Origin of the sequence: Terribacillus sp. JSM ZJ617 (assembly GCF_044383785.1) — a bacterium.
Lineage (GTDB): Bacteria > Bacillota > Bacilli > Bacillales > Amphibacillaceae > Terribacillus.
Genome location: NZ_JBISEQ010000002.1, coordinates 57,172 through 172,514, shown reverse-complemented (window position 1 = coordinate 172,514; position 115,343 = coordinate 57,172). Strand labels below are relative to the sequence as shown.

The window sequence follows — 115,343 nt, the reverse complement described above, 5'->3', positions numbered from 1 at the left end:
GATGACGATTTTTTTCGTTGTAAGCTCGTCCCACTTCATGCCTACTTCAACTTCAACAAGAGCTTCAACCTCTTGGATCATGATCTCACTGCCAATGGGCAGCACGTCCAGCTGTGTAAGCTGGAATGCGATCGTAGCCGCTTTTTCCTCTCGCTTCCGGATTTCTGCCTGGAAACGCTTGTGCACATCCTGTTTGGACACACCTTGTTTCTTTTCGAGTTTCCGTTTCTCGAACAACAGCTGTTGACACTCTTGGTCAAGTTGACGCGCTGTCTTTTGAAGACGTTCTCTGATGGCTGCTTTGCTGGATTCAGTGATTACTTCATCGACGCGCAAGCTTCGGATAATCTTCATCGGACACCTGGCTTTCTGCTGGAAAAGCATTTTTTTACATTGTAAAAAAGGGAAAGGTTTCCCTCTCCCTTTTACATTATGTCCAGATAAATGCGTTTTTCATAATCAGCGGATGCAGCCCGCAGCACTGTGCGAAAGGCACGAGCATTGCGGCCGTCCTTGCCGATCACTTTGCCAATATCAGATTCATGCACCTGAAGCTGATAGATGACCTTATGCTGTTCTTCCCTTTGATGCACGACGATCTGCTCAGGAAAATCAACAAGCGGAGCAACCATCGCTTCAATGAGTGCTTTCAGAATCGATCAGCCCTTTACTTCTGGTTTTTTGAGTCGTGGAACTTTTTCAAGATTCCTTCGTTAGAGAAAAGGTTACGAACTGTGTCGCTTGGCTTAGCGCCTTTAGCCATCCAGTCCATAGCTTTCACTTCATCCAATTTAACCTCAGCTGGGTTAACTGTTGGGTTATATGTTCCGATTTGCTCGATAATACGTCCGTCACGAGGAGAACGAGAATCAGCAACTACGACACGATAGAAAGGGTTTCTTTTAGAACCCATACGTTTTAGACGAATTTTAACTGCCATGTTGTTGCACCTCCAAAATAATGTTTCTCACAAGATATGATTGTATCAGATTAAATAATCACTGTAAAGGGTTTTTACATTACATAAAAGGAAATTTCATTCCGCGCCCTTTTTTACCCTTTTGCATGTTCGTCATTTGCTTCATCATCTTCTTCATATCTTCGAATTGTTTCAGCAGACGATTGACTTCGGAAACACTGCGACCAGAGCCTTTTGCAATCCGTTTCTTGCGGCTGGCATTGATTAAAGACGGCTCCTGCCGTTCCTTGCGTGTCATCGATTGGATGATCGCTTCGACATACACAAGCTGCTTTTCATCAAGCTGGACGTTCTTCATGCCTTTCATTTTGCCTGCGCCAGGAAGCATATCGAGAAGATCACCGAGCGGCCCCATTTTCTTCACCTGGCTCATCTGCTCCAGGAAATCGTCGAAGGTGAAGCTCATGCTGCGCATTTTCTCTTCCAAGTCCCGCGCTTGCTTCTCATCGACATTTTCCTGTGCTTTCTCGATCAGGGAAAGCACGTCACCCATACCGAGGATACGGGATGCCATACGTTCGGGATGGAAGGCTTCCAGCTGGTCCGTACGCTCTCCCATACCGACGAATTTAATCGGCTTGCCGGTAACAGCGCGGATGGACAATGCGGCACCGCCTCGCGTATCACCATCAAGCTTCGTTAAGACTACGCCGGAGATATCGAGCTGGCTATCAAAACTTTCCGCAACGTTTACGGCATCTTGACCTGTCATCGCATCGACAACAAGGAAGATTTCCGCAGGTTTTACATCTGCTTTGATCTGTGTAAGCTCATCCATCAGCTTTTCATCCACATGCAGACGCCCCGCGGTATCGATGATGACATAATCATGATGCTCTTCTTTCGCTTTCTTGATTGCTTCATTCGCAATATCCACAGGGTTTGCTTCTGTCCCCATTGAGAATACAGGCAGGCTAAGCTGCTTGCCAAGTGTCTCCAGCTGGTCGATGGCAGCCGGACGATATACGTCAGCTGCAACAAGCAATGGATTACGGTTATGCTTCTTGCGCAGAAGGTTGGCAAGCTTGCCGGTTGTTGTCGTCTTACCGGCACCTTGCAAACCAACCATCATAATGACAGTCGGCGGTCTGTCTGCGACAGCGATCTTGCTCTGCTCGCCGCCCATTAGCTGTGTCAGTTCTTCCTGAACAACCTTGATAACCTGCTGACCAGGTGTAAGGCTCTCCATCACTTCCTGGCCGATGGCCCGCTCTTTAATTTTGTTGATCAGTTGTTTAACAACTTTGAAGTTAACGTCTGCTTCTAAAAGAGCAAGTCGTACTTCCCTTGTCATTTCTTTTACGTCTTGTTCTGTAACTTTACCGCGCCCGCGTATTTTCTGTATCGTACTCTGCAGTCGGTCGGCTAATCCTTCAAATGCCATGGAATCGACCTCCTAATCTAATTCTTTTATCTTTTGGATCAGATCTTTTGCATCGGGCTGGCTGCCGGAGTCCATCAATTCTTCCAGCTCATCCAGCAGCGCACTCCTCTCCTTGAAGCGATCGTATAGATGAAGCTTTTTCTCATAGCTTTCAATCATCGCTTCGGTACGCCGGATATTATCATAGACTGCCTGACGGGAAACTTCAAATGTTTCCGCAATTTCCCCGAGCGACAGATCTTCCAGATAATACATTTCCATATAACTGCGCTGCTTCGGAGTAAGCAGTGCCTGATAAAAATCAAATAGATAGTTCATTCGAGTTGTTTTCTCTAACATGCGCCGCACCCCTTGTTAAGTGAAATGCCTTTACAAAATTGTAGCCAACCTAGTGCGCAGCTGTCAAGAAACTGCTATTGTGCTTCTTCCTCATCCTGCATCAAATCAGCGAATAAGCCATATACAAAGGCATTCGGATCGAATTCCTGTAAATCCTCCATCTGTTCGCCAAGACCGACGAACTTGACCGGGATGTTCATTTCATTCCGGATTGCCAAGACAATACCACCTTTAGCTGTTCCATCCAGCTTGGATAAAACAATACCAGACACATTGGCTGTCTCTTGGAATGTTTTCGCCTGTGCAAGAGCATTCTGACCAGTAGTTGCATCCAACACGAGCAGCACTTCATGGGGTGCTCCTGGGACCTCACGCTCGATGACACGATGTACTTTGTTTAGTTCATTCATCAGATTCACTTTATTCTGAAGACGACCGGCAGTATCACATAGAAGAACATCTGCCCCTCGTGCCTGCGCCGCTTTAATACCATCATAGATGACAGCCGCAGGATCACTTCCAGCATTATGGCGGATTACTTCAACACCAGTACGCTCTCCCCATACTTGCAGCTGTTCGATCGCTCCGGCCCGGAAAGTATCCCCGGCAGCCATGACGACTTTCTTGCCTTCCTGCTTCAGCTTATACGCCAGTTTACCGATACTAGTCGTCTTACCGACTCCGTTGACGCCGACGAACAAGTATATGGTAAGGCCATCTTCATTGATTTTCAGCTTCTGCGGCTGTTCCTCTTCATCACCTTGGTAAATTTCAACCAGTTTCTCTGAGATGACATCTTTCAGCTGGATAGTATCTTTGATATTCTGACGTTTTGCTTCCATGCGGAGCTCATCCACCAGATCCATCACTGTGTTCACACCTACATCGGAAGCAATCAGTACTTCTTCCAATTCCTCAAAAAAGTCCTCATCCACTTTTCGATAACGCGCCATCAAATTATTCATTCGATCAGAGAAGGAAGTACGCGTCTTTTTCAGACCTTCTTTGTACTTTTCAGGTGTTTTCTGCTCAGCTTCATTGTTTGTATTAGAGAATTTATTTTTCAGTTTCTGAAAAAAGCTCATTTTGTTCTTCCTTTCTTATACCTTCACTAGTTCAGGCGCATCCTCCAGCCGGACGGACACCAATCTGGAAACGCCCGATTCCTGCATCGTCACACCATAAAGGACGTCCGCTTCCTCCATTGTACCCTTTCTGTGGGTTATGGCAATGAACTGGGTCTTTTCGCTGAATTGCTTCATGTACTGAGCGAAACGGCTGACGTTTGCATCATCCAGAGCTGCTTCCACCTCATCCAGAATACAGAATGGCACAGGCCTTACCCGCAAAATAGCAAACAGCAAGGCAATTGCTGTCAGGGCACGTTCTCCGCCAGAAAGCAAACCTAAATTTTGCAGTTTCTTACCTGGCGGCTGTGCGATGATATCGACACCTGTTTCCAGCAGATTATCAGAATCAGTCAGTTTCAGCTCCGCGTGTCCTCCGCCAAAGAGCGAACGGAACACTTCCGTGAATTCTGCCTTGATTTTATTGAACACATCTTCGAACAGACGCTTCATTTCTTCATCCATTTCATCAATTACGGCAAGCAATGTCGCTTTCGCCTGATAAAGGTCGTCCTTTTGTTCAGTAAGGAAGCTGTATCTTTCATTAATCCGGTCAAATTCCTCAATCGCGCCAACGTTGACGCTGCCGAGTTCTGAGATAGCACGTTTGATCAGCTTCACTTCGGTGCGGGCAGTTTCGATATCTTCTGCTCTTCCAAACGTCGCCAATGCTTTTTCGAATGTCAGGGAGTAGCTTTGCTGCAAGTTCATCAGACGGTTTTCCAGCTCTACATCCAAACGGTTCGAGCGGACTTCCTGATCTTGCACCTGCTGCACCAGATTTTGGTGGAGACGATTTGCTTCTTTGACAGAAAGCTCCTCTTGCTGCACCCAGTCATAGCGCTCCTGCCGTTCTGCCTTACGCTCTTCGATCAAGGTTGTTGTCTGCTGCTTATGCTGGTGCTTCACTCTAATCAGTTCCGTGATCTCTTCCTCTGTCTGGCCTTTTTCGCCAACTTCGGCCATTTGCTGCAGCACCCGCTGCTGATCTTCATATTTCTGCTTCGTAAGATCCAGCTGCTGCGTAAACTCACTGAGCCGCTGTCGCTGATTTTCAAGCTTAGCAAGGCTTTCAGCAGAACGTATTTGCAGGGCCTGCTGTTCGTCCCGTTTAATTTCCTTTGTCTGCTGCCAAGCCTGGTGAGCTTCCGTCAGCTCACTGATTTCCCGCTGTATATCCTGAAGCTTGATATCCAAATCGACAAGTTCAGTCTGCAGGTGCTCGATACGCTTCTCCACTTCTTCCCGTTCAGCGTCATACTGCGCATTATCCTGGTCATACATGGTGAGGTTATCATTGGCATGCATAAAGCGTATGCTCGTTTCGGTAAATGCTGCCTGGATTTCCTGTTCCGATTCCTGCAGCTGCTTCAAGCTTTGTCTGGTTTCCTCTGCTGAAGTCTCCAACTGCTGAAGTTCTTCTTTCAGCTGTGCGACTTTACGTTCGAACACTTCTGTCCGGGCTTGGAAATCAGACAATTTTCCCGTCACTTCCTGCATTTCCTTTTCTCTTGTAAACAGAGATTGACTATTGCGTTTTTGCGCTCCTCCAGTCATGGATCCCCCTGGGTTTACTACATCACCCGTAAGTGTAACAACGCGATACCGTCTGCCAAGTGCAGCAGCAATCGTATTGGCATGCTGCAAGTCTTCTGCGATGACCACATTTCCTAACAGAAAATCGACTGCACGCTTGTACTGGGGATCGACCTTAATGAGATTTGCGGCAATACCGATGAATCCTTCCCGATTGGAAGCATTCCCCAACACATTGGCCGGTATCTGTTTCGGCTGGATTGATGATAGCGGCAAAAATGTAGCACGGCCATTATGCGTCTGTTTCAGCCAATTGATTGCCTGACGGGCACTTGCCTCCGTATCGACCACGATATGCTGAGCTTGACCTCCAAGAGCGGTTTCCATCGCTGTGACATACGCAGATGGTACATCGATCAACTCGATGACAGCCCCCTCGATTCCTTCGAGCTTTTGATCCTGACGCGCTTTGAGGATCGCTTTTACCCCTTGGAAAAATCCTTGGAACTCCTCTTTCATCTCCTGCAGCATCTCCTGCTTGGAACGAAGCTTCTCGATATGCTGATAGCCGGTGTACAGTTTGCTCTGTGCTTCCTGGTACTGCTCCCGTTTTTTCGCTGCTTCCATCCGAAGTGAATCTGCTTTTTCCTCAGCCTGTTCGCGGCTTACGGTGGCATCTTTCAATCTTGCAGCCAATTGCTCTCGTTTTTCACTGATTTCATCGCGATTCAAAACGATATCTTTATATTTTGTCCGCTGACGTTCTTTTTTCGCATCGATCCCAGTAAGCTGCTGTTTGAGTGAGTTCGTCTCATTCCGCTTTGCTGCTTGTTCATTCAGCAAATCGATATAATCACTCTTCTTTTCTTCTATTTGTTCACTCAAATCTTCCTGTGTGCGGGATAGCTGTTTGTCCAATGCGCGTAAATCTGCTTTGATTGCTTTGTTCTCCAAATCCAACGCATCCAGGGCTGCTTGTTCCTGCTCCAGTTGTTTCAGCTGCTGCTCCAGTGTGACTCCCAGCTGTTCTGTATCTTTTTCCAGCTTTTCTTTGTTTTCTGCCAGATGCTTGGAGCGTTCATTCAACAGCTGTTTCTTGCCTTCCAGATTTTCAAGCTCTTGCGTCACAATTAGCAAGGAGGCTTGCAGTTCGTCGAGAGATGCATCCAGCGCGTGCAATTCTGTCTTCTCAGATTCCAGCAGCTGTTCTTTTTCGCCTATTGCCTGCTTCTGGACTTCAAGCTCTTGCTTGTTCCCTTCAAGCTCTTGGAGAACCGCTTGCCACTCTTTATGTAATTGCTCGATCTCCGCAACTAGCAATCCGATTTCGACATCTTTCAGCTGTGCTTTTTTCTCAAGGAAATCTTTTGCGATTGCAGCTTGCTCACGCAATGGTTCAAGCTGTCCTTCTATTTCATACGTAATATCTTCAACTCGATTTAAATTTTCCTGTGTTTCTGCCAGCTTATATTCTGCCTTCTTCTTTCGCTGCTTGTATTTCAGTACACCGGCAGCTTCTTCGAAGATAGACCGTCTTTCTTCCGGTTTGGAGCTTAGGATCTCCTCTACCTTTCCTTGACTGATAATAGAGAAGGCTTCCCTTCCCAATCCGGAATCCATGAACAAGTCAATGATATCCTTCAGACGGCAGCTTTGGTTATTGATCAAAAATTGGCTCTCTCCAGAACGGAATACCCGCCTGGTCACACTCACTTCCTGATACTCCAGCGGTAACGTCTGATCGGCATTGTCCAATACAAGTGTCACTTCTGCTACATTAAGCGCTTTTCTCGTATCGCTGCCCTGGAAGATGATATCTTCCATCTTGGATCCACGCAGACTTTTTGCCGACTGCTCGCCTAATACCCAGCGGATGGCATCGGTTATATTACTTTTCCCGCTTCCATTCGGACCTACCACTGCCGTAACACCTGGTACAAAGTCAAGTGTCACTTTTTCGGCAAATGATTTGAATCCGACGGTTTCTAATCGTTTCAGGAACATACTCATTCTCCTATATTGAAAGCTTATCGCTTATTTCTGCATAGTTATTGGTTTCTCTTTTGTTTTTAACTTATTTATTTTATCATAAACTTAGGGTACATAATAGGTATCAATTACGTCAAAGGAGGCTCGCCCATGAAGCTCGAACAGGCATCAGAGGAGAACCTGTCCATCCTCATCAACGGCATAGCCGACCGGCTTGTTGTCGTCAACCGTTCCATCATGAAGCCAGAGGACTACAAGCTGGAGAAATATCATGATATTAAGTTCTTATATGATCATATCGAATCTAAAGGACAGCTCAGTGTATCAGAGACAGAAGCATTCATCCAAGAGCTGGCGAACTACCGAAAATAAAAAAACGGCGGAGACAACTTTACTCTCCGCCGTTTTTCTATTCTGTTAAAGCTTCCAACGCAATACGGGCTGCCTGCTGCTCCGCTTCCTTTTTTGTCCGGCCGGTTCCAGTACCGACAAGTTCTCCCTGAACCTTCAGCTCGGCAACGAATTCACGGCTGTGGGCTGGACCTCTTTCATCAACGATTGTATACGTGATTACTTTATCTTTGTCCTGCTGGATAACTTCCTGCAGCCTGCTCTTGTAATCCATCGCATGTGAAAAAGCACCTTGGCTGATTTTAGGAAAGACGATTTTTTCGAAAAACCCGAGTACCACATCGAAATCCTGATCAAGATACAAAGCACCGACAAATGCCTCGAACACATCAGCCAGTAATGCTGGACGTGTTCTGCCTCCCGTGCGCTCTTCCCCTTTTCCGAGCAGCACGTATGTACCAAGATCCATTTCTTTGGCGAACAATACGAGGGATTCCTCTCTGACTATAGCAGCTCGGAGTTTCGTCATATTCCCTTCCGGCATATCAGGGTAATGCTTGTACAGAAATTGGGATACACCAAGCTCCAATACAGCGTCGCCAAGGAATTCCAATCGTTCGTTATCCGTCTTCTTCAGGTGACGATGTTCATTCACATAAGATGAATGGGTCAAGGCATTCTGCAATAAAGCTTCATCGTGGAAATGAATCCCAAGCTTCTCCTGCAGTTTATCTAAGCTCATTCTGCTGTCCCCACTTTCCAGTTGTTGTGATGATGCGGAGAAAGTCCCGCCTACAAAGTGACGGGACTTTCTCCTATGCATCTTATTTAAATCTTACTGTTTGCTGTTTATGTAGTTTACAGCGTCGCCAACAGTAGCGATTTTTTCCGCATCTTCATCAGAAATTTCCATGTCGAATTGATCTTCCAATTCCATAACCAATTCCACAACATCAAGGGAATCTGCTTCTAGATCTTCTTTGAAAGAAGCCTCTAGTGTTACTTTGGATTCGTCTACATCAAGACGATCAATAACGATTTGTTTTACTTGCTCGAATACATCTGCCATAGGAAATTCACCTCCCTTCAGTATTATAGGACATTTCGTCCCGGAAAACTACAATTATTTCATTGTATTACATCACCATGCCGCCATCGATGTGCAGCGTTTGTCCAGTCATGTAATTGCTGTCCTCGGATGCAAGGAAACGAACGACACGGGCAACGTCTTCCGGCTTGCCTGGTTTACCAAGCGGAATCATGCTTTGCATTGCCTGCTTCTGTTCATCTGTCATTTCATCCGTCATATCAGTCGTGATGAATCCTGGAGCAACGGCATTCACTAAAACGTTTCGCGCAGCAAGCTCCTTGGCTGCAGTTTTCGTTAAACCGATGACTCCTGCTTTTGCAGCTACATAGTTAGCCTGCCCAGGATTACCGCTGACACCAACAATGCTCGCTACATTGATGATGCGGCCAGCTTTTTGTTTCATCATTTGACGTGTTACAGCTTTCGTGCAAAGGAATACGCCTTTCAAATTCGTCTGGATGACTGCATCGAAATCCTCTTCCTTCATGCGCATAAGCAGGTTATCACGTGTGATACCAGCATTATTCACCAGTATATCCAAGCTGCCGAATGCTTCAATAGTTTGCTTGACCATATCTTTTACGCTTGCTTCTTCTGCTACATTCGCTTGGATCACGATTGATTCCTGCCCGAGAGCACGGATTTCCTCTGCAACTGCCTCTGCCTTTTCTTTGCTTCCGGAGTAGTTTACCGCTACATTCACGCCATTACGCGCAAGTTCCAAAGCGATTTCTCGGCCAATCCCGCGGGATGCACCAGTAACGAGGGCTGCTTTACCTGATAGCATTTATTCTTCCTCCTTGTACCACGTCAAAAATGCTTGCAATGTTTCGGGATCTTGTACATTGAAAGTTGTCGTGCGGCGGTTAATTTTCTTTACTAATCCGCTTAGTACTTTTCCGTTTCCTACTTCTACAATCGCATCCAGTTCGTCATTTTGCAGCATGTTGACAATAGTTTCTTCAAAACGGACTGGTGAGTAAAGCTGTTGAACGAGCAGCTGTTCAATTTCTTTGTGATCAAGAACTTTCTCAGCTGTTACGTTTGCATAAACAGGAATCGATGCATCGGCTTTCTCCACGTCTGCAAGTACAGTTGCAAATTCTTCCGCAGCTTGTTTCATCAATCTGGAATGGAATGGACCGCTGACGTTCAGCGGAAGCACGCGTTTAGCTCCAGCTTCTTTCAAAAGCGGCTCTGCAAGTTCAATTCCTTTTTTCGTACCGGAAATGACGATCTGACCAGGGCAGTTGATATTCGCAGCATCGACAATTTCACCATGCTCCTTATCAACTGTTTGGAGAGCTATCTTGATGTCTTCCAGACTTAGCCCTAATACCGCAGCCATAGAACCTTGCCCTGCCGGATAGGCTTTTTCCATCAGCTGACCACGCTTGTTAACGAGCACAGCTGCTTCTTCCGCACGGAAAACGCCAGCAGCAACAAGTGCACTGTATTCTCCCAAGCTGTGACCGGCCGTAACGACTGGTCTAACGCCCTCATTCTGTAAAACCTGATAGATGGCAGCACTTGTAAGAAGCAATGCCGGCTGTGCATTCTCTGTTTTAGTAAGCTCTTCTGCCGGTCCTTCAAACATCAAAGGTGTTATTGGCTGCGGCAATAATTCATCTGCCGCTTGGAAAAGACTTTTCACTTCATCATATGCGTTGTACATTTCCTGAGCCATGCCCACTGCTTGTGAGCCTTGTCCAGGAAATACAAAAGCTACTCGTTTCACTTAACGTCCTCCTCGTCTTTCTTGATGCTCTGGATTGTATCTTTGATAATTCCTGTTACATTATTTTCTGCCATTTGCTTTGTTTGCAGGATAGCAACTTGGATAGCACGCGCATTGGAGGAACCGTGCGCCTTCACAAAAGGTGCAGCAAGTCCAAACAAAGCGGCACCGCCATATTCTGCATATTCTGTGCTTGCTTTAATTTCCTTCAGCTGTGGTTTCATCATGGCAGCTGCAAGCTTGGTCTTTGTATTTTTTAAGAAGGCCTTCTTGATCGTCGTGAAGAACATCGACGCTGCTCCCTCTATTGTTTTCAGGGCGATATTGCCGCTGAAGCCGTCCGTCACAACAACATCAAAATCTCCGGAAAGGAAATCCCGGCCTTCTACATTACCGATAAAGTTTATCGGGGCACTGCTGAGAAGCTCGAATGCTTTCTTAGTCAGGTCGTTACCCTTGCCTTCTTCCGTGCCTACATTTAGCAATCCTACACGAGGATTTTCTATCCCGCGAACTTTCTCCGCATAGATGGAGCCCATTACGCCGTATTGTAATAGATGGTTCGCTTTAGCGTCAATGTTCGCACCAACATCAAGCAGGACGAACCCCTTACCATCCACCGTCGGAAGAGTCGGGGACAGCGCCGGACGCTCGATGCCTTTAATGCGGCCGACTATCATCAGACCTGCTGTCATGATGGCACCTGTATTTCCTGCTGAAACACAGGCATCAGCACGACCTTCTTTTACTTCCTGAGCAGTCAGTACAAGTGACGACTGCTTCTTGCGCCGGATAGCCCGGACAGGTTCGTCGTCTGCTGTAATGTACTCCTCTGTATGTATAATCCGAATGTTAGCCGGACGGATCTCACCTAGAAGCGGTTCGATCTTGCTTTGATCCCCAACCAGTGTCAGCTCCAAGGATGCATCCTCTGTCGCTGCAAGAACGGCACCTTTGACTATCTCTTCCGGTGCGTTGTCGCCACCCATTGCGTCGATTGCTATTCGCATAACTTATTTCCCTTCTTTCACGCTCGAGCGGAACATCTCGAACGTACCTTTAAATACTTCTTCTTGATCAACAGCACTATCCACTTGGATGACCGTCCGCTTCCTGTCCTGCCGGATGACCTTCGCTTTGGCTACTACTCTTTCATGGAGTTTCACTTGTCTCGTGAAGGTGATCTCTGAGTGGAAGGTTAGTGCGAACGGATCATCGATCAACGCAACCGCTAAGGAATTGGCTTGCGCAAACAGATGATGCCCTCTGGCAATCTGGTTCCGTGTGAAAACATGCTCTGGTTTAATATCCAATATACTGATCGCCCGTTCATCCAGCTCCAAATCGATGATTTCCCCGATTACCTCATCAATATTGATGGATTTCACGGTTTCATCCCACTGGGAATTAGCGACGTGCTTAATCCGTTCCCGCAGCTCAGGAATTGTCAGCTCCATACGATCCAAACGGATAGTCTGTATACTGACAGCGAATTTCTTCGCCAATTCCTCGTCTGTAATGAACGGTGTTTTTTCAATCGTTTCCCGCAGTAAGTCCTGTCTGTCTTTTTTGCTTCTTCTCATTTCTCCACCGCCAAAATTAAGACTAGGTACTAAAAGTAATATATAATAGCAGGCCAGAATTTGCAACAGCCGTTTTTAGTCGAGAACGTTCCCATTCAGCGCAAACTCTGTGTCCAGCGCTTGCAATAAATTACGATAAGCAGGGTCATTTTCCAATCTTTCTTCTGCAATGATTTGCTCTGCATCCTTACGTGCTGTTTCAAGTGCCCGGTAGTCGTGCACCATGTCGCCAACCTTGAATTCCGGTATACCGCTTTGCTTTTTACCAAAGAAATCACCAGGACCCCTGAGCTGCAAATCCTGCTCGGACAGCTCGAATCCATTCGTCGTTTCTGTCATGATGCGCATGCGTTCTTTTCCGATTTCCCCTTTTGGTTCAGCAATCAAAATACAATAACTTTGTGCATCCCCACGACCTACACGTCCCCGGAGCTGATGCAGCTGGGATAGTCCGAAGCGCTCTGCATCATAGATGATCATCAGCGTAGCATTTGGAACGTTCACCCCGACTTCCACTACTGTGGTAGATACAAGGACTTGGGTTTCATTTTCGGCGAATTCCTTCATAACAGCGTCTTTTTCATCAGCAGGCAAACGTCCATGCATGAGCCCGACTCGAATATCCGGCTCAAAAACAGCAGCCAGCATCTGATGCAGATCGACTGCATTCTGGATATCCAGCTTGTCCGATTCCTCAATCAGCGGGCTTATGACATATGCCTGATGACCGGCTGCAACTTCCTTCCGGATGAAATCCAGCACCCGATCTATGGTATTTTCCTTAACCCAATATGTCTCTATTTCTTTACGCCCAGCTGGCATCTCATCAATAGCTGATACATCCATATCACCGAATGCAGTGATTGCCAGTGTCCGCGGAATCGGTGTAGCTGTCATGAACAGAACGTCAGGGTGAAGACCTTTATCTCGCAGCGTCCGTCGCTGCGCAACGCCAAATCGATGCTGTTCATCGACTATAGCAAGCGCAAGGTTTTTATAATGCACTTCATCTTGAATCAATGCATGTGTTCCAACAACAATATCTACTTCTCCATTGACAATTTGTTCGAGAACGGCTTTCCGGCGCTTGCCTTTCACACTTCCTGTGAGCAATGCTACGGTAGCAAAACCATCCAGCATACTAGATAAGGACTGGGCGTGCTGCTCTGCTAGAATCTCTGTCGGGACCATAATCGCGCCCTGTTTACCTGCTGTAACGGCTGCATAGAGCGCAACAGCTGCAACAGCCGTTTTACCGGAGCCAACATCCCCTTGTAAAAGGCGGTTCATCCGGTAAGGAGAATGCAGATCCCGCATAATATCCTTGAGCACTCTCTGCTGGGCGTTCGTCAACGTAAAAGGAAGCGTAGCTACAAAAGCTTGAACCTTCTCTTTATCATAAGCTAAGCTGCCTCCAGCCGATGCTTCCCGTTTTTGTTTACGGATAAACTGCATTTTCAGCTGGAACAATAGAAATTCCTCATAAGTGAATCGTCTCCGAGCATGTGCCAGCGCCTGTCTGTCAGGTGGAAAGTGCATATAATGTAATGCTGTTTTCCTATCTGGCATTTTATAGGATGCTAAAAATGATGCTGGCAGGATTTCCTTGATGTCTTCATCATACTGTTCCAGCGCCTGTTTCACACTTTTTTGCAGCTGACGTACTGTCACTGTACCTTTCACACCATAAACGGGCTGAACCGGAGTCAGCTCATCCGCTCCGCCAACCTTGAAGTTACTGACAGTAAGCTGCAGACGATGCTGATCCCATTTTCCTGTCATCGTCACTTTCTTGCCCGGCATCAGCTGTTTCTGGGCAAATGCACGATTGAACATGATCGCCTTTACTGCAACATTCTCAACGAGGAGCGTTACAGTTAGTTTGTTCTTTTTCCGTCCGTAATATTGCACTTGAGCAGGAGAGGCGATTTCACCTTCAATCGTCACTTTATCATCATGAATCAGTTCAGCTAACGGCTGGACATCGAAGACATCATACCGATACGGCAGATGAAAAAGGAGATCTTCGACTGTGAAGATCCCCATATTCGCCAATCCTTCCGCGAGCTTTGCACCGATTCCTTTTACTTGATCAACCGGTTGCTTCAGCAAATTTCTCACTCTTTCCCTTTGTTTATCCCATAAATCATATCTGCCAGTCTGCGTCCAGTTGGTGTGGCAGCCAAACCGCCTTCCGCTGTTTCGCGAAGTGCTGACGGCATACTCTTACCGATCCGGTACATAGCCCCAATCACTTCATCACATGGTATCCTGCTTGTGACACCCGCAAGCGCCATATCAGCAGATACGATGGCATTAGAAGCTCCGGCGGCGTTTCTCTTAATACACGGCACTTCTACCAGTCCAGCGACTGGATCACATACAAGTCCGAGCATGTTTTTTAACGTTATTGCAAAAGCTTCGGCACTTTGTTCTGGTGTACCGCCAGCCATTTCAACCACAGCTGCACTGGCCATTGCAGCAGCAGAGCCTACTTCAGCCTGGCATCCACCTTCTGCACCGCTGATGGAGGCATTGTTGGCTACAACGAATCCAAAAGCTCCTGCTGTGAACAAGAAACGGATCATTTGCTCACGAGTCGGATTCAGCCTTTCTTTAACAGCAAATAACGCCCCCGGCACACATCCCGCACTTCCTGCGGTTGGCGTGGCGCAAATCATTCCCATCGCTGCATTTACTTCGTTGGTGGCAACAGCTTTACTTACAGCATCTAAAAGCAGATGTCCAGAAAGCGTGTTGCCTTTCGCCATATATTGCTGAAGCAAAACAGCATCGTTTCCTGTCAAACCAGAGTGAGATGTCACACCTTGCAACCCTCGTTCCACTGCTTCCTCCATGATTACTAGATTTCTCTCCATCTGTCCCATTACTTCCTCACGGGAACGCTGATGGACATCCATCTCCTGGCGAATCATCACTTCTGATATGGAAATGCTGTCCGCATTTGCTTGTTCAAGCAATTCCGCTACATTGCGAAACATATTCATTCCTCCTGTTTAATTGATCAAGCGGGATACACGGTTGATGTGCGAAGCTTTTTCCAATATATGCATCACATCATCCTCCACGTTTTGATCCGTCTCGATCACCATAAGCGCATCCTTTCCAACATCCTTCCTGGAAACCTCCATATGCGCTATATTAATCTCGTGCTGAGCCAAAATTTGAGTCACGGAAGCTATCGCACCAAAACGATCATTATGCATAATCAAAATAGCCGGCTTATTACCTGACATTCGCAGTTCAAAGCCGTTTAGCTCAGTGATTTCGACTTTTCCGCCGCCGATAGAGATACCGACCAGCTCCATGCTGCTCTCTTCTGTTCCCAGCTTTATTCTTGCTGTATTTGGATGTTCCGTAGCAGCTGTATCTTCAATGAATTCGATTTTCATATTTTGTTTTTTGGCTGTTTCCAATGCGAACCTGATTCGATCATCATCTGTATCATAGCCAAGCAGACCGCCGGCAATTGCCAAGTCTGTACCATGACCGCGATATGTTTTAGCAAACGACCCATATAGATGGACCGTCGCCCAAGTCGGTTCTATTCCAAAGATCAGTCTTGCAGCACGTCCGATTCGGGCTGCTCCGGCAGTATGCGAACTGGATGGACCGACCATGACCGGTCCGATAATATCAAATACGGATTGATATTTCATAGGCTCACTCCTTCTTCTTCTATTTTAGCATGCATCACACATATGTTCCTACTGTAACCAATGAAAAAAGCTCCCGTTAAGGAGCTTTCCCCGTAATTATTCTACTGCGACCAAGTACGTATAAACAGGCTGATTACCTTCATGGATCTCCAGTTCCGCTTCAGGGAATTTTCCTTCCACAAAATCCTCCAAGCGATCATCAGCATCGACCGCGTCTTCACCGCGAATCACTGTGATCAATTCATCTTCTTCACTGACCATTTGCTCAAGCAGGAGCTCAAGCGCCTGTTCTGCGTCAGAAGCAGCTGAGATGATCTTGCTTTCTAGTATAGCGATGAACTGCCCTTCTTTTATCGATACGCCCTCGATTGTCGTATCACGAACAGCATGCGTCACTTGTCCGGATTTCACCTGCGAAATTGCCTCTGTCATAGCTTCAGCATTGCTGTCTGCTGCCTGCGTCACATCAAAAGCAAGCAAAGAACGCATCCCCTGCGGTATTGTTTTTGTTGGAACGACAAACGCCTGCACCTCTGCCATTTTTGCCGCCTGCTCTGCAGCCATGATGATATTCTTGTTATTAGGCAAAATATAAACAGATTCTGCATTAGCTGCTTTAATGGCGTCCGCAATGTCCTGTGTACTTGGATTCATAGTCTGTCCGCCTGAAATGACGACATTTGCTCCAAGGTTCTCAAACAATGCTTTTACACCATCTCCCATTGCAACCGTCACAATGGCGTGCTGATTACGTTCTTTCTTTTCTTTATTACCGACAATCGCCGCATGCTGTTCCCGCATATTTTCGATTTTCATATTGATCAGACTGCCATATTGTTGACTATATGTCATTACTTCACCAGGATACTCGGTGTGAATATGGACCTTTACGACATCTTCGTCGGCTACAACAAGCAATGAATCTCCTCGACCGTTCAATTCCTCACGATAAGCCTGTTCATCAAAGGGTTGCTCGCGAAGCTTGTCTTCTTCGAATTTGACCATAAACTCCGTGCAATAGCCATACGTAATATCAGCTGTATCCAAGAAATCCTGCGCTTGCTTATGATGCTCCGCACTGACGAGATTCTCCATCTTGCCATGCTGTACCTCCGCAGGCAGTTCTTCTCCTGTCAGAGCTGCAAGGAATCCTTCATACACAGTAACCAATCCTTGGCCTCCGCTGTCCACAACGCCGACTTCCTTTAATACAGGGAGCAATTCCGGCGTACGGCTCAGACTTATCTTCGCAGATTCAACCACATACCTGAAAAGCTCTATCGGATCTGCTTCGGTCTTGGATTTTTCGACTGCAGCTGCTGCAGCGTCCTTTGCTACTGTAAGTATCGTTCCTTCTACAGGCTTCATGACCGCCTTATAAGCCGTTTTGACACCTGCATCCAGCGCATTGGCCAATTGTCCAGCTGTCAAATCCTTCTGTCCTTCCAATGCTTTGGCAAAGCCACGGAAAAGCTGAGAGAGAATGACACCAGAGTTGCCCCTTGCTCCCATCAGCAGACCTTTGGCAAAAGCTGCAGCAAGCACACCGACTTCTTCACTGTCGGCCTCTTGTACAGCCTTTGCCCCAGACGTTATCGTCAAATTCATGTTTGTACCTGTATCGCCATCCGGCACGGGAAATACATTCAGCGCATCAATCGTCTTAGCGTTATTCGCCAGATGATGTGCACCAGTCAGCAGCATCCCCGCAAATGTCTTTCCATCCACATTTCCAACACTCAAACCGTTTCCTCCTTAAATCTGCCGGCTATCCTAGTCTGCAGAAACACTGACGCCTTGTATATAAATGTTCACAGAGCTCGTCAGTACGCCCAATGCCCGATCCAATGTATATTTCACTTGGGATTGCACATTATGTGCAACCTCGGATATCTTCGTTCCATAACTTACAATAATATGTAAGTCGATCTGGACTTTGTTGTCCGCCTGGGTCACAACTATCCCTTTTGAATAGTTCTCCCTGCGGAGAATTTCTGCTATGCCGTCACGTAATTGATGTCTGGAAGCCATACCAACGATGCCATAGCATTTTACCGCGGCACTTCCAGCCAATGTTGCGATCACATCCGTGGCGATCGTAATACTTCCATCTTCTGTAGTCAGATGAAGGGTCATACGGCTCCTCCTAACACTTCTCAAATCTATCCCTACTATACTATATGGAAGCTCCATTTGAAAGCGGATTAAAAATAGCCCTTTTTACAATGCCAGCTAAACAGTTTACTGTCAAGTAGTTTTTCTTGATATATTTTTGTTAGATTATTGCATTACGTGCCGAGTTGTGATAAATTTGTTTAGTGTTAAAAATTAACTCGTAATATTAGGAGGGATAACATGGGACGCAAATGTGTAATCACAGGACGTACTACTCGTTCTGGTAATGCTCGTTCTCATGCCATGAACGCTAATAAACGTACTTGGAAAGCAAACGTTCAAAAAGTTCGCATTCTTGTTGATGGTAAACCTAAAAAAGTTTACGTTTCAGCTCGTGCACTTAAAAAAGGTAACATCGAACGCGTATAAATAGCATTTCTAAAATACTTTTATGGTAGCATTCGCATGCGACAAAAAAAGCACCCTTTCTCGAAAGGAGTGCTTTTTTTGTGCTAATCTTTTTTAAACGTTCCGATAATGACGCGGACGAAGCCACCGATGAACCTCGGGAGTTTAAAGGTATAAAATTTCATAAGATCCCCTTCCTCCTTTTTCCTGAGCAGCCTAAACGCTGTAGCTTTTAAACATCCTTGCTCTTTATCATTATTACTATGCCTGAAGCAAATGAATAAGTACCAGATTGTGCAACAAGCTCATTGGAGATGGACAATGTTTCTCCCCAATGGATTGAAGCATCTGTTAAAGGATATTTAAAGCCAGTCAATGTTAGACCAGTAACTTGCTCAGAGAAGGAAAGAAATGATATATAACGATATGCATCATCTTGTTCTGTCCGGTATGTACCCGGTCGATGCATCCGGATATTGTTTTGCTGGTCGATGATGACAGCTTGCTCGAAGCTGTCCAGCAGCCGGTAAAGCATCTGGATGTTGATCAGTTCATGATCCAGCCTTCCGCCGGTCACCCCATACACCGCCACGCTTTCAGCGCCCAACTCTTCGGCTTGACGAATGGCGAGTTCAAAATCCGTTTCATCTTTTTCAGGCGGATACACCAGCACCTGATCTGCGAAACGACGGATCATAATCAATTCTTCTTCCGACACAGAATCAAAATCACCAACAGCCACTTTCATCCGGATACCCGCAGATGCGAGCGCTAGTGCACCTGCATCTGCTCCGATCCATATGTGATGATGTTCAGAATGTAAGTCCGGCAGTCTTCCTGCACCGCCGACAAGACCAACACTAAGCTTGGTACCCATGTGTCATTCAGCTGCTTCCCGGATTGCAGCGATTGCCGCCGTCCGGTCTTCCTGATTATAGACAGCACTTCCGGCAACTAGCACATCCGCACCCGCATCCGTACATAGTCCTGCTGTTTCGATATTCACACCGCCATCAATCTCGATTTCGAAGTCGAGTTCGAGTGCCTCCCGTAGTTTGGACAGCTCTTCTACTTTCTTCAGCACGGAAGGAATGAATCGCTGGCCGCCAAAGCCTGGGTTCACCGTCATCAACAACACCATATCCAGCTCAGGCAGCATCTCTTCAATCAAGCTGACCGGAGTGGAAGGATTCAATACAACACCAGCTCTAATCCCTTGTTCCTTGATCATCATGATTGTGCGGTGCAAATGTATGCAAGCCTCTTGGTGGACTGTAATGATATCGGCTCCAGCCTTGACGAACTCTCCAATGTATCGATCAGGGTTTTCGATCATCAAATGCACATCAAGCGGCAGCTTCGTCACAGGACGAATCGCCTCTACGATAAGGGGGCCGATCGTTATATTCGGGACAAAATGACCGTCCATGACATCGACATGGATGTAGTCGGCTCCGCCTTTTTCTACGTCGCGAATTTCATTCGCCAAATTGGCGAAGTCAGCTGAAAGAATAGATGGTGCGATTTTCGTCATCATTAATACCTCGGCTTTCTCGATTTGATTTCCTCTAGAAACTGCAGGTAATGTGTGTAACGGTATTCAGGAATCTCCCCAGATTCGACCGCTGTCTTTACCGCACATTTCGGTTCCTTGTGATGCATACAGCCTCTGAATTTACAGTCGTCTTCCCTCTCCCTGAATTCAGGGAAACAGGATGGCAGCACCTCGGCTTCCAATTCGGTAAACTCCAATGAGCTGAATCCAGGTGTGTCTGCAACAAGGCCGCCGCCGATTGGTATAAGCTCCACATGTCTTGTCGTATGGCGTCCGCGTCCCAGACTTTCGGATATCTCATTTGTTTCAAGGTCCAGGCGCGGGTCGATAGCATTCAGCATCGACGACTTGCCGACACCTGACTGACCCGCTATTACTGAAATCTTATCTTTCATATGCAGCTGTACTTGCTCTAGATTCGTTTCCTCTTTAGAGGACAGCATCTCTACCGAATAACCGATTTTTCGATAATCCTCTTTAAATGCTTCGATTATGTCCAATTTATCCGCAGACAGCATGTCCATCTTCGTAATGAAAATAACTGGCTGAATACCTTTTGACTCTACCAATACAAGGAAGCGGTCGAGCAATGCTGTGCTGAAATCAGGCTGTGCAGCTGATGTTACGATAATTGCCTGATCGATATTGGCGATCGGGGGTCTGACTAGCTCATTTTTCCGCGGACGCACATCAAGCACATAACCCTCTTGCTTCGTCTCTGCTTCGAATTCCACTTGGTCACCGACCAAAGGCGTTATTTTCTGTTTGCGGAATACACCTCTGCCACGGCATTGGTAGGTCTCTCCGTCTTCTGTAAGCACATAATAAAACCCACTCAGTGCTTTCATGATCTTACCTGATGGCATTTATTCACCTTCCCTGTCTTCATACGGAACAGTTTTTTCCAAAATCACTTCGTCATCACGCAATATACGATATTCTGCTTCTCCGCCAGCCGGTATGCTGAGCGTGAGCGTAATTTCCTCATCCTCTGTGATAGTACGTTCATCATAGAGCTCGGTCACATCATGGTCTGCGTCACCTACATAGATCTGAACTATCTGAGGGACAGGATCATTTTGTGTCCCTCCGTTCTGTTCATCTTCCCCCGCTTGAGCATCATCTGTCTCGTAAGGAACAGTGAATGTTACCGTATGCGTCGCAGGCGGCAGGTTTTCCGGGCCAGTTGATACATACAAATCGACACTGCCATTTTCTTCAATGGATTGCCCTGATCCTGGATCATGCCGGATTACGACACCTTCATCGACTTCATCTGAAGGCTGTTCAATAAAATTCCCATCCAAATCATTTTTATCTAGATAAGATTGAGCTTCCGCTTCTGTCATACCAGTCAAATCTGTCAGTGTCACCGCTTCCGGTCCTTTGCTCACTTCAAAGATGACCGTGGTATCTTCTGGAACCACCTGTGATCCCGCTTGAGGCTGAATTTGGGAAATGATTGTACCAACTGGTTCATCCGAGAACTCCTCGTAAGAGCGGACATTTTTATACCCCTTGTCATCCAAAAGTTTTTCAACTTGGGAGAATGACTTGCCCTCATAATCATCAAATTCTTCTTTTTCCTTGCCGATACTTGTATAAACCGTAACACTGGAGCCTTCCTTGATTTTACTGCCTGCGGAAGGATCAGTCTTGACGACACTTCCTTCTTCTATCGTATCAGAGGCGGTTGCTTCCCTCTTCACGTGCAGATCAAGGTCGGATAGCTTATCGACAGCATCTGCATAGGAATCACCTCTTACGTCGATCATCGTAACTTCTTTTGGAGCTGTAGCAAGTACGATACCCACTCCTGCGCCAGCGAGCAATAAGAGAATGACAGTAATCCATATAAGCACTTTCCATCTTTTTTTCTTCTTTTTCGGCTTTTTCTGATCTTCTTGTTTCGGTGGATTCGTATGACCGTTATGTACGATCGTATCAGCTAACGAAGCTTTGTTCAGATCTTTCTCCGAAATGATCGGGATGGCTTTCGTAGTTTCACCATCATCCTTGGGAGGAGCATAACGCGGTTCGTCCGCCCTTGAAGGATCCAGACATGTTTCCAAATCCGTCTCCATATCATATGTGCTCATATAACGGTAGAAAGGATCCTTCGTCGTGCTTTTCAAAACGATATTCTCGACACTTTGCGGAATATCTCCTGCCCACCGTCTGACAGATGGTGTGTCAGTCTGTAAATGCTTCAAAGCAATGCTGACAGCTGATTCACCGGAGAACGGCAGACGACCGGTAAGCAATTCAAACATGACAATACCGAGGGAATAGACATCGGACTTCTTGGTAGCAATGCCTCCCCTTGCTTGTTCGGGTGATAAATAGTGTACCGAGCCCAGCATGGCATTGGTCTGTGTCAAGGATGTTGCGCTCAGTGCTGTAGCTATCCCAAAGTCCGTTACCTTCACTTTTCCATAATCATCAATCAGGATATTCTGCGGTTTGATGTCACGATGGACGATTCCGTTAGCGTGAGCGTGTGAAATCGCGGAAGTGACTTGCTTCATGATATCGACTGTATCAGGCACCACGATGGAACCATGAGTCTGTATGTATTGCTTTAATGTCATGCCGCTCACATATTCCATGATCATGTAGTAAATGCCATCCTCATCCCCAACATCATAAATCGTGACGATGTTTGGATGTGAAAGACTGGTTGCCGCGTGGGCTTCCCGATGAAATCTTGCAATGAATTCATCATCATTTGCATATTCCAGCTTTAGGACTTTGATGGCAACTTCGCGATCAAGGATGATATCCTGGCCAAGATAGACATTCGCCATACCGCCTCCGCCGATCAGACGGTGAACTTCATACCGTTCATTCAGCGTACGTCCTTCGAGCATGCTATGCACCCTCCCGGACAGGTGTATCAGCCAAATCGGCAATGATCAGGGAGATATTATCTTCCCCGCCTCGCTCATTGGCAACCGTCACGAGCTGCGAAGCGATATGTTCAATCTCTTCTCCGGATGTGAGGTATTGTAAAAGCTCCTGCTTGTCGAATTTGTTTGATAATCCATCCGAGCACAATAGAAGACGATCTCCGGCTTCCCAAGTGATGGAAACTAAGTCCATCTCCACATCCTGGTCCGTTCCAAGAGCGCGCAGCAAGACATTCTTCCGAGGATGATGCTCGGCATCCTGTTCTGTTATTTCACCAGATCGAACCAGTTCATTTACAAGGGAATGGTCCTCCGTCACTTGCTTGAAACCTTCTTCATTCAGCAAATAGCATCGGCTATCCCCAATATGGGCAATAGTGACAAAATCATCTGTGCACACTGCTGCGACAACCGTTGTACCCATACCTGTCAATTCCTCGCTTTGTCGCGATTCCTCATACACACGCAGATTGACGGCTTTGATCGCTTGCTTGATTGCCTCCTCTGTCTTTTGCGGAGAATCAAAGGCAGCAGCAGACTCCCACCAGCTGCGTAAATGGGAAATAGCTAGCTGACTGGCGACATCACCTGCTTTATGTCCGCCCATACCATCGGCAATGACAGCAAGATATTGTTCTTTGGAATTGGAAAATACCCCGCCTGCATCTTCGTTATGACTTCTGATCTGACCACGATCGGTAATGAAAAAACCTCTCACGCTTCTCACCTCATCTATATGCAGTCTGTTCGCTGCTCCAAATTAATCCTACCACATTTTTTACCCTTTTCTAACAAGTCGGACAAGGAAAAAGCCATCGGTATTAAAATCCTGCGGGAATACTTGCAAACCTGCATCAGTTAGACCTGGGGCTTTCTGAACAGCTTGCGGCAAATCAGTTTGGAATTCCGGATCGACTTCAAAATTTGGATGTTGCTTGAGAAAAGCTCGGACAACCTGCTCGTTTTCTGCTTGATCCACTGTACAAGTACTGTAAACCAGTTTTCCGTCTTTTTTCAAAAGCGGTGCTACCTGTTCCAGCAATTCGGCCTGAATAGAGGCAAGTGACAAGACATCTTGTTCTGATTTATGGTACTTGATATCCGGTTTTCCTCTCAGTACGCCCAATCCAGAGCAAGGTGCGTCAAGTAAGATACGATCAAAACTCTCTGGTTCGTGCCGCTCCTGCAAGTTCCGTGCATCTGCCTGATCGGCTTCAATGATCGTCAATTTCAGCTTCTCCGCTTTTTGCTGAACCTGCTTCGCTTTCTTGGCATGCAGATCGTATGCATAAAGCTTGCCTTCGTTTTCCATCGTTTCTGCAATATGTGTTGTTTTTCCACCTGGTGCACTGCATGCATCCAAAACAGTCATACCAGCCGCTGCATCAACCATCTGTCCAGCCAGCATACTCGTCTGATCTTGGACAGTTACTTGATTGGAGAGGAACAAATCACTTTTCAGGATGTTCCCTTCTTCCACGATGATCCCTTGCGGATTGATACTGGAAGGGCGGACTGTAAATCCTTGGGACTCCAGTTCTTCCATCGCTTCATCACGTGTCATCAGCATGGGCTGGACGCGCACACTTATCGGTTTCTCTACTTGGTTAACGGCACACATTTCACGTGCTGTCTTTTCTCCGTATTGCGAGATCCAGCGCTCGACAAGCCACCTTGGGTGACTCGTTTCCAGGGAAATACGCTCGGCTGGGTCTTGGATATCATCCAATTTAGGGAAGCCTTTACGCTGTGCATTACGAAGAACAGCGTTCACAAGTGATGCGATACCTTTATGGCCTCGCTGCTTGGCAATTTCAACAGATTCATGGATGACAGCATGGTCAGGCACCCGGTCCAATGCGTACATTTGATAAAAAGCCGACAGTAAAAGCCATTTTGCCCATGATTCCAATTTCTTTGATACAAATTTACTGAGAAAATACTCCAATGTCAGCTTATAAGATAATGTTCCATATACGATTTCGGTTAGCAATCCAGTATCCCTGCTGTCAAAACCTTTATTGCGGATTGTCTGATCCAGCAGCAAATGACTGTAGCCGCCCTGATCCCCGATACGACTTAGCAATGTGACTGCTGTGTCACGGAGTTCATACTTCTTCATTCTTGCCCAACCTTTCTCCAGCTTGCATATCTTTGCCGACTCCGCGCAGATAATCTGCTGCAGTCATCTGTTTCTTGCCTGCTGGCTGTACCTTCGTCAGTTTAACTGCTGTATTCTCTCCGCAAACTACGATTATGCCATCGGCTTCAATAGCAGCAATCTCTCCTGGCGCTCCTTCATATTCACGATCCAGAAGCTCACTCCACCAAATCTTGAAAGGTTTTTCCTTGTACGTAGTGAATGCTACAGGCCATGGATGCATGCCTCTGATATGATTGAAAACCTCCCAGTTTGAACGGCTCCAATCTATCACTTCTTGCTCGCGTTTTATCGTTGGAGCAAATGTCACTTTCTCTTCATCCTGTTTGATTGGATTCACGGACCGAGCAAAAATATCAGGAAGGATATCGTGAACCATTTCCGCGCCAAGCGTAGCTAATTTATCATGCATCGTGCCTACATGGTCCTGCATTGTAATTGGCACCGAACGCTGCAGCAGCATATCACCTGCATCCAGTTTCTCAACCATATACATGATCGTAACGCCCGTCTCGGCTTTCCCTTGCTGAATGGCATAATGGATCGGAGCACCGCCACGAAGCTCAGGCAGCAAACTGGCATGCACATTGATACAGCCATATTGCGGATAATCGAGCAGTTCTTTCGGCAATATCTGTCCAAACGCAGCCGTTACGATCAAATCAGGTTCATAAGAAAAAATTTCTTCATAGCTTTGCTTGATTTTTTCCGGCTGATAAACCGGGATTCCATGCTTCAACGCTTCCTCTTTTACAGGTGAGCTGGTAAGGATACGTTTGCGTCCTTTCGGGCGATCAGGCTGGGTGACAACGAGCACCACCTCGCAATCTTCCTCTGTCAGCTGTTTAAGTACGGGCACCGCAAAATCCGGTGTTCCCATGAATACGATACGTTTCATTCTAATAAGCTCCCTTCTTACATGAGCGAATACGGCTGTAAATCAACATGTATTTGCAAATCTTCTTTTTTTCGCGCATCTTCGTAGTGATGGAGGATTCTCCTGATCACATCACGGAGATTCGGTTCGTTTTTGTATTTTACCATGCACTGGAAGCGATATCTATCTTTGATCCGTGCTAATGGTGATGGGGTGGGTCCAAGTATCCGTACCTGATCGGACAGGTGCTTCTGGAGCAGCTGTACAATCGTCTGTGTTGTCTGCATTGCCTTCACCTGGTTTTGATGACTGATCGTCAACAGCGCCAAATAATAATACGGCGGATATTGAAAGGCTCTGCGCGTTTGCATTTCCGTCTGGAAAAATGGCCGATAATCCCCTGCCGCTGCAAGTTCAACACTGTAATGCTCTGGTGAATATGTCTGAATGATGACCTCCCCGGGCAAACTGTGCCGCCCAGCTCGTCCGCTTACCTGCGTCAGCAGCTGGAATGTCTTTTCTGCAGCACGGAAATCCGGCAAATGCAGCATAGAATCTGCAGCCAGGACACCGACAAGCGTCACTCTTTCAAAGTCCAGACCTTTGGCAATCATCTGGGTACCAAGCAGAATGTCCGCTTCGCCTCTGCCAAATGCGCCAAGCAGTTTTTCATGCGCACCTTTCCGTCTCGTTGTGTCGACATCCATCCGAATGACACGAGCTTCCGGCAGCAGCTGTGTGAGCGCTTCTTCCACTTTTTGTGTACCTGTACCAAAGTAGCGTATCGTATCACTTTCACATGCCGGGCAAATGGAAGGCATCTGCTCTTCATAGCCGCAATAATGGCATTTTAGCTGTTCACTGCTTCTATGGTACGTGAGTGTAATATCGCAATGCGGGCATTCCACTGTATGACCGCAGTCGCGACACATAACAAATGTGCTGTAGCCGCGACGATTAAGGAAGAGGACTATCTGTTCCTTCCTGCGGATACGTTCTTTCATCTGTTCCAGCAATTCGCGGGCAAAGATCGACCGGTTGCCCGCATGCAGCTCATCCCGCATATCAATGATCTGATAATCCGGCATGGATGCCTGATTCACACGCTCCGGCAGCTCCAGCATCTGGTAGACGCCTTTTTCCGCTCTCGCATATGATTCAAGCGAGGGTGTCGCACTGCCGAGTACAACCGGGGCACGGTGATATTTCCCGCGGAAAACAGCAATATCCCGAGCATGATATTTCGGATGATCTTCCTGCTTATAACTTGTCTCATGTTCTTCATCGATAATGATGATTCCTAAATTCTCGAAGGGAGCAAATATCGCAGATCTGGCGCCGACAGCTACCTTGACTTGCTTGCGCTGAATCTTTCGCCATTCATCGTACTTCTCGCCGGCCGATAAAGCACTATGCAATACGGCAACATCAGACCCGAATCTCCCTTTGAATCGGTTGACAGTCTGAGGAGTAAGCGCAATTTCAGGTACAAGGACAATCGCTTCCTGCCCTTTTTCCAGCACCTGCTGGATTGCCTGCAAATACACTTCCGTCTTTCCACTTCCTGTGACCCCATGAAGAAGGAATACTTCATGTGTTTCCGAATGGATGCTCTCCAATACCGGTTCAAGTGCATTCGCCTGTGAATCAGATAGCTGCAGTGGTTGTGTACGCTCAATTCGTTTATTTTCATAAGGATCCCGCAGTACTTCTTTGTCATAGGAATGCAGCAAGCCTGCATCCAACAGGGGCTTAAGAGTAGAAGCAGTTGTCTGATACATTTCCAGCAATTGTTTCTGAGCAATCTGACCCGGCTCTTCAATGAAATGCTCAAGCAGTGCTTTTTGTTTCATAGCACGGGCGTTGACATTAGCTAACGCCTCTTGAAGTTCTTCAACAGGCTTGTCTGCATCTATCATACGAATTGTTTTCTTCGTTTCCTTTGAGTTTACTTGGTAGCGCAGTTCGACTTGACCTGCTTTGATCGCCTGCTGGAGAACCGCTAAAGGAACACCGCTGTGCTCGAATTGTTCGTACATGCTGGTATCCTCTTCTTGAAATAACGGCCGCAATACTTCTGGAATAGTTCCCGTTCGGACAAGCACTTTTTGATATGTCGCCTTCATCGCTTGCGGCAGCATCGCCTGGAGGGCGGTAATATGGAAGCTTAATGTTTGCTCTCCCATCCATACTCCTAAATCAAGCAGTTCAGGAGTCAACGCCGGAAGCAAGTCCATTGTTTCCTGGATTTCCTTCAGCTTGTCCACTTCAGCAGAACTGCTTATCTCCAGGACGAAGCCCATGATGCGGCGATTTCCGAATGGCACCACCACACGCATCCCCGGCTGGAGGACGTCAATCAGCTTCTCAGGAATCAAATAATCATACACGCGGTCGGTCTGACTGGCCGGGACGTCAACAACAACCTTCGCGATGTTCATTTTCTCTCAGCTCCTATATCCTCTACGATCTCATCCAGAATCCGGTGGGCAATCTGCTTCTTCGTATCAGAAGGAAGATGCTGTTCCTTGCCTTCCCTATTTAAGTAAATTACTTCATTCGTGTCAGATTGAAAGCCTGCGCCTGTCTTACCGACTGTATTCACACAAATGGCATCTAAGTGCTTACGCTCTAGCTTTCCTCTGCCATATGCTACAGCATCATTTGTCTCCGCAGCAAAACCGACAAGGAACTGATGCTGCTTCCGCTGCCCAAGTGTCAGGAGTATATCGGTAGTCCGTTCCATTTCAATCGACATGTTCCCGTCCTGTTTTTTCACCTTGGAATCAAATGTCTGTACCGGACGGTAATCAGCTACAGCTGCAGCTTTAATAACGATATCCTGCTCTTCGTATACAGCAAGTACTTGTTCGAGCATCTCCTGGGCAGTCGTTACATCCATTCGTTTTACTCCAAGAGGCGCAGATAATTGAGTTGGTCCGCTTACAAGCGTAACATCAGCCCCGCGTTCAGCAGCAGCTTCTGCCACGGCGTAGCCCATCTTACCTGAGGAATGATTCGTAAAGAATCGAACAGGATCAATCGTCTCTTGAGTCGGTCCAGCCGTTACTAACACTCGTTTACCTTCCAGATCACGCTTGGGTTCTGTTCTTTCTTCCAGGATCCGGATAATGGATTCCGGTTCCTCCAGTCTGCCCTTTCCAACATATCCACAAGCAAGATAGCCTGCTTCTGGTTCGATAAAGTGGTAACCCCAGTCATCGAGCTGCTGCATGTTTCGAATCACTGCAGGATGTGCGTACATATGAACGTTCATAGCAGGCGCAATGTAAACTGGCGCCTCCGTTGCAAGCAATGTCGTCGTCAGCATATCGTCTGCCATACCAGCTGCAAGTTTACCTATCAGGTTAGCTGTTGCTGGTGCAAGCAGGAATAGATCTGCTTTATCTGCTAAATCTATATGCGCGATTTTCTCCGGGTGTTTTTCGTCAAAGGTATCGGTATATACCGGATTGCGGGATAAAGCCTGGAACGTGAGCGGTGTCACGAATTCTGCGGCATGCTTTGTCATGATCACATGGACATCTGCACCCTTTTGTGTCAGTTTGCTTGTCAACGCGCAAGCCTTATAGGCAGCGATGCCTCCGGAAACTCCCAGACAAATCGTCTTTCCAGCTAAATTCATTTCACTTCCCCCTCCTGATGCACAATAAGAAAGAAACCCCCGCTTGGTGTTCACCATCGCGAGGGCATCTCCAGCGGATGCACCTGGCATCCTCACCGTTTATTCTTCTGTATATTCCAATTGGTCAGCTTGAATTTCTTCCAGCGCGATACCAACATATTTATAGGATTTCGGGTTTGCAATCTTCGTTGTCTTTGTCTCCTGCAGCTGACGTGCACGCTGTGATGACAAAGTAACCAAAGTGTATTTCGAATTGATTTTTTCCTGTAGTTTATCAATAGACGGTTCTAGCATCATATCAATTAACCTCCAATGCTTTCTTGTATTCTTTTGCGACGCGTTCGCGTTTGCAATGCTCACTTTGTACAATGGATTGAATCTTCGACACGGCGTGATCCAATTGATCATTGACAACCACGTAGTCATAAGCATCCATCATTTCGATTTCGTCCCGGGCAGCATTCAGTCGGTTCTTCACAAGATCCGGCGTTTCGGTACCGCGTCCGACGATACGATTCTTCAATTCCTCCAGACTTGGCGGAATGAGGAAGATGAAAACACCTTGCGGGAAGTTCTCTTTTACCTGAAGTGCTCCTTGTACCTCGATTTCAAGAAAGACATCATGACCTGCTTCCAGCGTCTCTTCTACGTAATCACGAGGAGTGCCATAATAATTGTCCACATAGCTCGCATATTCAAGGAGCTTATTCTGACCAATCAAACGCTCGAAATCTTCCTTCGATTTATAGAAATAGTCCACGCCATCCTGTTCTCCCGGCCGCATGTTTCTCGTTGTCATGCTGATTGAGTAACGCAAATGTGTGTCCTGTTCGAATAATGCCTTCCTAACCGTCCCTTTTCCAACACCCGAAGGTCCGGACAGGATGAAAAGGATCCCTTTCTGTTCAATCATGTGCTTCCTCCTAGCTATTCCTCAGATAGTTCATCGTCACGCAGGACACGCTGTCCCACCGTCTCGGGCTGTACAGCCGAAAGGATGACGTGATCACTATCTGTGATGATGACAGCTCTTGTTCGCCGACCATATGTAGCATCCACAAGCTTATTCGCATCGCGGGCAACCGTGATGATTCGCTTGATGGGAGCCGATTCAGGAGAAACTATCGAGATAATCCTGGTTGCGGAAACAACATTCCCGAACCCGATATTAATCAATCTTAAACTCATCTTGCTTCTCCCTTCTTGCTGTACTGCTCTTTTGACTGGCGTTCCAAACTTCTTATAATGTCATGGAATTCCCTCTACAGATCTACTAAATAGAAGGATCATCTTATCATTATACCTATATCATCAAATAAACCATATCTTATTCATTATAATTATATCTTAAACCAAACTCAACACTATTCTATATTTTGCACTTGCTCTTTTATTTTCTCCAGCTCCGATTTCATATTGACTACGATTATACTGATAGAGGAAGCTGTTGATTTGGATCCGATCGTATTTACTTCCCGCTGCATCTCCTGCAGGATAAAATCACACGTCCTGCCGACAGGGCCTTCTTTCTCCAGATTCATAGCTAGCTGATCCAAATGACTCTCCATTCGGATGAGTTCTTCCGTTATATCACCTTTTTCAGCCAGCAGCGCTATTTCCTGGAAAAGACGGCTGTTTTCCGGCAATACACCATCAACATAGCTTGTAATCCTATCTTCGATACGGCGCTTGTATGCTTCCATCACCTGCGGCCGCAGCTCTGCCAGCTGCTTCAGCATCGTTTGGATATCAGTCATCCTATTTTGAATATCCTTTGCTAAAGCACTACCTTCCACTGTACGCATTTGGATAAAGGCTGCCAATGCGTCTTGCACGGCTTTTCCCACCAAGTCCGGCAGTTCTGTCAGCTCTGGCTGTGCTTCTTCTATAAGGATGTCAGCAGATTGGGACAGCAGTGTATCAATCGTAATTTCTCCACGAAGATCAAAAGCGGTTCGTATAGCTCTCAGCTTAACCATATATTCCTCTGCTAATTCCCAATCAATGGATAATTCGCGTTTTCGTAAACCGCCGCCATCGATATCAACTGTCAGTTCCAGCTTACCCCTGCTGACGGCCTGCTGCAGCTGATCCTTCAAAGTGGATTCAAGAAAAGCAGCAGCTTTTGACAGCTTGCATTTAATATCCAAGTACCTGGAGTTCACACCTTTTAATTCCGCTGTGACCGTGAGGCTGTTTCCGGATGCCACACTTCTGCCGTACCCTGTCATGCTTTTCGTCAAGCTAATCCCTCCGGCTTTTTAGTAGTCACAGTGTATCAAAATCAAGACTGTTTGTCCTGTATCAGGAACCCTGGGAAAAGAAAAGCATGCTGCCCGACGTTACTGGGAGCATGCTTTTCACCTATTTTCTTATAAAACCGAATAGCACAGTAGGAACAGCACTTAGTGCCAAAATCAACAACCAGTCCCGCATAACCAAGTCCGTCGTGTGGAAGATCGGCTGCAGTGGACTGACATAGATGACAGCAAGCAAAAGAACGACAGAGGAGACGACAGCTCCGATCAGCCAGCCATTCCCGAAAGGATTGCGGGCAAATACCGACTTTTCACTGCGGCAGTCAAATACATGGATCAGCTGAGCCATGACTAATGTAGCAAATGCTGCTGTTTGCGCATAAACAAGTCTTTCCGGATCTCCTTGGTACATCAGCATAAAAGCAATGATTGTCACGGATCCGATCAGAATACCGCGTGTGACGATCTTCGTACCAAGCCCTCTGGCAAAGATTCCTTCATTTGGATGACGCGGTTTCTGCTTCATCACTTCATCCTCTGCCTTGTCCATACCGAGCGCAATCGCTGGCAGACCGTCTGTCACTAAATTCACCCATAAGATTTGGATAGGTACAAGCGGCATCGGCAGTGCCAGAATCATGGCAAATAGCATCACGAGGATTTCACCGACATTGGAAGCAAGCAAATAACGCACGAACTTTCTAATATTGGAGTAGATTGTGCGTCCTTCTTTGATCGCTGCTTTGATAGTGGCAAAGTTATCATCCATTAAAACAAGCGCACTGGCTTCTTTGGCGACATCGGTCCCAGTAACACCCATGCTGATGCCTATATCACTTGCTTTGATTGCCGGTGCATCATTGACGCCGTCACCCGTCATTGCAACGATATGACCTACATTCTGCAGTGCTTGGACTATCCTTAGCTTATGCTCCGGGGTCACACGCGCAAACACGTACATACTATCGACTTCTGCCTGAAGTTCTTCATCTGTCATACGATCCAATTCCTTGCCTTCCACTACTCTGCCGGCTGGAGGCAGGATATGCAGCATGTTAGCGATCGCAGCAGCTGTCTTTACATGATCACCTGTAATCATGATTGTTTTGATGCCAGCCTTACGGCAGTCGATAATTGCATCCCTAGCTTCCTTGCGCGGCGGGTCGATCAATCCATTCAGCCCGATGAATACCATATCTTTTTCGAGCTCTTCTTCTTTCGGCTGGTATCCAGCTGGGAAATGACGGACGCAAACAGCAATCGTCCGCAATGCTTTGGCCGCCATTTGATCTACTGCTTCATACAAGGCTTGCTTATCTTTGCCGGAAAGCAGTTTTTTCTCCGCTCCATGATACGCGGCTTTTTCGATTAAAACGTCTGGTGCACCCTTCGTAATCGCAATCAGTTTTCCTTTAGGCGTTTTGACCAACACAGTCATCCGTTTCCGTTTGCTGTCAAAAGGTATTTCATGCACGATGTTATAGCTGGACAATTCATCTGCTTCAATTCCAGCTTTTTTGCCAGCAACAACGAGCGCTCCCTCTGTCGGATCTCCATCGATCATCCAGCGTTTCTTTTTTCGGAATGCCTTGGCATGGCTTGACAGAACACCATAACGAAGATGTTCCAGGAGCGCCTCTTCTTTCGTCTCATTTCCATCCCGGTAAAAACCACCTGATGGATCGTACCCATCGCCTGTTACCATATAGGTATTTCCATCGAGGAAAATCTCTTTGACTGTCATTTGATTTTCTGTAAGTGTTCCTGTTTTATCTGAACAAATGACTGTAGCCGAGCCAAGTGTCTCTACAGCAGACAGCCTTCTGACGATAGCTTTTTGTTTGATCATACGCTGCACACCAAGTGAAAGAGCGACTGTCACGATTGCCGGAAGTCCTTCTGGAATTACAGCAACTGCAAGTGAGACACCAGCAATAAGCATTTCGTATAACGGATTGCCCCGATAAACCCCTGCAAGAACTGTTAAAGCAGTGAGAAGCAAGGCAATGACAATAAGTATCTTTCCGAGCTTCTCCAGCCTTCGTTCCAAAGGAGTCTGCTTTCGTTTTGTATCCACAAGCAGTTCAGCAATTTGCCCTACTGCCGTATTCATACCGGTTCCAATGACGATTCCGGTACCACCGCCCCGCGTCACAAGAGAGCTCATGAATGCAATATTATGCTGATCCTGGGGTCCTAGCTGATCTGCTTGCAATTTCTCTGTCACCTTGGCAACTGGCAGTGATTCTCCTGTGAGTGCAGATTCCTCCGTCTCCAGACTTGTCACACTCACCAGACGCAGATCAGCTGGTACCCGGTCACCTGCAGTCAACGATACGACATCTCCAACGACAAGTTCTGCCGACGATATCCTTGCCCATTGTCCATCCCGCAGCACACGCGCCATCGGGGCATTTAATTCCTTCAGTTTGCTGAGGGATTTTTCAGCATTTCTTTCCTGAAAGAAGCCGATCAGCGCATTTAATAGAACGATCAGCAGGATGGCAATGCTATCGATATACTCGCCCAACAGTCCTGAGATGACCGTTGCTGCGAGCAGCACCAGTACCATGAAGTCTTTGAACTGTCCGAAGAATAAAGCAAGCTGCGAGACTCCTTTTTCTTCTTTCCATTCATTTCTTCCATCCCGCTTCAGCCGTTGCTGCACTTCCTTTGTGCTAAGTCCTTTATGTTTGTCGGAGTTTGTTTGTTTAGCTGTTTCCTCTGCTGAAATTTGATACCATCGCACATTGCATACCTCCACCCTTATTTCTAATGTAAATGTATGCGTGCTTGTCCGATAAAATGCTATACTAGCAGAGAATGAGGTGAAACATATGGCATTTGACGGAATAGTAACAAGAGCGATGGCCAAGGAGCTGCATGACACATTAGCAACCGGCCGTCTGTCAAAAATATACCAGCCGACTGATACGGAGATCGTGCTCACCTTCCGCAGCAAAGGGAAGAATCACGCACTATTATTGTCGGCGCATCCAAGCTATGCACGTGTGCATATCACAGACGATACCTATCAAAATCCCCAGAATCCTCCTATGTTTTGCATGCTTCTGCGCAAGCATCTGGCAGGCGGGTTCCTGGAAAAAGTAGCACAGTTCGAAAACGAAAGAATCATCGAGCTTAGTTTCGTCAGCAAAGACGAGCTTGGTGACCAGACGTCAAAACGAATCATCATGGAAGTGATGGGAAAACACAGTAATATCATGCTGGTCGATAACGAAACAGATATGATCATCGACAGCATCAAACATATCTCATCCAGTGTGAACCGACACCGTACGATCCTTCCAGGTCAAACGTACAAGCTGCCTCCGAGTCAGGAGAAGCTTAACCCGTTTACCTTGGACGCCGCAGAGTTTGCACGGAAGCTCGACTTCAATACCGGCCGGATGAATAAACAGATCTTGAATATGCTGCAGGGTGTATCTCCTGTTTTGGCTAATGAAATAGCTGAGCAGGCCTATATGGGTGATAAAGAGAAATACGCCAAGGTTTTCACGCAGTTTATTGATAAACTGAAGCGCGATGACTATGAGCCTACTTACTTTAAAGGAAAGAAAGAAGACTTCTATGTCACGGACATCGCTTCTATTGAAGGCACACGGGAACAATATAATACGATGAGTGAACTGATTGATAGCTTCTACTCAGGAAAAGCAGAACGCGACCGCGTCAAGCAGCAGGCTGGTGACTTGATTCGCTTCCTGAAAAATGAGCGGGAAAAGAATATCCGGAAGCTTTCCATTCATGAAAACACACTGAAAAAAGCAGAAAAAGCCGATAGCTACCAGCGACAGGGAGAGCTGCTGACTGCTCATATGCATCAAATCAAGCAAGGAGATACAGTAGCTGTTGTCACAGATTATTATGATCCCGATCAACAGCAGCTCACCATCACACTTAATCCGCATAAAACACCAAGTGAAAACGCCCAAAGCTATTTCAAGCAGTACAATAAACTGAAGAAATCGCGCACGATGGTGGAAGTGGAGCTCGAAAAAACGAATGCAGAAATTGACTATCTCGATCAGCTCATCCAGCAAGTAGAAGGAGCACGTGAGCAGGATGTCGAGGAAATTCGCGAGGAATTGCGGGAGCAAGGCTATCTAAAAGCAAAAGCACAGCAAAAAAAGAACAAAAAACCGAATCTGCCTGAGCCGGAAACGTACACAGCGACAGATGGCACAACGATCCTCGTCGGACATAATAATAAGCAGAACGAGTATTTGACGATGAAGCTTGCCCACAAGCAGGATACATGGCTTCATACGAAGGATATCCCTGGGTCCCATGTCGTCATCCGCTCGACCGATCCATCAGAGGAAACATTGGAAGAAGCAGCTAAACTCGCTGCCTGGTTCAGTAAATCCAGACTATCCTCTTCGGTTCCCGTCGATTATACAAAGATTCGTCATGTTAAGAAACCGAACGGTGCGAAGCCTGGTTTTGTGACGTATGATCAGCAGAAGACATTGTATGTGACGCCAGATGAGCAGTTTGTGAAACGTTTGGGGAAATAAATAAGGAAGTGCGCTATCTCAGCGCACTTCCTTATTTTATTATCTTATAATAAAAATTGCCTGCAACATATGTACCAAATGCATCCTGGGCGAAATGCTAGGAACCTTACTAAATATTCTTCATTAGAATCTATTGAGGTATGGTTGAGAGTTTCTTTATGAGTTCTAATGTGGCTGCATTAGTAATTAAGATAGTATATCCCTCCATCACATCTACTAAATCAGCTACATATTCATCGGTTAGATTATCCTGTTAGATAACTGCTCTATTTGATAGATGCTTTTCAATCAGTGTACAGGCACATAAAAATATTACAACTATAAGTAGTATTGTATCTTCAATGTTAATCCTACCCGCAAAAAAACCTAAATTAGTGTTTAGATAATGAAAACGCTAGTTTAAGGGCTTATCCCGTTATTATGAAATTTAGTATAGAAAAAGATCTGGTTTTTATCCAATCAAGTATAGCGTATATCGCTCTGTCCTGGGTAATTAATTTAACAGAACTCCTCTATTCTCATAACTTCCTTTACTGTTTCTATAAAAGCTACTATGATCGGTGAAAGCCACTTATCTTTATGCCACGAGATCTGTGTATATACATTTAAGTCTTGAATAGGCCATGGAAGAACCACAAGTTCGCCACGGTTAACTTCTGCTTCAGTTACTATCTCAGGAAGAAAGGCAATACCTATTCCCGAAATTGCACATTGTTTAATAGCTTCGGCACTTTGAAATTCTAAAGATGAAATGCTATCAATGTCACTTCTCTTAAATGTCCGCTCAAACATGGTTCGATAGGGACAACCTTTCTCATTAATTAGGAACACTTCTTCATGAAAATCATCAAACTGTAATACATTTTGTCTCGCAAGTGGATGATCTGAAGCGGCGAAAAGGCGAAAAGTTTCTTTGGTCATTGGTTCTACTGCAAGTCCCGCTGATTGAATAAGCTCGTCAAGTATAAAAACGACATCCGAGGTTCCCTCAAAAAGTGATTGTTTGAGCTGTAGATTTGGGACAGATTGAAAGATAAGACGAACGCCTGGATACCGTGAACGAAATAGTTTAAAAACATCTGGAAGTCGATAGGCGCAAACAACCTCATTGGCACTGATTGTTAGAGTACCACTTAGAACTTCATTGTCATGAATGACGCTACTACGAGCTTCGTCTAATTTGTTTAGAACGTCCTGGACATGAGTTAAAAATCGTTTACCAGCAGTTGTGAGGACTAGCTGCTTTCCTAAGCGATCAAAGAGACGAACATTTAGCTCTTCCTCTAATGCTTTTATTTGCATCGTGACGTTGGAGGGCACGTAATTTAGTGCTTCAGCGGCTCTACTGAAATTTAGAGTTGTTGCAACTGTACGAAACGTAGTCAGTTGGCGCAATTCCATTTATAATTCCCCTTTAGTCTTCAATAATATTGAAGACTACCTTCAAATTTGTTCACTTTTACTGAAGGTAACACAACTTTATACTTAATAACAAGAAATACATTATGTGTTTCATTTAGATAGGAGGAAAAACTTAATGAAAGATTATGAGATCTTTAATTTAGGTGATGTAGCCTTGCAATCCGGAGTGACATTACCAGACGCTTTTCTTGCTTATAAGACTTATGGACAACTGAATGAAAAAAAAGATAATGTTATTGTTTATCCAACAGCTTTTGGCGACCAACATATTAACAATGAATGGTTAATTGGTGAAGGGATGGCACTAGATCCCCAGAAGTATTTCATTATCGTTCCTAATCTGCTAGGGAATGGATTATCTTCATCTCCAAGTAATACGCCTGCACCATTCGATAAAGCTAATTTTCCGCAGGTAACCATCTATGACAACGTTCAGATACAGCATAGACTTGTGACTGAAGAATTCGGCATTCAGAAGATCGATCTTGTTGTTGGATGGTCAATGGGAGGTCTTCAATCCTTCCAATGGGGGGTAAGTTATCCTGATATGGTGAATCGTATTGCCTCTTTCTGCGGAAATGCGAAGACTTGGCCACAAACTTACGTGGTCCTCGATGGACTTAAGGCTGCGCTCATGGCCTCAGTTGGCTCGGATTCTACTAAATTAAATCAATTGACTTCTCAAGGCATGCGAGCAGTTGGCCGTGTCTATGCAGGATGGGGCTTATCACAGACCTTCTATAAAGAAGAACTCTTTCGTGAGATGGGCTTTAACTTTTTAGAAGATTTTACGGTGGGAGTTTGGGAAAACAGTTTTATGAGTATGGATCCTCACAATGTTCTAACCATGTTATGGACAGGACAACATGCAGATATTAGTGCAAACTCAGATTATAATGGAGAGTTTGAGGAGGCACTTAAAAGTATTGAAGCGATTACCTACATCATGCCAGGTAGTACTGATCCCTTGCACCGCGGAAACTAACCAATATGAGGCTAAGTTTATATCTAATGTTGAATATCATGCTATTAAGTCAGTATGGGGTCATTTCGCCGGGCGTGGAATTAACACTACCGATAATACTTTTATTGATAATAAACTAAAGCGTTTGTTGACGCTTCGCACAAACAATTAAATCGTGTAGAGACGATTAGCTCAGAAGTAATCGTCTTTACTTTTACTCAAGGAATCTCTTTAAGTATTGTTGAGACGAGTTTCTTCTATAATACTTGTTCCATAGATTCATAATCTATAACGAGTTTATAAAAGGTAGTTTTTTAATCCAAGCTCTCTCATTGCTTTAACTGCCGTTAACTCTCTTGACTTCCATAGTTTATATACTTGTATAGATTCTTAAATTCTTCAGTAGTTACTATTCTTGGTCTACCAAATTTCACACCATTTTGTAACGCAATAACTATACCTTCACGCTGCCTTTTTCGGATTCGATCACGTTTCTCTTGCGCCATCCAAGAGAGAATCTGCAGTACAAGATTAGCAATGAAAGTCCCCATGCTGTCTTTATATCGTGTGGTAAAAGTGTATGTAAAATGAAGAACGTTCAAAAACTATCTTTGCATGTTTTCAAACGCCGTTTTAGTTATTATTCAATTAGAATGACAGTGTCCGTAAAAGTGTACTTTAGCGGACAATAATTTATTTGAAGATTCATATTATTGGTGCGGTGTACGTAAGAAGGTAGATCCCATAAATTTATCTCCTCTTAGGACGATATAAGAATACAAAATAACCCCCTTGAGTTTAGTAAGGGGTTATTTTAAACTATAGATCTCTCGACTTTTGCTTTTAAGAAAAGCATCTATTTTGATTGAATTATACATCCAATTAAACGATTTCCAATTTCCTTTGCATATATTTAACACTGTCATCTTCAGTTAATTCCACTAGTGCGGTCGGCTTTGGCGTGCCTATCTTTGTAACATTATCACTTTATACACAACTATTTTACATGGAAGGAAATAACCCACTAATTGATTTTACTGTAGAACGCGAAGCCTTTGTCTTGGCAGTTTTTCCTTGATGTCAAACTGCCAAAGTAAACCGAATTGAACTGCTTTCAGATTCTCTTCCAATGATTCAATAGCTTGTTCTATCTTCTTAGAAGTATCCACAGTACAATGAAACACGTTCATCTTCTTAATTAGTTCTAGTGCAAGTTAGCTAAGGATATCCGTCCATATTTTAATAGTTGTAGTAATAATCAGCATAGCGAGTATTACCTGAAGCATTTTAACATTCATCCTCTTTCCTAATGCAGCCCCTATCGGTGAAGCAATGAGACTTGAGACTACAATAACAAGGGAAGGAATCAACGGTACCTGACCTGTTGAGAGCTTTCCCGCAACAGCTCCTATAGAAGAAATGAATGTAACAGCCAAGGATGTGGCTATTGTCATACGAGTAGGTATTTTCAGCACGACTAACATGATTGGCACGAGAAGAAATGCTCCTCCAGCTCCTACAATACCTGCTCCTATCCCTACTAAGAAGGATAGTCCTGCTGCCAATCCTGTAGAAAATGTAACGTCGGACAGCTCCGTATCATCTTTACCCTTTTTAGGGACAAACATCATTATTGATGCGATGATAGCCAAAATTCCATATACAAGGTTTATGCCTTCTTCAGCTAAAATTCGTGAACCAAAGCTCCCAATAAAACTTCCAACCAAGACAGCTATCCCCATTGTCAGTATGAGATGTTTATTCAGGTAATTCCCCTTACGATAAGCAAATATCCCGGAAAGTGTCGAAAAGAATACCTGAACAGCCACAATACCGGATACTTGATAGGCGTTGAAACCTGTGAAACCCAATAAAACAGGGATATATAATAACAAGGGGTAATTTATGATTGCCCCGCCGACTCCGAGCATGCCAGAAAGCAGCGAACCAATCAGCCCTATGACGAATAGGATCAAAATGAAAGTGAAATCCATTCTGCTGCTCCTCTCTTACTAAAAAAGAGGGAGTAACTCTCCCTCCTCTGGATTAACCTTTTTTTATCCAAAATTTCAATACGCCATCTTCTTCTGTATCTTGCAATAAGTCATGGCCGCCAGATTTCGCCCATGCACTAAGGTCGGCTTTTGCCCCTTTGTCAGTCGCATGTACTTCCAACACATCTCCTGTATTTAGTTCATTTATCGCTTTTTTTGTTTTGACGATTGGCATTGGACAAGCCAGTCCTTTCGCGTCTAACACTTTATCGCTATTCATTTAAGCTCAGCTCCTTTTTTCTTGATTTAACCATGGATGGCACAGCGGTTCGGGCCAATTTCCATTTCACTTTGCTCGTTAGCTTCTGGGCTGATTTTACCCATATTTGTGTGACGAATTTCTTGGTAAGCATTCGGCTGAGGTGGTAGATTTTCTGATACTGCTTTACGGAATGTTTCTTCATCCATATTTAAACCATTATTCTTTTCAAATAAATCACCGAGTTTTGCCTGAACTGCTCCATTATCTCCTAGCTCACTTGTATTACTGAAGTGTGCAGGAAGGACGATAAGCTCATCATTAAGTTGTTCATACGTGTTATAAAGCGTATTACGTAAATCATCTGCCCAGTCACCTGCTTTTCCAGCAAGATCCGGACGTCCAATGGATTCTACAAACAAGATATCTCCGGTCAGCAAGTATTTATCGTCAACAATCAAGCTGGTACTTCCGATTGTGTGACCTGGAGAGTAGATAGACTGCACATGTACAGTAGCTCCACCTACTTGCAAATCTTTACCTTCTTCTAACGGCTCATAGGCAAACTTAACTTCCTCCGCATCTTTTGGAGGCAAATGATAAACTGCTCCCGTCTTTTCACGCAACAGGCGTCCTCCGGAAATATGGTCAGCATGAAGATGCGTATCTACAACATGCTTTATTGTTATGTTTTTCTCTTTGGCGAAATCTATATAACTATCTACAGATCGACAGCTGTCAACGATGAGTGCCTCGCCATCAGATTCGATGAAGTACGAAAGACAGCCTTTACCAACACGGACAAACTGATAGATGGATCCACCGTTGCTAAGGACCCCAATCTTAACGGGTTTAAGATACTCGCTCCAAGCTCTCATTCCACCCTGCAAGACGAGCACATCTTCAAAACCGGCTTCATCCAACATTTCCGCCACCATTTCTGATGATCCTTGTTTGGCACATACGACAAGCAAATCTTTATCTTTTGGAATTTTATCAACGATTTCTTCCACACCTTCAATTAAATCGAAGTACGGCACGTTTAAATGTTCAATATGAAAGCCTTCTATTTTCCAATCACCAAATGCATCTTGGTTCCTTACATCCAAAATAAATAAGGGTTCCTTGCTTAATACCTTGGCTGCTGCTTCTTTGGCAGTAATTAATTTCATATTTTTTCTCCTCCTTAAATGTCAAACTGATATTGGCATCTGATGCGTACTGGATAAAGCTCGCTGCTCCCCCAGCTTTAATGCCTTCTATAAACTGATCTTTATCTAAACTCATTACATCCATTGTCATTTGGCATACAATGATTTTCACGACCTGACTCTTGATCCATTTGCACTAGTTCTGGAATGGAATATACATTTTCCCGCTTAAATCCTTCTTCAAAATGTTCATTTCCTACTGGATTTGGAAGCTGCTTATGCGCTTCTTTATGAATCAAATTTCTGTCCCTCAAAAATCCCCTCGATTTGGCTAATTATTGATTCTTTTCTAAAGGACCAGACCATTCCACCATACCCTGAACAGCATTCTTGATATTTTTGAATCCTTTTTCCTCCATTTGCTTAGAGGCCAAATCACTGCGGCTACCCGTACGACAAACAACATAGACTTCTTTATCTTTGCTGATTTCATCCATACGACTTTCGAGTTCTCCTAATGGAATAGAAACTGCTCCAGGTATATGTCCGAATGTATATTCAGCTGGCTCCCGAACATCCAAAATTACAACGTCTTCACCTGAATCCAGTTTCTGAATAATTTCTTCGTTTTGAACGGTATGTGGAAAGTTTTTACTTTCATTCGATTCTGCATCTCCTGATTTACGAAGGTAGTGTTTCAATACCTCTCCTTCTTCTGTAGAACCGAGATACTGGTGACCGCTGCTTTTTGCCCAAGCTTGAATATCTGCCAGTGAACCTTTATCAGTGGCCAGAATCTCGATAACCTGTCCTGGCATGACCTCTTTCATCGCTTTCTTTGTTTTGACGATTGGCATCGGACATGCAAGTCCTTTCGCATCCAATACATGATCTGTTTTAATACTCATTTTTCATCCTCCATTTTGGGTTTATTCTGTTTCACTTTCCCAGTCATTCATGCCACCGGTCATATTCTTCACTTTGAACCCTTTACCTGTTAGCCACTCTGAAGCCAATCCACTACGATTTCCTGAGCGGCATACCATGATGTATTCCTTATTTTCATCCAATTCGTCTAAGCGTGTCAGAATCTCTCCTAGTGGAATGTGTTTAGCACCTGGAATTTTACCGAGAGCCACTTCATTGTGTTCCCTTACATCAATAATGCGAAGTTTCTCTTTCTTTGCTAGACTCTCCGCCACTTTTGATGGCAAAATTGCTTCGATTTCTGGTTTTGTACTCATTTTGCTCCCCCTTTATTGTTAATGTGTAAGAATTCATCACCTCCATACACATACCCATACGGGTATAATATAAAGCAAAAAAAAATAACTTAAGAATGAGATTCGTTAATCTACAAAATACCCATGAGGGTATATTAACAAACAAAAAAAATAATGTCAACAACGGAAATCTGTAATTATTTTCATACATAATTATTAATGTTATCTTCTATTTTACCTAACATAAGCTGAATTTATAAAATATTGACTTGATACCTACAAGGGTATATATTGAGTTGAGTAACATTCTGTTTTTTATTACTATAAGAGGATTGGTGATAATGATCTCTACGCTTCTAATCTTCACGCTGCTTATCTCTTTCAGCCTTTACAGAAGATATTTTCCTGTATTAAATGTTCCATGTAGCGATAGATTGTATTCCCAAATTGATCAAGTGGTTAAAATAGACTTACGCGATTATAATAAATCTTACGGAAGTTATGTAGACGATACAATTCAAATTCCAGTTGCGTACCTTAAACGATATATGCACGAAATACAGGGTGATCGAGTTTTCGTAATCGCTTCTAATAAAGTAGAAAAGAATATCGGAATAAGGACATTGCAAAATAAAGGATACAAAGTAATAGGCTTTAAATTAACGGAATGCGATTGTAATTGCAATATACTAAAACTTATTTAAGGAGGAAACCTTATGAAATATGATAACCAAAGTAAAAATAGAATAAAACGTATCGAGGGACAGCTACGCGGTATATTAAAAATGATGGAAGAAAATAAAGACTGCAAGGATGTTATTACACAGCTGAGCGCTACAAGAACTGCGATTGACCGCACTATTGGTGTAATTGTGAGCTCTAACCTGGTGGAATGTGTTCGAGAAGCCAACGAGAACGGGACAGAAGCTGACGAATTGGTGAAGGAAGCAGTAAATTTGTTAGTTAAAAGCCGATAAGTTAATAGTAGTGGGGTTGACTTTCATCCTCACGCCCTTTAATATACCCCTATGGGTAATTGGGATATTTTTTTAAAGAAAATAATACCCCTGTGGGTAATTAGAAAAAATGGAGGAATTAAAATTATGCAAAGTAATAAAGTGTTAAATGCAAAAGGATTAGCTTGTCCAATGCCTATAGTCAAAACAAAAAAAGCGATAAACGAGCTAAATACAGGAGATGTGTTGGAAGTACATGCGACTGACAAAGGGGCAAAAGCTGATCTCAGCGCATGGGCGAAATCTGGCGGCCATGAGTTACTGCAAGATACAGAAGAAGCTGGCGTATTGAAGTTTTGGATTAAAAAAGCATAATAAAATTATACCTATACAGGTATCAAAGAATAGGAGAAATGAAAATGTCAGAAACGAAACGTACTACCATCGTTTTATTTAGCGGTGATTATGATAAAGCAATGGCAGCATATATAATTGCCAATGGTGCTGCAGCTTATGACCATGAGGTTACAATATTCCACACGTTTTGGGGATTAAATGCACTTCGTAAAGCGGAAGATGTAACAGTCAATAAAGGATTTCTGGAGAAGATGTTTGCAAAGATGATGCCTAAAGGTGCAGATAAAATGGGTCTCTCTAAGATGAACATGGCTGGAATGGGTCCTAAAATGATTAAAAATGTAATGAAAAAACACAATGCAATGACCCTTCCGCAGCTCATCGAAATGGCGCAGGAGCAAGACATCAAACTCGTTGCTTGTACGATGACAATGGATTTACTGGGGCTACAAAAAGAAGAATTGTTAGATGACATTGAGTATGCAGGAGTTGCTGCATATCTTGGTGATGCTGAAGACGGCAACGTAAATCTATTTATCTAACATTGATTGGAGAGAGAACCTTGGAGTTTATCATATACATCCTCATTGCTCTAATTGTCTATTTTGTTATAAGGAATCACTTCTCGAACAAAGCTGTTAAACAAATTGGTACCACGGAATTAAGAGGTATTCTAAAAGACAAGAATAAACAGTTTATCGATGTTCGTACCTCTGCTGAGTACAAAGCAAACCATATTAAGCAATTCAAGAATATTCCACTTCATGAATTGAATAGTAAAGCTTCGAGCTTAGATCAAAATAAAGAAGTGGTTTTCATCTGCCAAAGCGGGATGCGAAGTTCGCAAGCTGCAAAAGCGCTTAAAAAAATGGGATTCAATAGTATAACTAATGTCAGAGGTGGTATGAATACTTGGCGTTAATAGTTAGCACATAAATCATATAGTGCCGATCTAAAGAGTTGTCATATTGTCCTTGTATTGCGTAATACGAGCATGTCAAGTAAGATAATATCTGCTTTCTGATAATCCGTGAGTAATAGTATGGAAGTTAGGAAGTTTGAGTATATACGTGTAAGTAGTAAAGGTCAAAATGAGGACGTTGTGGTGACCTATTTAATAATCTTGGATGGTTTTTTTGTGGAGATGCTATACGGTGGAAAATCTGAGCGACTCTCAGAGAGTATTCTTTCTTCTTGGAAGGTCTTTATAAAAGGAATTGGATATACACACTGAGGAGTTGATTAATTATGAAGAACAGACAAGAAGCTACAAACTATTGCAAAAAGTATAAAGATGTTTATGAAGATGAACCCTTTCGGGATGATAATTGGACACTTATCAGACATAAGGATAATGATAAAACATTTGCATGGATATTCGAGAGAGAGAACAGAATCTGGATTAATGTAAAAAACGAACCTGGTATGAATGAACAACTCAGAAATGAATACAATTCTATTGTGCCTGCTTTTCACTTAAATAAAGAGCATTGGAACTCCATAATATTAGACGGTACTGTTCCTGAGAAAGAAATCCATGAATTAATTAGTACAAGCTATGATTTAACAAAGGATAAGTAATTTGAAAAGACCCTTTTCTGTGTAAAAGGGTCTTTTTATAGCTGCCTAAACTAAAGGCAGCTCTTTTATTCTAATCCCAACTGTGCTTTTGATTGTACGACAGCAGGTTCTCCTTCCCCACTAACAATATTTGTCACTTCTTAATTGTCATGCCCTTCTTAATTTGACCAAACTCATCCTTAGACATTTTAGAGCTCCTTCCAGCTTCAGCTGTTTAAGTCTCTTTTTTGTCCTCTTCTGATGCTTCATCATCTAATCCTAGCTCTGCCTTTGATTGTACGACAGCAGGGTTTCCTTGGAAGGTAATGTTGGCATTCAAGCCGAAATCATCTGCGCCTTCCCATGTGTAGAATTAGTTTCCTTCCGCCCCTGTTTCAGACACCAGATCTCCTTTAAGGTCGATTAAAAAAGCATCATATAAATCACTCAGGAATAAATTACCATTTTCGCCCAAAAAGCAAAAAACTCCCCTTTCCACTGAAAATTCAAGATGATTGACCACCATTTATTTTTTGGTTAGCTTGTTCAGTTGAGTGACATACATTTACTCATTCTCGCCTTCTATATCAAAAATCTCATTTTACACCAGTGAATATATTGTTGTACATTACCTACTTCTTTCTACCCTGTCACACTCTTTCCTAATTAAAATTGAAGATAATTCATTATAATGACGGACGTTTCATCAACTGATCGTTCCAAAAAATGATATTGACATCTTTATTATTCAATTCTATCATGGTATTGAACTAGAGTTCATAAAAATATACTATAGTTTAATTTAGTGTGAGAGGAAGAAAAGAGAAGTGACGAAAATTAGAACGCACCCAATTGACATTTACGGAAATCAATTTAATCGAGCAGGATTTGTACTGGTTATAATGGTTGGTACTTTTCTAACCATTATAAATCAGACGTTATTAGTCACCGCTCTACCAAAGATAATGGATGATTTAGACATCAGTGCAGTTAATGCACAATGGCTTATCACTGCATTTATGTTGATCAGTGGCATAATGATTCCCACTTCAGCATTCTTGTTAAATACCATAAATAATAAAAAATTATTTATGGTAGCAATGTTTAGCTTTGCAATAGGAACTGTAATTTGTGCAATCAGTACTACATATAACATGCTACTTATAGGACGCATCATTCAAGCCATTGGATCAGGATTAATGATTCCTTTAATGCAGACACTGATGTTTTTGGTATATCCTGTTGAACGGCGAGGAGAAGCTATGGGGTTAGTAGGAGTTGTTATAGCATTTGCACCCGCTATTGCGCCCACTTTATCTGGATGGATTGTTGATTATTTTAATTGGCGATACTTATTTTATATAATTCTTCCACTTACCATGGTTAATATATTGCTTGCATGTTTCTATATGAGAAACGTCATTAATTTAAATAAACCGAAGATTGATGTACTTTCTATTATGCTTAGTAGCTTAGGTTTAGGTTTACTTCTCTATGGGATTAGTGTTGCAGGTAATATAGGCTGGCAAAATAAAATCACATGGTTCTCTTGCGCAGCTGGCTTTATTATCATAATCTTATTTTCCCATCGACAATCTAAACTAACACAGCCCTTTTTAGAGTTAAGAGTATTTAAAAGTAAAATTTTTACGTTGTCTACGATTATCGTCGCTATTATTTTTATGACAATGATTGGATTTGAAATTCTCTTACCTATTTATACACAAACTTTAAAAAAGTTGTCAGCACTTCAATCAGGTCTGATATTACTTCCTGGCGCAATTTTGCTGGGGATTATTTCACCAATATCAGGTAAATTATTCGATAAGTATGGTGTTAAAAAAATTTCAATGATTGGCATGTTCATTCTAGCTGCAGCAACTTTTCCATTCTTATTCCTCACTAAGGATACTGCTATTTGGTGGATTATTTGTCTTTATTCATTAAGAATGCTAGGTATGGGATTTGTCATGATGCCTTTGGCCACAGCGGGAATAAATGCACTGTCTAATGATTTGATAAGTCACGGCTCTGCAATTACGAATACTGTTCGACAAGTGTTTGCTTCTCTAGGATCCGCAGTAATGGTAGGGATTATGTCTGCCACGGTGACTAAATATTCAAACTCTTATGGAGGCTCTGCAATGACTCCGTTGCTGAATGGACTTAATAAGGCCTTTATGTCCGGTTTCATTCTAATTACCATTGCATTTACATTGTGTCTTTTTATAGCTTCTCCATCAAAAGAAGCTAAATAAACAATATCTTAAAAGAGTGATCCTCCTTATTCAAAACTCTCTTTTAAGTATTTAGGGAGAAATGTTATGCCAGATGGAAAAGACATCTATAAATTTGAAAAGTTATATTACTTTCAGATCAAAGAAACTTGCCGGCACTCATCCATTGTACGGGAGGAAAAGACCGTAATGGGTTTATATCGGCTGTTATCCAGTTGTTTGCGGGATTTCCTTACAAAATAGTAATGGACGACTATCTTTTTTCTAACCAGTTAATCGCTGTTCCTATGAAAAAGAAAGAAAGGTTCATTCAGTGGGCAAGCTTATTTCGTGTACCACCAGAACATATAAAACCTATTTTAGAGGCTAGGGAAGGATATTTAGAAGAAGCATATAACAATATTCTTAATCTAAAACTGACTTGTAAAATACCAGAATATAACCTAAAAAGATTTCAAGAATTGATAATTGAGTAAGAGTATTATGCAAATGGAGGAATACTAATGAATCATTTAAAGTCAGACGATCCCAAAAGTATGTATTTTCAATCTTACGATAGAGTATTAGACACGCTATGGCCAACAAAATTTTCCTCGTATTTTTTAGAAACTTCTTATGGAAAAACATATATAATTGAGAGTGGAGATCTGATGTCTCCACCCCTAATCCTCTTGCATGGAGCTAAAATGAGTTCGACAATGTGGTATCCAAATGTGGCAGAATGGAGTAAGCAATATAGAGTCATTTGTGTTGATATCGTAGGAGATAAGAATAAAAGCATTTTAGAAAAACAATTTTTAGATCGATTAAGTTACGCTACTTGGTTAAACGAATTGCTAGAATCTCTGCAGATCGATAAGACAAATATTGTAGGTTTATCCTATGGAGCTTTACATACGGTTAATTTCTTGACCTTTTTCCCTCATAAGGTAAACAAAGCTGTTATTATGAGTCCAGCTGCTACTTACATTCCTTTCAATCGGGAATTCTATACTTACGCCATGGGGCTGATTAGTAACGAAGTAGGGGTTAAAAACTTTTTAAAATGGATTTTTAATGACCGTCATACTGTTAATTCTCATATAGAACAACAATTAATAGCTGGAATGCAGTGGAAGACTGAGGCTCCTACACAAAAAGCAACTCAAGCAAGACAAGCATTTCCTTATATATTCATGGATGACGAATTAGCTGAAATTCAAACTCAACTTCTACTGTTACTGGGAGAAAAAGAAGTGATGTATGATCCTATGGAAGCTTATAATCGTGCTAAGAACTCATCTCCTCATATTACAGTAGAAATAATAAAAGGAGTAGGTCATCTATTGTCGATGGAAAAACCTGTGCAGGTTAATAAACGAGTTCTAAGTTTCTTAAATAATTAAAAGATAAAAGCCCTCATCGTTATTTGTGAGGGCTTTCTGCATCAATAACATACATCTTGTGACATTCTCACCATATCTCTTAATACAATTTTATTTTCTATTATTTCTTCATCATAATGCCTTGAGAAGTAATCTCTATCTATATGAGTCATTCTAAAACCACATTTTTGATATAAATATAGTGCTCCAAGACTTGTACTTCCAGTACCAATTTCCACTGTTTTAAATTTTTGTTCTCTGGCATATTCAAGAGAGTATTCAATTAATAATCTTCCGATTCCTTTATTTTGAAAGTCTTTGTTCACTGCTATGTTAACTATTTCCAGTGTCTCAGGTCGTGTTGGCATAAGAATAATAACTCCGATAACTTGTAGCCCCACCTTAGCTTCTATACATTGGCTTTTAGAAAGATACGAGTCGACCATCTTCCTCGATGGATCAGCATCTAATAGCAATTCATAATGAGAGTTGGTAGCCGTTGTAAATTGTTCAATTATAACACTCATCTTATCACCTCTTTGTTTACAGACAGGATTCTTATTTGGGGTCTGTTCATAATTCTTGGTAAAGGTATTAAACCTCTGGTATGTTCATTTGATATCCTTCCACACCCTTTAAACTTAGGTATATTTTTCTGTACTTCGGTTTATTTTTATGATAATTTGGTATTATGATGATGTCAATAATATTTTAAGGAGTTAGAAATTTATGGGTAAAAAAGAAAATATCATTGAAGTGGCCAAACAGTTATTTCGAACAAAAGGCTATCACGATACTGCAATCCAGGATATCTTGGAACAAGCCAAAGTTTCCAAAGGAACATTTTATAATTACTTCTCTACGAAATCACAATTAATTCTTTATATTATTCAAAAAGTTGACGAAAAAGTTGATGAACAACAAAATATGCTGCTACTCGACGGAAGTCTACATGATAAGCAGCTCTTTTATTCTCAGCTTCGCGTGAAGCACTCAGTTTATGGGACTGAGAAAATCTCAGAGTTATATAATATCTCTTTAGGTGAAAATGATGAGGAATTACAAAGTTACATGAAAGAAAGCCATTATAAAGAACTAAATTGGCTTGCAAAACGCCTAATAGACGTTTATGGAAAAGAAATTGAGAAAAGTGCAATGGATTTATCCACTCATTTTATTGGGGGATTGGGTTATCAGTTTAGATATTCCGACCAAATAAAGCTGAATATAAATAGCTCTGATATCTTAGATTACAATATATTACGTTTAGAAAATAACATTGAAATTACAAAGCAAACTAATCAAATTCTATTTCCGTATAAATCGCCTAATTCAGTGGACGATCAAGAATCGGCTATTAGAGAAATAAGAAGATTACTCGACAACATGATAGATTGTGATGAATTTTCACAAGAGGAAAAAGAATTAATGAGTTTTATATTTGAAGAAACTCAAAGTTCATATATAAGATGGGGTGTCTGTGAAGGAGCTATTCGTCAATTACAGATACTATCCTCCTCACAGTTAGCTTATCAACAAATACTGAAAGAATTATTTGACATTATCAATACTCAAAAAAAAAAAACATAAATAATATTAATGATAATCTTATGTATTAGATAAAAGAAAAGCAGATATTACTCGTTATCTAAGACAAAAATAAGTGTGCTAATTTTATAATACTTTTCCTAAATTAGTTGCATTATCATTATTTTATAAGCTTTCTGATCGAGAGGAATAGCAGCTTGACTTGCTAGTTAAAAAGATGAGTAAATGTGAAAACAAAATAAGTTGAACGAAAAGGCATACGCTGAAGCGATGTCACTGAAAAACTCCAAATGGATATGGTCGAAGATTTACTCCGTTACAATAAAACCATCTGAATATAAGGAATAGGAGATCTTTTAGGTTACGTTTTGTTAAAGAGATAAGCAAGTATTCTCCTAATTTTTTTTAGAATCCTTGCATATACTTAAACGTATAATATATGAGGTGATTATATGCAAATTCAAATAATATCTGGATTACTCGGTATTGCATTTATTGTTGTAGCTTATCTAGTTGCAGTCAAAAAAAATTACATCTTCTAAGAGGATATAATCAGCAGCGTATACGCAAAAAAAGGCAAAAATTTATTAATCTCGTAAGTTCTTTTTATTTAATTACTGGTGCTGTTTTAATCATTGTGCCTTTCACTCTTTCGTGGTCATGGAGTGCAACTGCACTCGAAATTATGCTAATATTAAATTTAATTATCTTAATATATGTTAACAAAACAATGGTTGAAAAAGATTAAGAGAATATTTCTTTTCTTTGAGATATGACAGAAAAGAATCTAGAAAAAAAGGCTGTACACCGATGTTGTGTACAGCCTTTCTATATATAAGAATGAACAGGTTTATCTAATTTTTTAAAAGTTGACTTAAGCGAATTGTATTATCGTATGTTAAACCCTGTTCTAATCCGTGTTTAATCATCTCAAAGCGTAGGCGACTCATTAATATGCGGGCAGGAAAGAAGTAAAAAAGCTGCCAAAAGGCAGCACTATTATTTAATCTCTTAAATTGTATGACTGATAGCGTTCGAGCAGGTATATAAAGCTAGACATGCTGACGCAAGATGACGACTGGAAGTGATAATAATTAAGTGAATTGAAGTTAGAAAAAGCTCAAATAATGAATCATCCTATTAACTTGTAATAAAAATTACCAGCTAAAAACGCGCCAAATGCATCCTGAGCAAAATCCGGCACTTCTCCAAAAAGAACATACCCTTCAGACTGATAAAGCAAATTGGCTGGTCCTTCTTTTTCCGTATCAAGCAGGAGCAATGTTTTGCCATCTGACTTTGCTGCTTGCTCGGCATGCTGAAGCAGTTTTCTGGCAACGCCTTTCCTTCTGGCTTTTGTACTGGTCATCAATTTAGCTATTTCTGCACGATGTCGGCCATTTTCCTTATCGCTGTAGTGCAGCTGAACAGTCCCTGCAATTTCGCCATCAAGTAACCCAATAAAAAGCCGTACTTGATCTGAAAGAACAGAATCCCAATACGAAAATGCAGTTTCTTTGCTCATTGGGTACAAGTAGTTCATCGATGCGCCGTCAGCGACTACTGTTTGAAATAAACTTGCTAGCTCTTCTTTATACGATTCAATTTCTGTAACTTCCTTAATTTCCACGCTTACTCCCCCATACCCTACATATTCTTTATTTCTGAGTGTTCCTCTAATTGAGCTTCTACCCATTAAAGATAACGTATATGTCTTATGAAAACGAATGAAATGTTATATGTCCTAACATACTATCTTTCTCCGCTACTCTGCCTAAAGACATTGAATATCTATGTCATAAATATATGAAGAATCGTACATATAGAGATTGCCTCAACTGGAGTAACCATCTATACTATCGAACATTTCTTAGCGAGAAGTAGCAGCTGGAAAAGATGCTTTGGAAGAAAAAATGAACAGCAAACACGTTGTAAGAAAACTTAAAAACAGCCGGTTCAATCAAGATATTATGATGCTTCCTTAAAACGGCGGTAAAAAGAAGAAAATTCGTACTGTTGATTACTATTCAGGATCAAATGTCTTACGTTAATATCCTGAATGGAAAAGACTTCATTGTATTGCAGGCTTTGGAAAATATGGCTGTTAAGGGTAAGAAACTGAAAGTTAGCATGGCAATATATTTCTATAGAAAATCCCCTCCTTGAAGATGAAGAAGGGGATTTTTGTTTTTACTTCTTTGTGTCTATACAAACTTTCCAAATAACATATATTATTCACTATTCAGTCTGTAATGGGATTAAATTGACTGAAGCATCAACTTCAATTGTGTCCATACTTTCCAATTCCAGGACAAAGCTAGGTACGTCACCTTCGGCCTCAATAACTATATCAACTTTCACGTTGCCTGAGTAAGCCTTCACTATAACTCTGCTTTTAGCACCTTCATTTGGAACAACTTGATAACTATTCGCCGGCAAATCCTGACCAGCTCTATAATCAACTCCAGCACCTAATCCAATTGGTTCATCTTCTGCCTTTTTCATCTCGCCTCTAAGAGTTAATAACTCTTCTTCTGCATCATTTACTTTATTCCAAAGTGTTTCTAAAGTGCTAGTATTCTCCTCTATATTTTCCCTCAAATCTCTATTATGCTCTACAAGCTGCTCTATTTCTGTTACTTCTTGTGCTTTTGTAGCCACTAATATTTTTTCAATCTCAGTTAAGTTACTTGGATTTAAATAATCTGCTGAATCTACTAGAGATATCGATTTAGTCCAGACAGAAAATACACCTGAAATGAATACAATAAAGCCCAAGACAAGACTGAAACCGGATATCCAACTCCACTTTTTAATCCTTAGAGCTAAGAACACAATAAACAATGGTATACCTACCAAAAATGTTAAGAGTCCTAGATATAACATTAATACTCCCAACGTGGACACCTCCCTACCAAGCTAGCTTTAACTGGCATAATGTAAAACAATATACAGTATTGTAATCATATAGGAGATTCAGCGATATTAAAACCCTGCACTACAGGACGGGACTGAAACCCGTTTTTGAAACATTAAGAAGAATCAGCTGCAATCTTATAAATTTAGTAGCAACATGTACTTCTCCCTCATCCTTTAGTGTGGCCTCAACAATTATGCCTAAGATAAAATACATATTTCCCGTAGTAATTTTAAAAGGTGCGGAGGTCTGTAAACCAAAAGGGATATGCGAAGATAAATGTCGAGTAGTCTTAATAGATAATGATAAAGCTTTGGATTGTAACTACGTTATATACTTGCTTACTTGAGTATTACTTCTGTTGGTTTGAGGTATTGGGGTGGAAATATCGGCAGTGGAAAGTTAAAAGTAAAGTCAGATGAATTGGTTACGATTGCTTTTATTTGCATTATTTTGAAACTTTTTACAAACCTTCTACGTACATATAGGCAAGGGCGCTGAAAATAAGCTCTACAGGCTTTATAAGATTTAAGAGCACTATCCAGAGACCCCTTAATATCTCTACTGTGGACTATTCCATGGGACCTTGCATTATAGGTCTGCCCCCCTTCCATACAGAAATATATTACAAATACATACAAAAGGAGAATGCATTTATGTTAGAAGGACTAAGTATTTTCGCTATCATTATTACGCTGATTGTATTGGCAGCTATCGGAGGAACAGCATGGTTCATTTACATGAAAATCAGGTTCCGCACCGTACCATCCAACGAAGCACTCATCGTTACCGGACCGAAACTTGGGGATGAGGAAAAGGAAAAAAATATCTATAAAGATGATCAAGGACGCTATATGAAAGTTATACGCGGCGGCGGTCACAGACTAAGAATGTTCCAAACCGGTACAAAAGTATCCCTGAAATCATTCCAATTACAAATCAAGACACCAAAAGTATATACAGCACAGCACGTAGGTGTATACGGAGAAGCTGTCGCAACTGTCAAAGTAGCAGACACCTTGGAAGGCATTGTAAGATATGCCGAACAGTTCCTTGGTAAAGCACAAGCAGAAATCGAGCAGGAAATTGGCGAAGTTTTAAATTCCAGCTTGCGGGCAATTTTGTCTAGTATGACTGTTGAGCAGATAAACGGCGACCGGGAACGTTTCAATGAAGACGTGCGAAAAATCGCTCAAAAAGAGCTAAATGACATGGGCTTCCGCATCACATCCCTTGGACTTACAGACATCAGCGATGACGACGGATACTTGGAAAACTTGGGGCGTCCGCAAATCGCCGAAATCGAAAAACAGGCTGAGATAGCAGAAGCGAACAACAAACGGGAAACGGAGCTAAAACAAGCTGAAGTAAACGAAGAAGTATCCCGTGAGAAATACCAGCGTGAAATGAACATCGCAGAGGTCCGCAAAACAAAAGATATCAAAGATGCACAGATCAAAGCAGAAACAGAGCGTGAAAGAGCCATAGCTGAAGCAGCATACGAACTGGAAAAAGAAGAAAAACGATTGGGTATCGAAAAGCAGCGCCTTGAAATCAAAGAACAGGAACAAGAAAGTGAACTGCGACTGCGTCAGAAAGAACGCGAAAACGACGTTAAACTGGAACAGCAGCAAGTAGAAGTACAAAAGCAAAAAGCCGAAGCGGAATATCTCACCAAAACTAAAGAAGCACAAGCCCGTGCTGAAGCAAAAAGAGTCGAAGGTGAAGCGGAAGCGGCCGTTATCAGACAAAAGAGCATGGCAGAAATCGAAGCTATTGAGAAACGCGCACAAGCAATGGCGAAGCACCAGGATGTCATCCTAAGAGAGAAACTGATCGATATCATGCCGGACTATGCAAGAGCCATCAGTCAGTCATTCAGTAATGTCGAGTCTATCCGTATCCTGGATAATGGTTCAGGCGGCGGAATCAACTCCCTTCCTAACACTGTGACAAACACAATGGCAAACCTGCAAGAAAGTCTTGGCCAAATGACTGGTTTCGATTTAGAAGGATTCTTGCAAAAAATCAGCATGCCAAAATCAAATGATGATACAAAATCAGATCAGCAGCAAATCACGCTTAAAGATTCTGACAAACAAATCGTAAACGAAGAAACAAAGCTTACTTTTGAGTAAAACCTTACAATAAAAAAGGATGCATCTCTGCATCCTTTTTTATAATGTATCACGCCAATTCAATAGTTCTTGTTTCTCCTGAGAAGTTATCGTCTCATTCTCCACAAGTATATCAGCAAGTTCATCGAAATTAGTCAGCGTCTCAAATGGAACATCAATAGCGGTAAAGTTATCATCAGCTTTCTTCAGATTATAGCTGAAGATGGCCAACACTTTCGTCACAATCGCCCCTGCTTCCTGCAGTGCTTGGACCGTGTTGATAACAGAGCCCCCGGTCGATATAAGATCCTCGATAACGACTACATGTTTACCCGCAACGTCTGCTCCTTCGATTTGGTTGCCTTTTCCGTGACCTTTTTTGCTGGACCGGACATAGATCATCGGCAGAGCTGCTTTATCAGCAAGCCAGGCAGCATGCGGGATTCCACCGGTCGCACAGCCTGCTATGATATCTGTTTCCGGCAGTTCTGCTAACTTCTCTTGAAACTGGCGAGCTATTGCCGTCCGCACTTCCGGGTGACCGAGTGTCAGCCGATTATCACAGTAAATCGGCGAGTGGATTCCAGATGCCCATACAAAACTTTTGGCTGGATCAATTTGAATAGCATCAATTGATAGCAGTGCTTCTGCTATATTAGTTGTAGTTGTCATAGTTTTTCCACTCCTCGATTACTTGTTCGTATGCTTGTTTTGGATTGGATGCTGCTGTAACACCTCTTCCGATTACAAGATAGTCTGCTTGCATTTTCCTAGCACCAGCAGGTGTTGCGATACGGTGCTGATCGTTTCGGTCGGATCCTGCGAGCCGTATTCCTGGCGTGACAGTCAGGAAATCTGTTCCACAAGCTGCCTTGATACTAGTCGCCTCATGAGGAGAACAAACTACCCCATCAGCACCTGCTGCTTTGGACAATTCCGCAAGATGCAGAGCATAAGCAGCGAGTTCCATCGGCTGTTTAAGGTCGGTCCGGACCGTCTCTTCATCCATTGATGTCAGCATAGTCACAGCTATCAGTTTAGGAACAGCATTTTTTGCTCCCTGTATCAGACCTTCTTTTGCGTCTTCAATCATCTTTGCTCCGCCTAACGCATGAACATTAAGTATATCTACATCAAGTCCAGCTAGATTACGCATAGCGCTTTTAACGGTATTCGGAATGTCATGCAGCTTAAGATCGAGAAAGATTGGATGGTTATTCTCTTTCAGCTGGTGAACGATGGACGGACCCTCCCGATAAAATAGCTCCATCCCTACTTTTACCGGTACCTCGGCCAGCTCATGCTGTTTGAGAAAATGCAGCGCTTCTTCCCCAGTAGGGAAATCAAGCGCGAGATAGATTGGTGTCTGCATATTCATGCCCCTTTCCGATTGCGTCCTCGACACTTGCGAATCCATACTTTTGCAGGACGTGCGGCAGGTTCTGGATGATTTCAGGGCACACGAATGGATGCTGGAAGTTAGCGGTACCTACTGCCACAGCAGATGCACCTGCTAAAAGGAATTCCAGCACATCCTCTGCCGTTGTTACACCCCCCATACCAATAATCGGCAAGTTAGTCATCTGACGTATTTGGTAAACCATACGGATCGCTACCGGTTTTACAGCAGGACCAGATAACCCGCCGATTTTGTTGGCAAGCAATGGTTTTCTGCCTGCCAAGTTAATTTGCATACCTGTTAGAGTATTGATTAAGGACAAGCCATCTGCCCCAGCTTCTTCCACTGCACGGGCAATGACCGTAATGTCGGTAACGTTCGGTGAAAGCTTTACGTAGACTGGCACATCGCTTACTTCTTTCACAGCAGCTGTAACCATTTTGGCAAGTTCCGGATCCGTGCCGAACTGAACACCGCCTTCTTTCACATTCGGACAAGAGATGTTCAGCTCTATCGCTTTAATTACTGGGTGCTTGCTGATTTTACGTGCTACTTCCACATACTCTTCGACAGTGCTGCCTGCTACATTAGCAATAATCGGCGTATCGAAATCTGCTAAAAACGGCAGCTCCTTCTCTATTATCTGGTCTACTCCTGGGTTTTGTAAGCCGATCGCATTGAGCATACCCGCAGTAGTTTCGGCAACACGCGGCGTGCTATTGCCATAACGCGCAGAACCGGTTGCTGCTTTGATCGTAATCCCGCCAAGCAGGTTCAAGTCAAATAGCTCTGCGTATTCCTTGCCAAAACCGAAACAGCCGGAAGCTGGTAAAATAGGATTCCTCATATCCAGGCCTGGAAGATTGACATTTAAGTTCATGCCAGCACAACCTCCTTCGCACGAAAGACAGGGCCGTCTTTGCATATTTTCTTATAGCCGCTTTCACTTTCTGGTGCAGGCACGACACACGCAAAGCACGCGCCGATTCCGCAGCCCATCCTCTGCTCAATCGAAATGAAACCTTCTTCCTCTGCAAGTTGAGTAGAGACAGCTTTAAGCATGCCGGTAGGACCGCAGGTGAAAAACTGATCGAATGAGAATGCTTCTTTCGTGATTATATCCGTCACAAACCCTTTTTCCCCTGCGCTTCCGTCATCAGTAGCAAGATAATAGTCTCCAAGTTGGCGGAATGCTTCCTCATAGAAAACTTGCTCTTTGTTCTGGAATCCAGCTACCATCGTTACCTGGATGCCTTTTTCATGCAGACGCTTTGCCAGATAATAAAGGGGCGGTACACCGATTCCGCCGCCAACGAGCAATGCATGCTGCATTTGGAGCTCATCGACTGGATAGCCTTGACCGCATGGTCCAAGCGCATCCAGCTGATCTCCCGGCTGTGCTTTAGCCAATGTGTTCGTTCCTTCGCCTAGCAGTTTGAAAATGATCGTAATAGTAGACTCCTGTTTATCAACACCGGCGATGCTGATCGGGCGGCGCAGCATATGATTGCTGCCTTCTCCTACTAGCAAATGCAGGAATTGACCGGGCAGGATGTTCTCCTGCGCCATCTTTCCCCTGAATGTCATTTCTACTGTATCTTTTGCGATCGTTTCCCTGCTGATAATCTCAAGATGTTCATGAATCAAGACGGCATACCTCCTGCTACTACAGGCTTAGCAGTGAATGTCATCGATTCGATGATAGTCGCAATCGCTTTGGCTGTATCTAGGCTAGTCAGACAGGCGATACCATGCTCAACAGCTTCACGACGGATAAGGAAGCCGTCTGATCTAGGCTGCTTGCCGGAAGTCAATGTGTTAACAACAAATTGTACTTCACCATTTTCAATGATGCTGATTACATTCTGCTCAGAAGCACCGACTTTTCCAACTGTTGTAACTGGAAGACCTGCTTCTTCTACCGCTGCACTCGTTCCTTCGGTAGCGTAAAGCTGGAAGCCGAGCGCATAGAATAGTTTTGCAATTTCCATCGCTTCTTCTTTGTCTTTATCCGCTACAGTCAGTAAGATAGCTCCTTCCTGCGGTACAGACAGCCCCGAAGCAAGCAAACCTTTATAAAGTGCTTTTTCAAGTGTACGATCATGCCCGATTGCTTCACCTGTCGATTTCATCTCCGGCCCGAGCAGCGTATCAACACTGCGAAGCTTCTCAAAGCTGAATACAGGCACTTTCACATAGACATCCTCTGGTTCCGGCAATAGCCCGGAAACATATCCCATGCCAGCTAGCTTTTCACCCAAAATTGCGCGTGTAGCGATATTTGCCATCGTTACATGTGTAATTTTGGACAAGAACGGAATCGTGCGGCTGGCACGCGGATTCACTTCCAACACATATGCTTTGTTTTGATGGATAACGAACTGAATATTGATCAAGCCTTTTACGCCAAGAGCCTTTGCAATCTGCATCGTCGCATCGATGCATTGCTGGCGGCATTCCTCGGTTATCGTTTGGGTCGGATAAACAGCAATCGAGTCACCAGAATGGACGCCGGCACGTTCGATATGCTCCATGATCCCTGGAATGATAGTTGTTTCGCCATCGCTGATAGCGTCTACTTCCACCTCGATACCGGTCAAGTATTGATCAATCAGTACTGGATGATCATGTCTGACATGTACACGTTTTTCCATATAAGTCTGCAATTCTTCATTATTGTAGACAATCTCCATATTGCTTCCGCCAATCACATAAGAAGGGCGCACAAGTACGGGATAACCAATCTTTTCTGCTGTAGCTGCAGCATCCTCAAGCTTTGTGATAGAAGCCCCATCTGGTTTGGCAATCTTCAGTTCATCCAGCAGTTTCTCAAATTTATCACGGTCTTCTGCCGCATCGATTGCTTGCAAGGAAGTTCCAAGCACTTTCACACCGCGGCGTTCCAACCCTTCTGCCAGATTGATAGCAGTCTGACCGCCGAATTGTACGATTACACCGAGCGGGTTTTCAAGGTTGACGACATGCATCACATCTTCCAGTGTAAGTGGCTCGAAATAGAGCTTGTCGGAAACACTGAAATCCGTCGAAACGGTTTCGGGGTTGCTGTTGATGATGATCGCTTCATATCCCGCTTCCCGGATAGCCAGGACGCTATGGACTGTTGCATAGTCGAATTCGATTCCCTGTCCGATTCGGATTGGTCCAGAACCAAGCACGATTACTTTCTCTTTATCAGAAGCGACAGATTCATTTTCTTCTTCATAGGTGCTGTAGAAATAAGGTGTTTGCGATTCGAATTCCGCGGCACACGTATCTACCATTTTATAAACAGGCTGAAGGTCATTTTCAGTGCGGAATTCGTATACCTTGTCTTCCGTCGTGTTCCACCAGTGCGCTATTTCCCGGTCAGAAAATCCTTTTTGTTTTACTTCCTTCAACAATTCCAGTTCCCAAGGCTGTTCTTGCAAGCTTGATTCCATTTCAATCAATGCTTCAATTTTCCATAGGAAGAAGCGGTCGATCCTAGTTAGCTCATGCAGCTGTTCAACAGTGTATCCTCGGCGGAAAGCTTCAGCTAGGACAAACAGTCGTTCATCATCCGCTTTGACAAGACGATGCTCCATCTCTTCATTGCTCATTCTATCCAGGCTGATGGATGCAAGACCGTTTGCTTTGTTATCAAGGGAGCGGACACCTTTCAGCAAAGCCTCTTCGACATTGCGGCCAATTGCCATTACTTCTCCTGTCGCCTTCATCTGTGTACCTAGTTTACGGTTTCCGCTGACGAATTTATCAAATGGGAAACGCGGCAGTTTGGCAACAACATAGTCTAGTGCTGGTTCAAAGTATGCGTATGTCGTACCTGTTACAGGATTCTTGATTTCATCCAGTGTCAAACCGACAGCAATCTTCGCTGCCATTTTGGCGATCGGATAACCTGTTGCCTTGGAAGCAAGTGCGCTTGATCGGCTTACACGCGGATTCACTTCGATAATGTAGTAGTTGAAGCTATGCGGATCCAAAGCCAGCTGTACATTACAGCCTCCCTCGATCTGCAGTGCTTTGATGATTTTTATGGAAGCGTTGCGCAGCAGCTGGTATTCCCGGTCACTCAGTGTCTGGGAAGGTGCTACGACGATGCTGTCACCTGTGTGGATGCCGACTGGATCGACGTTTTCCATATTACAGACGACGATTGCCTGATCATTTTTGTCGCGCATTACTTCATATTCGATTTCTTTGAAGCCGGCAATATTCCGTTCAATCAGACATTGCGTCACCGGGGAAAGCGCTAATCCGTTCTTTGTGATTTGTTTTAGTTCCTCCAGGTTATAGCACATTCCTCCGCCCGTTCCGCCAAGCGTGTAGGCTGGACGTACGATCAGAGGAAAGCCGATTTCTTCTGAAAAAGCCACTGCTCCTTCTACAGTTGTGACAATCTGACTTTCTGGTACTGGTTCTCCCAACTGATGCATCAAATCACGGAATTGCTCTCTGTCCTCTGCCTGCTGAATGGCTTCGAGGGATGTACCAAGCAGTTCTACACCGAATTCCTTTAAAATACCTGTGTTATCAAGTGCAACAGCCAAGTTCAATCCAGTCTGTCCGCCAAGTGTCGGCAGCAAAGCATCTGGCTGTTCCTTGCGGATGATCTTGCTTAGGAATTCAACCGTGAGCGGCTCCATGTAAACAGTATCCGCAACAGTATGATCCGTCATGATCGTAGCAGGATTGGAGTTAGCAAGAATGACGGTATATCCTTCTTCACGCAGTGCCTGGCATGCCTGCGTACCGGAATAATCGAATTCAGCTGCTTGCCCGATTACAATTGGTCCTGAACCGATGACAAGTATTTTCTGGATATCAGTGCGTTTAGGCATAAGTTGCTTCCCCCTTGGATGTTTGGTTGGTTTGTGCTGTCATTGTAAGGAAGTTATCGAATAAATGGCGGGTATCCTCAGGACCTGGTGCCGCTTCCGGATGGTATTGGACACACATGACAGGGTACTTGCTGTGTTTAAGCCCTTCTACGGTGCCGTCATTTAAGGCTACCTGTGTCAGGATGAGTTCCGTCGCGGCCAAGGATTCCTTTGTGACTGTATAGCCATGATTTTGTGAGGTAAGGTAGGTTTTCCCTGTTTCCAAGTCTTTGACAGGGTGGTTGGAGCCCCGATGACCGAACTTCAGCTTTTCTGTATTCGCACCTGCTGCCAATGCAATCAGCTGGTGACCAAGACAGATACCGAAAATAGGTACTTGGCCGATCAGCTCACGAATAGTTTGTATGGCAGGTTCCACGTCTTTCGGATCGCCAGGTCCATTCGTCAGCATGATGCCATCAGGGTTTAAATGGAGGATTTGTTCTGCTGTGTAATGCCAAGGTACAACTGTGATATGACAATCGCGGGCTGCCAATTCACGAAGGATGCCGTGCTTCATCCCAAAATCCATGACGACGATGCGTTTGCCGCGCCCTGGTACAACATAAGGTTTAGCTGTACTCATACGTTGTACTTGATCGTTTGAAAGTGTGATTGTTTCCCAAGAAGCATGATTTTCAAGTGTATCGACTGCTTCTGTCAATCTAGCTTTCATTGCACCTTGTTTCCGGATGATTTTTGTCAGTTTACGAGTATCGATACCTGCGATACCTGGGATTTGATGAAACTTTAGGAAAGCATCAATTGTGTGCTGTTTCCGGAAGTTAGAAGGTGCTGCAGCAGCTTCTTTTACAACCATGGCCTGAATGGATGGCTGGATGCTCTCGAAGTCATCGCTGTTGATACCATAGTTGCCGATCAGCGGATACGTCAGTGTAACGATCTGACCGCAGTAGGAAGGGTCAGAAATAATCTCTTGATAGCCTGTCATTCCTGTGTTGAAGACGATTTCTCCAGTTGTTGCGCTATCGCTGCCGAATGCCGTGCCGGTAAAAACTGTACCGTCTTCTAAGATAAGTTGTCGTTTCTTCATTTTACCGCTTCCTTTCTGTAGACGATTTCTCCGCCAAAGATTGTCATCGTCGGCTCTCCTTTATAGCGCCAGCCAATGAATGGTGTGTTTGTTCCCTTGGATTGGAATAGTGCCGGATCTACTTCTCCTTCAGCTTCTAGGTCCAATACAGCTAAGTCTGCCGCTGCACCTATTTCGAAGCGGCCATATGGCAATCCGAATGCCTGTGAAGGCTTGATCGTTAGCCAATCAATCAGCTGATTAAGCGTAAAGATATTTGTCTCAACAAACTGCGTGTATAGCAGGCTGAAGGCAGTTTCTGAGCCAACGATACCGAATGAAGCATCCAGCATGCTGACGTTCTTCTCTTCCGCTGTGTGTGGTGCATGATCTGTCGCGATCATGTCAATCGTTCCATCAAGCAGTCCTTCAATCAGCGCCTGGCGATCCGCATCGGACCTGAGTGGCGGATTCATCTTAAAGTTCCCGTCATCTGTGATGATATCTTCATCAATAAGAAGCAAGTGATGCGGTGTAACCTCCGCAGTCACTCGGATACCGGCACGTTTAGCGTCTCGGATGACCCGTACTGATTCTTTTGTACTCACATGGCAGATATGATAATGACAGCCCGCAGCTTCGGCCAGAAGAATATCACGGGCGATATGTACTGACTCGGAAACACTATTGATACCCGGCAAACCAAGCCGTTCGCTCGCTGTACCTTCATGCATGACACCGCCAGGAACAAGACTGTCATCTTCGCAATGCGCCACAACAGGAATTCCGAGCTTAGCTGCTCGCTGCATCGTCTCCAGCATCATCCCAGCAGATTGGATCCCAAGACCATCATCGGTAAAGGCAAAAGCTTCTTTCATGTTTTCCATGTCTACTATTTCACGGCCCAACTGCTGTTTCGTGATGGCAGCATATTGCAGTACACGGATTACGCCGCTTTCTTCATTTCGAGCCATGATGGATTGGAGCGTTTCTGGACAATCTGGTGCTGGTCGGAGGTTAGGCATGGCAGCTACTGTCGTGAATCCGCCTCGAGCTGCAGCTTTTGTACCTGTTTCAATCGTTTCCTTCTTTTCTGCACCTGGTTCACGCAAATGTACATGGACATCCACAAAGCCTGCTGTTACTAGCTGACCTTCTAGATCCTCTACATGATCTTCTGCTGTTATCTCGATTTGACTGGCAATTTCAGTGATAATACCATCCTCGATTTTCACCATTACTTCTTCCAGTGTCTGATCAGCTGTTAACTGCTTCGCGTTTGTTAAGATTGTAGCCATGCTTGATTCCCCATCCTTCCAATAGTGTAATGATAACTGCCATTCGTGCTGCTACGCCGTTTTCCATTTGACGGAATATCCTCGAGCGTGGTGCTTCCACGAGACTGTCGTCTATTTCGATGCCGCGGTTGACTGGAGCCGGGTGCATAATGATCGCGTGCTGCTGCATCTTTTGTTCCCTGGCTTTCGTCAGTCCGTATTGTTCCAAATATCCAGATGCTTCTCCTTTTGATTCATGACGCTCAAACTGAATACGAAGCAGCATCATGACATCACATTGTTCCACTGCATCATCCATACTCAATACTGGTATTCCAAGTGTTTCATCCATCCATTCCGGCTTGCCTGCTGCAAAGACGTGCGCCCCCAATTTGCGCAGAGCCATTGCATTGCTTCTGGCAACCCGGCTGTGACGGATGTCACCGGCAATGACGATTTTCAGCCCGTCAAAGCGTCCATACTCCTGATATATTGTCATCAGATCAAGCAAGCATTGTGTCGGGTGCTCCCCTTTTCCATCACCGGCATTAATAACCGGTATATCCAGGTTTTCAGCAAGCATTGCAGCTGTTTGTTCCTCTGGATGACGGATGACAAGGACCGAAGCGCCGATCGATTGAAGGGTCTTAGCGGTGTCATAGACGGTCTCGCCTTTGGTCACGCTGGATGCCTCTGCGGCGAAGTCCAGCACTTCCAGGCCCAGTTTCCGTTCTGCTACGGTAAAGCTCATCTTCGTCCGTGTGCTCGGCTCGAAGAATAGATTGGCTGCAAACAGCTGCTCCCTGTATCCTGATACCCCCTGTACCTGTATGTCTGTAGCGAGCTGTACGAGCTGCAGCAGTTCCCCTGCAGTAAGATGCTTCATCGATACGAAATGCTTCATGTCCTTCTCCTCCTTATTTGTCCTCGACTGTGAACAGACTGCCGTTTCCAAGACCGGATTCTTTGCCCGGCAATACAAGGTTCAAGACGACACCAACTAGTGCCGCTAATGCCATGCTGTTGATTTCCAAGTCCAGATCGGCGATCTGGAAGCGAAGGAAAGCTCCGCCGATTCCGATGACCAAGATGATCGAGCTGATGATCAAGTTACGTTTGTCGCCAAGATCAAGCTGGCTGTCGATCATCGTTCGAAGACCGCTTGCAGCGATGATCCCAAAGAGCATGATGCTCACCCCACCCATGACTGCCGAGGGTACTGAGCTGATTAGAGCAGTGATCAAGCCCGTGAATCCGAAGAGAATAGCAAGTATTGCTGTACCCCCGATGACGAATACACTGAACACTCTCGTGATCGCCAGTACCCCGATGTTTTCCCCGTAAGTTGTGTTTGGCGGACCGCCAAGCACGGATGCAATCATTGTCGCGATTCCATCACCCGCCAAAGATGTATGCAAACCTGGCTTGACGAGCATGTTTTGATCGACGATCTTGGATAATGCCAGCTGGTGTCCGATGTGTTCGGATACTGTTACAACCGCGATAGGCACCATCGTGAAGAAAAGCTGCCAGCTGAATACATCAGCGACGTTGTAATCAACAAACGGGATGGTAAAGTTCGGTACCGTGAAGATTCCGCTGAAGAAAGCACTGATGCTATCCGCTGTAACAATCTGGTTCCAAGCTGCCTGTACGCCGCTTGTGTCAACAATTCCTTGTGTTAGCGCGAAAACATACCCGCCGATGATTCCGATCAAGACCGGAATCAATCCAAGGAATCCTTTCAGGAAGATGGACGCTGCTACTGTTATTGCTAATGTGACCAGTGCAATTATGAAGTATTTTGTGCTGTATTCCCCTGTATCAGGTGCATTCATTGCCATATCCACCGCAGTCGGTGCCAGTGCCAGACCGATGACGATGATGACTGGTCCAACAACAATTGGCGGAAGCAGTTTGATGATACTTCTCATCCCTCCGAGACGGATGGCGATCGCAACGACGCCGTAAGCAAGACCTGCGAAAAAGCTGCCAATCATGGCGCCGCCGATTCCGGCAGTTTCAATTGCCTGTGTGATCGGATAGATGAAAGCGAAGCTCGATCCTAGATAAGCTGGCACTGTCCCTCTTGTAATCAGGATGAATGCGAGTGTGCCGACACCGCTTGATACAAGTGCTACTGCCGGATCAAGCCCGGTGAGTGCCGGCACCAGGATAGTTGCACCGAACATTGCGAATAAATGCTGTAAGCTGAATATGATCCATTGATTCCATTTTGGTATGTCGTGTATGTTTAATGCTGGCTTCATCTGTTTCTCTCCTCTTTTTCCCTATAAAAAAAGCCTCTTCGCGATTATGGTCGCAAAGAGGCACACGTCTGCCACTTCCGTGACGACGTTGTTGCTTGCGACCTTGTAAGCCTCTCTGGACTTCCATTAAAGGTCCTTATTCATTTTCGTAAATATCGACGCTCTCGTAGTCATCTGTCTCTTCCAACTCGACGACGATGACTTCCGATTGTGAGGTAGGGATATTCTTCCCAATATAATCGGCCCGAATCGGCAGTTCCCGATGTCCTCTGTCGATCAGAACTGCTAGTTGGATCTGCGCTGGACGTCCCGCGTCCATGATCGCATCCATTGCAGCTCTCACTGTTCTTCCTGTGTATAATACATCATCAATCAAGATGACATTCTTATTCGTTAAATCTGTTCCGAGCTTCACTGGCTGCACCATCGGTTCCTGATTGTCAGTTGCATGTGCCAAGTCATCCCGGTACAGCGTGATATCCACTTCTTCAAGCGGTACAGTCACTTGTTCGATTCCTTCTATCTTCTGCTGCAGGCGTTTCGCGATGGGAACACCTCTGGTCTGGATTCCGACAAGAACCAAATCTTCCGGTCCCTTATTGCGTTCTAGGATTTCATGTGCGATCCGTGTGAGCGCACGTCCAATTGCAGCCTGATCCAGCAGGGTTGCTTTCTTATTCATCTTCTTCCCACCTTCCTTTGAAGCTATGAAAAAGCCCCTTATCACCATGAGGCAATAAGGGGCTTGGATACTATACGTATCCCGTTCTTCTCCGCTTCCTTATCAGCCTCTCTGGACTGTCTTAAAGGTTCTTATTCAACTGCATTCAGTATCGCATGTCAGGGAACGACTGTCAAGCATTGAACTTCAACTTGTCCAATTCCTCTTGGAACACGTCAGGAACAGGAGCTTCGAAATGCATCCATTCACCAGAGATAGGGTGGTTGAAGCCAAGAACAGCAGCATGCAGCGCTTGACCACCGATATCCAACGTTCTGCGCGGACCGTATTTAGGGTCTCCAGCAAGCGGATAACCAATGTATTGCATATGCACACGAATCTGGTGTGTTCTGCCTGTCTCCAGCTTACATTCCAAATAAGTGAATTCATCAAAACGTTCCAGCACCTCAAAATGCGTCACTGCAGGTTTTCCATTTTCTACGACAGCCATTTTCTGACGGTCATTCGGGTCACGACCAATTGGCGCTTCAATTGTGCCAAACTCGTGATCGATCACACCATGGACAATGGCACGGTACTTCCGTTCAATGTCATGTTCCTTCAGCATATCCGTCAATTTTTGGTGCGCTTTATCATGCTTAGCGACGACTAGAAGGCCGCTTGTATCCTTATCGATACGATGTACGATCCCCGGACGCATCGTTCCATTGATACCAGATAGATCTTTAAGATGATATAGAAGCGCGTGAACCATCGTACCAGTCTGATGACCGTTGGATGGATGTACAACCATTCCTCGCGGCTTATTCACAACTGCAATATCTGCATCTTCATAAATGATCTCAAGCGGGATATTCTCCGCTTCGATTTTCATTTCCTCAGGTTCCGGAATCGACCACTCGATCACGTCCCCTTCTTGCACAGTATACTTATTCTTCACTTTAGTGCCGTTCACAGTAACCAGATCCTCTTTGATCCAGCTCTGAGCCTGACTCCGGGAAACATCCTCCTGGATATCAGATAACAGTTTATCGATGCGCAAACCCGATTCTTCGGCTGCGACTGTATGGTCAAACTGACTCATGCTTCTTTTCTTCCTTTCTTTCGCTCATCAAGCAGCATTGCGATAATGATGAGGATTACACCTACAACCAGACAGGAATCCGCCACGTTGAAGATTGGATAATGATAGTCACCGAATCGTGTATCGACGAAATCGACGACCTCCTTACGGAACAGCCGATCGATGAAGTTGCCGATGGCTCCGCCAAGTACAAGCGAAAGACCGGCACCCATCAATTTGCTTTCCTTGCTATATTTCACAATATAGTAGCTGACTATGACAATAACAATCGCTGTTACAAGATAGAAGAACCAAAAATGACCTTCCAATATCCCCCAAGCTGCTCCTCTGTTACGATGAGAGGACAGATACAGGAAATTATCGATTATCGGAATTGACTCTCCTTCCGTCATATTCTTCACTACTGCCAATTTTGTTAGCTGATCAATGATGATCAGAATAATCGCAATGACAAAATACATGGACTTCTTTTCCTCCGTTCAAATACAATCTACCTTGCATTTTACCATATATGCGACTAAAAAGATTGTCCAGATAAAAAGAAAGCTTCGCCTTAAAGCGAAGCTTTCTCTCCTTACGCGTGATAGTGTGCTTCCACGATACTTGCACAGCGAGAACATAGCTCAGGATGCTTCTCATCCTGCCCGACTGTGTCAGAAGCAACCCAGCAGCGTTCGCATCGGTCTGCCGGATGTTTTTCCACACGGACAGCCACATGCTCATAATCAGTAGCATCAGCATCTGAATCCACCACGTTTGCTTCAGATACAATAAGCAATTGATGCAAATTATCAATACCTTGAAGCAGCTGTTTCGTTGCATCGTCTTTTGCAACAATCGTTAATTTAGATTCGAGTGATTTACCGATGACTTTCTCACTTCGGGCGATTTCCAAAGCTTTCAGAACATCATCACGTACTTTCATGAAATGATCCCATTTTGCCAATAGCTCATCATGATCTGCAATTACTGCAGCTTCTGGGAAGTCAGTCAACTGGACGCTTTCCGCTTTTTCACCAGGAATATAGCTCCAAGCTTCCTCTGTTGTATGTGCAAGAATCGGTGCAAGCATTTGAAGAAGCGCTTTTACGATTTCGTAATAGGCAGTCTGGATGCTTCGGCGTGCTGGATGATCAGCAGCCTCGATATAAAGGATATCTTTACCGAAATCAAGGTAGAACGCACTAAGTTCTACAGAACAGAAGCTAAGGATTGCAGAATATACATCCGCAAATTCGTATTTGTCGTAGCTCGCGCGTACGTGCTTCGTCAAATCAGAAAGCTTCGCAAGCATATAACGGTCCACTTCCACCATATCAGCATGCGCTACACTGTCCTTCGCAGGATCGAAATCATGCAAGTTGGCAAGCAAGAAGCGGAACGTATTCCGGATTTTGCGATAGCCTTCGGATGTCTGTTTGATGATTTCATCAGAGATACGGACATCTGATTGATAATCCACGGAAGCAACCCATAGACGGAGGATATCCGCGCCATACTGCTTCATGATTTTCGCCGGTACAACGATGTTGCCAAGCGATTTACTCATCTTCTTGCCTTTTCCGTCCAATGCAAATCCGTGGCTTAGAACTGCTTTATACGGTGCTTTGCCTGTTACAGCAACGGCAGTTGTCAAGGAAGAGTTGAACCAGCCGCGATATTGATCGGAGCCTTCCAAGTAAAGGTCAGCTGGACGCTGTAATTCCGGACGGTTCACTAACACACCTTGGTGTGAAGAACCAGAGTCGAACCACACGTCCATGATATCTGTTTCTTTCGTGAAGATACCGTTCGGGCTATGCTCGGAAGTGAAGCCTTCCGGCAATAGGTCTTTTGCTTCTCTTTCGAACCAGATGTTAGAGCCATGCTCAAGGAATAGGTCGGAAACATGCTGGATCGTTTCTTCTGTGATGATAGGTTCTCCATTTTCACCGTAGAATACAGGAATCGGAACACCCCATGCACGCTGACGGGAAATACACCAGTCTTCACGATCACGGAACATGTTATAAAGGCGTGTTTCGCCCCATTTCGGGAACCATTCCACTTCCTTGATTTGTTCGATGATCTGCTCACGGAATGCTTTGATGGAAGCAAACCATTGCGCTGTTGCACGATAGATGACAGGTTTCTTTGTACGCCAGTCATGCGGGTAAGAATGTGTAAAGAACTCAAGTTTCAGTAATGCGCCTTTTTCTTCAAGCAGTTCTGTGATTTCTTTGTTTGCCGTATCATAGAATACACCTTCAAAACCAGGAGCTTCGCTTGTGAATACACCTTTGTCATCTAATGGGCTGATGATTGGCAATTTGTATTTTTGACTGGCAAAGAAATCTTCTTCCCCGTGTCCAGGTGCTGTGTGCACGCAGCCTGTACCGCTGTCAGTCGTAACATGTTCGCCAAGAATGATCAATGATTCACGGTCATAGAAAGGATGCTGTGTTGTAACATACTCTGCTTCTTTTCCTTTGAATGTTTTCAGTACTTCAGGACTGCTCCATTCAAGTGTTTCTGTAACGCTGCTAAGCAAGTCTTCTGCCACGACATATTTCTCGCTGCCGACTTGTGCAACCACGTATGTCACTTCAGGATGAAGCGAGATTGCAACGTTAGCAGGCAATGTCCATGGCGTAGTTGTCCAGATGATGAATTTCTCGTCACCTTGGAACAAGTTCTTACCGTCTTTAACTTGGAAAGCCACATAGATGGATGCAGAGCGTTTGTCTTGGTACTCGATTTCTGCTTCTGCCAAAGCAGATTCAGAGGATGGAGACCAGTATACTGGCTTCATGCCTTTATAGATATAGCCGCGTTCAGCCATTTCGCCGAACACTTTGATTTGTGCTGCTTCATAATCCTTTGTCAGCGTGATATAAGGATTATCCCAATCCCCGCGAACACCTAGCTGCTTGAACTGTGTGCGCTGGTTATTGATCTGCTGCATCGCATATTCCGCACAAAGACGGCGGAATTCCGCAACCGTCATTTTCTTGCGGTCGACTTTCTTTTTCGTAAGCGCCTGCTCGATCGGCAGTCCGTGTGTATCCCAGCCTGGAACATATGGTGCATGGAAGCCAGACATCGATTTATAACGCACGATAAAGTCTTTTAATACTTTGTTAAGCGCATGGCCCATATGAAGGTCACCATTGGCGTATGGAGGTCCGTCATGCAAAACGAAGAGCGGACGCCCTTCCGTTCTTTCCTGCACTTTTTTGTAGATGTTTTGTTCTTCCCAGTCCTGCTGCATTTTTGGTTCTTTGTTCGGCAGGTTGCCGCGCATCGGGAAAGCCGTTTCCGGCATCAGCAGTGTTTCTTTGTAATCCAATGTTTTTCCTCCTTATGATGACCGATAATTTTGGGCAAAAAAAGGAGTCCCTCATCATCCCAGAAGGGACGAGAGAGACTCGCGGTACCACCCTTATAGACAGACTAGTATCGTCTATCCACTCGAATTCGTAACGTGAATGAGACGTCCATTTCTACTGCTTGCGGTTCGAATGGAAACTAGCGGGTGATGTTCGAAAGAGATACCGTACCAGGCTCTCACCTTCCCTGGCTCGCTTTGAAAGCGGTATGGACTTCCTACTGTCCCGATCACAGTCTTTATATCATGGTCATGTTGTTTGCTAATAATAGTAAAATTATATGTAAGTTTGCGAAAAACGTCAAGCGGACTTTATTCCGCCTTCTCTTCCTCAGGCTCATACGCTACCTCTGTGGCGAATAAACCATCCCAATCATCCGTTTCAATCATCTCAAGCTGTGCTTCCACAAGCATCTTCAAGCGTGTACGGAATACTTTTGCCTGTTTTTTAAGGTCCTCGACTTCCAAAGCAATCTGGCGTGACTTTGTGAGGGACTCATTGATGATACGGTCAGCATTCTTCTCAGCTTCTTTGATGATCAGCTTGGACTCTTTCATTGCATTGCCCTTCACTTCTTCGGCAGTTTCCTGCGCTACAAGGATCGACTTATTCAAAGTCGTTTCAATATTATTAAAATGTCCAAGTCGTTCTTCGAGCTGCTGTACACGTTCTTCTAAATCCTTCTTCTCTCGGATGATGATCTCATAATCCTTGATCACCCTGTCTAGGAAGTCGTTTACATCATCTTCATCATAACCGCGGAATCCGCGGGCGAACTCTTTATTGTGAATATCCAAAGGTGTTAATGGCACAACGGCCACCTCCTGTAAAAGAATCTAAATAATAGCTGTTATTCGACAAAGATAGCATAAATTAACCATTACGGCTACTTTAATTTTTCCAATGTGATTCGCTGCTTGTCCTTCTTCGTTGTACCTTTCACTTCTGCAAGCTTGCCCCTGCCCATACCCCGCAGGGATATGAGGTCTCCCTCAGCCAATTGAAAGCTGACATCCTCGACCGTCTTAAAATTGACTTTGACAAGCCCTTTCTGGATGCGCTCTGCAGCCTGCTGGCGTGACATACGATAGAGTTCCTTTACGATAGCATCCAGCCTGAGGGAGGAGACAGTTGTTTCGCTCGTGACCCATTCCACCTCTTCAGGTCTGAACCGATTAGGATCTACGGATTGCCACGATACCTTGGCTCTTTTAACTTCAACTAAATTCGCACGTATGTATATTGCGATGTCTGATGTAGTGAAAAGCTGGATTAAGCCTTCCCCAACACTTATATCACCCAGTTTTTTGCGATCGATGCCAAGGGAAAGGAAAGACCCCATCACATCACGGTGCTCAAGTGTGACAAACTTATCGGGATAAGCAGCTTCGAGCAGCTCGATACTAAAGTCCTCGGGAGTTATCGAGTCATAAAGCGGAGCGATGATTCCCCGCTTTCTTTCCGCTTTCTCCGTCCCGCCGGAAAAAGCCCACTGCAGCTCGGTCTGACCGCCTAACAGCTGTCGGAAGATAAGCTGTTCCCGGGGATCCAGGAAATCGGTCACCCGGGGCTGGTATTGACGCTCCACTTGTTCCATCCAGGAAAGAATTTGGTCAATAAAAGGACGTTCCTCTTCCCGGTAATGCTGATAGATACTCACGTTACTTTGTACTCCTCATCATTAAAAAATCATAAAGTAGATAGTTCTTACACCACTCTCCGCCAAGCGCAAAACAATGATCCCAACGATTGGGGAGAGATCTATCATTCCCAGCGGCGGAATGAACCGTCGAAATACATCCAAATATGGCTCACAGATACGTCCTAGCATTTCGCCGAACGCTGACTGCCGGGCTCCCGGGAACCATGACATCAGGATATAAATGATCAGTGCAAAGGAATAGACTGTGAAAGCCATACTAATTATGTTCAAAAGCATCTGCTTCTACCACCTCTTATTATAGTCATCCTGCTCCTCTATCATATCGGATATGCTGCCGGTTAGTTCAATATTGTCCGGAGCACACAGGAAGGTTTGACTGCCCAGTTTCTGGATATCACCATTAACCGCGTAGACTGTACCACTCAGAAAATCAACGATACGCTTAGCCTGGTGATGATCGACACGCTGCAGATTAAGCACTACTGCTCTTCTGTTTACAACATGATCGGCAATTTCCTGTGCTTCATTATATGTCCTTGGCTCGCAAAGAACGACTTTAGAAGAGGATTGCACGCTTTTCAGGCTGACAACGTTCTGATTCTGGTTCCGCCCGCCTGGCTGATATGGCTCGATCTCCTCTTGTTCGTTTGGCTGTTCCTCGACATATTCATATTCTTCATCATCTACAGTAAAGAAATTTTTCATCTTATTCTTGAAACTCATTTTCTTCACCTCGCTTTTTAGTATGGACCTACAAGAGCAGAGCCGACCCGGATATGAGTCGCTCCTTCTTCTATCGCGATTGTGTAATCATTACTCATTCCCATGGATAAGAATGTACAAGGCGCATGCGTCAAATTAGCAGCTGCCACTTCATCACGAAGCTGTCTCAAGCCGCTGAACACACTGCGGAGTACATCTTCATTCTCTGTATTAGGTGCCATCGTCATCAGACCGACTACTTCAATTGCCGGAAATTCTGCAAGCTCCTTGATAAAAGCCAGTGTTTCCTCAGGTGAAACACCTGATTTGGTAGCTTCTCCGCTCACATTGACTTGTACAAAGCACTTGATTTTCTTGGTTGCCCGTTTCTGAATTTCCTTTGCGAGCGACAGTCTGTCCAGTGCATGCAGATAGTCCACCTGATTGATGACATCTTTTACTTTCCTTGTTTGCAGGCTTCCGATGAAATGCCATACAGCTTTTTCTCCAATGATTGCCTGCTTCTCAAGAAAACCTTCGATCCGATTCTCGCCTAAATCGACAATACCGGCATCGACAGCTTCTTCTGTTCGTTCAATTGTAACATATTTCGTAACGGCAAGGAGTGTTATATCCTCGGAATTTCGGCCTGTTTTAGCCGCTGCCGAGCTAATATCATCCTTGATCCGTTTCAGATTCTCTTTTACTGTATTCATGCTTACTCCTCTTTCATCCCGATAAAACCGATCATACGGCCGGTTTTTCCTTGATCTTCCCGATGTGAATAGAATTCCGGAGAATCGTATGTACAATGCGCCGCTGTCAGTATGTTTTCATCCAGAATATCTGCTTGCAGCATATACAGCCGATTGAGTGTCTGCAGATCAAGATAATATCGATCCGATCCGCTTGGCTCCAGCACCTTAGCCCGGAATTGCTCAGGTATCTGCTGTACAATATGGTCATCCACTTCGTATCTGTTCCTGGATATACATGGTCCGATCATCGCTTGTAAATTTTCTTTGTTTGCTCCGTTGTTACAAAGAGCTTCAATCATTTTCCCTGCCATATTTGCGACAGTTCCGCGCCAGCCAGCGTGTGCCATTCCGATCCACCCACTAGTACTATCGAAAAAATAAAGAGGCACACAGTCTGCAAAGAAAGCAGCAAGAAGCATGCCTTTTTCATTCGTGATCAAACCATCAACTGATGGGAGGCTGTCAGCTAATTCCCGGCTTCCGCGACCGGCTTCTCTTTTGGTGACGACCGCTATTTCCGTCCCATGGACTTGCTCACCCAGTACCCATCTTTCCAAGGGGAACTGAATTGCTTCGGCAAGAAGCTGACGATTTTGGACGACCGCTTCTGGCTCATCGCCGACATGCAGTCCCATATTCAGACTATGAAAAGGCGCTTTACTCACACCATTGTATTTTGTCGTAATTCCGCTGACGATGCTGTCAGGAGCTGACCATCCGCCAAGCTCCATATACAGCCCTTTCAAGTCGGAAGCTGTTTCTCTCATATGGTACCCACTCCTCTGATTGCTTTTATAGTACCATATTTCCGCTTGATTCTGTACAAGATTACTTGCTCGCTTCTTCTGTCACAGATGCTTGTTCAGGACTTTTGATTAAGATGACATCTGTTCCAATCGTGATGATCTGATTCCATGGAACGACTAATTCCTCTTCCTTCCCGAACAGCCCCATCATCTTCCCTCGAAGTGTTACGATAATTGCTGATATATGACCATTTTGTTCATTAATTTCCAAATCGGACACATTCCCTACTTTTTTACCATTCTCCATCAGAACTATATCCTTCATCTGCAATTCGGTTAGTGTCATCAATACTTAGCCCCTTTGCTGTTTTCTTCTAGTCTATGCGGCCAAGCTCATGAATTAGCATGCAAACATAAAAAAGACACCTGAATCAGGTGTCTTCACTCGAACATTTGTTTATTCATTTCTTCTATTGCAGCTTTTTCCAGCCGCGATACTTGTGCTTGGGATATACCAATTTCGTCTGCGACTTCCATCTGTGTTTTGCCTTGGAAGAAACGCTTGTTCAGAATCATTTTTTCCCGTTCGTTCAGACGATGCATACCTTCTTTCAAAGAAAGATTATCGAGCCAGTTAGCATCATTTTCCGTCTCGCTGCGAAGCTGATCCAAAACGAATATCGGGTCACCGCCATCGTTATAAATCGGCTCGAACAAAGAAACCGGATCCTGGATCGCATCCATTGCGAATGTTATATCAGAGGGCTGCACACCTAGCTCTGCAGCAATCTCAGCTGTTGTTGGGTCTTTAGAAGTCTTCGCAATCAGCTGCTCACGTACCTGCAAAGCTTTGTATGCCGTATCACGCAAGGAACGAGAGACCCGAATCGGATTATTATCTCGTAAGTAGCGGCGAATTTCCCCTATGATCATCGGCACTGCGTATGTAGAAAAACGCACATTATGCTTCAAATCGAAATTATCAATGGATTTCATTAGTCCGATACAGCCTACTTGAAAAAGATCGTCAACATATTCTCCTCGATTATTGAAGCGCTGAATAACACTGAGCACAAGTCGGAGATTCCCATTGACGAGTTCTTCCCGGGCTGAAATGTCGTCTTCTTGCTGCATGCGGATGAATAGCTTTTTCATTTCCTCATTTTTGAGTACTGGCAGCTTTGAAGTATCTACCCCACATATTTCAACTTTCTGTCTCGACATATTCCTTGACCTCCCGAATGAAGATACGATGCAAGCACAGTATCTCCCCACGGGAATTTTTTTATGCAAAGACAAAAGGTGCCTGACATTGTCCGGCAGTGGACAAATACAGGCACCAGTAAGGCTTAGAGCATTTTATTAAATTCTTTTTGCAATCGGCGGATAATCTTCTTTTCCAAACGGGATATATAAGACTGGGATATGCCGAGCATATCAGCTACATCTTTTTGCGTTTTCTCTTCCTGGCCGATAAGCCCAAAGCGCAGTTCCATGATTTGCTTTTCTCTGTCATTGAGCTGTTCCAAGGCTTTTTTCAGTAAATTCTTATCTACATTTTTCTCGATATCCTTCGTGATGATGTCATCGTCTGTTCCTAATACATCTGATAAAAGCAGTTCATTGCCATCCCAATCAATATTGAGCGGTTCATCAAAACTGATTTCTGATTTCAGTTTGCTATTCCGGCGTAAATACATGAGAATTTCATTTTCTATACAGCGGGAAGCGTATGTTGCAAGCTTGATTTTCTTTTCTGGATTGAAAGTATTCACAGCCTTGATCAAACCGATTGTTCCAATGCTAATCAAGTCTTCTATATTGATGCCGGTATTTTCGAACTTCCTCGCTATATACACCACTAGACGGAGGTTGCGCTCAATCAGCATCGCTCTTGCCGATTTATCACCAGTAGGCAGAAGCTGGAGCAATTTGAACTCCTCTTCCTTCGATAATGGAGGTGGCAAAGCCTCGCTGCCTCCGATATAATAAATTTCCTTTCGCTTGATTTTAAGCTTGACGAGAATTTTATACCACCATATTTTCAGCTTCCATGCTTTCATTCCCATGTTTATCTCCCTTCTTCTTAGCCCGCTTGCGTGCTGGCATCGTGTACTAGTGACGGATGAAGCAGACAGTGATAGCGTCGGTCTGCGGTAAGATTACCGAATTGAATTCCAATCCAGACTCGGTCGGTTTCGATCTGGAGTTGCTCCATTTCAATCAAAATGCTATCCGGCTTTAAAACCAACATGAGGGCCCCTTCCCCATTCACACCCTGATACGGAACGACAGAAAATTCATAGGGCCAATCCTTTGGCAGCAGATCCATATCCAAATCGCTGTTTGCTTGGGCCAACAGCTGCCAGTCTTCTTCAGTGAACCAGTTCCTCAAAAAAAGCTGATCACAGATTACGACTGGCCGCTTCGTTAACGGATCAGACAGATGATTTCCGCTATCGATGAAGCCTTCTGTTTTATGTGAAATTCCATTGATGCTCACTTGAACGTTGTGCAGCTGATCATAACGGAATTGCTCAAAGCGCTGCTTGTCCATTCTGCTTTTAGTAAAATACAAAGCAATCGGAAACACGATGGCTACGAAAAGCCAGCTGACGTGATCACCATATCCTGTGCTTACAGTCAAGAAGGAGGCAGAAGTGAATGCAGCTTGAGTCTGCAGCATATAATGGATGGCGAATAGACTGCCGCCCACTGCGAAGGTAACAAAATAAAAAAGCAGCAGCAGCTTTAAAAAGCGGGTGACAGAGCGGAATCCGAAAGCTGTCCAGATGATTAGCATGGAAAAAAGCAATTTACCTGCTGGGTGGGCCAGAAAGCTCTCGGGAAAATAGACTGTTACTGGAACAATGAGTGAAGCTACAACGGCGCCTGCAAATATACGAAGCTTTGGTACTTGCAACCTTGCAATAGCTTGCGTACATAATAACAGCAGCCAGTCCAAAAATAGATTGAGCGTCCAGACTGCATCCAGATAGATTGTCACGTCAGCTATCCCCTTCTTCTTTAATAGATGAAGCTAGTATAACGGAGAGCCGATTCAAATACTGTCAGTTTATGCACGCATCAGCGCACTATTTTTATGTATTTTCCGCCTAATTTGTCTAACATTTCTTGGCATAAAAAAAAGGATAGCATCATAGGATGCTATCCTTTGTAATTATTATTTTCTGCGGTTGCGATTGCGAAGGAATGTCGGGATATCCAATGTATCCTCTTCCTGCTTACGCGTCTGTTGCTGCTGCGGGGATGGTGTTTCCCTGCGCAGTTCTTCCCGCTCTCTTCTTCTTTCCGATGTCGCAGGCTGCTGCGTGCTTTGAACTTCCTTCTCTACCGGACGTGCTTTCGGACGAGGTGCATTCATAGCTTGCTGGATTTGAGCTTCATCGAATCCTGTCGCAATGACAGTTACAACGATTTCATCTTTCAAATCTTCATTGATGACGGACCCGAAGATTACGTTTACTTCCTGATCGGCCGCACTTGTTACGATATCAGCCGCTTCCTGTACTTCATACAGGCTTAGGTTCGTACCGCCGGAGATGTTCATCAGAACACCATGTGCTCCATCGATAGAGGTCTCTAGCAATGGAGAGCTGATAGCTTTCTTCGCAGCCTCAGTCGCCCGGTTTTCACCAGTTGCAATACCGATACCCATAAGTGCAGATCCTTTATCAGCCATGATCGTCTTCACGTCAGCAAAGTCGACGTTGATCAAACCAGGAACGGCAATCAGTTCGGAAATACCTTGTACACCTTGACGAAGGACATTATCCGCTTCACGGAATGCCTCAAGCATAGGCGTGTTTTTATCAACAATTTCAAGCAAGCGGTCATTCGGGATGACGATAAGTGTATCTACACTACCCTTTAGAGCATCCGTTCCAGCTAAAGCCTGTGTCTGACGCTTACGTCCCTCGAATGAGAATGGACGTGTAACGATACCGACTGTCAATGCGCCAAGCTCCTTGGCTATCTGTGCGATAACTGGTGCAGCACCTGTACCAGTACCGCCTCCCATACCGGCTGTAACGAATACCATGTCGGCCCCTTGGAGAACTTCCTGGATCTGTTCTTTGCTTTCTTCTGCTGCTTTGCGGCCTACTTCCGGGTTGGCACCAGCACCAAGACCGCGAGTCAGTTTCGCACCAATCTGCATTTTGACATCTGCTTTAGAAAGATTCAATGCCTGAGAATCAGTATTTACTGCAATAAAGTCCACGCCTTGGACGCCATGTTCGATCATTCGGTTGACTGCGTTGCTTCCGCCTCCGCCGACGCCGATGACTTTTATTGTCGCTAATGTTTCCATATTTGTGTCAAACTCTAACATCTTAACGTCCTCCTATTTACAAACCGTCTTTCCCTTCAATCGAGCTGACGTGTCTGTCTTAATCGAAAAAGTACTTGAACAGGTTAGCAATACCTGATTCTTTCTTTTTATCTTCGCCTTTTTTCTTTTCTGATTTAGCGGGTTTTGCCGGTCTTCTTTCCGGCTCATCGAAATCTCCTTCTGTCACAGCAGAGAAGATCTCCTTCCCTTGTATTCTCGCATTCCGATAGGCAAATTGCAAGATTCCAACGGCGCTTGTAAACTGCGGTTCCCGCACTCCTAAATAATCCGGGATCGCAAGTCTCACATTCGCCTGGAAGCAGTCCTGTGCCAGTTCAAGCATGCCTGGCATCATGGATGTTCCGCCGGTGAGGACATAGCCGCCCGGGAGTTCAGGGAAGCCCATGCGCTTGATTTCGCTGTCGGCGTATGCAAATATTTCTTCAACACGGGCTTCCACTATGTCTGCAACATCAAGCTGGGAGAAGTTTTGTTTCTTGTTGCTGCCGATAATCGACGCTTCGAATGTCTCATCCTCCCTGGCATCGTCGTAGAAAGCATGTCCATATCCAATTTTGATTTCTTCCGCTTGTTCGGAGGAAGTCTTCAGTCCTATAGATATATCCTTGCTAATATTCTCGCCGCCAAGAGGAACCACACTAGTTGCCATGAGCTGGTCATTTCCGAACACAGAGACAGTTGTATTGCCTCCGCCGATGTCGATCAATCCAACACCAAGGTTCTTTTCATCCTCTGAAAGGGCGACAGCCCCTGCAGCCAATGGCTGCAGACATATATCCATTACTTCTAAGTTGGCTCTCTCGACGCATTTCAATAGATTATGTAAGACTGTACGGGAACAAGTAATGATTGTTCCTTCCATTTCTAATCGAACACCAATCATGCCGCGAGGGTCATTGATACCGTCCAATCCATCTACGATGAACTGTTTTGGAACCACATCGACTATTTCACGTTCCGGCGGAATGGACACAACCTGCGCCGCGTCAATTACTCGCGCAATATCCTCATCGTCTATCTCGCGGGTTTCATTGGATACAGCAACTACTCCATGGCATGGATGCAGCTGAATCTGATTCCCATTGACACCGACGACTACACGTTCGATTTGCATACCGACCATCCGCTCAGCTTGTTCTACAGCACTGCGGATCGATTGGACAGTTTGGTCGATATCGACGATGGCGCCTTTCTTCAGGCCTTTTGATTTTGCCGTACCGACACCGATTATGTTAAGGGAATCCTGAAATACTTCCCCGATAATCACTTTAATATTTGATGTTCCTACATCTAAGCTGACTAAAATTTCACTGTTGTTCACGTAAGGCACCTCCTAATCCTAGAGACATGTCGCCCAGCATTGTTTTTACATTTTCGTTTCATTATTAACCATTTGTATTGAGACACGCATAATTATAACAAATTTCACGAGAAATTTTGCCTAAAAAGCGACATTCTGTAAGAATTTAGCCTAATATACTCGTATTTGATTCGACTATACCGCATATAGCCCGTTTATTCTACATAAACTGACAAAATACCACGAATTTCTGCTTATCAGCCTTCTTCTTGGTCGTTATCTTCTTTTTCCTTCTCAGCAGGCTCGAAATAGGTCCCTACTCCCATATGGAGTACACCATCGACTTCTGGATCAAGCTGAGCAGCAATGCTAGGATATGCCTCCATGTTCGTAGCGAAAGTGCGGATTGTTCCTTGCACTTCCCTGCCGTCATTCATGAAAAGCTGAATGATGAATTGATTGTCTTCTGATGGCTTGTAGTGTATCTCGGATATGAGACCGGTAATAGAAGCTGGCAATTCGGCAAGTTCCCCTGCCATCTCTTTAAGATACTTATCATCAGAAAAACCATAGAGAGTCGGGGCATCGGATTTTGGCTGCTCCCATTTCTTTTCAGAGATACTGCCATTGGTCAGCAGTGCGCGATAACTGCCATCCTGCTGCAGATATCCTACTCTGCCAAGCTCTGTCACTTTAATTGTGACAGTGGCAGGGAAGCCTCTGCTTATTGATACCTTTTCAACTTCTTCATTTTCCTCTATCCGTTTAATTGCTTCATCCTTATCAATGCGCCACATATTATCTGAAGTAGTCAGGCCGCTGCTTTGAATGATAGTATCTTTAGGCAGAAAATCATTTCCTTCCACTTCAAGGCGGTGAATATTGCTTAATGGCGATTGCAGGTACACAATGATGAAGATAAGTACGAAGAAAATAGACAAGTAGAATATAAGTCGTCTATTCGCCTTTTTCTTTCTCGCTTGTTTTAATTTTGGGATACGGTCCTCGATGGAAACAATTTTCTTTTTTTCGCTCATTTCCTCTTCTTCCTATGCTGTACAGTCAAAAACTGCTTGTATTGTAATTATAAAATTATAACACATTCATATAGCGGAAGTAGTCAGTAACCAACAAATTGTAAATAATCCGCCTTCAAAAAGGTTTCTTTACCTAATTACATAAGAAGCCGCCGATTTCCTTCTTCAATGGGTCAAGAAATGAAAACTTCTATCCATCTTCTTTCTTTATACTGTCTCTGCTATTACTCTCCCATTCTACCATTACATTCGTTCCTGGGTACTTTATTTTGTCGGTCAAGCCTTGTTTTTTCATATGTAAAAATTCCCATATGGTTACTTTCATAATGAGATTAACTAGGGATCTTTCATATCCCAGAAAAAAGAAACCTCTAATCAAGAGGTTTCTCCCCACAAATCATCTGAGATTCCTATATGCTGCTTCGCAAGAATTTCACGAGCTAGATTATTGGAAGGCCCCATTACAATACCCGCTCTTGCATCTCGGTAAAACCGTTCCAGCTTACCAATTTTATAACCATAACCTCCAGTAATGTCCATGGCGATTTGTGCAATCTCATTCACCGTATCCGAAGCATGTATTTTAAATGACAGCAAATCCTGCTGTGTGGAGGGGCTAAGCTTTCCTGAGCCATTGTTAAGCTGATGATCAACCTCGCTTCGAAGCTGCTCCAGCCAGGCAGCAAGCCCTTTATATTGGATCACGGCTTTAGCAAGCAAACTGCGGATAACCTGATAGTCACCAAGACTTTTTTCCACATCACGATGATGATTCTGTTTGGCATAAACCGTTACTATATCAATAATGCCGCCAGCCAGGCCTGTCCAGACAGAACCCAGGCCAAGCAAATAAGCAATACTCGTTTCTACAATTGTACGGCCAGACCCTTCACTTCCGAGCAAATTTTCTTTCGGCACTTGCACTTTGTCGAGCGTGAGTGAAGAGCTATGATTCCCTCTCACTCCGAGCGCATCCCAGCTTCCATAGCTTAAGCCAGGGTTCGTTCCTTCGATGATAAAATAACTCAAATCATCAGCTGAAGAAGCCTCGGGTGATCCAGTTTGAACTATATAAAAATCAGCAAATCCGCTGCTTGTCGTAAACGATTTTTCAAGATTAAGCTCATATCCTTGAAGCGTCCGTTTTGCTCGGCTCGTGTTGATCCAATATCTGCCTCCAGAGGTTCTTTCACTTGTCGAGGTTGTGCCAAAGCTCCCCGCCTGTACAGGTTTTAGCCACTTCTCCTGCTGTTCCTTCGATCCGAATCGGACAATCACATCGGCCGCTTCCACATGCATCGTGTAAACAAGACCAGTGGAAGGACAGTGTGCAGCAATCTTTTCTGCCACTATCGAAAATGCTTTGTACCCTGCATCCAGCCCCCCCAAGGATTCAGGCAGTAAAATACCGTTCAATCCTTTATCAGCTAGTTCCTGCATGTTCGCCTTAGGAAAGATTTTCTCCCGGTCGAGCCGATCTGCAGAGGGGCCGATTGTCTGGTCAACTATTTCTTCTATCAACGAGTAAATGGTTTCTAATGTAGTTTCAGTTTTATTGGTCATGACTTTACACCGTTTGCTTTCCTTGTTCTTGAACTGCTCGCCCGATCTGACGTGCTGGGTGATGAACTGGCAGTCTCTTATCTCCGCTCAAATTCTCGCGTAATGTATCACCTTCATATTCCTTTCTGATTCTGCCTCGCTCCTGCAAAATCGGCACCACATAATCAGCAAGATCTTTAAAGGTTCCAGGAGTCACTGCGTATGCTATATTAAACCCATCGACGCCAGTCTGTTCAATCCACTCTTCCATTGCATCAGCCACTTGGACCGGTGTTCCGGCGACTACCGGACCAATTCCTCCTACACCCACAAATTCGGCCACTTCACGGACAGTCCATTTTTTATTCGGATCAATCTTCGTGAACGTCTCCACGGCTGAATGGATCGCTTCATTCTCAACGAAACGAAGCTCTTCGTCCGGATCATATTCGGAAAAATCAATACCGGTCCATCCACCCAGCAGTACCAGACCTCCTTCATAGCTTGCATGACTTCGATATTCAGCCAGTTTTTCCTGTGCAGCTTCTTCTGTTTCGGCCACTATCGGAGTAAAGAGACTCATCACTTTTATCTCTTCGGGGTCACGTCCTTGGCGCTTCGCTTCTTCTCGCAGCTTGTCTACATAGCTTTTTGTCACAGTAACTGTGGGGGTGCTTATAAAGACACATTCGGCATGCTTAGCAGCAAATGATCGGCCCTTAGACGATGATCCCGCCTGGAAAAGCACTGGCGTCCGCTGTGGAGAAGGTTCGGACAGATGTGCTCCCGGCACAGTATAATAGGTACCATTGTGGTGAATATCATGCACCTTTTCTGGGTCAGTGTACACTTTTCTCTCTGTATCACGAACAACAGCATCGTCTTCCCAACTGCCCTCCCAAAGCTTATAGCAGACTTCTACGTATTCCTCTGCAATGTTATAACGCTCGTCATGTTTGACTTGCGTATCCAACCCAAGGTTTCTTGCTGCACTTTCTAAATAGGAGGTAACAATATTCCAGCCGACACGGCCTTTCGTCAAATGATCCAGAGTAGATACACGACGCGCAAAGCTGTATGGGTGCTCATACGTAACGGATGCCGTGACACCAAAACCCAGATGCTTTGTGACTTGGGCCATCGCCGGCACGACAAGCAGAGGATCATTCACCGGCACTTGTGCTGCTTGACGGACTGCTCCATCCCGGGAGTTTTGATACACATCATACGTTCCGAGTACATCTGCTAAAAACAAGGCATCAAACCGCCCGCGCTCCAATAGCTGCGCAAGCTCTGTCCAATACTCCAAGTCCTTGTAACGATGTGCCTGATCATCAGGATGTGTCCATAACCCAGGTGATTGATGTCCAACGCAATTCATATCAAAAGCGTTCAAAAAGATCCGTTTGTTTGTCATTTGAAATCCTCCTTTAGTTATCTGACAGCAAGCTCTTCTGAGGCATGTATTTGTGCTTTCGAAGCAGGGGTTAGAAATGGTGTTAACAGAAAACTAAGTGCATATAAAATGGCAAATCCCCATACCACACCGATGATTCCTAAGTAATTATTCAGTACTCCGACAAGCACCGGTCCCAGAAACTGACTGGCTCCAGCACCTAAATTAAGTACCGAGATCGCTGCACCGCGATTAGCTGGAGCAAGCGTCGGCAATATAGCAGACAGCGGAACAAAAGCTGCTATTGCAGCACCGAAAAGAATAGCGTTCAGCATAAGAAGAGGGATATTTGCTCCGAATGCTGCCGGGATATAGTAGTAAAGCAAAGAACAAATAGCTGCTCCCACACAGCCAAACCAACGGACTACCTTGACCCAGCCGATTCGGTCACCTATCATTCCAAACAACACCCCTGCCGCCATATTGCTGATGGACTGAATTGCCCAAAGCTGGAGCCACTGACTCGTCGAAATATCCAGGAAACTTGTGAAGAATCCTGGCATCACAACTACGAAACCATACCATCCTGCTGTATTGATTGTCCGAAGCAGACCTCCAGCAGCAACGCGAGGGCTCTCCCAAAGAATCGTGATTCCTTTAAGTGCTTCTGCCCATTTATTTCCCCGGCTTTGATCCTGAATCCTGACCCCCTGCCGATCTTTGTCATCGACTAATGCGACACCTAAAATTCCACCAAGGATGATCCAAATAAGCGAGCTCCACAATGTGGCCATTTCACCGATGTATGGCAGTAAAATACTCGGATAATAGGAGCCAAGAAAACCAATTCCCCCAGCAAACATAAAGAAGAACCATCCCATTGCTGTTGCAAGCTTTTGCTTTTCCGTACGGTAGGCAATCCAGACAATAAAAGCGAAAGCAAACAGAGGGTAGCCAAAACCGCGCAATCCGTACATAAGCACCATCATTGAAAAGCTTTCCATGTAAAGCCCCAGATACAGAAAGCCTATTTCAAAAACAACCCACGTCACAAGCCCAATCAGCATCGTTTTCCGAGGTCCGATGACTTCTCCTAGAACACCAGCCAGCCAGGAAGCCAGTGTAAGCACAATCCCATAAGCACTGAACATAATAGCTGACTGATTGGTAGTGAAGCCAATGTCGACAACATACTTGGACAGGAATGCCTGTTCGATGCCATCCCCAGTCATGAATAACAAAATCGCAAGCAACCCGCCAATGACTTGAACTGGTATACCGAACAATGTTTTCGTTGCTTTCATTACTTCCCTCCTTTACTTTGCGATACTGATAGAGTGATTTCGGCGAATCGTCTCAACAAGCTGATTAGCTTGCGTGTTAATCCTTATACCTGTTTCTGCATCTGCCACTGGTTGATCAGGATTCTCCTTGTTGATATGGTGATCACACAAATATACTCCCTGTAAAGGCTCTCCCTTAAGATTCGCAATCAAGGGCTTTAGCGCATAATCAATCGCTAACAAATGAGCCGGGCTGCCTCCTGTCATGATCGGAAGTACGGGCTTGTGCTTAAATGCATCTTGAGGCAATAAATCAAGCAATGCTTTCAACACGCCTGTATATGCTGCTTTATATACAGGCGACGCAATGATTAACCCTTTCGCGCCGCTGACAGCATGACCCGCTTGCACAATTGCAGGGCTGTCGAATCTTGCATAAATCAAATCCTCCGGCGCAAAATCGGTAACGCTGATTTCCTTGACGGTGAAACCTTGCTCTTCAGCCAGTTTGCCTGCATAATTAGCAGCCAGCTGAGACCTGGAATGTTTAGACGGGCTTCCTGATAAAATAATAATGTCAGTCAATTTTCATTTCTCCTTTTTCTGTAGTAGAGTGACTAAACGAAAAAAAGCTCTCTTTTCCGAAGAAAAGAGAGCTTGATATAATCGCCCGCACTCTTATCTTCCAAGAAATTAATCTTGCTGGATTTAGCACCTTTCTGACTTAGTCAGAGGTTGCTGAAGCTTCATCGGGCCAGTCCCTCGGCTTCTCTTGATAAGAACTGTATGAAATTGTTTATAATGATACGGGCGTTGCTAAAAAAAGTCAATAGGAATTATCTAAAAATTTTTAATATATTACTTTTTCAAATTATCTTTTTATCGGTGCATATCGAAGCTAACTTATTCGTTAGTCTAGTGATCGTCGAATTCTTCAGAGTTTGCTATACCTACTGACATTCAAAAGGATACCAACTGAGCTCAGCGTAAGTGTAAGCGATGATCCTCCGTAGCTTAAAAACGGCAGTGTGATACCAGTAACGGGAATCAAACCTATTACAACACTGATGTTAATCATACATTGGATAGCTATCATACCAGTGATGCCTAATGCCAGCAGACTGCTAAAGCCATCAGGCGCGCGAAGAGCTACTTGAATGCCTCGCCACAGAAACAGCAGGAAGAGAAGCATAACGCCAGCACCTCCGATGAAGCCAAGCTCTTCTGCCAGAATGGCAAAAATGAAATCTGTCTGCGGCTCCGGAAGATAGAAGAATTTTTGCAGACTGTTGCCTAAGCCGAGTCCCATCAATCCACCTGGACCGATCGCATATAGAGATTGGATGATCTGGAATCCTTCCCCTAATGGATCCTCCCAAGGATCAAGGAAAGCAGTAATGCGCTGTATACGATATGGCGCAGACAAAATGAGCGCTGCGAAAGCACCTAGTCCTAAAATACCGAGACCGACGAAGTGGGAGATTCTGGCTCCGCTAACTAAAATCATCACCATACAAGTAAGTACTAGAACAACACCTGTTCCTAGATCCGGCTGGAGCATTATCATTCCGAAAGCTGTAAAAACGAGCAAGAGCGAAGGCAGAAATCCTTGCTTCAAGGAAGTTATATATTTCTGCTTGGCCGAAAGATAAACAGCTAAATAGATGATCAAGCCCAGCTTTGTGAATTCAGAAGGCTGGATACTGAAGGCCCCTACCCCGATCCAGCTTCTTGCACCACCACGGACCAATCCGACTCCGGGAATCAAGACGGCAATAAGTAAAATAAAGCAAATCAACAGTAAAACCTTCGCATATTTCCGCCAAATCTCATAATGCAACCTGGAAATGACCAGCATAGCCCCTAAACCAACACCGGCGAACAATAGCTGCCGCTTGGCAAAAAAGAAGCTATCGTCAAATTTATATTCCGCCCATACAGCAGAAGCACTATACACCATGATGATACCGATTGTCAGCAGGCCTCCGATAGAGAAGAGCAATAGCCAGTCCGTCTTCGGGAGATTAGATTTACGCAAAGAAAAACCCCATTTCCTTGGATTGGAATTGGGGGTCCGCATGCAGCGAAGCGGCTGAGCAGGACAAGCCCCTACTCTAATGTATGCACCGCTTCAACAAACATGTCTCCTCTTTCTTCAAATGTCCGGTACTGATCCCAGCTTGCACATGCTGGAGACAGAAGGATCACATCGCCGCTCTCAGAGATGCGATAAGCAATTTCAGCTGCCTCTTTGACATCCTTCGCATGTTCAATTAGTTCAATCCCAGCCATATAGGCAGTCTCTCGCAATTTTTCAGCTGTTTCACCGAACACGATCAATGCTTTTACATGTTCCATGAATGGGACAAGTGTCTCAAACGTGTTACCGCGATCCAAGCCTCCTGCAAGCAGGATTGTCGGCTGATCGAATGATGACAATGCTTTTGAGGTTGCCAAAATATTGGTAGCTTTTGAGTCGTTATAAAATGCACGGCCATTAATGTGCTTTATATACTGCAGCCGATGCTCAACACCTGAGAAAGTCTTCAATACTTGCTGAATACCTTCGTTAGTCGCTCCGGCTAGCTTAGCAGCTGCTAAAGCAGCGAGTATATTCTCCAGCTGATGGCCACCGACAAGCAGGATATCTTTTAATGCCGCTATCGGTTCGTCCTTGAAATACACATGTGTATCATCATACCATGCACCATCTTCCAGCTTTCTGGAACCTGAAAAAGGAACAAGGGTTGCTTTCGCATTTTTGACGATATCACGAAGCCGCTCATCCTCCGCATTATAAACAAGATAGTCAGTTGCATCTTGATTACGGAAGATATTAGCTTTCGCTTGTTCATAATTTTCAAGAGAATGGTGATAATCCAAATGTGCTTCAAAAATGTTGAGCATAACACTTATGTTCGGTCGGAACTGATCGATACCTTGAAGCTGGAAAGATGAAAGCTCCAAAACAAGCCGGTCATCTTCTGTCGTCCTGTCGGCAACTTCGGACGCGGCTGTACCGATATTACCAGCAACAAACGTACTTACCTGGCTCTCTTTGAGCATCTCATAAGTAAGTGTTGTCGTTGTAGTCTTACCATTTGATCCGGTAATACCAATCAGGGTACCCTTGTGAAGCAAACCAGCAAGTTCGACTTCCGTCAGCACTGGAATATTTCTTTCCATTGCTGTTTGTACAATCACATTCTCATAACGAATTCCTGGATTCTTAATCAAAACATCAATATCTTCCAAAAGTTCTACTTCTTGCACACCAAGCCTCACTTGTGCACCTTTTTGCTCGAGGATTTGGACAAGTTCTTCTTGATTGGTTGTATTCAGATCACTTACCCGAACGTTGCGTCCGTGGGCAAGCAATGTGCTGGCAGCAGCAAATCCACTCTTTGCCAGGCCCAGTACAAGCACGTTTTGATATGGGAATTTGGTTTCAAAATCACTCATCATAATCCCACCTTCATGTAGACACCGATGACAGCGAATAATAGTCCTACAGCCCAAAATGTCGTTACGACACGCCATTCCGACCAACCGGACAGTTCATAGTGATGGTGAAGCGGGCTCATCTTGAATACCCGTTTTCCGGTCGTCTTGAAGGAAATGACCTGGATCATTACGGAAAGTGTCTCGATAACGAAGACACCGCCGATGACAATCAGCAGAATCTCCATTTTAGTAAGTATGGCAACAGCTGCAATTGCGCCGCCAAGTCCCAGTGATCCGGTGTCTCCCATAAATACCTTCGCAGGATGCGCGTTGAATACAAGGAATCCTAGCAAAGCCCCGACCACTGCCAAAGAGAATACAGTAATTTGTGTTTGCTGGACGTCATAGTATGCCACCACAGCGAATGCTCCGAACGCAATCGCAGCAGTACCTGCCAGGAGACCGTCCAGTCCGTCTGTCAAATTGACGGCATTGGATGCACCGACAAGCATAACAAGAATCAAGAAGAAATAACCCCATCCGAGGTCCCACTGAATCGATGTTCCCGGAATCTGTATGTACGTACCGAAATCATTGAATCGAAGCAGTGCGTAAAAAACGATAGCGATAATGATCTGACCAATCATTTTCTGCTTGGATGTTAATCCAAGGTTTCGTTTCATTGCTACTTTGATGTAGTCATCAAGGAATCCGAGCAAGCCGTATCCGATCAATACGAATAATAGCAGCCACGTTTCCAGGCTAATATGGATATTGCCTATTGCATGCATGATCCATGTAGATACGACAATGCTGATCATGATCATCACGCCGCCCATTGTCGGTGTACCCGACTTTTTCATATGGGATTTTGGTCCTTCCTCACGAATACTCTGACCAAATTTCAACCTGCGCAGAAATGGTATGATTATTGGAGAAATAAGGACGGTGACGATGAATGCTACTGCAATTGTCACAAGTAATAGTGCCACGTTCATTGATGTTTTCCTCCTTTAAAAAAGCACCCGTCCAGTGTATTACCTGGCGCCAGTGACGCCATGTTTCTGATTACCAGCTATTAATTTTCTTCCATAACAGCGATTGTGTCAAGTATGGATTCCAGTTTCATACCGCGTGATGCTTTCAGCAGGACGATTGTATCAGGCTGCAGCAATTGCAGAACTGTTTCAGCCAAAGAATCCTTGTCTGTGAAGTGAACAGCTGTAATCGATGTACCTTTTAATGCATCAGTAATTTCATCCGAATCCTCACCGACCGTAAATACGTGCGTAGTATCAGAGGTGATAGCTTCTGCAATCTGCCGATGATAGCTTTTGGATTCATCCCCTATTTCATAGATATCGCCTAGCACGAGAATACGTCTGGCAAAAGGCAGACTCTGTACTGTCTGAATTGCTGCTTTCATCGATGTCGGAGAAGCGTTATATGCATCGTTGATGATTTTACTTCCATTCTTCCCGGCAAGCTGCTCCATCCGCATTCCTGTCATTGATGGAGTATGCAATGCTTGCTGTATAAGCTGCTGACTGACACCCAGCTCTTTTCCTAGTACGATCGCATAGCCTGCATTCCGTACATTATGCGCGCCAAGCAAAGAAAATGTGTAATTTTCACCGTTCACCGAAAAAGCAGTGGCTGCATCAAGTGTCTTCTCAATCTTGAGCTGCTGCTTATTATGATCTTCAAAGCCGCACGTGATTGTTGTTTTCTTATCATGATGGAATGCAAGCAGAGGCTCATCTCCATCAATGATCAACACGCCATCTTCAGCTAAACCGGCTGTAATCTCACTCTTTGCCTTGGCAATGCCTTCCCTTGATCCAAGGAATTCGATATGCGACTCCCCGATATTTGTGATAATTGCATAATCCGGCTGTGCGATATGCGACAACAGCTCGATTTCACCGAAGTTACTCATACCCATTTCTAAAACAAGCACTTCACAGGAAGGCTGCATAGATAAAACAGTGAGCGGCAACCCGATATGATTATTCAGGTTCCCTTTGGTCGCCAGCACTTCATATTTCTCTTTTAACACGCTGGTAACTAAATCTTTTGTAGTCGTTTTACCGTTAGAACCGGTGATGCCGACAACAATCGGATCAATTGCTTCGCGATGTGCTTTAGCTAGTCTTTGCAATGCTTCCAGCGTATCATCAACCAAGAACAGCACAATACTAGAAGCAGCTTCCGGTATCGGCAATGATCTATCCCATAAAGAGGCGACTGCCCCCTGCGCTACTGCCTGCTCAATAAAACCATGCGCATCGAAGCGTTCTCCTCTAATCGGGACAAATAAACTGTTTGGAGCTTCTTTCCTGCTATCGGTATTCACTTCAGCAATGGTGAATTCCTGCTGTTTCGTAGCATCAGGGAATACATCATATAGGAAATCACTTGAAAATAGCATCGTCATTCTCCTAATCCCGCTCTTTTAATGGCTTGTGCTGCTACTAGACGATCATCGAAATCAAGAACCTGATTTCCTACGATCTGATATGTCTCATGCCCTTTACCTGCTATCAAGACGATATCGTCATTTCCTGCAAGGTCGATAGCATGCTGAATCGCTTCTGCCCGGTCTGGTACGACAGCATACTGGTCGGATTCCAATCCCCTGATCATATCCTCAAGGATAGCTTGCGGGTCCTCAGAACGCGGATTATCCGCTGTGAAAATGGATGTATCCGAATATTGGACAGCTTTTCCTGCCATAAGCGGGCGTTTTGTTTTATCGCGGTCACCGCCACAGCCTACCACTGTAATTATATTGCCCTTCACGAACGATTTTATCGTCGTCAGGACATTCTCCAAGGAATCCGGTGTGTGTGCATAGTCAACAATTACCCCAAATGACTGTCCTGCCATGACAGGCTCGAAGCGGCCTGCTACACCAGTCGTCTCATGCAGTGTACTGCAGATCGTCGCAAACGGTATACCGCTGCATATAGCGGCTCCTACAGCAGCAAGCATATTATAGACATTGAATTTCCCCATCAGCTTGCTCGTTATTCTCGCTTCGCCCTTCGGTGTTTGAAGTAAGAAAGTCGTACCGTTGGATGCCAGCTGAATATCCTTGGCCATAATGTCTGCTTCCTTATCGATCCCGTACGTGCAAATTGGCTGTGCAGTTGATTTGATCAATGCTTCAGCGTAACGGTCATCTGCATTGATTACGGCGTACTTCGGATGCTCTGGATCGAAGGTATTGCCAAGCTGAGAGAATAAAAGACTTTTCGCATGGAAGTAGTCCTCAAAGCTTTCATGATAATCAAGATGATCCTGTGATAGATTCGTGAATACAGCGATATCAAAATCGGTGCCATGTACTCGTCCCCTGTCCAAAGCATGGGAAGATACCTCGATGACAGCCGTATCGACTCCTTCATCGACCATATTACGGAACCCTTTTTGCAGGAACAGCGCATCCGGTGTCGTATTTTTCACCGGAAACGTCTCGTCCTTGATCTTCATCTGAATCGTACCAATCACGCCAGTAGCTTCCTCATTAGCGCGGAAAATACTTTCAAGCAAATATGTCATGCTCGTCTTGCCATTGGTACCAGTAATACCGATCACCCGCATCTCTTTCGATGGGTGACCATAGAAAGTATTCGCTAATGGAGCCAAAGCGCGAAGCGTGTCTTTTACTAGAATAACTGGAATGGATACATCCAGCGGACGTTCGGCTAAAATAGCCGCCGCCCCTTGCTCCTCGGCCTGTCTGGCAAACGTATGTCCGTCGACTACTGCTCCGTCTATGCATATGAATAGATTGCCAGATTTAATTTCCCGGGAATCGATTGTCAATCCGGTAATGTCGATTTCTTCATGGGCCGCCTGCTGTTCGTAAAAAGGCAGTGCGGACAAAAGTACTGCTAGTTTCAAAGCTGCCACGTCCTTCATTTATCCTTACAAAATGCAAAGTAATATTATTTTGATTGATTGAGGCGTAAAAACCTTTCCCCATTATACCAGAATTTATGTCCGCAGGAATGGTTCATCCGATTTATTCAGGCGGGTTTTCAGATAAATACAGGCGGATAGTGGATCCTGCTTCCATCTTTATTCCAGCTTTTGGTTCTTGATCGATGATATATTCGCCGGTTCCGCTCAATTCCAAGTTCAGTGTAGTGTAATATTCTGTCAGTTCCCGCTTTTTCATGCCGACAAAATCAGGTGCTTCTGCTGGCGGCTCTTCCGGCCAGCTGTAAGATTTCTCCAATCCATCCGTCTGCGGTTCTACTCCCATTGAACGAAGGCTGTCCTCCAGAATAGTACCTACAATCGGCGCTGCCACTTTACCACCGAATTGGATTGTGTTTTTCGGATTATCTATAGCAAGGTAGACCACGATTTCAGGGTCATTGGCAGGTGCAAATCCGATGAAGGAAAGAATATAGTTGTTTTCCATATAGGTTCCGTTGGCTCCCACTTTCTGGGCTGTCCCTGTTTTACCGCCAATCCGAAATCCTTCACGGTAAGCTCCTCGTCCTGTCCCTTTTGCTACAACGTTTTCCAATGCATGACGAACCTGTTCTGATGTATCCTCTGACACTACCCGTCGTTTCATGACTGTCTCTGTGGCTGTTTCCGTGTCACCGGTAACCGGATCCTTCCATGACTTGGCGATATGGGGCTGGTATAAGTAGCCTCCGTTGATAGCCGCTGATACACCCATCACTTGCTGGATCGGAGTAACGGAAACACCTTGTCCGAAAGCAGTGGTGGCTGTCTCTACCTGCCCGATTTTCGCGGGATCGAATAAAATACCTTTTCCTTCCCCTTGCAAATCGATACCAGTTTTCTCACCGAACCCAAAATCCTTGATATAAGAGAATAGACGGTCCGTGCCTAGCTTCTGCCCTAGTGAGACAAAACCTGGGTTACAAGAATTTTGTACAACCTCTAAATATGTTTGATCACCATGTCCGCCGCGTTTCCAGCAATGCAAGGTGGCACCGTCCACTTTGATAGCTCCACTGTCATGGAAGTGATCGTTCTCAAGGTCAACTACCTTCTCTTCAAGTGCCGCCGCAAGTGTGATGATCTTAAATGTACTACCTGGCTCATACGAACTCCAAATCGGCAGATTCCTGTTATACGTATCAGGATCGGCTTCGTTGTAATTTTCCGGTTCGAATGATGGTCTCGAGGACATTCCGAGGATTTCACCTGTATCAGGATCTACAGCCAGTGCAATCGCACCATCCGGATTATATTTTGCTTCTGCATTATCCAGTTCCCGCTCTATAATTGTCTGGATATCAGAGTCAATCGTCAGCTGAAGATCCATACCATCCGTCGGCGGTGAATAGACATCTGCCATATCTTCCAATCGATGCCCTTTTGCATCAGAGAAAAACGACAGGCTGCCTGATTCTCCGCTCAGTTCTTCATCATAGTATGCCTCCAGGCCCATCAACCCCTGGTTATCTATACCGCTGAAACCAAGTACATGAGACAGATAATCCCCATTTGGATAGTGCCGTTTTGAATCTTTGGCAATATAAACGCCCTCCATGTTCAGCGCCTGAATTGCTTCTGCCTGCTCTTCGGAAATTTTTCGTCCTTCAGGGTGAATTCTTTCGATAGATGCCTTCTTCGTCACGTGCTGCATTGCCTTGTCCTTTTCCATCCCAAGAATTTCTGCCAGCTTCTCGGCTGTCTTTTCGGGATCCTTGATCTGACGTGGTACGACCATGACAGTCGGTGCAGACACATTCTCTGCCAGCACTTCACCATTACGGTCAAGTATCTTTCCTCTTTCCGGCTCAAATGTGATATTCCTGCTCCAGGAATCCTCAGCCTTGTCCACTAAGTCTTTACCTAAGACGAACTGGACATATGCTAATCGGATTCCGATAACAAGGAACACGATAAAAGCCAAAACAAAAACAGTGACCAACCGCTTGCGCATCGTAACATTGGATACTCTCTTCAAACAAATCTCTCCCTCGTATACAAAGGTAGGCTTGTATCCATGTTATGACGGTTGGCAAGCGGATAGACCACTGTCCGGTTTTCTTATGTCGAGAATTCGACAGCAAGATAGTCGTTCTTATTCAGTTTCGTTCCTTTTTTGATGCTTTGTGTCTTGGCGTAGCCGCTGTTGATTGTTTCCACATCCAGCTGGAGCAGTTCACCCAATTCAAGCACTTCACGCATGGACCATCCATTAATATCCGGCATCGTCGGTTCATCCGTGACGATGATGGCGCGCTCGCCTTCCAGAACGGTTTGCCCGCTTTCAACACTCGTTTTGGCAACCTTATCTCCCTCACCGACAACAACTACATCCATTCCAGTGTCTTCTAGCGCTTTCTTCGTAGCACGAGTAGACATGCCTTCAATATCCGGCACTCGTTTTTCAGAAACCTCATTTTTATCGTCCGCTTGGTCCGGACTGATATCCATATAGTGCAGCGCATTTTCCATTACATTTTTGAAGATGAAGGCGGATGGTTCACTGCCAGTTTCCGTTTCACTCAATTCAGGCTGGAGTACAGATACATACATGATCAATTCTGGATCATCAGCAGGTGCCATGCCAAGGAAGGAGAATAAATAATTATTCTTGCCTTGCATATAGCCGCCACCGTTTGGATTTGGTATTTGTGCCGTACCAGTCTTGCCAGCCACACTATAATCATCCAGTTTATACGGTTTACCAGTACCATGTTCGGAAGTTACTACTGACTCAAGTATTTTCAATGTCTCATCGGCCGTTTCTTTCGATATTGGTTTCGCCTGAACTTTAGTCTCATTCTGTTCGACTACTTTTTTCGTGTCTGGATTGACGATTTTATCAATGATATGAGGTGTCACCATTTTTCCATCATTTGCAATTGCACTTGCAGCGGTTATCATTTGAATCGGCGTAGCAGTAGAACCTTGACCAAAGGCGGTACTGATTTTCTCTGCTTCATAGTTGTATAGAATCGTCCCAGGTATCTCTCCCGGCAAGTCAATCCCAGTCTTTTGGTCAAAGTGGAATTTCTTTAAATATTCCAAGAACGTATCTTCACCGATCTTATTTGCAACAATATTTGAAACCGCAACGTTGGAGGACCGCTGGATCCCTTCCAGGTAGCTAATTTGACCCCAGCCAGTATCCCAGTCACTAAACTTGGTCTCATCATCAACTTTAAAGGTTCCCGATTTAAATTTCTCATCCGGATTCCATTTCCCCTCTTCGATAGCTGACGCGACTGTGAACATTTTCATAGTCGATCCGGGTTCCATCGGATTTGAAATGGAGTCATTGTACCAGTTTTCTACATTCTCTGGATCGTTCGGATCATAGCTTGGGCGGTTGCTCATCGCTACAATCTCACCTGTTTTTGGATTCATGACGACTGCACTGATTTTCTTAGGATTCCACTTATCATCCACTTGGGTGAGTGTATCCTCCAGTAAAGTCTGGATTTTCTGATCAATAGTCAGATAGACATTATCCCCATCTTGGGCTGCCTGCACTTCTTCATTCGGATTCAGCAGCTTGTATCCATAACCATCTTGTTCATAGGATATATTCCCGTTTTTACCTGCAAGCTGATCATTCAGCTGTTGTTCAATTCCTGTTAAGCCAGTAATCACACCATCTTGTCGCTGTGCCAGCCCAATTACTTGCGAAGCAAAAGTACCATTCGGATAGAAGCGCTCTGCTTCTTCTGTGAACTGGATTCCAGGCAAATCGAGGTCTTCAATCTTCTTCTTCTGATCCTGAGATAATCCGCTTCCCGCGGAACCGAATTCCACCTGGAACTTGCCGCCGTCAATTCCATCCTGGAGCCGTTTTTTCAGATCATTTTCATCTGCCCCGATGATTTCAGCAATTTCTTCTGCCGTCTTATCCACATTCGTTACATGGATCGGATGTTCTTTATCCGCGGAATACTCTTCACTAACAATCGCATAAATAGAATAAGTTGGCTGATCATACGCCAACTCCATTCCATTGCGATCCAGTATCTTCCCTCTCGTCGCTTCGAGCGTATACGAGTCAGTCCGCTTACTTTCTGCAAATTTCTTTAAATTAACTCCAGCAACTTCACCGGATGCCTGGATGAACAAGAAACGTCCAGCTAAGACAAGAAAGAGCAAGGCAAAAACGGATAACAGGACCATCGCCATTCTCTGTGTTGTCTTGTTCTTTTTCATATTGACAGTACCTTTCTTATTCAGAGACTTTGTTTGCTTCTTTTACTTTGGCACTTTGTACCTTCAGACCTGCATCACGTGCGATATCGATGATGCGCTCCGGCTTGCTCAATTCCTTCACTTCATAAGTCAGATCTGTATTCGCAACCTTCTGGTGGCTGATTTCAGAATCCAGTGCTTCCAAGTCACGGTTCACATTATACGTGGAAGCTGCGAAGGTGACGAAATAAGCTGCTGCAGCCAAGATAACTAGACTGAAAACGGCATATAGAACCTTCTCCCCCGGCGTAATCCACGTTTTCTTATGAACTTTTACTTTTACCTGTCGTTTAGGCTGCTGCTGCGGTCTTTGTGCCGGACTGCTCTGCTGCCAGCTTCTTGCACGTTCTGCGCTCAAGCTTATTCCTCCCCTGTATTAGAATTCGAATTTCGAACTCCACGGTTTTATTTTTTCTGCTACGCGGAGTTTGGCGGAACGGGATCTTCTGTTATCTTCCAGTTCCTCATCACTTGCCAATATCGGCTTTCTCGTAATGAGAGCAAACGGTGCCTTGCTGTCCTCCGGCAAAATTGGGATATTGCGCGGAACCGGCAGCGGTGTGCTCCATGATTTAAATGCCTGCTTACACATTCTGTCCTCCAGCGAGTGGAAGGTAATGACTGAAACTCTTCCCCCGACTGCAACTATCTCTGCTGTCTGCTGCAGCGCATCACGGAATGCTTGTAATTCGTCATTTACCGCAATCCGGATTGCCTGAAAGATTCTTTTGGCCGGATGGCCGCCTTTTCTTCTTGCTGGTGCAGGAATCGCTTCCTTGATCACTTCCACAAGTTCAAATGTTGTTTCAATCGGTTTCGTTTCTCGTCTTTTCTCTATTTTTCTTGCAACTTGCTTGGAAAAATTCTCTTCTCCATATTGGAAGAAAATCCGTACAAGCTGCTCGTAAGACCACGTATTAACCACCTCGTAGGCAGAAAGCGCCTGATGCTGGTTCATGCGCATATCAAGCGGCGCATCGTGCTGATAGCTGAATCCTCTTTCCGCCTGATCGAGCTGTGGGGAGGACACGCCAAGGTCGAATACTACACCATCGACTTCCGTGACGCCTCTTTCCTCTAATTCGCTTTTCAGATGTCGGAAATTCGCCTGGATATATTCGATTCGATCGCCATACTCCGCTAATCTTGCCGCTGTGGCCTCGATGGCTTGCTTGTCCTGGTCAAACGCATACAGTTTTCCTTTATCGGATAACTGCTTCAAAATTACTTCGGAGTGACCTCCTCCGCCTAGGGTGCAATCCACATATGTACCTTCTGGCTTCACATTGAGTCCTTCAATCGTCTCTCTGTTCAGCACACTATAATGTTCAAACAAGCTCTTACATCCTTTCGACTGCCATCAAATATCGAAATCAAGCATATTTTCAGCGATTTCAGCAAAAGATTCCTCAGATTCATCAAAATAGGAATTCCATTCGCTCTCCGCCCAGAATTCGATCCGTCCAGACACACCAATGATGGCAACGTCCTTTTCCAGCTTCGCATATTTCCGGAGCGGTGCAGGGATATTGATTCTCCCTTGCTTATCAAGCTCACATTCGACTGCTCCTGAAAAGAAGAAGCGAGTGAATGCACGGGCATCCTTCTTGGTCAATGGCAGCTTTTTTAGTTTTTCTTCCAGGAGTCTCCATTCCTCCATAGGGTATCCAAACAGACATTGGTCCAATCCTCGGGTCAGTACGAAACGTTCCCCTAAGTTTTCTCGGAACTTGGCAGGTACGATAATACGGCCTTTCGTATCTACCGAATGCTGAAATTCCCCCATGAACATAGACTCCGCCCCCACTTTCCATTTTCATAGTACCACATCCCCCCACATTTCACCACCTCAATATTCACACTTTTTATTAGCATTTTCTCCCTTGCCTAGCGCTTTTTCGGAGTTTTGTGCACAAAAAAAACGTGCATGGTCGTCGACCAGGCACGCTTTCTGTTTCATTATAACGTTACGATATGGTGGGGAGTGGTGAAATCATAGCTTTTCTGCGCTAATTCGCGCCAAATCTCCACTCCATGCATATTCCATATAGGGAAGATACTCCATGTCCGCTCCTGCAGCCCATTTTCCGGGTGAAGCGTACATTGAATATGGTCAAAATGGGATAATGCCACACCATGCTGCTCTTTAATTCTAGCTTCCATACGTCTGACCAGAAAATCGATATCCTCTTCCAAATGACGGAGATTCTTTTCTGCCAGGCTGCCAAGATCATCTGCAATCGATGCCGCACTTCGCCGGAGCGGTGCGTGCAAATCAGCCATTGCCCGCTTCACTTGCTCAGATACAACAGCAATCGGCGGCTGCTGCTGTGCAGCTAGATAATGAATTTTTTCCGCTTCGACGCCAAATGCAATAGCTTTTTCGGGGCGCAAACGATAACGATTGAGCAGCTTTTCTGTCTTGCCATCCAGCATCGTGAAGGAAAGGCGCGGCATGACGGGCGGCATGTTAAAGCCGACTGCCTGGAAACCCGGTTTCAGATTCGCCCAATAGGCGATTTCTCCAGGACCGGCAATGAAAGCAAGCACCGGCAGGAGGTAGTCCTGCATGAGAGGGCGCGTGACAACATTATTGCTCAGTCTTTCCGGCGCTGTTTCCGCAATGAGCAACAGCTCTTCTTCCGTAAAGACTGCTTCATCATTTTTGCCTCGCCACTTACCCTCACTGTCGCGTATAAGCAGCGTTCTTTCACCGTCAATATAACAGAACAGATTAGCATCTTCTGTTTCCGCGCCTAACACATCAGCATAACCCATCTGCTGAAGCTCCTGAGATGCTCCATAAACACCATGGCTTATTTCCTGCTGCTTGTTGATCAGCTCCCGGAAAAATGGTCGCTCTACTTGCCGCAGTGCCTGATCCCCGGAATCCAAAAGCACCAAACCGGTATCCTTGTATAGGAAATGAATGAATTTCGCGAAGAAATCAACGAATGTCTCTGATTGATCCAATATATTACTCACAGTAGAGTGAATATCCTTTGTATATGCTGTCTCCGGCAGGGCAGCCATCACTTCTTGCAAGAAATCATGCATCAAACCGTTATCGAGCACTACATCAGAAGCTGCAATCTTTTCAGTAAGATGCTGTTTCCATTTGATTTTTTTCAACTTGTTACGATTTGGCAGGAAGATGTGATTGATCTCCTCCACATCATGATCCTCACCCGCTATCCAAAACACCGGTATGACCGTCGAGCCCAGTTTTTTACTCTGCTCGGAAGCAAGGGAAATGATGGAGGTGATCTTATGCAGTGTCAATAAAGGACCCGTGAAGAGGCCTGCCTGCTGCCCGCCGACTACAGCCACTGTATTCGTATCAGCTAATTTATTGATATTTTGGATCGTTACCTGATCCGCTCCCCACTCTTTATTGCATTTGAGGAGGAGTTCCACTAGCGCCTCCCTCGGGAACTCACGAGCTTCAAGCTCCTCCAGTCTAGTCGCATAGCTTTCTTGGCGGAATGGAGAAAAATCGAATTTCCCCATAATAGAAGGAAGCTCTGCCCGATAATCGGCCACCAATTTGTTCGGACTTTCCAGTCTCATTGGTTGTATTACCATATTAAGTACTCCTTTATATAACGTCTATGTATTACTGTCTGATAAATGTAACGATGACTCCTGCCACTAGCAGGAGGATGTACAGCGGACCGAACAAAAGGAAGCAGATACGCAGGAAGATGCGCCACACATGCTTAAAGACGATCTCGCCGCGGTATTTGTAATGCATGAGCACAACCAATATGAACAATACCGCAAGGAATCCTATCATATAACCGATCACTGTATGCTGTAAAATGATTTGCAACATAATCATAACAGAAAAGATATAGAATACGGCAGTAGTTTGCACGCTATGGAGAAAAGCATTCCGTCTTTTATGAATGATCCGTCTGGCGATCAAATAATAAATCCAAGTAGCAAGCGGCGGTACCGTGATTGCTGCCGCTAGAAGGTAAGCGATTAAGTGGGTCATAGATTCGTCCTCTCCTGCTGTTTCGTAAGTCCAAGTATACTATAGTAGACAAAATCCGTATAAGGAACAGCCTTTTTTGCATGCTTGCGGATATATCCTGATATGGATTCAATCTCAGTCTGCCTGCCGGATTGAATATCTCTGTGCATGGAGGACAAATTAGCTTTCGTAGCTTGTATGATCCTGCAAACATTTGCCCATTGCTGTTTTTCCTCTAACTCTAGCGCATCTGCAGCTTCCTTGCATAATACCCATGCTATTTTTTCAAAGGCAGGATGTTCCAGCAGCGCACCATTCTCCACCCGATAAATTGCAGTCAACGGGTTGATCACAGCATTCGCAATCAGTTTTTTGCCTAACATCTCACGCCAGTCCTGCTCAAATAAAAACGGGAAATCCGATTCATGGAGCTGATTCACAAGCTTTTCAGCATCATTACCAGTCAGATCTGCCAGACGAATGGCCGCTTTCCCTGTATGTTCTACAGTACGAGAATCCACCCGCAGGGCACCATGTTCGACAGACCCTACGTTGATAGGATAATCGAATTCATCTCCTTGCAAAAAGTCCGTATGAGCCATACCGTTTTGGAGGAAGACGATTGCAGCTTTTACGTGCAGCTTCAACTTTTCCCAAATGGGCTGCACATCATATTGTTTCACACAGACAATCCATACATCTGCTTGCCCCAAAGCCTGCCAATCAGTTGAAGCAAACGTCTCCAATGCGTTTACTTCACCCTTGAGAAGAAGACCTTTCGATGCAATCAGTTCGGATTGTTCTCGCGTTCTAGTCAAAAGCCGCACATCATGGAATCTGCCGAGTTTTGCGGTTATAAGTAACCCGATTGCCCCTCCGCCGATCACATTGATTCTCATGTCCGTTCCCCCATTCGTCCTATACCTAATTGTTTATTTTAGCAAAAGAACAGACAGTATGGATATAAGAAATATAACGCTTGAATTTGTAACCGTTTTCATATATATTGAAAACATAAGTCACACAGCGAAATTTTTTAATACGGAGAGGGGAATCTGTATGACATTTGCTAAAGTGGAAAAATTACCGGTGAATTATAAAACAGCGGAGGATTTCGAACGCTTTGCCGCACAGGGGAACGCAGAGCTTTCCATGCTGGATGAGTTCCAGCTAAGTCTCATCGAAAGTGACGATGATACGCTATTCTACGGAATCTACATGGATAATGAGCTGGCAGCGAGAATGGCGCTTACCTTTGTGAACGAACAACGCGACAATACATTCTATCCGCCAAAGGGATACGTAGAAATCTCCAAACTGGAAGTGCTGCCTGCATACCAAGGAAATCGACTTGGCTCTTCCCTAGTTGAATTTGTGCAGTCCTTTGCAAAACCAGTACGCACTAAGGCAAGAGTAAATTCAGAAGCTTTTTGGGCTAGGCTGAATTTTAAGGATAGCAGCAAAAAGGAAGATAACCTGTCCGTTATGACGTGGCAGCCGACAAAATAAAAAGCCCCAACGGGCTTTTTTAATTTGTCTCAGCTTCCTCGATCACCCAGCGGCATAGCTTTTCCATTTCAATGCATGCATCTTGATACCGTTTAAGCTGATCCTTCAGCTTTGCATTCTCTTCTTTCAATGCCTTAAGTTCTTCCTGCGGTTCTTTTCTCGGAACTTGGAAATTCTGTTTCACTTTTTCAAGCAAGTCGATTGCTGCTTCCAAGCTGATGGATTCTTTATCATCCTTAACCGGTGCAGCTGCTTTATCTGACACTGGAAGCTGCTGTTTCCGCTGCTGTTTTGCGATTTCGATATCTGTTTGATAATACTGACGGAGTGACGCATTCCAACGGAAGCCACATGCCGCCGCAGTACGGTTGAGCTTTACCGCAACATCACGGAAGGCATCCAGCTGCGTCTTCCCTTCCTGAATAAAATCCAGTACCGTATTTGCCAATAAAACATCCTCTTTATCCGACCATGCATCTTGTCTCGTACTCTTCAAAACGCTTCCCCCCTCTTCTATTCTGCTATCAATGTATGCGAGAGGGAAAAATGCTAGACTAGAAAACAGACGATAGAATATAAAAAAAACATCTATCGGCAATATTGCCGACAGATGTCGTCTTTCTTTCTTACGCTTCAACCACTGCTTTTCCATCGTAATGTCCGCAAGATCTGCAAACGTGGTGTGGTTTTGCAAGTTCTCCACAGTTAGAGCATTCTACCATTCCAGGTACATGCAATTTTTTGTGTGTACGGCGTTGGTTTTTTACTTTTTTAGAAGTTCTTCTTTTAGGTACTGCCACGGTCCTACACCTCCTTCAATCGTTACAATGCTTATTCGTCGTCCTTTTTCAAGAGAGCTTGCAGTTTCTCGAGCCTCGGGTCGATCTTGTCCTGCTGTGCTTCCTCACTGGCAAGCTGCCAGCCTTCTCCTTGTTTCGTGGCATTATCCAATGCCTCCGGATCTTCGGAGAAAACACGGAAAGGAACATCCAATAGGATATTTTCCTCTATATACGGTTTCAAGTCAAGCAGTTCTCCCTCAACAGGGTGAATCTCTGACTCGTCATCCGCGCTTGCATATGGAGACAAAGTAAACAGTTCAGTCGCTTCAACATGAAATTCATACGGTACATCCACCAGCGTACGCGCACATGGAAGAATCATCTTGCCATCTACAGCGAACTTAACGGTTATATCGTTTCCATGCGATGTCGCCTGACCGCTGACCTTCACCGGATCAATCCGACGAATATCATTTTTGCCCTGGATGTCTGACACATCCACTTGCTCTGTAAATTCGAAAGGTTCAAGACCTTTAGCTTTAAGCTTTTGAACCGGAATTTTCACGTTAATTCACCTCATGGCAACAAAAGTAATTGTAAAAAAAAACAGAAGCTTTGTCAATATATTTTCTTTACACCAAGGCAATAATTAGCCTATATTCTTACTAAAGAACATTATCTCTATTGTAACACGTAAGAAAAGCGGAAGAAACCGTTTAGAAACGAAGGAATAAGTGAGGGAGCCCGGAGTGGGTGTCCTTCCCCACATAGGGATTCATCTCTTATCCCGCAGTTTCTGGTTTCTAGAGCCAGACAACAAAGAAAAGCGGAAGAAACCGTTTAGAAACGTAGGGATAAGCGAGGGAGCCCGGATTGGGTGTCCTTTCTCAGTAACAGACTAAACAATACAGAAAGGAGTTCCCCTATGAAAGCATGCGGCCTCATCGTCGAATATAACCCTCTGCATAACGGTCATGTTTATCATATACAGCAGGCGCAAAAATTAACCGAAAGCGATTGTACGATTGCAGTAATGAGCGGGAATTTCACACAGCGTGGTGAACCAGCCATTATGGATAAGTTCAGCCGTACAAAAGCGGCACTTTCTGCCGGTGTCGATTTGGTTGTCGAATTGCCCTTCCTTTTTGCAGTGCAGCATGCTGATTTGTTTGCCAAAGGAGCTGTTTCCATCCTTGATGCCCTGAAAGTGGATCATCTAGTTTTTGGTTCTGAAAACGGATCTATAGAATCATTCCATCATGCACAAAAAGAACGACAAAAGAATCGGACACCTTTTGAGACAGTTCTAAAACAGCAGCTGGAAAATGGCTTATCCTATCCTGAAGCAAATCGTGCAGCATACGAGTTAGTGGGAATCAATTCCGCACTCGATCTTAGCAGCCCCAATAATATCTTGGGCTTTGCATATCTTCAGGCAGCCGAGGTCCTTCATTCGCCAATACAGGTCGATACAATCCGTCGTATTCAGGCAGGTTATCATGAACAGTCTATTACCGGCCCGATTGCAAGTGCCACATCAATCCGTTCTGCTTGGCAGGACGAGAGAACACAACAAGTGAAAGCAGCTGTACCGGAAAAGACGTTTGAATTGATGGAAGCTGAAGAACTTCACAGCTGGGAAGCCTATTTCCCGCTTTTACGCTATCTCATCCTAACACGACCTGCTGAAACACTGCGCCAAATTCATGGGATGGATGAGGGATTGGAATACCGTTTCAAGAAATATATCAATCAGGCGTTGAATTTCCAGCAGTTCCTTTCTCTGATCAAAACGAAACGCTATACATGGACAAGACTGCAGCGCGTCTGTGTGCACCTGCTATCGAATACCCAAAAGGATATGCACCGCGAACCTCTTGAACAGGCAGCGTGCCCTTATATCCGTATTCTCGGCATGACCAAAAATGGACAGGCCTTTCTTTCTTCTAGGAAAAAGCAGCTTGACGTTCCGTTATATACACAATTAAAGGACGGCATGCATCCAGTTGCTGATTTAGAATTGCAAGCAGCGGATGCGTATAACAGTATTTTACCACCTGAAATAGCGGCAGCTTCGCGCAGACAAGAGATATCGCCGCCTATATTCGCATAATAAAAAGGATGCATCAGAGGGATGCATCCTTTTTATTATTTTTCTGGCATTTCTTCTAAGTATTTTTTTGCATCATCAAAGGTATTGACTGGTACAACTTTCATATTTGTATCGATATCTTCTGCTGTTTGTTTTGCCACAAGGTAATTCGAATCTTCGGCACCTTGTTCATTTGGAGCAAAGAAGACGTCGCAGCCTTCTTTATCCGCAGCTACAACCTTCTTGTCGATTCCGCCGATACGGCCGACATTTCCTTCATAATCCACTTCACCGGTTCCGCATATCTGAAGGCCCTTTGTCATATCTTCTTCCTCCAGCTGATCATAAATTTCCAAGCTGAACATAAGACCCGCACTCGGTCCGCCGATTTGTCCGCTCGAGAAGGTCACTTCCGGATCTTCCGTAACATTTCGATCGGTCACGAGTGTGATTCCGATTCCCGGTACCTTGGAATCAGGCAGTTCCTGTAGCTCCAGCTTCTTCTCTAGCTGTTTGTCATCTCGTTCTATCTTCAAAGTGATGGTGTCACCCACATGCTTGGATGTGACATAAGTAGTCAGATCGGTTGCTTCTTTTACTTGCTGATCATCTACAGCTGTGATGTGATCGCCCTGCTTGAGCTGGCCATCAGCCGGTAAATCTTTAACGACTGACACGACATATACACCTTTGAAATCAATTTGCAGGTCTGCCCCAGCTGCCTCATAGGCAACGACAGTAGAAGCTTCTTGAGAGCTCTCCATCTGCATCAGCTGTGCTTGTGTATATTCTTCTTCGGATACACCCTCCGGTATGACATCTTCTAGTTTTTCAATTTGATGATATGGCAGTATTTTAGCCATCGCATATTGGAATGGTGTCGCTTGTCCGCCCCGTACGGTGACTAGATGCATATCACCTTCGCTTTTCTCACTGCCATCTACAGATACAATTGGGTCAAGAGGATCTGCTGCACCCGGCTTGTATACATAATATGGCATTCTGTAAATTCCGGAAAAACAGAAGACGATGATCAGCAGCAGAATAACGAACAGGATATAACGTGTGTTCTGTTTCATATACAAGTTCCCCTTCTGTGCCCGCTTTCTCTACTTATTCAGAAGAAGAAGCATATTTCCCTTTTGAGCACGCGTATAGTTAAGATAGCCTGTACAATCAGGCTGAATTTAAGTGTACTACTTCGAATTAAAGAAGTACAGCTGTCATAAATCGGAGGGATTTTTGTGCAAAAAATGAAATCAGTTCTGCTGGCTGGGGCTGCACTGCTGCTGGCGGTCAGTTTAATTATGTATCCGGATCCATCATTGCAAGCCAGCATACGCGGATTGAATATGTGGTGGGAAGTCGTCTTTCCATCCCTCCTGCCTTTCTTTATCACTGCAGAACTGCTGATTGCGTTTGGGATGGTTCGTTTTATAGGAGTTTTTTGTGAACCGATCATGCGGCCTTTGTTCAATGTTCCAGGTGTCGGCAGTTTTGTGCTTGCTATGGGAATGGCCAGTGGCTATCCATCAGGCGCGAAACTGACAAGCCGTCTGCGCCAGGAAAAACAACTGACGAAAATCGAAGCCGAGCGTCTTGTTTCCTTCACAAATGCGAGCAACCCCCTGTTTATTGTAGGTGTAATTGCCGTAAGTTTCTTCGGGGAAGCCGAGCTTGGCATCCTGCTCGCCGCAGCGCATTACGGAGGTAATATACTAGTAGGTATCTGCATGCGCTTCTACGGCCGATCTGAGCCCCGTTCGACTTACGTCCGGGAAAAAGGGTTGATTAGCCGCGCTTTCCGGGAACTGCATGAAACGCGGATGGCTGATAAGAGACCATTTGGCAAGATTTTTGGAGATGCCGTCGTAAATTCCATCCAAACATTACTCATGATTGGCGGATTCATTATCATGTTTTCCGTTTTCAATAAGCTTTTATTCATTTTGGGCATCACAGATTCCCTGGCATATGGCTTAAAAATGATAACCAGCATTTTCGGTGTTCCAGCAGACCTGGTAGTCCCAATGTTTTCTGGATTATTCGAGATTACAATGGGGGGGCAAATGATCGCACAAGCATCAGGATCCAACTTTTTCTTCCCTGCCATTATCGTCAGCTTCATTCTTGCATTCAATGGTTTTTCAGTCCAAGCACAAGTGGCAAGTATTCTCGCCGAGACGGATATCCGGTTCGCACCGTACTTTTTTGCCCGCCTGCTCCACGGATTCATCGCAGCAGGATTAACAGCTATCCTATATGGACCGCTTTACGCCAGACATCAGGAAACAAGTATCCTTACCTTCCTGCATGAAAAAGCAGCTCCTGACACTTCCGTGGAGCTGCTGCGTTTTCTTTCGTTATTCGGACCTGTTTTCACACTCACCATGCTTTCAATTGGCACACTGATCCTGCTGAGACGCCGGTTAAATTAATATTTTTGCTTGATAGCTTCTTGTACTGGAGGCGGCACTAGCTTACTGATATCAGCTCCAAAGCTTGCTGCCTCCTTCACGATACTGGAGCTCAAGAAGCTATAAGCAGAATCTGCTGTAATGAAGATTGTCTCTAATCCTGGCTCTAAATGCCGGTTGATACCGCTGATCTGCATCTCATTTTCAAAATCACTCACTGCCCGCAATCCGCGGACCAAAACTTTAGCATCATGTTCCCTGGCAAAGTCAACGGTGAGACCTTCTGATTTAACTACAGATACGTTAGAGATATGTCTTACCGACTGCCGTAAAAGCTCCAGTCGCTCCTCTTCATTGAACAGCGGCTTTTTTTTGCTGTTTACTGCCACTGCAACAATTACTTGATCGAATATTGCGGCTGCTCGCTGGATAATATCCACGTGGCCATTGGTGACAGGATCGAACGAACCTGGATACATAGCAATCGTCATCACTCATCCCCCTTGGCAGCTTGATAGATAGTAATAGCAGTAGTATTACCATATTCGTCCTGTTTTACAGCTTGCAATCCAGCTATGAACTCCGGCATGTCCTTCTTCGCATCGTGTTCACAAACAATTCGTCCATTTTCTCCCAGTATACCCGCTTCACTGATTTGCTCCAAAAGACCCTCGTAGGACATCTTTTGATACGGTGGATCCAGAAAAATAAGATCGAACTGTTTCTCCCTTTTTGCGACGGCCTTCAGTGCACGCAGCGCATCATTCCGGTATACTTCCGAGTAGTCTGTCAGCCTCAAGGTTGTCAGGTTCTGTTTGATTGTCTCGACAGCCTTCCCTTGCTTATCCACAAAGATACAGTGTGTCATTCCTCTGCTCAAGGCTTCTATCCCAAGCCCGCCGCTTCCTGCGAATAAATCCAGGCATTCACCGCCTTCAAAAAAAGGTCCCAATACAGAAAATAGGCTTTCCTTCACTTTATCCGTCGTTGGTCTTGTCAATTGGTTCGGGACAGCTTTCAATGCCCTGCCTTTATGCTCTCCTGCAATTACTCGCATTACATTCCACTCCTCCAAAAAAAACGATGTATATTCCCGGCTAAGCCAGTCCATACTGTACTATTGAAGCGGCTATCACGCTAATAGCTGCTTCATGAACACGGAGAAGACTTACGTTTCCCCATAAGCTCTTCCTCCGGTTTCTCCTCTCCCTTTGCCTGTTTGTTTTCATTGGAAACAAAAGGCGCCTGCAGGGCTTTTCCCTGCAGGCTTTTTTTATATACCAATCTTATAATCGTATTCTTTCGCTTTATCCTGTTTCGCATTCTCGAAATCGGTACGGACGAAGGGACGGTAAGATAACGCCGTCTTAGAGACGAATGGCAGTTTATTCAACGCTGCTTCCTTCTCTTCGGCCTCCTCCAGGTTCACATATATCATCGCGTATTTAAGCTTTTTGGACACGAAAACCAAGTGTCCATGCCGCTTCAGCTGCTTAATATTTTTCATATGCTGGAACCATACGACGATTCCTTGCCGTTTTGTCAACATAATTGAAGTTCCTCGCTTTACAGCTTTTTTCTTAGTGTAGCAAAGCCTGCCCCCTGGGAGCAACACAAAAAAACCGGCAAGCCTAAGCTTACCGGAATATTGTCAGGAAGCACACCCGCAGGCGCCGCCGCTTCCACAGCCGCAGCCAGAGTCTTTTAAAGCTGCACCAGATCGCGGGGCTTTGACATTCTTGCTCACAGTTGAAGCAAGTTTGGAACTAATATCATCAAGCAGTTTTTGCAGATTACGCTCTGCTATTTTAAATGCCGCAACGTTGGCATCCATATCCATCTCACGCTTCTTGCTGCGGATTTCCTTCATGATGAAGCTGTAATCAGGGTGGTATCTGCCGAATCGCTGCACTTCCTCATACTGTTCCTTAATAGCCGTGAATGCGTCGATTTTAGCTTTCGTCTCACTATTCTGGTAGAGTGCGGATTGCGCGGAGCTATATGCCGCCATCACTTCCGACTCACGTATCATCATTCCCAATTGCTCGGACTTCTCCAGGAGCTCGACGAATTCCATAGTTGCAAACATAGAACCACCTCCCCTATTATCATACCAAATAATAGGGAAATGAAAAGTGTTTAATCCCGCATTGCTCGTGCCATCTGAATCAGCATGTTCACCATACTCAGCTGATCGCCAAATTTTCCAATACGCTGCGGGACAGTTTTACCGTAAAAATAATTCGCTTGTTTTTCCAAATCTGCGAATGAACTTGGGTCACGTGCTAGTGTACGGTACCATACCGGGTGAAGTCTGACAAAACGGAGCAGTTCTTCCCGGTGTTGCAGCCGTTGATAAATTTCCTGTCGCATCAGCCTTCCTCCTTTTTAGTCCCTATGGAAAAATGTTGGAGTCTTCTTCTTTGAAGGCAGCTGTTGTTTGACACCTTGATATTGCCCGATCAATTGCTTGATATTCTCAAGCGCTCCATTCAAATGATGGATATGTCCTTGGAGTTTTTGCAAATCTAACTGATTAGCCATTCCCATCACCTTGTTGAACATTTCTTTCCCTGTTTCTTCTGATTCCTTTTCAGCTTGCTCTGCATCTGTTTCTGCTTTTGGTTCTGTTTCTGCCTTTGCATTCTGTCCATCTTTATATGCCTGCCAGCTCGGATCCTCTTCGCCCATCAGTACCCACTTTTCATAGTATGGCTGCCATCCGGCGCGTTTCTGCCTAACCTCTTGAATTAGCTTGGGGTGCTGCTCTACGAACTGTCTGAATGCCTGAATAGATGGATGCAAATTCGAATCTGACATTACATTCATCTCCTAACCAGATAAATACCCTCTCTGACCAATGTATGAAAGCATTGGGGAAATGACACAAAAAAACGGGATTCCACAATGGAAATCCCGTTATTGTAAAAGAAAATTCTGCGTATAGTAATAACGATAAACGCCTACCCCAAGCTCTTCATAAGATGGTTCAAGCATTGTTTTGCGATGCCCTTCACTGTTCAGCCATCCAATCATTGCTGCTGGGGCATCTGTATAGCCCGCGGCGATATTCTCACCTGCACTTTGAAATTTGACCTGACCATCAGCAAGCCGATCTCCGAGCTCCTCACCACTTGGCGTCACATGAGAGAAATACTGCTGCTTTTGCATATCTTCACTATGACCAAGCGCAACAGCTGCTACCTGGTCATTCCATTTCAATGGCGGGACGTCAAAATTCGCACGCATCACATTGGTTATATCAATGATTTGCTGTTCCATTCCGCCCTGCACCTGCTGCCATTCTTCGTCTGAGAGCTGCGGCTGCTCAGGCAGCTGGCCTGTATATGTTATGTCATAAGGCCGTTCCATGACGAGCTGTTCATCAGTCAGCACCCGCACTCCTGTCAGTTCATCTTCAAACGTATCGAAATAGAACTGAGCAAACAAACCATCACCAATCTGGGCAAGCGGCTGTATTTGCTGATCCTTATCCTTCAGCTTGAATGTATATCGATTGCTATCATAACGGAAGGACACCTCGTCTTGCAGAGGATAATCCTGTTCGACTTCCTCACGACTTTCTCCAAGCTTCGCCTTTGCAAGGGATGCCTCACCGACAGCAAAGGCAGTCATGACACGTCCATCTTTCACACCATACTGTGCATATGCATCACCTTTATCATATATATACCACTCATATCCATACGAAGACTCATCGATCCGATCTGGTTCGCCCTGATCTTCTTCTAATGTTTCAGGTGCTTGATTGATCCACCGTTCTATATCACCATTCGGTTTTTGGGCAGCTTCCGCCTTTGGCGTTTGCTCTGTATCTCCTGACTCAACCGACTTTGTATCCTGGGCAGGAGCCAGATAATCATCCTTGTTCCAAAAGAACAGCACACCTGCTCCCACAACGAGTAACAATAATACAATTCGTAAGCTTTTCATGCATCCTGCCCCCTTTCCGTAAGTTGCACTCATTATAATACAAAATCCATTCAGGAGATAGTCGACTCCTTCGACAAGCTTCACATACCATCTGCCGGAAGCAGCTGCCCATACGTCCTGAACTGAATCAATCCTCCTACTTGGCCAAGCTTTTTAAAGCCGCATCTTGTAAGGACTTCTTGCTTTTCTTCCTCCTCCGGTCTACAAAAAGCATGTATTGTTTCGATACCATGCTTCAGCAGCCAATCACAAATGCTGACGATCGCTTCGTCTTCATATCTTTTCCCTTGCATCTCCACACGTATTTCAAAATATAACTCAGCTTGAGCTGCATCATGAGAAGGCTGCTTGATAAAAATGTCCCCGACCATTTCCTTTTTATATTTTGTATGTAAGATCCACGGTCCAAAACCGAAGCTTGCCTGTCCAGTAGCGAATTCTTCCAAATATAGAGGCAGCTCTGCCTTTAATGCATTTGTAGGCCAATCCGTAACGTAGGAAATTTCCTGTTCATAAAAGAAGGTAAGCGGGAATCGAACGAGCTGCTTCCCCATATCCAGTGTTATAGCTTTCATCGTTAAACGCGGTGTTTCCATATCCATTTACTTTCCCTCTCCCCGATGCACATTTATGGTTCTTATTCCCGATACTTCCTACTATATAAACACAAAAAAAGACACCTCCAATATGGAGGTGTCTTAAATTAGAAAATCGCAGGAGTTGTGAAGATCACAAGTGCGATAAAGAAAATCATCAAGTAATTCAGGCTGTACACGAACATCCAGGTAGCCCATTTCAGATCATCTTTCATAAAGAACCCAGCTATACCAATTGCAAGCCAGCCGATATTCAGCACACTAGCGATGATAACAAATACTGTTCCCAGTGTAGTTAAATAAAACGGAAGCGGAAGCAAACATGCTGTATAAACAACGATTTGGCGCTTCGTAATTCCAAAGCCATATACGGAAGGCAGCATTGGAATATTCGCAGCTTTGTAATCCTCTGCTTTTTTCATAGCCAGTGCTAAGAAATGCGGTGTCTGCCAGATGAACATGATAGCGAAAACGATCCAAGCCTCTGTGCTCAAACCGCCATCGATAGCAGCGTATCCGATTAGAGGAGGAACCGCTCCGGAGAAGCTTCCAATTGCTGTATTGATTGTATAGCGACGTTTAGACCACATCGTATAAAGTACGACATAAGCAAACCAGCCGAATATACCAATCGCTGCTGCTTGCCATGTTGTCAGGAATAAAAATCCGACGCCGAGGACAGTAAATCCTATACCCATTGTCAGCACGACAGAGAGCGGAATCGTGCCTGTAACTGTCGGACGTTTTTTCGTCCGCTTCATTACATGGTCGATATCACGATCGTAATAGTTATTGATCACACATCCGCCAGCTATGACCAATCCGCTTCCGAGCATCATGTAAATGAACGTCGGGATATGGTCGACGAATTGTTGGTTCGTCATATAGAGTGCGAGCCAGAAACCGCCGAATGCAGTCAATAGATTTGAATTTATAATACCAGTTTTTATAAGCGCCTTAAAGTCTGTCCACAGACTAGTAGTAGAATCGGCCTGTTCAGCACCGTTCAATACTTGTGAAGAAGTTGTTTCGATCTTTTCCACACCAGCACATCCTTTCTGCTTGGTTAAACATAATTCTTGTATTCTATCACACTTTTAACATTGTAACACGTCCAGCTGCAGCAAATAAAACCGTTTTTGACAATTTGCCGAACTAATACCTTATCATATCAGCCATTCCTTATTCATGCGTTTGTACAGGTCATAAAATTGACA

Annotated in this window: 116 protein-coding genes, 2 pseudogenes, 1 riboswitch and 1 other annotated feature (1 of these 120 running past the window's edge); of the genes and pseudogenes, 18 read left to right on the top strand and 100 right to left on the bottom strand. The window is 44.5% G+C overall.

Annotated features, from left to right (window positions below; genetic code table 11):
- The 7 genes from ACH6C1_RS07110 to smc all read right to left on the bottom strand — a co-directional run.
- A protein-coding gene (locus tag ACH6C1_RS07110; RefSeq protein WP_095223202.1) for a YlqD family protein crosses the window boundary here: on the bottom strand, positions 1–354 show its 5' portion. Its footprint begins 30 nt before the window's first position; only the first 354 of its 384 coding nucleotides appear in the window; it begins with the start codon at positions 352–354; the stop codon falls past the left edge of the window.
- Positions 355–425: 71 nt separating this feature from the next.
- Positions 426–653: a KH domain-containing protein gene (locus ACH6C1_RS07105; protein WP_095223096.1), complete on the bottom strand. Its 228-nt coding sequence runs from the start codon at positions 651–653 to the stop codon at positions 426–428.
- A 14-nt stretch (positions 654–667) separates the two neighbouring features.
- Entirely contained in the window at positions 668–940 is a 273-nt protein-coding gene (gene rpsP, locus ACH6C1_RS07100) for a 30S ribosomal protein S16 (protein WP_095217635.1), read from the bottom strand.
- A 79-nt stretch (positions 941–1,019) separates the two neighbouring features.
- Entirely contained in the window at positions 1,020–2,363 is a 1,344-nt protein-coding gene (ffh, locus tag ACH6C1_RS07095; RefSeq protein ID WP_095223095.1) for a signal recognition particle protein, read from the bottom strand.
- A 12-nt stretch (positions 2,364–2,375) separates the two neighbouring features.
- Positions 2,376–2,702: a putative DNA-binding protein gene (locus ACH6C1_RS07090; protein ID WP_095223094.1), complete on the bottom strand. Its 327-nt coding sequence runs from the start codon at positions 2,700–2,702 to the stop codon at positions 2,376–2,378.
- Positions 2,703–2,776: 74 nt separating this feature from the next.
- Positions 2,777–3,787 (bottom strand): signal recognition particle-docking protein FtsY, encoded by a 1,011-nt coding sequence (gene ftsY / locus ACH6C1_RS07085; protein ID WP_374075947.1) that lies wholly within the window; start codon positions 3,785–3,787, stop codon positions 2,777–2,779.
- Between the two features lie 15 nt (positions 3,788–3,802).
- Positions 3,803–7,369, bottom strand: a complete 3,567-nt coding sequence (gene smc / locus ACH6C1_RS07080) for a chromosome segregation protein SMC (protein WP_374075945.1) — start codon at positions 7,367–7,369, stop codon at positions 3,803–3,805.
- 135 nt (positions 7,370–7,504) lie between these two features.
- On the opposite strand from smc, the gene ACH6C1_RS07075 reads away from it, so the two are divergent.
- Entirely contained in the window at positions 7,505–7,726 is a 222-nt protein-coding gene (locus ACH6C1_RS07075; RefSeq protein WP_374075943.1) for a DUF1128 domain-containing protein, read from the top strand.
- Positions 7,727–7,763: 37 nt separating this feature from the next.
- Here ACH6C1_RS07075 and rnc read toward each other — a convergent pair whose 3' ends face one another.
- The 11 genes from rnc to ACH6C1_RS07020 all read right to left on the bottom strand — a co-directional run bounded on the left by rnc (position 7,764) and on the right by ACH6C1_RS07020 (position 17,932).
- Positions 7,764–8,447, bottom strand: coding sequence for a ribonuclease III (gene rnc / locus ACH6C1_RS07070; RefSeq protein ID WP_095223090.1), 684 nt, complete (start codon positions 8,445–8,447; stop codon positions 7,764–7,766).
- A 93-nt stretch (positions 8,448–8,540) separates the two neighbouring features.
- Positions 8,541–8,774, bottom strand: a complete 234-nt coding sequence (gene acpP, locus ACH6C1_RS07065; RefSeq protein ID WP_093726628.1) for an acyl carrier protein — start codon at positions 8,772–8,774, stop codon at positions 8,541–8,543.
- Between the two features lie 67 nt (positions 8,775–8,841).
- The gene (gene fabG / locus ACH6C1_RS07060) at positions 8,842–9,582 is read right to left on the bottom strand and encodes a 3-oxoacyl-[acyl-carrier-protein] reductase (RefSeq protein ID WP_095223089.1); all 741 of its coding nucleotides are present in this window, start codon (positions 9,580–9,582) and stop codon (positions 8,842–8,844) included.
- Entirely contained in the window at positions 9,583–10,533 is a 951-nt protein-coding gene (gene fabD, locus ACH6C1_RS07055) for an ACP S-malonyltransferase (RefSeq protein WP_374075940.1), read from the bottom strand. It lies immediately after the preceding gene.
- Positions 10,530–11,543, bottom strand: coding sequence for a phosphate acyltransferase PlsX (gene plsX, locus ACH6C1_RS07050; protein ID WP_374075938.1), 1,014 nt, complete (start codon positions 11,541–11,543; stop codon positions 10,530–10,532). The genes fabD and plsX overlap by 4 nt, the downstream gene beginning before the upstream one ends.
- A gap of 3 nt (positions 11,544–11,546) precedes the next feature.
- The gene (fapR, locus tag ACH6C1_RS07045; RefSeq protein ID WP_095223086.1) at positions 11,547–12,116 is read right to left on the bottom strand and encodes a transcription factor FapR; all 570 of its coding nucleotides are present in this window, start codon (positions 12,114–12,116) and stop codon (positions 11,547–11,549) included.
- A 75-nt stretch (positions 12,117–12,191) separates the two neighbouring features.
- Entirely contained in the window at positions 12,192–14,228 is a 2,037-nt protein-coding gene (recG, locus tag ACH6C1_RS07040; protein WP_286160733.1) for an ATP-dependent DNA helicase RecG, read from the bottom strand.
- Positions 14,229–14,233: 5 nt separating this feature from the next.
- The gene (gene sdaAA / locus ACH6C1_RS07035; protein WP_095223084.1) at positions 14,234–15,118 is read right to left on the bottom strand and encodes an L-serine ammonia-lyase, iron-sulfur-dependent, subunit alpha; all 885 of its coding nucleotides are present in this window, start codon (positions 15,116–15,118) and stop codon (positions 14,234–14,236) included.
- Between the two features lie 15 nt (positions 15,119–15,133).
- A complete protein-coding gene (sdaAB, locus tag ACH6C1_RS07030) occupies positions 15,134–15,796 on the bottom strand; it encodes an L-serine ammonia-lyase, iron-sulfur-dependent subunit beta (RefSeq protein ID WP_366249584.1) in 663 nt (220 codons plus the stop codon).
- A 96-nt stretch (positions 15,797–15,892) separates the two neighbouring features.
- Positions 15,893–17,539 (bottom strand): DAK2 domain-containing protein, encoded by a 1,647-nt coding sequence (locus ACH6C1_RS07025; RefSeq protein ID WP_374075896.1) that lies wholly within the window; start codon positions 17,537–17,539, stop codon positions 15,893–15,895.
- A 30-nt stretch (positions 17,540–17,569) separates the two neighbouring features.
- Positions 17,570–17,932, bottom strand: coding sequence for an Asp23/Gls24 family envelope stress response protein (locus ACH6C1_RS07020; RefSeq protein ID WP_038560079.1), 363 nt, complete (start codon positions 17,930–17,932; stop codon positions 17,570–17,572).
- Positions 17,933–18,151: 219 nt separating this feature from the next.
- Between ACH6C1_RS07020 and rpmB the strand changes: the two genes are divergently transcribed.
- Positions 18,152–18,340 (top strand): 50S ribosomal protein L28, encoded by a 189-nt coding sequence (rpmB, locus tag ACH6C1_RS07015; RefSeq protein WP_038560076.1) that lies wholly within the window; start codon positions 18,152–18,154, stop codon positions 18,338–18,340.
- Positions 18,341–18,423: 83 nt separating this feature from the next.
- On the opposite strand, the gene spoVM is transcribed toward rpmB, so the two are convergent.
- From spoVM to ACH6C1_RS06940, 15 genes are all read right to left on the bottom strand, one after another.
- Positions 18,424–18,504 carry a stage V sporulation protein SpoVM gene (spoVM, locus tag ACH6C1_RS07010; RefSeq protein ID WP_077309667.1) on the bottom strand — a complete coding sequence of 27 codons (81 nt, stop codon included), beginning with the start codon at positions 18,502–18,504 and terminating at the stop codon, positions 18,424–18,426.
- Positions 18,505–18,551: 47 nt separating this feature from the next.
- Positions 18,552–19,196 carry a thiamine diphosphokinase gene (locus ACH6C1_RS07005; RefSeq protein WP_374075893.1) on the bottom strand — a complete coding sequence of 215 codons (645 nt, stop codon included), beginning with the start codon at positions 19,194–19,196 and terminating at the stop codon, positions 18,552–18,554.
- Positions 19,197–19,199: 3 nt separating this feature from the next.
- Positions 19,200–19,853, bottom strand: coding sequence for a ribulose-phosphate 3-epimerase (gene rpe, locus ACH6C1_RS07000; RefSeq protein ID WP_374077158.1), 654 nt, complete (start codon positions 19,851–19,853; stop codon positions 19,200–19,202).
- Between the two features lie 2 nt (positions 19,854–19,855).
- Complete coding sequence (gene rsgA, locus ACH6C1_RS06995; protein WP_374075891.1) at positions 19,856–20,740, bottom strand: ribosome small subunit-dependent GTPase A; 885 nt, start codon at positions 20,738–20,740, stop codon at positions 19,856–19,858.
- Positions 20,741–22,744, bottom strand: a complete 2,004-nt coding sequence (gene pknB, locus ACH6C1_RS06990; protein WP_374075889.1) for a Stk1 family PASTA domain-containing Ser/Thr kinase — start codon at positions 22,742–22,744, stop codon at positions 20,741–20,743.
- Between the two features lies 1 nt (position 22,745).
- Positions 22,746–23,501 carry a Stp1/IreP family PP2C-type Ser/Thr phosphatase gene (locus ACH6C1_RS06985; RefSeq protein ID WP_374075887.1) on the bottom strand — a complete coding sequence of 252 codons (756 nt, stop codon included), beginning with the start codon at positions 23,499–23,501 and terminating at the stop codon, positions 22,746–22,748.
- Positions 23,502–23,561: 60 nt separating this feature from the next.
- Complete coding sequence (rsmB, locus tag ACH6C1_RS06980) at positions 23,562–24,905, bottom strand: 16S rRNA (cytosine(967)-C(5))-methyltransferase RsmB (protein ID WP_374075885.1); 1,344 nt, start codon at positions 24,903–24,905, stop codon at positions 23,562–23,564.
- On the bottom strand, positions 24,892–25,842 hold the full coding sequence (gene fmt, locus ACH6C1_RS06975) for a methionyl-tRNA formyltransferase (RefSeq protein WP_374075883.1): 951 nt from the start codon (positions 25,840–25,842) through the stop codon (positions 24,892–24,894). Before fmt ends, rsmB begins: the two co-directional genes overlap by 14 nt.
- Positions 25,843–25,859: 17 nt before the next feature.
- On the bottom strand, positions 25,860–28,262 hold the full coding sequence (gene priA, locus ACH6C1_RS06970) for a primosomal protein N' (RefSeq protein WP_374075881.1): 2,403 nt from the start codon (positions 28,260–28,262) through the stop codon (positions 25,860–25,862).
- Positions 28,259–29,467 carry a bifunctional phosphopantothenoylcysteine decarboxylase/phosphopantothenate--cysteine ligase CoaBC gene (coaBC, locus tag ACH6C1_RS06965; RefSeq protein WP_374075879.1) on the bottom strand — a complete coding sequence of 403 codons (1,209 nt, stop codon included), beginning with the start codon at positions 29,465–29,467 and terminating at the stop codon, positions 28,259–28,261. The genes priA and coaBC overlap by 4 nt, the downstream gene beginning before the upstream one ends.
- Positions 29,468–29,566: 99 nt before the next feature.
- Positions 29,567–29,764 carry a DNA-directed RNA polymerase subunit omega gene (rpoZ, locus tag ACH6C1_RS06960; RefSeq protein WP_281176674.1) on the bottom strand — a complete coding sequence of 66 codons (198 nt, stop codon included), beginning with the start codon at positions 29,762–29,764 and terminating at the stop codon, positions 29,567–29,569.
- Position 29,765: 1 nt separating this feature from the next.
- A complete protein-coding gene (gmk, locus tag ACH6C1_RS06955; RefSeq protein WP_095223073.1) occupies positions 29,766–30,380 on the bottom strand; it encodes a guanylate kinase in 615 nt (204 codons plus the stop codon).
- 14 nt (positions 30,381–30,394) lie between these two features.
- Positions 30,395–30,655, bottom strand: coding sequence for an extracellular matrix/biofilm regulator RemA (gene remA / locus ACH6C1_RS06950; RefSeq protein WP_038560050.1), 261 nt, complete (start codon positions 30,653–30,655; stop codon positions 30,395–30,397).
- Between the two features lie 176 nt (positions 30,656–30,831).
- Positions 30,832–31,710 (bottom strand): YicC/YloC family endoribonuclease, encoded by an 879-nt coding sequence (locus tag ACH6C1_RS06945; RefSeq protein ID WP_374075876.1) that lies wholly within the window; start codon positions 31,708–31,710, stop codon positions 30,832–30,834.
- A gap of 121 nt (positions 31,711–31,831) precedes the next feature.
- The gene (locus ACH6C1_RS06940; protein ID WP_374075874.1) at positions 31,832–34,474 is read right to left on the bottom strand and encodes a cation-translocating P-type ATPase; all 2,643 of its coding nucleotides are present in this window, start codon (positions 34,472–34,474) and stop codon (positions 31,832–31,834) included.
- Between the two features lie 88 nt (positions 34,475–34,562).
- Here ACH6C1_RS06940 and ACH6C1_RS06935 point away from each other — a divergent pair, with 88 nt between their 5' ends.
- Positions 34,563–36,266: an Rqc2 family fibronectin-binding protein gene (locus tag ACH6C1_RS06935; RefSeq protein WP_374075872.1), complete on the top strand. Its 1,704-nt coding sequence runs from the start codon at positions 34,563–34,565 to the stop codon at positions 36,264–36,266.
- A 498-nt stretch (positions 36,267–36,764) separates the two neighbouring features.
- Here ACH6C1_RS06935 and ACH6C1_RS06930 read toward each other — a convergent pair whose 3' ends face one another.
- Positions 36,765–37,667 (bottom strand): LysR family transcriptional regulator, encoded by a 903-nt coding sequence (locus ACH6C1_RS06930; protein WP_374075870.1) that lies wholly within the window; start codon positions 37,665–37,667, stop codon positions 36,765–36,767.
- A gap of 136 nt (positions 37,668–37,803) precedes the next feature.
- On the opposite strand from ACH6C1_RS06930, the pseudogene ACH6C1_RS06925 reads away from it, so the two are divergent.
- Positions 37,804–38,824 (top strand): annotated as a pseudogene (locus tag ACH6C1_RS06925) (alpha/beta fold hydrolase).
- Positions 38,825–39,686: 862 nt separating this feature from the next.
- Here the strand turns inward: ACH6C1_RS06925 and ACH6C1_RS06920 are convergent.
- The 7 genes and pseudogenes from ACH6C1_RS06920 to ACH6C1_RS06890 form a co-directional block, all read right to left on the bottom strand.
- Entirely contained in the window at positions 39,687–39,836 is a 150-nt protein-coding gene (locus ACH6C1_RS06920; protein WP_374075868.1) for a hypothetical protein, read from the bottom strand.
- A gap of 30 nt (positions 39,837–39,866) precedes the next feature.
- Positions 39,867–40,646 (bottom strand): sulfite exporter TauE/SafE family protein, encoded by a 780-nt coding sequence (locus ACH6C1_RS06915; protein WP_374075866.1) that lies wholly within the window; start codon positions 40,644–40,646, stop codon positions 39,867–39,869.
- Between the two features lie 52 nt (positions 40,647–40,698).
- On the bottom strand, positions 40,699–40,926 hold the full coding sequence (locus ACH6C1_RS06910; RefSeq protein ID WP_374075864.1) for a sulfurtransferase TusA family protein: 228 nt from the start codon (positions 40,924–40,926) through the stop codon (positions 40,699–40,701).
- A gap of 26 nt (positions 40,927–40,952) precedes the next feature.
- Complete coding sequence (locus ACH6C1_RS06905) at positions 40,953–42,077, bottom strand: MBL fold metallo-hydrolase (RefSeq protein WP_374075862.1); 1,125 nt, start codon at positions 42,075–42,077, stop codon at positions 40,953–40,955.
- Between the two features lie 16 nt (positions 42,078–42,093).
- Positions 42,094–42,358, bottom strand: a pseudogene (locus ACH6C1_RS06900) (DsrE/DsrF/DrsH-like family protein); the annotation flags it as partial.
- Positions 42,359–42,391: 33 nt separating this feature from the next.
- Complete coding sequence (locus ACH6C1_RS06895) at positions 42,392–42,964, bottom strand: sulfurtransferase TusA family protein (protein ID WP_374075860.1); 573 nt, start codon at positions 42,962–42,964, stop codon at positions 42,392–42,394.
- 21 nt (positions 42,965–42,985) lie between these two features.
- A complete protein-coding gene (locus ACH6C1_RS06890; protein ID WP_374075858.1) occupies positions 42,986–43,300 on the bottom strand; it encodes a rhodanese-like domain-containing protein in 315 nt (104 codons plus the stop codon).
- Between the two features lie 695 nt (positions 43,301–43,995).
- On the opposite strand from ACH6C1_RS06890, the gene ACH6C1_RS06885 reads away from it, so the two are divergent.
- The 8 genes from ACH6C1_RS06885 (at position 43,996) to ACH6C1_RS06850 (ending at position 49,774) form a co-directional block, all read left to right on the top strand.
- Positions 43,996–44,256, top strand: a complete 261-nt coding sequence (locus ACH6C1_RS06885) for a metal-sensitive transcriptional regulator (protein ID WP_374075856.1) — start codon at positions 43,996–43,998, stop codon at positions 44,254–44,256.
- Between the two features lie 126 nt (positions 44,257–44,382).
- Positions 44,383–44,610: a sulfurtransferase TusA family protein gene (locus tag ACH6C1_RS06880; RefSeq protein WP_374075853.1), complete on the top strand. Its 228-nt coding sequence runs from the start codon at positions 44,383–44,385 to the stop codon at positions 44,608–44,610.
- A 44-nt stretch (positions 44,611–44,654) separates the two neighbouring features.
- The gene (locus tag ACH6C1_RS06875; protein WP_374075850.1) at positions 44,655–45,134 is read left to right on the top strand and encodes a DsrE/DsrF/DrsH-like family protein; all 480 of its coding nucleotides are present in this window, start codon (positions 44,655–44,657) and stop codon (positions 45,132–45,134) included.
- Positions 45,135–45,154: 20 nt separating this feature from the next.
- Positions 45,155–45,514 (top strand): rhodanese-like domain-containing protein, encoded by a 360-nt coding sequence (locus ACH6C1_RS06870; protein WP_374075847.1) that lies wholly within the window; start codon positions 45,155–45,157, stop codon positions 45,512–45,514.
- 326 nt (positions 45,515–45,840) lie between these two features.
- Positions 45,841–46,173, top strand: coding sequence for an MmcQ/YjbR family DNA-binding protein (locus ACH6C1_RS06865; protein ID WP_374075844.1), 333 nt, complete (start codon positions 45,841–45,843; stop codon positions 46,171–46,173).
- 806 nt (positions 46,174–46,979) lie between these two features.
- On the top strand, positions 46,980–48,410 hold the full coding sequence (locus ACH6C1_RS06860) for an MDR family MFS transporter (RefSeq protein ID WP_374075841.1): 1,431 nt from the start codon (positions 46,980–46,982) through the stop codon (positions 48,408–48,410).
- 128 nt (positions 48,411–48,538) lie between these two features.
- Complete coding sequence (locus ACH6C1_RS06855; RefSeq protein ID WP_374075839.1) at positions 48,539–48,865, top strand: tyrosine-protein phosphatase; 327 nt, start codon at positions 48,539–48,541, stop codon at positions 48,863–48,865.
- 27 nt (positions 48,866–48,892) lie between these two features.
- A complete protein-coding gene (locus ACH6C1_RS06850; protein WP_374075837.1) occupies positions 48,893–49,774 on the top strand; it encodes an alpha/beta fold hydrolase in 882 nt (293 codons plus the stop codon).
- Between the two features lie 41 nt (positions 49,775–49,815).
- On the opposite strand, the gene ACH6C1_RS06845 is transcribed toward ACH6C1_RS06850, so the two are convergent.
- Positions 49,816–50,280, bottom strand: a complete 465-nt coding sequence (locus tag ACH6C1_RS06845; RefSeq protein ID WP_374075835.1) for a GNAT family N-acetyltransferase — start codon at positions 50,278–50,280, stop codon at positions 49,816–49,818.
- A 202-nt stretch (positions 50,281–50,482) separates the two neighbouring features.
- Here ACH6C1_RS06845 and ACH6C1_RS06840 point away from each other — a divergent pair, with 202 nt between their 5' ends.
- A complete protein-coding gene (locus tag ACH6C1_RS06840) occupies positions 50,483–51,343 on the top strand; it encodes a TetR/AcrR family transcriptional regulator (protein WP_374075832.1) in 861 nt (286 codons plus the stop codon).
- A gap of 1,090 nt (positions 51,344–52,433) precedes the next feature.
- Here the strand turns inward: ACH6C1_RS06840 and ACH6C1_RS06835 are convergent.
- A complete protein-coding gene (locus ACH6C1_RS06835; protein ID WP_374075830.1) occupies positions 52,434–52,931 on the bottom strand; it encodes a GNAT family N-acetyltransferase in 498 nt (165 codons plus the stop codon).
- A 407-nt stretch (positions 52,932–53,338) separates the two neighbouring features.
- On the opposite strand from ACH6C1_RS06835, the gene ACH6C1_RS06830 reads away from it, so the two are divergent.
- Complete coding sequence (locus ACH6C1_RS06830; protein WP_374077156.1) at positions 53,339–53,467, top strand: RNA-binding protein; 129 nt, start codon at positions 53,339–53,341, stop codon at positions 53,465–53,467.
- A gap of 72 nt (positions 53,468–53,539) precedes the next feature.
- Here ACH6C1_RS06830 and ACH6C1_RS06825 read toward each other — a convergent pair whose 3' ends face one another.
- Positions 53,540–54,199, bottom strand: coding sequence for a hypothetical protein (locus ACH6C1_RS06825; protein WP_374075827.1), 660 nt, complete (start codon positions 54,197–54,199; stop codon positions 53,540–53,542).
- Between the two features lie 675 nt (positions 54,200–54,874).
- On the opposite strand from ACH6C1_RS06825, the gene ACH6C1_RS06820 reads away from it, so the two are divergent.
- A complete protein-coding gene (locus ACH6C1_RS06820) occupies positions 54,875–56,356 on the top strand; it encodes a flotillin family protein (RefSeq protein WP_374075825.1) in 1,482 nt (493 codons plus the stop codon).
- A gap of 39 nt (positions 56,357–56,395) precedes the next feature.
- Here the strand turns inward: ACH6C1_RS06820 and pyrE are convergent, their stop codons facing one another.
- The 43 genes from pyrE to ACH6C1_RS06605 all read right to left on the bottom strand — a co-directional run bounded on the left by pyrE (position 56,396) and on the right by ACH6C1_RS06605 (position 103,675).
- Positions 56,396–57,007 carry an orotate phosphoribosyltransferase gene (gene pyrE, locus ACH6C1_RS06815; RefSeq protein WP_374075823.1) on the bottom strand — a complete coding sequence of 204 codons (612 nt, stop codon included), beginning with the start codon at positions 57,005–57,007 and terminating at the stop codon, positions 56,396–56,398.
- A complete protein-coding gene (pyrF, locus tag ACH6C1_RS06810; RefSeq protein WP_374075820.1) occupies positions 56,991–57,707 on the bottom strand; it encodes an orotidine-5'-phosphate decarboxylase in 717 nt (238 codons plus the stop codon). Before pyrF ends, pyrE begins: the two co-directional genes overlap by 17 nt.
- Positions 57,679–58,614, bottom strand: a complete 936-nt coding sequence (locus ACH6C1_RS06805; protein WP_374075817.1) for a dihydroorotate dehydrogenase — start codon at positions 58,612–58,614, stop codon at positions 57,679–57,681. Before ACH6C1_RS06805 ends, pyrF begins: the two co-directional genes overlap by 29 nt.
- The gene (locus ACH6C1_RS06800; protein WP_374075814.1) at positions 58,611–59,381 is read right to left on the bottom strand and encodes a dihydroorotate dehydrogenase electron transfer subunit; all 771 of its coding nucleotides are present in this window, start codon (positions 59,379–59,381) and stop codon (positions 58,611–58,613) included. The genes ACH6C1_RS06805 and ACH6C1_RS06800 overlap by 4 nt, the downstream gene beginning before the upstream one ends.
- A complete protein-coding gene (gene carB / locus ACH6C1_RS06795) occupies positions 59,378–62,575 on the bottom strand; it encodes a carbamoyl-phosphate synthase large subunit (protein WP_374075811.1) in 3,198 nt (1,065 codons plus the stop codon). Before carB ends, ACH6C1_RS06800 begins: the two co-directional genes overlap by 4 nt.
- Positions 62,568–63,668 carry a carbamoyl phosphate synthase small subunit gene (locus ACH6C1_RS06790; RefSeq protein ID WP_374075808.1) on the bottom strand — a complete coding sequence of 367 codons (1,101 nt, stop codon included), beginning with the start codon at positions 63,666–63,668 and terminating at the stop codon, positions 62,568–62,570. Before ACH6C1_RS06790 ends, carB begins: the two co-directional genes overlap by 8 nt.
- Entirely contained in the window at positions 63,665–64,945 is a 1,281-nt protein-coding gene (locus tag ACH6C1_RS06785; RefSeq protein ID WP_374075806.1) for a dihydroorotase, read from the bottom strand. Before ACH6C1_RS06785 ends, ACH6C1_RS06790 begins: the two co-directional genes overlap by 4 nt.
- Positions 64,905–65,828 (bottom strand): aspartate carbamoyltransferase catalytic subunit, encoded by a 924-nt coding sequence (locus tag ACH6C1_RS06780; protein ID WP_374075804.1) that lies wholly within the window; start codon positions 65,826–65,828, stop codon positions 64,905–64,907. Before ACH6C1_RS06780 ends, ACH6C1_RS06785 begins: the two co-directional genes overlap by 41 nt.
- 13 nt (positions 65,829–65,841) lie before the next feature.
- The gene (locus ACH6C1_RS06775) at positions 65,842–67,194 is read right to left on the bottom strand and encodes a solute carrier family 23 protein (protein ID WP_374075801.1); all 1,353 of its coding nucleotides are present in this window, start codon (positions 67,192–67,194) and stop codon (positions 65,842–65,844) included.
- A gap of 136 nt (positions 67,195–67,330) precedes the next feature.
- Positions 67,331–67,876, bottom strand: a complete 546-nt coding sequence (gene pyrR, locus ACH6C1_RS06770; RefSeq protein ID WP_374075799.1) for a bifunctional pyr operon transcriptional regulator/uracil phosphoribosyltransferase PyrR — start codon at positions 67,874–67,876, stop codon at positions 67,331–67,333.
- 172 nt (positions 67,877–68,048) lie between these two features.
- Positions 68,049–68,960 carry an RluA family pseudouridine synthase gene (locus tag ACH6C1_RS06765; RefSeq protein ID WP_095223042.1) on the bottom strand — a complete coding sequence of 304 codons (912 nt, stop codon included), beginning with the start codon at positions 68,958–68,960 and terminating at the stop codon, positions 68,049–68,051.
- Positions 68,957–69,421 carry a signal peptidase II gene (lspA, locus tag ACH6C1_RS06760; RefSeq protein ID WP_095223041.1) on the bottom strand — a complete coding sequence of 155 codons (465 nt, stop codon included), beginning with the start codon at positions 69,419–69,421 and terminating at the stop codon, positions 68,957–68,959. The genes ACH6C1_RS06765 and lspA overlap by 4 nt, the downstream gene beginning before the upstream one ends.
- Before the next feature lie 113 nt (positions 69,422–69,534).
- Entirely contained in the window at positions 69,535–72,288 is a 2,754-nt protein-coding gene (gene ileS, locus ACH6C1_RS06755; RefSeq protein ID WP_374075795.1) for an isoleucine--tRNA ligase, read from the bottom strand.
- A gap of 61 nt (positions 72,289–72,349) precedes the next feature.
- Positions 72,350–72,570, bottom strand: a binding site (T-box leader).
- Between the two features lie 69 nt (positions 72,571–72,639).
- Positions 72,640–73,140 (bottom strand): DivIVA domain-containing protein, encoded by a 501-nt coding sequence (locus ACH6C1_RS06750; RefSeq protein WP_095223039.1) that lies wholly within the window; start codon positions 73,138–73,140, stop codon positions 72,640–72,642.
- Between the two features lie 74 nt (positions 73,141–73,214).
- On the bottom strand, positions 73,215–73,988 hold the full coding sequence (locus tag ACH6C1_RS06745) for a YlmH family RNA-binding protein (RefSeq protein ID WP_374075790.1): 774 nt from the start codon (positions 73,986–73,988) through the stop codon (positions 73,215–73,217).
- 21 nt (positions 73,989–74,009) lie between these two features.
- Positions 74,010–74,267, bottom strand: coding sequence for a YggT family protein (locus ACH6C1_RS06740; RefSeq protein ID WP_374075788.1), 258 nt, complete (start codon positions 74,265–74,267; stop codon positions 74,010–74,012).
- Between the two features lie 6 nt (positions 74,268–74,273).
- On the bottom strand, positions 74,274–74,714 hold the full coding sequence (locus ACH6C1_RS06735) for a cell division protein SepF (RefSeq protein ID WP_095223037.1): 441 nt from the start codon (positions 74,712–74,714) through the stop codon (positions 74,274–74,276).
- 17 nt (positions 74,715–74,731) lie between these two features.
- Positions 74,732–75,409, bottom strand: coding sequence for a YggS family pyridoxal phosphate-dependent enzyme (locus ACH6C1_RS06730; protein WP_374075785.1), 678 nt, complete (start codon positions 75,407–75,409; stop codon positions 74,732–74,734).
- Positions 75,410–75,411: 2 nt separating this feature from the next.
- The gene (gene pgeF / locus ACH6C1_RS06725) at positions 75,412–76,218 is read right to left on the bottom strand and encodes a peptidoglycan editing factor PgeF (RefSeq protein ID WP_374075783.1); all 807 of its coding nucleotides are present in this window, start codon (positions 76,216–76,218) and stop codon (positions 75,412–75,414) included.
- 61 nt (positions 76,219–76,279) lie between these two features.
- A complete protein-coding gene (locus tag ACH6C1_RS06720; RefSeq protein ID WP_366249892.1) occupies positions 76,280–76,543 on the bottom strand; it encodes a YlmC/YmxH family sporulation protein in 264 nt (87 codons plus the stop codon).
- Positions 76,544–76,638: 95 nt separating this feature from the next.
- On the bottom strand, positions 76,639–77,421 hold the full coding sequence (sigG, locus tag ACH6C1_RS06715; protein ID WP_374075780.1) for an RNA polymerase sporulation sigma factor SigG: 783 nt from the start codon (positions 77,419–77,421) through the stop codon (positions 76,639–76,641).
- A gap of 125 nt (positions 77,422–77,546) precedes the next feature.
- The gene (sigE, locus tag ACH6C1_RS06710; RefSeq protein ID WP_095223064.1) at positions 77,547–78,260 is read right to left on the bottom strand and encodes an RNA polymerase sporulation sigma factor SigE; all 714 of its coding nucleotides are present in this window, start codon (positions 78,258–78,260) and stop codon (positions 77,547–77,549) included.
- A 23-nt stretch (positions 78,261–78,283) separates the two neighbouring features.
- Positions 78,284–79,204 carry a sigma-E processing peptidase SpoIIGA gene (spoIIGA, locus tag ACH6C1_RS06705; RefSeq protein WP_374075777.1) on the bottom strand — a complete coding sequence of 307 codons (921 nt, stop codon included), beginning with the start codon at positions 79,202–79,204 and terminating at the stop codon, positions 78,284–78,286.
- 177 nt (positions 79,205–79,381) lie between these two features.
- Positions 79,382–80,551, bottom strand: coding sequence for a cell division protein FtsZ (ftsZ, locus tag ACH6C1_RS06700; protein ID WP_095223032.1), 1,170 nt, complete (start codon positions 80,549–80,551; stop codon positions 79,382–79,384).
- Positions 80,552–80,609: 58 nt separating this feature from the next.
- Positions 80,610–81,893 (bottom strand): cell division protein FtsA, encoded by a 1,284-nt coding sequence (gene ftsA / locus ACH6C1_RS06695; RefSeq protein WP_374075773.1) that lies wholly within the window; start codon positions 81,891–81,893, stop codon positions 80,610–80,612.
- Positions 81,894–82,129: 236 nt separating this feature from the next.
- The gene (locus ACH6C1_RS06690) at positions 82,130–82,909 is read right to left on the bottom strand and encodes a cell division protein FtsQ/DivIB (protein ID WP_374075770.1); all 780 of its coding nucleotides are present in this window, start codon (positions 82,907–82,909) and stop codon (positions 82,130–82,132) included.
- A 375-nt stretch (positions 82,910–83,284) separates the two neighbouring features.
- On the bottom strand, positions 83,285–84,472 hold the full coding sequence (locus tag ACH6C1_RS06685; protein WP_374075768.1) for an acyl-CoA dehydrogenase family protein: 1,188 nt from the start codon (positions 84,470–84,472) through the stop codon (positions 83,285–83,287).
- 4 nt (positions 84,473–84,476) lie between these two features.
- A complete protein-coding gene (locus tag ACH6C1_RS06680; protein WP_374075766.1) occupies positions 84,477–85,868 on the bottom strand; it encodes an LLM class flavin-dependent oxidoreductase in 1,392 nt (463 codons plus the stop codon).
- Positions 85,869–85,885: 17 nt separating this feature from the next.
- Entirely contained in the window at positions 85,886–87,151 is a 1,266-nt protein-coding gene (locus tag ACH6C1_RS06675) for an MFS transporter (RefSeq protein WP_374075764.1), read from the bottom strand.
- Positions 87,152–87,163: 12 nt separating this feature from the next.
- Positions 87,164–87,715 carry an NADPH-dependent FMN reductase gene (ssuE, locus tag ACH6C1_RS06670; RefSeq protein WP_374075762.1) on the bottom strand — a complete coding sequence of 184 codons (552 nt, stop codon included), beginning with the start codon at positions 87,713–87,715 and terminating at the stop codon, positions 87,164–87,166.
- A 90-nt stretch (positions 87,716–87,805) separates the two neighbouring features.
- Positions 87,806–87,912: riboswitch (SAM riboswitch) on the bottom strand.
- Between the two features lie 152 nt (positions 87,913–88,064).
- On the bottom strand, positions 88,065–89,168 hold the full coding sequence (gene spoVE / locus ACH6C1_RS06665; protein WP_286160730.1) for a stage V sporulation protein E: 1,104 nt from the start codon (positions 89,166–89,168) through the stop codon (positions 88,065–88,067).
- 71 nt (positions 89,169–89,239) lie between these two features.
- Entirely contained in the window at positions 89,240–90,592 is a 1,353-nt protein-coding gene (gene murD, locus ACH6C1_RS06660; protein WP_374075758.1) for a UDP-N-acetylmuramoyl-L-alanine--D-glutamate ligase, read from the bottom strand.
- On the bottom strand, positions 90,592–91,572 hold the full coding sequence (gene mraY, locus ACH6C1_RS06655; protein WP_095223023.1) for a phospho-N-acetylmuramoyl-pentapeptide-transferase: 981 nt from the start codon (positions 91,570–91,572) through the stop codon (positions 90,592–90,594). The genes murD and mraY overlap by 1 nt, the downstream gene beginning before the upstream one ends.
- Positions 91,573–91,652: 80 nt before the next feature.
- A complete protein-coding gene (locus ACH6C1_RS06650) occupies positions 91,653–93,005 on the bottom strand; it encodes a UDP-N-acetylmuramoyl-tripeptide--D-alanyl-D-alanine ligase (RefSeq protein ID WP_374075756.1) in 1,353 nt (450 codons plus the stop codon).
- A 2-nt stretch (positions 93,006–93,007) separates the two neighbouring features.
- Entirely contained in the window at positions 93,008–94,483 is a 1,476-nt protein-coding gene (locus tag ACH6C1_RS06645; protein WP_374075753.1) for a UDP-N-acetylmuramoyl-L-alanyl-D-glutamate--2,6-diaminopimelate ligase, read from the bottom strand.
- A 121-nt stretch (positions 94,484–94,604) separates the two neighbouring features.
- A complete protein-coding gene (locus ACH6C1_RS06640; RefSeq protein WP_095223020.1) occupies positions 94,605–96,539 on the bottom strand; it encodes a stage V sporulation protein D in 1,935 nt (644 codons plus the stop codon).
- Between the two features lie 83 nt (positions 96,540–96,622).
- Positions 96,623–98,758, bottom strand: coding sequence for a penicillin-binding protein (locus tag ACH6C1_RS06635; RefSeq protein ID WP_374075750.1), 2,136 nt, complete (start codon positions 98,756–98,758; stop codon positions 96,623–96,625).
- Positions 98,759–98,774: 16 nt separating this feature from the next.
- Positions 98,775–99,155, bottom strand: coding sequence for a cell division protein FtsL (gene ftsL / locus ACH6C1_RS06630; protein WP_095223018.1), 381 nt, complete (start codon positions 99,153–99,155; stop codon positions 98,775–98,777).
- Between the two features lie 18 nt (positions 99,156–99,173).
- Entirely contained in the window at positions 99,174–100,133 is a 960-nt protein-coding gene (rsmH, locus tag ACH6C1_RS06625; RefSeq protein WP_095223017.1) for a 16S rRNA (cytosine(1402)-N(4))-methyltransferase RsmH, read from the bottom strand.
- A gap of 24 nt (positions 100,134–100,157) precedes the next feature.
- Positions 100,158–100,589, bottom strand: coding sequence for a division/cell wall cluster transcriptional repressor MraZ (gene mraZ / locus ACH6C1_RS06620; protein ID WP_095223016.1), 432 nt, complete (start codon positions 100,587–100,589; stop codon positions 100,158–100,160).
- 167 nt (positions 100,590–100,756) lie between these two features.
- Positions 100,757–102,382, bottom strand: a complete 1,626-nt coding sequence (bshC, locus tag ACH6C1_RS06615; RefSeq protein WP_374075746.1) for a bacillithiol biosynthesis cysteine-adding enzyme BshC — start codon at positions 102,380–102,382, stop codon at positions 100,757–100,759.
- A 31-nt stretch (positions 102,383–102,413) separates the two neighbouring features.
- Positions 102,414–102,797 carry a DUF3397 domain-containing protein gene (locus ACH6C1_RS06610; RefSeq protein ID WP_095223014.1) on the bottom strand — a complete coding sequence of 128 codons (384 nt, stop codon included), beginning with the start codon at positions 102,795–102,797 and terminating at the stop codon, positions 102,414–102,416.
- Positions 102,794–103,675, bottom strand: coding sequence for a 2-dehydropantoate 2-reductase (locus ACH6C1_RS06605; RefSeq protein WP_374075743.1), 882 nt, complete (start codon positions 103,673–103,675; stop codon positions 102,794–102,796). The genes ACH6C1_RS06610 and ACH6C1_RS06605 overlap by 4 nt, the downstream gene beginning before the upstream one ends.
- Positions 103,676–103,835: 160 nt before the next feature.
- On the opposite strand from ACH6C1_RS06605, the gene ACH6C1_RS06600 reads away from it, so the two are divergent.
- Positions 103,836–104,285, top strand: a complete 450-nt coding sequence (locus ACH6C1_RS06600) for a GNAT family N-acetyltransferase (protein WP_374075740.1) — start codon at positions 103,836–103,838, stop codon at positions 104,283–104,285.
- A gap of 19 nt (positions 104,286–104,304) precedes the next feature.
- Here the strand turns inward: ACH6C1_RS06600 and ACH6C1_RS06595 are convergent, their stop codons facing one another.
- From ACH6C1_RS06595 to ACH6C1_RS06585, 3 genes are all read right to left on the bottom strand, one after another.
- Positions 104,305–104,781: an RsfA family transcriptional regulator gene (locus ACH6C1_RS06595; RefSeq protein ID WP_366249490.1), complete on the bottom strand. Its 477-nt coding sequence runs from the start codon at positions 104,779–104,781 to the stop codon at positions 104,305–104,307.
- 130 nt (positions 104,782–104,911) lie between these two features.
- Positions 104,912–105,085, bottom strand: coding sequence for a 50S ribosomal protein L32 (rpmF, locus tag ACH6C1_RS06590; RefSeq protein ID WP_077309792.1), 174 nt, complete (start codon positions 105,083–105,085; stop codon positions 104,912–104,914).
- Between the two features lie 31 nt (positions 105,086–105,116).
- Positions 105,117–105,632 (bottom strand): YceD family protein, encoded by a 516-nt coding sequence (locus ACH6C1_RS06585; protein WP_095223010.1) that lies wholly within the window; start codon positions 105,630–105,632, stop codon positions 105,117–105,119.
- Positions 105,633–105,992: 360 nt separating this feature from the next.
- Here ACH6C1_RS06585 and ACH6C1_RS06580 point away from each other — a divergent pair, with 360 nt between their 5' ends.
- A complete protein-coding gene (locus tag ACH6C1_RS06580) occupies positions 105,993–107,180 on the top strand; it encodes a nucleotidyltransferase (RefSeq protein ID WP_374075736.1) in 1,188 nt (395 codons plus the stop codon).
- 35 nt (positions 107,181–107,215) lie between these two features.
- Here ACH6C1_RS06580 and ACH6C1_RS06575 read toward each other — a convergent pair whose 3' ends face one another.
- Positions 107,216–108,238: a SepM family pheromone-processing serine protease gene (locus ACH6C1_RS06575; protein WP_374075734.1), complete on the bottom strand. Its 1,023-nt coding sequence runs from the start codon at positions 108,236–108,238 to the stop codon at positions 107,216–107,218.
- A 174-nt stretch (positions 108,239–108,412) separates the two neighbouring features.
- Between ACH6C1_RS06575 and ylbJ the strand changes: the two genes are divergently transcribed.
- Entirely contained in the window at positions 108,413–109,597 is a 1,185-nt protein-coding gene (ylbJ, locus tag ACH6C1_RS06570) for a sporulation integral membrane protein YlbJ (RefSeq protein WP_374077154.1), read from the top strand.
- On the opposite strand, the gene coaD is transcribed toward ylbJ, so the two are convergent.
- The 9 genes from coaD to cyoE all read right to left on the bottom strand — a co-directional run bounded on the left by coaD (position 109,594) and on the right by cyoE (position 115,169).
- Positions 109,594–110,070 carry a pantetheine-phosphate adenylyltransferase gene (gene coaD / locus ACH6C1_RS06565; RefSeq protein ID WP_366249487.1) on the bottom strand — a complete coding sequence of 159 codons (477 nt, stop codon included), beginning with the start codon at positions 110,068–110,070 and terminating at the stop codon, positions 109,594–109,596. The genes ylbJ and coaD overlap by 4 nt on opposite strands.
- Complete coding sequence (gene rsmD / locus ACH6C1_RS06560; RefSeq protein WP_374075731.1) at positions 110,067–110,633, bottom strand: 16S rRNA (guanine(966)-N(2))-methyltransferase RsmD; 567 nt, start codon at positions 110,631–110,633, stop codon at positions 110,067–110,069. Before rsmD ends, coaD begins: the two co-directional genes overlap by 4 nt.
- A 216-nt stretch (positions 110,634–110,849) precedes the next feature.
- Positions 110,850–111,125 (bottom strand): YlbG family protein, encoded by a 276-nt coding sequence (locus tag ACH6C1_RS06555; RefSeq protein ID WP_095223004.1) that lies wholly within the window; start codon positions 111,123–111,125, stop codon positions 110,850–110,852.
- A 102-nt stretch (positions 111,126–111,227) separates the two neighbouring features.
- Positions 111,228–111,665 (bottom strand): YlbF/YmcA family competence regulator, encoded by a 438-nt coding sequence (locus ACH6C1_RS06550; protein WP_095223003.1) that lies wholly within the window; start codon positions 111,663–111,665, stop codon positions 111,228–111,230.
- A gap of 50 nt (positions 111,666–111,715) precedes the next feature.
- Positions 111,716–111,949: a YlbE-like family protein gene (locus ACH6C1_RS06545; protein ID WP_095223002.1), complete on the bottom strand. Its 234-nt coding sequence runs from the start codon at positions 111,947–111,949 to the stop codon at positions 111,716–111,718.
- 15 nt (positions 111,950–111,964) lie between these two features.
- A complete protein-coding gene (gene ylbD, locus ACH6C1_RS06540; protein WP_374075727.1) occupies positions 111,965–112,396 on the bottom strand; it encodes a YlbD family protein in 432 nt (143 codons plus the stop codon).
- 99 nt (positions 112,397–112,495) lie between these two features.
- On the bottom strand, positions 112,496–113,530 hold the full coding sequence (locus ACH6C1_RS06535; protein ID WP_374075725.1) for a CAP domain-containing protein: 1,035 nt from the start codon (positions 113,528–113,530) through the stop codon (positions 112,496–112,498).
- An 80-nt stretch (positions 113,531–113,610) separates the two neighbouring features.
- Entirely contained in the window at positions 113,611–114,132 is a 522-nt protein-coding gene (locus ACH6C1_RS06530) for a GNAT family N-acetyltransferase (RefSeq protein ID WP_374075722.1), read from the bottom strand.
- A 101-nt stretch (positions 114,133–114,233) separates the two neighbouring features.
- Positions 114,234–115,169 carry a heme o synthase gene (cyoE, locus tag ACH6C1_RS06525; RefSeq protein ID WP_374075718.1) on the bottom strand — a complete coding sequence of 312 codons (936 nt, stop codon included), beginning with the start codon at positions 115,167–115,169 and terminating at the stop codon, positions 114,234–114,236.
- Positions 115,170–115,343 lie beyond the last annotated feature (174 nt).

Coding starts and splice junctions, on each gene's coding strand:
- ACH6C1_RS06935 (WP_374075872.1), top strand. CDS start 34,563: ATGGCATTTGACGGAATAGTAACAAGAGCGATGGCCAAGGAGCTGCAT.
- ACH6C1_RS06530 (WP_374075722.1), bottom strand. CDS start 114,132: ATGGATATGGAAACACCGCGTTTAACGATGAAAGCTATAACACTGGAT.
- ACH6C1_RS06635 (WP_374075750.1), bottom strand. CDS start 98,758: ATGAAAAAGAACAAGACAACACAGAGAATGGCGATGGTCCTGTTATCC.
- sdaAA (WP_095223084.1), bottom strand. CDS start 15,118: ATGTTTCGCAATGTAGCGGAATTGCTTGAACAAGCAAATGCGGACAGC.
- ACH6C1_RS07005 (WP_374075893.1), bottom strand. CDS start 19,196: ATGGGTACCAAGCTTAGTGTTGGTCTTGTCGGCGGTGCAGGAAGACTG.
- spoVM (WP_077309667.1), bottom strand. CDS start 18,504: ATGAAATTTTATACCTTTAAACTCCCGAGGTTCATCGGTGGCTTCGTC.
- ACH6C1_RS06780 (WP_374075804.1), bottom strand. CDS start 65,828: ATGAAGCATTTCGTATCGATGAAGCATCTTACTGCAGGGGAACTGCTG.
- ACH6C1_RS06875 (WP_374075850.1), top strand. CDS start 44,655: ATGTCAGAAACGAAACGTACTACCATCGTTTTATTTAGCGGTGATTAT.
- ACH6C1_RS06575 (WP_374075734.1), bottom strand. CDS start 108,238: ATGAAACAGAACACACGTTATATCCTGTTCGTTATTCTGCTGCTGATC.
- acpP (WP_093726628.1), bottom strand. CDS start 8,774: ATGGCAGATGTATTCGAGCAAGTAAAACAAATCGTTATTGATCGTCTT.
- ftsY (WP_374075947.1), bottom strand. CDS start 3,787: ATGAGCTTTTTTCAGAAACTGAAAAATAAATTCTCTAATACAAACAAT.
- rsmD (WP_374075731.1), bottom strand. CDS start 110,633: ATGCGAGTAATTGCAGGAGAGCATAAAGGCAGGGCATTGAAAGCTGTC.
- smc (WP_374075945.1), bottom strand. CDS start 7,369: ATGTTCCTGAAACGATTAGAAACCGTCGGATTCAAATCATTTGCCGAA.
- ACH6C1_RS06785 (WP_374075806.1), bottom strand. CDS start 64,945: ATGGCTACAATCTTAACAAACGCGAAGCAGTTAACAGCTGATCAGACA.
- pknB (WP_374075889.1), bottom strand. CDS start 22,744: ATGCTCGAAGGACGTACGCTGAATGAACGGTATGAAGTTCACCGTCTG.
- ACH6C1_RS06915 (WP_374075866.1), bottom strand. CDS start 40,646: ATGGATTTCACTTTCATTTTGATCCTATTCGTCATAGGGCTGATTGGT.
- ACH6C1_RS06600 (WP_374075740.1), top strand. CDS start 103,836: ATGACATTTGCTAAAGTGGAAAAATTACCGGTGAATTATAAAACAGCG.
- ACH6C1_RS06845 (WP_374075835.1), bottom strand. CDS start 50,280: ATGAGTGTTATAATTGAACAATTTACAACGGCTACCAACTCTCATTAT.
- ftsZ (WP_095223032.1), bottom strand. CDS start 80,551: ATGTTAGAGTTTGACACAAATATGGAAACATTAGCGACAATAAAAGTC.
- gmk (WP_095223073.1), bottom strand. CDS start 30,380: ATGATTGAACAGAAAGGGATCCTTTTCATCCTGTCCGGACCTTCGGGT.
- ACH6C1_RS06910 (WP_374075864.1), bottom strand. CDS start 40,926: ATGAATAGCGATAAAGTGTTAGACGCGAAAGGACTGGCTTGTCCAATG.
- ACH6C1_RS06890 (WP_374075858.1), bottom strand. CDS start 43,300: ATGAGTACAAAACCAGAAATCGAAGCAATTTTGCCATCAAAAGTGGCG.
- ACH6C1_RS06675 (WP_374075764.1), bottom strand. CDS start 87,151: ATGAAAGCAACGAAAACATTGTTCGGTATACCAGTTCAAGTCATTGGC.
- ACH6C1_RS06790 (WP_374075808.1), bottom strand. CDS start 63,668: ATGAAGAAACGACAACTTATCTTAGAAGACGGTACAGTTTTTACCGGC.
- ACH6C1_RS07020 (WP_038560079.1), bottom strand. CDS start 17,932: ATGACCCTTCATCTGACTACAGAAGATGGAAGTATTACGATCGCCACG.
- ACH6C1_RS06610 (WP_095223014.1), bottom strand. CDS start 102,797: ATGACCCACTTAATCGCTTACCTTCTAGCGGCAGCAATCACGGTACCG.
- rsgA (WP_374075891.1), bottom strand. CDS start 20,740: ATGCCATCAGGTAAGATCATGAAAGCACTGAGTGGGTTTTATTATGTG.
- rpsP (WP_095217635.1), bottom strand. CDS start 940: ATGGCAGTTAAAATTCGTCTAAAACGTATGGGTTCTAAAAGAAACCCT.
- rpmB (WP_038560076.1), top strand. CDS start 18,152: ATGGGACGCAAATGTGTAATCACAGGACGTACTACTCGTTCTGGTAAT.
- rpe (WP_374077158.1), bottom strand. CDS start 19,853: ATGACGAAAATCGCACCATCTATTCTTTCAGCTGACTTCGCCAATTTG.
- ACH6C1_RS06765 (WP_095223042.1), bottom strand. CDS start 68,960: ATGAGTCAGTTTGACCATACAGTCGCAGCCGAAGAATCGGGTTTGCGC.
- ACH6C1_RS06805 (WP_374075817.1), bottom strand. CDS start 58,614: ATGAACTTAAATGTCAATCTTCCAGGCCTGGATATGAGGAATCCTATT.
- ACH6C1_RS06850 (WP_374075837.1), top strand. CDS start 48,893: ATGAATCATTTAAAGTCAGACGATCCCAAAAGTATGTATTTTCAATCT.
- ACH6C1_RS06905 (WP_374075862.1), bottom strand. CDS start 42,077: ATGAAATTAATTACTGCCAAAGAAGCAGCAGCCAAGGTATTAAGCAAG.
- sdaAB (WP_366249584.1), bottom strand. CDS start 15,796: ATGAAATATCAATCCGTATTTGATATTATCGGACCGGTCATGGTCGGT.
- ACH6C1_RS06545 (WP_095223002.1), bottom strand. CDS start 111,949: ATGCGACAGGAAATTTATCAACGGCTGCAACACCGGGAAGAACTGCTC.
- ACH6C1_RS06740 (WP_374075788.1), bottom strand. CDS start 74,267: ATGCTTTTGAACATAATTAGTATGGCTTTCACAGTCTATTCCTTTGCA.
- ACH6C1_RS06830 (WP_374077156.1), top strand. CDS start 53,339: ATGTCTTACGTTAATATCCTGAATGGAAAAGACTTCATTGTATTGCAG.
- remA (WP_038560050.1), bottom strand. CDS start 30,655: ATGAGTTTAAGATTGATTAATATCGGGTTCGGGAATGTTGTTTCCGCA.
- ylbD (WP_374075727.1), bottom strand. CDS start 112,396: ATGTCAGATTCGAATTTGCATCCATCTATTCAGGCATTCAGACAGTTC.
- fabG (WP_095223089.1), bottom strand. CDS start 9,582: ATGCTATCAGGTAAAGCAGCCCTCGTTACTGGTGCATCCCGCGGGATT.
- ACH6C1_RS06735 (WP_095223037.1), bottom strand. CDS start 74,714: ATGAGTTTCAAGAATAAGATGAAAAATTTCTTTACTGTAGATGATGAA.
- ACH6C1_RS06820 (WP_374075825.1), top strand. CDS start 54,875: ATGTTAGAAGGACTAAGTATTTTCGCTATCATTATTACGCTGATTGTA.
- ACH6C1_RS06730 (WP_374075785.1), bottom strand. CDS start 75,409: ATGAATACAGTAAAAGAGAATCTGAAACGGATCAAGGATGATATTAGC.
- fmt (WP_374075883.1), bottom strand. CDS start 25,842: ATGAAACGTATCGTATTCATGGGAACACCGGATTTTGCGGTGCCCGTA.
- ACH6C1_RS06605 (WP_374075743.1), bottom strand. CDS start 103,675: ATGAGAATCAATGTGATCGGCGGAGGGGCAATCGGGTTACTTATAACC.
- ACH6C1_RS06555 (WP_095223004.1), bottom strand. CDS start 111,125: ATGTTGACAAAACGGCAAGGAATCGTCGTATGGTTCCAGCATATGAAA.
- lspA (WP_095223041.1), bottom strand. CDS start 69,421: ATGTATTTTGTCATTGCGATTATTCTGATCATCATTGATCAGCTAACA.
- plsX (WP_374075938.1), bottom strand. CDS start 11,543: ATGCGAATAGCAATCGACGCAATGGGTGGCGACAACGCACCGGAAGAG.
- carB (WP_374075811.1), bottom strand. CDS start 62,575: ATGCCTAAACGCACTGATATCCAGAAAATACTTGTCATCGGTTCAGGA.
- ACH6C1_RS06885 (WP_374075856.1), top strand. CDS start 43,996: ATGAAATATGATAACCAAAGTAAAAATAGAATAAAACGTATCGAGGGA.
- ACH6C1_RS06650 (WP_374075756.1), bottom strand. CDS start 93,005: ATGCTATTTTCAAGTGATTTCCTATATGATGTATTCCCTGATGCTACG.
- ACH6C1_RS06580 (WP_374075736.1), top strand. CDS start 105,993: ATGAAAGCATGCGGCCTCATCGTCGAATATAACCCTCTGCATAACGGT.
- coaBC (WP_374075879.1), bottom strand. CDS start 29,467: ATGAATTTAGCTGGAAAGACGATTTGTCTGGGAGTTTCCGGAGGCATC.
- ACH6C1_RS06865 (WP_374075844.1), top strand. CDS start 45,841: ATGAAGAACAGACAAGAAGCTACAAACTATTGCAAAAAGTATAAAGAT.
- ACH6C1_RS06685 (WP_374075768.1), bottom strand. CDS start 84,472: ATGACCAATAAAACTGAAACTACATTAGAAACCATTTACTCGTTGATA.
- murD (WP_374075758.1), bottom strand. CDS start 90,592: ATGAGTGATTTTGAAACCAAATTCCCATATCAAAACGTGCTTGTACTG.
- sigE (WP_095223064.1), bottom strand. CDS start 78,260: ATGAAAGCATGGAAGCTGAAAATATGGTGGTATAAAATTCTCGTCAAG.
- ACH6C1_RS06680 (WP_374075766.1), bottom strand. CDS start 85,868: ATGACAAACAAACGGATCTTTTTGAACGCTTTTGATATGAATTGCGTT.
- ACH6C1_RS06880 (WP_374075853.1), top strand. CDS start 44,383: ATGCAAAGTAATAAAGTGTTAAATGCAAAAGGATTAGCTTGTCCAATG.
- mraY (WP_095223023.1), bottom strand. CDS start 91,572: ATGAACGTGGCACTATTACTTGTGACAATTGCAGTAGCATTCATCGTC.
- ACH6C1_RS06840 (WP_374075832.1), top strand. CDS start 50,483: ATGGGTAAAAAAGAAAATATCATTGAAGTGGCCAAACAGTTATTTCGA.
- ACH6C1_RS06930 (WP_374075870.1), bottom strand. CDS start 37,667: ATGGAATTGCGCCAACTGACTACGTTTCGTACAGTTGCAACAACTCTA.
- ACH6C1_RS06690 (WP_374075770.1), bottom strand. CDS start 82,909: ATGAGCGAAAAAAAGAAAATTGTTTCCATCGAGGACCGTATCCCAAAA.
- ACH6C1_RS06550 (WP_095223003.1), bottom strand. CDS start 111,665: ATGTTTGCAACTATGGAATTCGTCGAGCTCCTGGAGAAGTCCGAGCAA.
- fapR (WP_095223086.1), bottom strand. CDS start 12,116: ATGAGAAGAAGCAAAAAAGACAGACAGGACTTACTGCGGGAAACGATT.
- pgeF (WP_374075783.1), bottom strand. CDS start 76,218: ATGAGAGAAACAGCTTCCGACTTGAAAGGGCTGTATATGGAGCTTGGC.
- rnc (WP_095223090.1), bottom strand. CDS start 8,447: ATGAGCTTAGATAAACTGCAGGAGAAGCTTGGGATTCATTTCCACGAT.
- priA (WP_374075881.1), bottom strand. CDS start 28,262: ATGAACATCGCGAAGGTTGTTGTTGACGTCCCGGCCAGTCAGACCGAC.
- ACH6C1_RS06535 (WP_374075725.1), bottom strand. CDS start 113,530: ATGAAAAGCTTACGAATTGTATTATTGTTACTCGTTGTGGGAGCAGGT.
- pyrE (WP_374075823.1), bottom strand. CDS start 57,007: ATGACAACTACAACTAATATAGCAGAAGCACTGCTATCAATTGATGCT.
- ACH6C1_RS06775 (WP_374075801.1), bottom strand. CDS start 67,194: ATGAAGCCAGCATTAAACATACACGACATACCAAAATGGAATCAATGG.
- ffh (WP_095223095.1), bottom strand. CDS start 2,363: ATGGCATTTGAAGGATTAGCCGACCGACTGCAGAGTACGATACAGAAA.
- ACH6C1_RS06720 (WP_366249892.1), bottom strand. CDS start 76,543: ATGACACTAACCGAATTGCAGATGAAGGATATAGTTCTGATGGAGAAT.
- ylbJ (WP_374077154.1), top strand. CDS start 108,413: ATGAAATCAGTTCTGCTGGCTGGGGCTGCACTGCTGCTGGCGGTCAGT.
- rsmB (WP_374075885.1), bottom strand. CDS start 24,905: ATGAAGAAGTATGAACTCCGTGACACAGCAGTCACATTGCTAAGTCGT.
- mraZ (WP_095223016.1), bottom strand. CDS start 100,589: ATGTTCATGGGGGAATTTCAGCATTCGGTAGATACGAAAGGCCGTATT.
- sigG (WP_374075780.1), bottom strand. CDS start 77,421: ATGTCGAGACAGAAAGTTGAAATATGTGGGGTAGATACTTCAAAGCTG.
- pyrR (WP_374075799.1), bottom strand. CDS start 67,876: ATGAATAAGAAAGCAACCCTGCTGGATCAGGCTGCAATTGGACGTGCG.
- ACH6C1_RS07090 (WP_095223094.1), bottom strand. CDS start 2,702: ATGTTAGAGAAAACAACTCGAATGAACTATCTATTTGATTTTTATCAG.
- ACH6C1_RS06895 (WP_374075860.1), bottom strand. CDS start 42,964: ATGAGTATTAAAACAGATCATGTATTGGATGCGAAAGGACTTGCATGT.
- ACH6C1_RS07075 (WP_374075943.1), top strand. CDS start 7,505: ATGAAGCTCGAACAGGCATCAGAGGAGAACCTGTCCATCCTCATCAAC.
- pyrF (WP_374075820.1), bottom strand. CDS start 57,707: ATGCAGACACCAATCTATCTCGCGCTTGATTTCCCTACTGGGGAAGAA.
- bshC (WP_374075746.1), bottom strand. CDS start 102,382: ATGGTAATACAACCAATGAGACTGGAAAGTCCGAACAAATTGGTGGCC.
- rpoZ (WP_281176674.1), bottom strand. CDS start 29,764: ATGATGCTAGAACCGTCTATTGATAAACTACAGGAAAAAATCAATTCG.